This is a genomic window from Billgrantia desiderata, assembly GCF_900108215.1.
Lineage (GTDB): Bacteria > Pseudomonadota > Gammaproteobacteria > Pseudomonadales > Halomonadaceae > Halomonas > Halomonas desiderata.
Window position 1 is genome coordinate 1 of sequence record NZ_FNVC01000020.1, and the last position, 98,348, is coordinate 98,348.

General features: G+C 63.5%; 76 protein-coding genes. 21 read left to right on the forward strand and 55 right to left on the reverse strand.

Annotated elements, in window-relative coordinates; all coding sequences use genetic code 11:
• The 5 genes from C4S71_RS16225 to C4S71_RS16245 form a co-directional block, all read right to left on the reverse strand.
• Positions 1-3,074 (reverse strand): retention module-containing protein (locus tag C4S71_RS16225; protein WP_146064616.1); only part of this gene is annotated, 3,074 nt, incomplete at its 3' end.
• A 251-nt stretch (positions 3,075-3,325) separates the two neighbouring features.
• Positions 3,326-3,937 carry a response regulator transcription factor gene (locus tag C4S71_RS16230; protein ID WP_234249696.1) on the reverse strand — a complete coding sequence of 204 codons (612 nt, stop codon included), beginning with the start codon at positions 3,935-3,937 and terminating at the stop codon, positions 3,326-3,328.
• Positions 3,937-5,394 carry an HlyD family type I secretion periplasmic adaptor subunit gene (locus C4S71_RS16235; RefSeq protein ID WP_176342850.1) on the reverse strand — a complete coding sequence of 486 codons (1,458 nt, stop codon included), beginning with the start codon at positions 5,392-5,394 and terminating at the stop codon, positions 3,937-3,939. Before C4S71_RS16235 ends, C4S71_RS16230 begins: the two co-directional genes overlap by 1 nt.
• Entirely contained in the window at positions 5,394-7,565 is a 2,172-nt protein-coding gene (locus tag C4S71_RS16240; RefSeq protein WP_103969855.1) for a type I secretion system permease/ATPase, read from the reverse strand. The genes C4S71_RS16235 and C4S71_RS16240 overlap by 1 nt, the downstream gene beginning before the upstream one ends.
• A gap of 111 nt (positions 7,566-7,676) precedes the next feature.
• Entirely contained in the window at positions 7,677-9,947 is a 2,271-nt protein-coding gene (locus C4S71_RS16245; RefSeq protein ID WP_103969856.1) for a TolC family outer membrane protein, read from the reverse strand.
• Positions 9,948-10,388: 441 nt separating this feature from the next.
• On the opposite strand from C4S71_RS16245, the gene C4S71_RS16250 reads away from it, so the two are divergent.
• The 3 genes from C4S71_RS16250 (at position 10,389) to C4S71_RS16260 (ending at position 15,634) form a co-directional block, all read left to right on the forward strand.
• Positions 10,389-10,673, forward strand: coding sequence for a hypothetical protein (locus C4S71_RS16250; RefSeq protein ID WP_086510043.1), 285 nt, complete (start codon positions 10,389-10,391; stop codon positions 10,671-10,673).
• A 158-nt stretch (positions 10,674-10,831) separates the two neighbouring features.
• Complete coding sequence (gene thiI, locus C4S71_RS16255) at positions 10,832-12,307, forward strand: tRNA uracil 4-sulfurtransferase ThiI (RefSeq protein WP_103969857.1); 1,476 nt, start codon at positions 10,832-10,834, stop codon at positions 12,305-12,307.
• 150 nt (positions 12,308-12,457) lie between these two features.
• A complete protein-coding gene (locus tag C4S71_RS16260; protein WP_200825309.1) occupies positions 12,458-15,634 on the forward strand; it encodes a transglycosylase domain-containing protein in 3,177 nt (1,058 codons plus the stop codon).
• Here the strand turns inward: C4S71_RS16260 and C4S71_RS16265 are convergent.
• From C4S71_RS16265 to C4S71_RS16275, 3 genes are all read right to left on the reverse strand, one after another.
• Complete coding sequence (locus tag C4S71_RS16265) at positions 15,577-18,663, reverse strand: efflux RND transporter permease subunit (RefSeq protein ID WP_103969859.1); 3,087 nt, start codon at positions 18,661-18,663, stop codon at positions 15,577-15,579. The genes C4S71_RS16260 and C4S71_RS16265 overlap by 58 nt on opposite strands.
• 30 nt (positions 18,664-18,693) lie before the next feature.
• Positions 18,694-19,749 (reverse strand): efflux RND transporter periplasmic adaptor subunit, encoded by a 1,056-nt coding sequence (locus tag C4S71_RS16270; protein ID WP_103969860.1) that lies wholly within the window; start codon positions 19,747-19,749, stop codon positions 18,694-18,696.
• A 248-nt stretch (positions 19,750-19,997) separates the two neighbouring features.
• A complete protein-coding gene (locus C4S71_RS16275) occupies positions 19,998-20,273 on the reverse strand; it encodes a hypothetical protein (RefSeq protein ID WP_103969861.1) in 276 nt (91 codons plus the stop codon).
• Between the two features lie 244 nt (positions 20,274-20,517).
• Between C4S71_RS16275 and C4S71_RS16280 the strand changes: the two genes are divergently transcribed.
• Positions 20,518-21,660 (forward strand): LBF_2804 family protein, encoded by a 1,143-nt coding sequence (locus C4S71_RS16280; RefSeq protein ID WP_103969862.1) that lies wholly within the window; start codon positions 20,518-20,520, stop codon positions 21,658-21,660.
• A 6-nt stretch (positions 21,661-21,666) separates the two neighbouring features.
• Here the strand turns inward: C4S71_RS16280 and C4S71_RS16285 are convergent, their stop codons facing one another.
• From C4S71_RS16285 to C4S71_RS16305, 5 genes are all read right to left on the reverse strand, one after another.
• The gene (locus C4S71_RS16285) at positions 21,667-23,316 is read right to left on the reverse strand and encodes a methyl-accepting chemotaxis protein (RefSeq protein ID WP_160113398.1); all 1,650 of its coding nucleotides are present in this window, start codon (positions 23,314-23,316) and stop codon (positions 21,667-21,669) included.
• Between the two features lie 72 nt (positions 23,317-23,388).
• Positions 23,389-25,791, reverse strand: coding sequence for a DNA polymerase II (locus C4S71_RS16290; RefSeq protein WP_200825310.1), 2,403 nt, complete (start codon positions 25,789-25,791; stop codon positions 23,389-23,391).
• A 42-nt stretch (positions 25,792-25,833) separates the two neighbouring features.
• Positions 25,834-26,685: a penicillin-insensitive murein endopeptidase gene (gene mepA / locus C4S71_RS16295; protein WP_103969865.1), complete on the reverse strand. Its 852-nt coding sequence runs from the start codon at positions 26,683-26,685 to the stop codon at positions 25,834-25,836.
• 29 nt (positions 26,686-26,714) lie between these two features.
• Complete coding sequence (locus tag C4S71_RS16300; protein WP_235014577.1) at positions 26,715-27,941, reverse strand: alpha/beta hydrolase family protein; 1,227 nt, start codon at positions 27,939-27,941, stop codon at positions 26,715-26,717.
• Between the two features lie 193 nt (positions 27,942-28,134).
• On the reverse strand, positions 28,135-28,407 hold the full coding sequence (locus C4S71_RS16305; RefSeq protein WP_103969866.1) for a hypothetical protein: 273 nt from the start codon (positions 28,405-28,407) through the stop codon (positions 28,135-28,137).
• Between the two features lie 229 nt (positions 28,408-28,636).
• On the opposite strand from C4S71_RS16305, the gene metG reads away from it, so the two are divergent.
• The 6 genes from metG to C4S71_RS16335 all read left to right on the forward strand — a co-directional run bounded on the left by metG (position 28,637) and on the right by C4S71_RS16335 (position 35,975).
• The gene (gene metG / locus C4S71_RS16310) at positions 28,637-30,679 is read left to right on the forward strand and encodes a methionine--tRNA ligase (RefSeq protein ID WP_103969867.1); all 2,043 of its coding nucleotides are present in this window, start codon (positions 28,637-28,639) and stop codon (positions 30,677-30,679) included.
• Between the two features lie 177 nt (positions 30,680-30,856).
• Positions 30,857-32,443 (forward strand): diguanylate cyclase domain-containing protein, encoded by a 1,587-nt coding sequence (locus C4S71_RS16315; RefSeq protein WP_103969868.1) that lies wholly within the window; start codon positions 30,857-30,859, stop codon positions 32,441-32,443.
• A 138-nt stretch (positions 32,444-32,581) separates the two neighbouring features.
• Positions 32,582-33,367, forward strand: a complete 786-nt coding sequence (locus C4S71_RS16320) for an RnfABCDGE type electron transport complex subunit B (RefSeq protein ID WP_103969869.1) — start codon at positions 32,582-32,584, stop codon at positions 33,365-33,367.
• A gap of 28 nt (positions 33,368-33,395) precedes the next feature.
• Complete coding sequence (gene nth, locus C4S71_RS16325) at positions 33,396-34,031, forward strand: endonuclease III (RefSeq protein WP_103969870.1); 636 nt, start codon at positions 33,396-33,398, stop codon at positions 34,029-34,031.
• 128 nt (positions 34,032-34,159) lie between these two features.
• The gene (locus tag C4S71_RS16330; RefSeq protein WP_086510029.1) at positions 34,160-35,221 is read left to right on the forward strand and encodes a hypothetical protein; all 1,062 of its coding nucleotides are present in this window, start codon (positions 34,160-34,162) and stop codon (positions 35,219-35,221) included.
• A gap of 4 nt (positions 35,222-35,225) precedes the next feature.
• Positions 35,226-35,975, forward strand: coding sequence for a YdcF family protein (locus tag C4S71_RS16335; protein WP_103969871.1), 750 nt, complete (start codon positions 35,226-35,228; stop codon positions 35,973-35,975).
• Positions 35,976-35,988: 13 nt separating this feature from the next.
• On the opposite strand, the gene C4S71_RS16340 is transcribed toward C4S71_RS16335, so the two are convergent.
• The 5 genes from C4S71_RS16340 to C4S71_RS16360 form a co-directional block, all read right to left on the reverse strand.
• Positions 35,989-36,915 (reverse strand): carbon-nitrogen hydrolase family protein, encoded by a 927-nt coding sequence (locus C4S71_RS16340; RefSeq protein WP_103969872.1) that lies wholly within the window; start codon positions 36,913-36,915, stop codon positions 35,989-35,991.
• Positions 36,915-37,325: a ketosteroid isomerase-related protein gene (locus C4S71_RS16345; RefSeq protein WP_103969873.1), complete on the reverse strand. Its 411-nt coding sequence runs from the start codon at positions 37,323-37,325 to the stop codon at positions 36,915-36,917. Before C4S71_RS16345 ends, C4S71_RS16340 begins: the two co-directional genes overlap by 1 nt.
• 147 nt (positions 37,326-37,472) lie before the next feature.
• On the reverse strand, positions 37,473-38,480 hold the full coding sequence (locus tag C4S71_RS16350) for an ArsA family ATPase (RefSeq protein WP_103969874.1): 1,008 nt from the start codon (positions 38,478-38,480) through the stop codon (positions 37,473-37,475).
• 36 nt (positions 38,481-38,516) lie between these two features.
• On the reverse strand, positions 38,517-38,819 hold the full coding sequence (locus C4S71_RS16355; RefSeq protein WP_086510024.1) for a cory-CC-star protein: 303 nt from the start codon (positions 38,817-38,819) through the stop codon (positions 38,517-38,519).
• A 15-nt stretch (positions 38,820-38,834) separates the two neighbouring features.
• Positions 38,835-40,511 carry a carbon starvation CstA family protein gene (locus C4S71_RS16360; protein WP_103969875.1) on the reverse strand — a complete coding sequence of 559 codons (1,677 nt, stop codon included), beginning with the start codon at positions 40,509-40,511 and terminating at the stop codon, positions 38,835-38,837.
• Positions 40,512-40,805: 294 nt separating this feature from the next.
• Between C4S71_RS16360 and C4S71_RS16365 the strand changes: the two genes are divergently transcribed.
• The 6 genes from C4S71_RS16365 to C4S71_RS16390 all read left to right on the forward strand — a co-directional run bounded on the left by C4S71_RS16365 (position 40,806) and on the right by C4S71_RS16390 (position 48,931).
• Complete coding sequence (locus C4S71_RS16365) at positions 40,806-41,093, forward strand: hypothetical protein (protein WP_086510022.1); 288 nt, start codon at positions 40,806-40,808, stop codon at positions 41,091-41,093.
• 147 nt (positions 41,094-41,240) lie between these two features.
• Entirely contained in the window at positions 41,241-41,612 is a 372-nt protein-coding gene (locus C4S71_RS16370) for a response regulator transcription factor (protein ID WP_086510021.1), read from the forward strand.
• Positions 41,612-43,675, forward strand: a complete 2,064-nt coding sequence (locus tag C4S71_RS16375) for a 3'-5' exonuclease (protein ID WP_086510020.1) — start codon at positions 41,612-41,614, stop codon at positions 43,673-43,675. Before C4S71_RS16370 ends, C4S71_RS16375 begins: the two co-directional genes overlap by 1 nt.
• Positions 43,666-43,872: a hypothetical protein gene (locus C4S71_RS16380; protein WP_086510019.1), complete on the forward strand. Its 207-nt coding sequence runs from the start codon at positions 43,666-43,668 to the stop codon at positions 43,870-43,872. Before C4S71_RS16375 ends, C4S71_RS16380 begins: the two co-directional genes overlap by 10 nt.
• Positions 43,873-43,876: 4 nt before the next feature.
• A complete protein-coding gene (locus C4S71_RS16385; RefSeq protein WP_103969876.1) occupies positions 43,877-46,642 on the forward strand; it encodes a sensor histidine kinase in 2,766 nt (921 codons plus the stop codon).
• 291 nt (positions 46,643-46,933) lie between these two features.
• Positions 46,934-48,931 carry a methyl-accepting chemotaxis protein gene (locus tag C4S71_RS16390; RefSeq protein ID WP_103969877.1) on the forward strand — a complete coding sequence of 666 codons (1,998 nt, stop codon included), beginning with the start codon at positions 46,934-46,936 and terminating at the stop codon, positions 48,929-48,931.
• Between the two features lie 37 nt (positions 48,932-48,968).
• Here C4S71_RS16390 and C4S71_RS16395 read toward each other — a convergent pair whose 3' ends face one another.
• The 3 genes from C4S71_RS16395 to C4S71_RS16405 form a co-directional block, all read right to left on the reverse strand.
• On the reverse strand, positions 48,969-50,096 hold the full coding sequence (locus C4S71_RS16395; RefSeq protein ID WP_086510016.1) for a DUF294 nucleotidyltransferase-like domain-containing protein: 1,128 nt from the start codon (positions 50,094-50,096) through the stop codon (positions 48,969-48,971).
• 309 nt (positions 50,097-50,405) lie between these two features.
• Positions 50,406-50,705: an HlyU family transcriptional regulator gene (locus C4S71_RS16400; RefSeq protein ID WP_103969878.1), complete on the reverse strand. Its 300-nt coding sequence runs from the start codon at positions 50,703-50,705 to the stop codon at positions 50,406-50,408.
• Positions 50,706-50,977: 272 nt separating this feature from the next.
• Entirely contained in the window at positions 50,978-52,198 is a 1,221-nt protein-coding gene (locus tag C4S71_RS16405; RefSeq protein ID WP_103969879.1) for an argininosuccinate synthase, read from the reverse strand.
• Positions 52,199-52,399: 201 nt separating this feature from the next.
• Here C4S71_RS16405 and rnt point away from each other — a divergent pair, with 201 nt between their 5' ends.
• The gene (gene rnt, locus C4S71_RS16410; RefSeq protein ID WP_086510011.1) at positions 52,400-53,065 is read left to right on the forward strand and encodes a ribonuclease T; all 666 of its coding nucleotides are present in this window, start codon (positions 52,400-52,402) and stop codon (positions 53,063-53,065) included.
• A gap of 34 nt (positions 53,066-53,099) precedes the next feature.
• Here rnt and C4S71_RS16415 read toward each other — a convergent pair whose 3' ends face one another.
• Together C4S71_RS16415 and C4S71_RS16420 are read right to left on the reverse strand one after the other, a co-directional pair.
• Positions 53,100-53,738: an HPF/RaiA family ribosome-associated protein gene (locus C4S71_RS16415; RefSeq protein WP_176342849.1), complete on the reverse strand. Its 639-nt coding sequence runs from the start codon at positions 53,736-53,738 to the stop codon at positions 53,100-53,102.
• Between the two features lie 246 nt (positions 53,739-53,984).
• The gene (locus C4S71_RS16420; RefSeq protein ID WP_086510010.1) at positions 53,985-54,335 is read right to left on the reverse strand and encodes a Grx4 family monothiol glutaredoxin; all 351 of its coding nucleotides are present in this window, start codon (positions 54,333-54,335) and stop codon (positions 53,985-53,987) included.
• Positions 54,336-54,500: 165 nt separating this feature from the next.
• On the opposite strand from C4S71_RS16420, the gene argF reads away from it, so the two are divergent.
• Positions 54,501-55,421 (forward strand): ornithine carbamoyltransferase, encoded by a 921-nt coding sequence (gene argF, locus C4S71_RS16425; RefSeq protein WP_103969907.1) that lies wholly within the window; start codon positions 54,501-54,503, stop codon positions 55,419-55,421.
• Between the two features lie 17 nt (positions 55,422-55,438).
• Here argF and C4S71_RS16430 read toward each other — a convergent pair whose 3' ends face one another.
• Both C4S71_RS16430 and C4S71_RS16435 read right to left on the reverse strand, forming a co-directional pair.
• Entirely contained in the window at positions 55,439-56,125 is a 687-nt protein-coding gene (locus tag C4S71_RS16430; RefSeq protein WP_103969880.1) for an OmpA/MotB family protein, read from the reverse strand.
• Positions 56,112-56,936 carry a motility protein A gene (locus C4S71_RS16435; RefSeq protein ID WP_086510008.1) on the reverse strand — a complete coding sequence of 275 codons (825 nt, stop codon included), beginning with the start codon at positions 56,934-56,936 and terminating at the stop codon, positions 56,112-56,114. The genes C4S71_RS16430 and C4S71_RS16435 overlap by 14 nt, the downstream gene beginning before the upstream one ends.
• 254 nt (positions 56,937-57,190) lie before the next feature.
• On the opposite strand from C4S71_RS16435, the gene C4S71_RS16440 reads away from it, so the two are divergent.
• Positions 57,191-57,967: an EAL domain-containing protein gene (locus C4S71_RS16440; protein WP_086510007.1), complete on the forward strand. Its 777-nt coding sequence runs from the start codon at positions 57,191-57,193 to the stop codon at positions 57,965-57,967.
• A 100-nt stretch (positions 57,968-58,067) separates the two neighbouring features.
• Positions 58,068-59,279 carry an EAL and HDOD domain-containing protein gene (locus C4S71_RS16445; protein WP_160113399.1) on the forward strand — a complete coding sequence of 404 codons (1,212 nt, stop codon included), beginning with the start codon at positions 58,068-58,070 and terminating at the stop codon, positions 59,277-59,279.
• Between the two features lie 55 nt (positions 59,280-59,334).
• Here the strand turns inward: C4S71_RS16445 and C4S71_RS16450 are convergent, their stop codons facing one another.
• From C4S71_RS16450 to C4S71_RS16590, 29 genes are all read right to left on the reverse strand, one after another.
• Positions 59,335-60,042, reverse strand: a complete 708-nt coding sequence (locus C4S71_RS16450) for an RNA polymerase sigma factor FliA (RefSeq protein ID WP_086510005.1) — start codon at positions 60,040-60,042, stop codon at positions 59,335-59,337.
• 63 nt (positions 60,043-60,105) lie between these two features.
• On the reverse strand, positions 60,106-60,522 hold the full coding sequence (locus C4S71_RS16455; RefSeq protein ID WP_103969882.1) for a flagellar protein FlhE: 417 nt from the start codon (positions 60,520-60,522) through the stop codon (positions 60,106-60,108).
• A complete protein-coding gene (locus tag C4S71_RS16460) occupies positions 60,519-61,022 on the reverse strand; it encodes a hypothetical protein (RefSeq protein WP_234240887.1) in 504 nt (167 codons plus the stop codon). Before C4S71_RS16460 ends, C4S71_RS16455 begins: the two co-directional genes overlap by 4 nt.
• Positions 61,023-61,103: 81 nt before the next feature.
• Positions 61,104-63,326 (reverse strand): flagellar biosynthesis GTPase FlhF, encoded by a 2,223-nt coding sequence (gene flhF / locus C4S71_RS16465; RefSeq protein WP_307718946.1) that lies wholly within the window; start codon positions 63,324-63,326, stop codon positions 61,104-61,106.
• Between the two features lie 3 nt (positions 63,327-63,329).
• Positions 63,330-65,411 carry a flagellar biosynthesis protein FlhA gene (gene flhA / locus C4S71_RS16470; protein ID WP_103969884.1) on the reverse strand — a complete coding sequence of 694 codons (2,082 nt, stop codon included), beginning with the start codon at positions 65,409-65,411 and terminating at the stop codon, positions 63,330-63,332.
• A complete protein-coding gene (gene flhB, locus C4S71_RS16475; protein ID WP_103969885.1) occupies positions 65,408-66,604 on the reverse strand; it encodes a flagellar biosynthesis protein FlhB in 1,197 nt (398 codons plus the stop codon). The genes flhA and flhB overlap by 4 nt, the downstream gene beginning before the upstream one ends.
• A 169-nt stretch (positions 66,605-66,773) precedes the next feature.
• Complete coding sequence (cheZ, locus tag C4S71_RS16480) at positions 66,774-67,448, reverse strand: protein phosphatase CheZ (protein WP_103969886.1); 675 nt, start codon at positions 67,446-67,448, stop codon at positions 66,774-66,776.
• Between the two features lie 39 nt (positions 67,449-67,487).
• Positions 67,488-67,877 (reverse strand): chemotaxis response regulator CheY, encoded by a 390-nt coding sequence (cheY, locus tag C4S71_RS16485; protein WP_103969887.1) that lies wholly within the window; start codon positions 67,875-67,877, stop codon positions 67,488-67,490.
• 78 nt (positions 67,878-67,955) lie between these two features.
• Positions 67,956-69,701, reverse strand: coding sequence for a methyl-accepting chemotaxis protein (locus C4S71_RS16490; RefSeq protein WP_103969888.1), 1,746 nt, complete (start codon positions 69,699-69,701; stop codon positions 67,956-67,958).
• 61 nt (positions 69,702-69,762) lie between these two features.
• Complete coding sequence (locus tag C4S71_RS16495; RefSeq protein WP_103969889.1) at positions 69,763-70,824, reverse strand: protein-glutamate methylesterase/protein-glutamine glutaminase; 1,062 nt, start codon at positions 70,822-70,824, stop codon at positions 69,763-69,765.
• Between the two features lie 122 nt (positions 70,825-70,946).
• Entirely contained in the window at positions 70,947-71,813 is an 867-nt protein-coding gene (locus C4S71_RS16500) for a CheR family methyltransferase (RefSeq protein ID WP_103969890.1), read from the reverse strand.
• Positions 71,810-73,993 carry a methyl-accepting chemotaxis protein gene (locus C4S71_RS16505; protein WP_103969891.1) on the reverse strand — a complete coding sequence of 728 codons (2,184 nt, stop codon included), beginning with the start codon at positions 73,991-73,993 and terminating at the stop codon, positions 71,810-71,812. Before C4S71_RS16505 ends, C4S71_RS16500 begins: the two co-directional genes overlap by 4 nt.
• Positions 73,994-74,028: 35 nt before the next feature.
• On the reverse strand, positions 74,029-76,224 hold the full coding sequence (locus C4S71_RS16510; protein ID WP_103969892.1) for a methyl-accepting chemotaxis protein: 2,196 nt from the start codon (positions 76,222-76,224) through the stop codon (positions 74,029-74,031).
• 85 nt (positions 76,225-76,309) lie between these two features.
• Complete coding sequence (locus C4S71_RS16515; protein ID WP_103969893.1) at positions 76,310-77,659, reverse strand: methyl-accepting chemotaxis protein; 1,350 nt, start codon at positions 77,657-77,659, stop codon at positions 76,310-76,312.
• 79 nt (positions 77,660-77,738) lie between these two features.
• On the reverse strand, positions 77,739-78,233 hold the full coding sequence (locus tag C4S71_RS16520) for a chemotaxis protein CheW (RefSeq protein ID WP_086509991.1): 495 nt from the start codon (positions 78,231-78,233) through the stop codon (positions 77,739-77,741).
• 2 nt (positions 78,234-78,235) lie between these two features.
• Positions 78,236-80,374 carry a chemotaxis protein CheA gene (cheA, locus tag C4S71_RS16525; protein ID WP_103969894.1) on the reverse strand — a complete coding sequence of 713 codons (2,139 nt, stop codon included), beginning with the start codon at positions 80,372-80,374 and terminating at the stop codon, positions 78,236-78,238.
• A gap of 43 nt (positions 80,375-80,417) precedes the next feature.
• A complete protein-coding gene (motB, locus tag C4S71_RS16530; RefSeq protein WP_103969895.1) occupies positions 80,418-81,368 on the reverse strand; it encodes a flagellar motor protein MotB in 951 nt (316 codons plus the stop codon).
• Positions 81,365-82,237, reverse strand: a complete 873-nt coding sequence (motA, locus tag C4S71_RS16535; protein ID WP_103969896.1) for a flagellar motor stator protein MotA — start codon at positions 82,235-82,237, stop codon at positions 81,365-81,367. The genes motB and motA overlap by 4 nt, the downstream gene beginning before the upstream one ends.
• A gap of 166 nt (positions 82,238-82,403) precedes the next feature.
• Positions 82,404-82,979 carry a flagellar transcriptional regulator FlhC gene (gene flhC, locus C4S71_RS16540; protein WP_103969897.1) on the reverse strand — a complete coding sequence of 192 codons (576 nt, stop codon included), beginning with the start codon at positions 82,977-82,979 and terminating at the stop codon, positions 82,404-82,406.
• A gap of 1 nt (position 82,980) precedes the next feature.
• Positions 82,981-83,307 (reverse strand): flagellar transcriptional regulator FlhD, encoded by a 327-nt coding sequence (flhD, locus tag C4S71_RS16545; protein ID WP_086509985.1) that lies wholly within the window; start codon positions 83,305-83,307, stop codon positions 82,981-82,983.
• 321 nt (positions 83,308-83,628) lie between these two features.
• Positions 83,629-83,919 carry an EscU/YscU/HrcU family type III secretion system export apparatus switch protein gene (locus C4S71_RS16550; protein WP_103969898.1) on the reverse strand — a complete coding sequence of 97 codons (291 nt, stop codon included), beginning with the start codon at positions 83,917-83,919 and terminating at the stop codon, positions 83,629-83,631.
• Positions 83,900-84,334 (reverse strand): flagellar hook-length control protein FliK, encoded by a 435-nt coding sequence (gene fliK / locus C4S71_RS22515; protein WP_160113400.1) that lies wholly within the window; start codon positions 84,332-84,334, stop codon positions 83,900-83,902. Before fliK ends, C4S71_RS16550 begins: the two co-directional genes overlap by 20 nt.
• Positions 84,335-85,215: 881 nt before the next feature.
• Positions 85,216-85,599, reverse strand: coding sequence for a flagellar protein FliT (locus C4S71_RS16560; RefSeq protein ID WP_103969900.1), 384 nt, complete (start codon positions 85,597-85,599; stop codon positions 85,216-85,218).
• Entirely contained in the window at positions 85,600-86,019 is a 420-nt protein-coding gene (fliS, locus tag C4S71_RS16565; protein ID WP_103969901.1) for a flagellar export chaperone FliS, read from the reverse strand.
• Positions 86,020-86,094: 75 nt separating this feature from the next.
• A complete protein-coding gene (gene fliD, locus C4S71_RS16570; protein ID WP_103969902.1) occupies positions 86,095-87,459 on the reverse strand; it encodes a flagellar filament capping protein FliD in 1,365 nt (454 codons plus the stop codon).
• A 135-nt stretch (positions 87,460-87,594) separates the two neighbouring features.
• Positions 87,595-89,286 carry an HD domain-containing phosphohydrolase gene (locus tag C4S71_RS16575; RefSeq protein ID WP_103969903.1) on the reverse strand — a complete coding sequence of 564 codons (1,692 nt, stop codon included), beginning with the start codon at positions 89,284-89,286 and terminating at the stop codon, positions 87,595-87,597.
• 60 nt (positions 89,287-89,346) lie between these two features.
• The gene (locus C4S71_RS16580) at positions 89,347-93,333 is read right to left on the reverse strand and encodes an EAL domain-containing protein (RefSeq protein ID WP_235014591.1); all 3,987 of its coding nucleotides are present in this window, start codon (positions 93,331-93,333) and stop codon (positions 89,347-89,349) included.
• A gap of 68 nt (positions 93,334-93,401) precedes the next feature.
• Entirely contained in the window at positions 93,402-94,625 is a 1,224-nt protein-coding gene (locus C4S71_RS16585) for a GGDEF domain-containing protein (RefSeq protein ID WP_160113401.1), read from the reverse strand.
• Between the two features lie 152 nt (positions 94,626-94,777).
• Positions 94,778-94,999: a DUF2835 domain-containing protein gene (locus C4S71_RS16590; protein WP_103969910.1), complete on the reverse strand. Its 222-nt coding sequence runs from the start codon at positions 94,997-94,999 to the stop codon at positions 94,778-94,780.
• 221 nt (positions 95,000-95,220) lie between these two features.
• Here C4S71_RS16590 and C4S71_RS16595 point away from each other — a divergent pair, with 221 nt between their 5' ends.
• Positions 95,221-95,721 (forward strand): hypothetical protein, encoded by a 501-nt coding sequence (locus tag C4S71_RS16595; RefSeq protein ID WP_200825311.1) that lies wholly within the window; start codon positions 95,221-95,223, stop codon positions 95,719-95,721.
• Positions 95,722-95,766: 45 nt separating this feature from the next.
• On the opposite strand, the gene C4S71_RS16600 is transcribed toward C4S71_RS16595, so the two are convergent.
• Positions 95,767-97,719: a methyl-accepting chemotaxis protein gene (locus tag C4S71_RS16600; protein ID WP_103969905.1), complete on the reverse strand. Its 1,953-nt coding sequence runs from the start codon at positions 97,717-97,719 to the stop codon at positions 95,767-95,769.
• Between the last annotated feature and the right edge of the window lie 629 nt (positions 97,720-98,348).

Here is a 98,348-nt window from a genome sequence, read left to right on the forward strand (position 1 = left end):
GTGTCGGCGTCTTCCCGCAGCCCGCGCTCGTTGACCACCAGCGACGCGGTGCCACCCTGGCCGTCCTCGCCGCCCGGAGTCGGGCCGGCGCCGTCCTTGATCTTGATGGTGTGGCTGGCCCTCTCGCGGTCGCCGTCACCGTCGGTCTTGATCAGCTCGAAGCTGACCGGCACCTTGCCGCCGCTGTGGTCGAGGTTGGTGCCGGGCACGAAGGTCCAGGTACCGTCGGCGTTGAAGGTCAGTTCGCCCTGGTCGAGCTGGTAGGTCTGACCCACCTCGAAGGCCTGTGGCTCACCGCCGTTGAAGGCGATCTCGCGGGTGGCACCCTCTTCGTCGGCACCGGTTTCGGTGTTCCAGGTGCCGGTGACGGCATCGCCCCCTTCGGTGGCCCAGCGAGCCCCACCAAGGTTGGCTTCGGGTGCATCATCGATGACTTTTACCGTGAGGTTGCTGCTGGCCGTATCGCCATCACGATCCGTGACCGTAATGGTGAAGTCGCGAATCAAGGCATCGTCCTCGCCCGGCGCGGAGTGGTCCTTGTTACCCTGCAGCGTATATTCGTAGTTGACGCGATAGTTACCGAGAGGCAGCTGTGTGATGCCGGTTATCTCGAGCTTGTAGCCGTTCGGCACGTCGATGGCTGCATTCTCATAATTGAAGCTGCCATCCTCGTTGCGCGTAACGATCAACGTCAGTTGGTCATCACCTGCGCCGATGGAAATGGACACCTGAGCAAGGCCATCGATTGCATTGACCAGGAAGCTGCCACCCTGGGTCAGAGCTCCCTCATTGGGGCTGCTACCGTTCTCCAGATTCGCTTCGTTGACGACCAGGTGCGCACCTTGGCCGAAGGGCGGAAGATTGACGATGCCGACCGGGGAGTCGAAGCCCTTGACGGTGAGCGTGGCCGTATCGGTGTCGCCATCGCCATCGGTCAGGGTATAGGTGAACTTGTCGAGGAAAAGCCCCTGATGATTTGGCGTTTCACCGCGCACGTAGGTGAAGTCGCCATTGGCGTATATGGTCAGAACCCCATGGACGCCGTTGATCGTGGCGACGCCATTTTCCAGTGCGACAAGCTGATCGCCGAACTGAACATGGGTAACCTCGGCGCCATCTGCGCCCTCCACGTCATTGGCCATCACATTGCCGGACTTCTCGAACCGCCCCAGACGTACCAGGGCCAGATCGTTGTTGGCCACCGGGCCGTCGTCGACGAAGCTGAGCTGACCGCCAAGGTCGATACTGGCCGACACCGTGTCGCCATCGCCATCGACAACCGTGGCATTGAGCGAGAGACCGCTGCCTGCCAGGCTCAGCACGTCGGCGGGGTTGGCGCCATCCGGATGCGATAGCGCCAGATGCTGAGTCAGGGTGACTTCACCGGTCGCGGCATTGACGCTGATGGTGAAAGCCGTCCGACCATCGGCGTCGCGACCGATGATCGCGCCATTCTCCTCGACCAGCGTGATGGCATGACCACCGTCGGTCGTCGTCAGCCCTGTGCTGCCATCGCCTTCGACGCTCAAACCATAGCTGACGCTGCCCTCGCCATCGGCACCGAAGACAACGGTAAAGGCCCCGGAGAAATCGACGGTTGCCGGCTCGCCGAAGGCGCTTTCGTCGACCTCGAGCTCCGCCAAGTCACCCGGATTGGTGTCGATGCTCGGCATGTCATCGACGATGCTGATGGTGCCGCTCAAATCGGCACTCAAGCTGTCACTGACCACGTCACCGTCGGCATCGGTCACGGTGACCGTGGCAACCACGCCGACCAGGCCAGCCGGCAGGCCAACGCTATCCACACCCTGCTCGGGATGATCCACCGGAGCGGACTGAGTCAGGGTCACGACGCCGGTGTCGGCATCGATCTCGATGCGCAGCACTTCGGTATCACCGGCACGGCCGATGACGATGCCATCCTCGAGAGAGAATACGATCTGTTCATCGCCGCTGGTGAGGCCGTGCTCGACGTTGCCCAGAGTCAGGCCGTAGCCGTCGACCACGGTACTACCGGCTCCGTCTTCGCCGTAATTGACGCTGACAGCAGACTCGAAGGCACTGGATACGTTACCGGTGGCAATGGAGACATCGCCGACGGTTTGCTTATCGTAGACAACCAAAGCCATCTGGCCCAGCTCAACGCTGCCGACCTCTACGCTCGGGCTGTCATCCAGGATAGTGATGTTCAGCGACCCCGTTGCCGTGCCGCTGCTGCTGGTCACGGTGTAGATCAGGCCTGTTACCGCCTCGTCCGTGCCTTCTTCATGCAGCAGGTTGTTCAACTGGGTAAGGGTGAAAGCGCCGGTGCTTGGATTGAGCTCAATGGTGAAGATGTTGAGCTCACGACCGGGCGAGAATGCAGTCAGCGTATTGCTGCCGGCATCCCAGCTATACACGATGGTTTCTTGACCGACCTGGGTTTCGACACCATCCATGGCCGCAAAGCTGATGCTTCCGGACCCGCCGGAGCCAAACGAGAACGGCAGAGTGCCAGTAACGACGGAACCGGATTCACTGAGGATATCGGCATCGTTCAACGACGCGTCGAAGCTTCCGGCGGTAGGAGCGATGACCTCGTCTTCCGGCAAAGTCGCTGTGAAAGCGGCGCCCTCGATCTCGGGCAGCTCACTTCCCAGCCCCAGGCCATATTCGAATGCCAGGGGGTTCGTATCTTCGGCAATACGCGCCAGGCGCACGAAGCTGTGGCCACCATCGGCGGCGCCACCGGGGCCGGCCCCGGCTGCGGTGGCATCGAGCACGTCAAGCAGGTCGATGCTATCGTCGTCGAGTGCGGCCAGCAGTGCCTCGAGATCCTCATCGAGCGCCGCAAACTCGGAAGCATCGACGACTTCGTCGACATCGAGTTCAGGCGTCATGGCTACCTGCTCGCCACCTTCGATCAGGATGGGATCCTGGCCATCGCCGAAGTCGAGCTGGGCGCTTCCATTATCGGAGGTTTCCAGCACCTCGCCTTCCTGGAGTGTGTCTCCAACACTCAGCTCGCGAACGTTTCCTTCGGCATCACGCGCCCAGGCGCGCCCTGTGATCGAAATAACCGTGGCATTTGCCATGACATGACTCCCTGTTTCGTCGGTGTTGTCTTTCGCTTTTTTACTTTTTCTGAAGGCGTCCGATACGACGCGCCAAGTTCAACCCTCGACGATACACACTAGATTACGTTTGGAAACAAACATATTGGACCGAAGGACAGTAACGTGAAGCAGTAACGAAAACGCGGCAATTATTCATACAAAACAACGGCTTGCTGTTTTACCAGCAAGCCGACAGAATACACGATGGTTATTGGGATAGCCTGATTGTGTCAGACGATTTTCTCGTCCTGCCTGGAGAGCTTGAGCACCAATTGCATGCGGTCACGCACCCCTAGCTTGCGAAATGCTGCGCCAAGATGTGCCTTGACCGTACGCTCGGTGATGTCGAGCAGGCGGGCAACCTCCTTGTTGCTGCGCCCTTCCGCCACGGCCAAGGCCACGGCGCGCTCACGCTCCGTCAGTATGGTCAAACTATCGACCGGCAGGCTTTCACGCCCGCCAAGGCTGGTGAAAGCTGCACCGATCACCTTGCTCAATAGCTCAGCCGGTACCCATACCCCCTGATTGCCAGTGACCAGCGCAGCCTGTGTCAGCAACTCAGGTGGTGAGAGCGCATGCAGGTAGCCCCTGGCGCCGGCCTGCAGCGCCTGCAGCGCTTCGGCCTCACTCGGCACCAGAGTCATCACCACGATGCTGCATCCCTGCGCGGCCAAGGCCGTCGTCAAGGCAGGCCACTCGGCATGGTCGGTCATGAGCCATACTTGGTCCCCACGCTTCGCCAGTCGCAGTACCCGTGCGGGATCGACCTGTCGGATGTCGGGAAAGGCGCTGCGCAGCCGTGGAATTTCTGCACGTTTCTGGCTGATGAACAGAGCTGTCATCATCGTTCCCCCATGGAGTCGCTCCATGCTCTCAGCACGGGCTTGAGCAAGAACTGCATCACGGTACGCTTGCCGGTCATGATGTCGACCTGAGCCGTCATGCCGGGAATGACCTGGATATCGCTACCCAGATTTTCTCCCTCCAGCGTTCTCACACGCACCAGATAGAAGGTGTTGTCGTTATCATCAGTGATGGTATCGGCACTGATGTGATCGAGTTCGGCCTGCAGCCCACCGAAGATGGCGAAGTCATAGGCGGTCAGCTTGATCGTGGCCGGCTGTCCTGGGCGCAGAAATGCAATGTCCTGCGGCGCGATACGAGCCTCGACCAGCAGCTGATCGTCGCTGGGTATGATATCCACCACTTCCTGGCCGGGCTGAACGACACCGCCGAGCGTGGTGATGCCCAGACGCTGGACGACACCCGTTACCGGCGAGCGAACCTCGGCCAGACGCACCCTATCCTGCAGGCCGGCACTGGACTCATCGAGCGCGCCGAGGTCACCGATGGTCTGCGCCAGGTCGTTGCGCCAGTTGCTGCGCCGTTCGGCACCGAGTTCACGCAGCTGCGTACGTGCTTCCTCCACGGCGGCCTCGAGCCGAGCGACCGAGGCTGCTGCCTGGTTGCGCTCACCGGTCGCGCGTGAGACCTCGCGCTCGAGCCGGAGGATGTCGACTTCGGAAACCGCTCCGGACTGCAGCAACGGACGCGTGAGATTCAGCTCCTGGCTGGCCATGTTGGCCTCGCGCTGTGCGGTATCCCGCCGCGCCTTGGCCTCGTTGAGCTCTTCCTCGCGCTGGCGGATACGGTCGCGCAGAATGCTCTCCTGCTCGCGCAGCTCCTCGCGCCGACTCTCGTAGACTTCCCGCTCCTGAGCCACGATGTCCGGCGCTTCGATGCGCAGCTCCTCATCGGGGTTGAAGGGTGTGTCGGTGGCCAGGGCACGCAGCCTTTCGGCACGGGCGCGCAGGGCCAAGGCCTGTGCCCGATTCTCACGGAAGTTGGCGATGAAGCGGGTCGGGTCGATGCGCATGAGCACCTGGCCCGCCTCCACGAGCTCCCCTTCACGCACCAGGATCTCCTGCACCACGCCGCCGTCGAAAGACTGCACCTTCTGCAGCTGGCTGGAGGGAATCACTCGCCCCGTGCCGCGAGTGACCTCGTCGATCGAGGCGAAGTAAGACCATACGATCAGCGCGATAACCGCAAGCAGAACGGTATACAGGAATACCCTCGCCCGGATGGGATCCTGCTGCATGCGCGCCCAGTCGGCATCGCTGGCCCAATCGCGATTGAGATGGGCAGCCGTGACCCGCTTGGAGAATAGCCGGTCGATGAAGGGGCGAAACGGCTTGCCGCCCACTTCGGAGAAGCGCCCGATCGCTTCGAAGCCCTGCTGCTCGGCGCTCTTGCCCTTGGCCTTGCCACCGGTCTTGGGAGAGGACATGACGGTCATCAGTTGGCCCTCCCGATCTGGCCCTTGCGCAGAGCCTCGACCACTTTGTCGCGCGGGCCGTCAGCGACGACCTTGCCGGCATCGATGACGATGATGCGTTCGACCAAGGACAGCAGCGAGGTACGGTGGGTCACCACGATCAGCGTCTTGCCTTCGCCGTACTGCTTCAGATTGGTCTTGAAGGCCTCTTCGCTGGCGTGATCCATCGAGCTGGTCGGTTCGTCGAGCAGCAGGATCTGCGGGTCGTGCACCATCGCCCGGGCGATGGCCACGGCCTGACGCTGGCCGCCGGAGAGCATCTGCCCGCGCTCGCCCACCTGAAGGTCGACGCCATGAGAGTGCCCATTGACCAGACTCTCCAGCCCGCTGAGCTTGATGGCACGCAGCAGCGATTCGTCATCGACACCGTCGCTGCCGCCACCGGCGACGATGTTGTCGCGCAGAGAGCCGAAGAACAGGCTCACGTCCTGGGGCACGTAGCCGATATGACGGCGCAGTTGGATGGGGTCGAACTGGCGCAGATCGACGCCGTCGAGCATGACCGCTCCCGCCGTAGGCGCATACAGGCCCAGCAGCAGCTTGTTGAGCGAGGTCTTGCCGCACCCGACGCGACCGAGCAGCGCCACCTTTTCGCCGGGCTCGATCTTGAGCGAGATATCGCGCAGCGCATCGCGCTCCTCATCCGGATATCGCAACGACGCCTTGTCGAAGCGAATCTCGCCACGGACCACCGGGCGCGAGATGAACGCCTTGCCTTCGGGCCGCTCCACCGGACGCTGCATGACATCGTCGAGCGACTTGAGCGCGGTCGCAGACTGGTGATATTGGGCCAGCAGTGCGGCCGCCTGACTGATGGGGGCCATGGCCCGGGACGACAGCATATAGGCCGCGATGAGCCCACCCTGGGTCAGATTGCCATCAATGATCAGATAGACGCCGACCAGGATGACACCGACGGCCACGGTATGCTGGGCCCACATGGCGACGTTGGAAACGGAAGTGCTGACCAGGCGCAGCTGGGCGGAAGTGCGCGAAAGGAACGCTGTCGCTTTCTCCCAGATCGACTGGATACGACTCTCGGCCCGCAGCGACTTCACCGTCTCCAGGCTCGACAGCGATTCCACCAGCGTGGCATTGCGCTGAGCGCTGACTCGCCAGGTGGTTTCGGAAAGCTCATGCAGCTTGCCCTGAGCGGCCAGGGCATAGAGCAGCACCACGACGATACCGGCCAGCACCGGCAAGGCCAGCGGAGCTCCAATCAGTGCAATCACCCCGACGAACAGCAGGACGAAGGGCAAGTCGACCAGCGCCACCACCGTGGCCGAACCGATGAACGAGCGCACCGACTCGAAGGACTGCAGGGTCGAGGCGAACGACCCGGTAGAGGCGGGTTTGGCCTCCATGCGCAAGCCCAGCACCTGGGACATGATTCGCGATGAAAGCTTGACGTCGGCGCGGCTTGCCGCCAGGTCGACGAAAGCGCTGCGCATCAGGCGCAGAGCAAGATCGAAACAGAGCACGACGAAGATACCGGCGGCCAGCACCCACAGCGTCTCGGTCGCATGGTTGGGCACCACACGGTCGTAGACGTTGAGCACGAACAGCGGCATCGCCACCGCAAAAATATTGATGATCACCGAACCGGCAATCACGTCGCGATAGAGGCGTCGGTTCTCGCGGATGACGCCCCAGAACCAGTGGCGCGAGCGCTGCTTGCCGACCTCAGGGCCCCGCGCATCGAAACGGAAGCGCGGTCGAACGTAGATGGCCTGGCCGCTGTAGCTTTCGGCAAGGCCATCCAGATCGACTTCGGAGACGGCATCGCCGAGCTCGGGGAAGATGACCCGCGCGCGACGCGATTTGAGATCCAACCCCACGAGCACACAGGCACGCCCCGGCTCCAACAGCAAGATGGCAGGGAAAAGTGCCGGATTGAGCTGCACCAGGCGGCTCTTGGCGATACGCGCCGTCATACCGGCCCGCGCAGCGGCCCGCGCAAAGACACCGGGCGTGAGACGCCCCTCTTCCAACGGCAAGCCTGCCGTCAGCGCATCGGGTGTCACCGCATGGTCATGGGCCAGGGCAATGGTTTGCAGGCACTCGAGCAGTTCGTCACGAACTGCCGAGCGGGGAGGCTCCTGAGCGGAATACAACACTTCTTGCTGTGTCACGGGGACCTCGGGGATGAGGCCCGCCCGGCTGATCCGGGCGGGTTGGTGCTAGATGACGATCACAGGGCTGCCCGTGCGAACTTCGCACAGACAGCTTTTACCCCAGGTCGTTCAGCCCTGTACGACATAGCTGTCGGCATAGCCCAAACGCTTCAGCTCGCTACGCAGCGCCGCCAGCTCACCCGGGTCGCCAATAGGGCCGAGTTGAATGCGGTGCAGTGCGGCCGAGCTGACCAGGCGCATCGGCCTGGCCAGAGTGTCGCTGAGTTGACTTCCGAGCTGCTGGGCACGCTGGGCATCGCTCAGCGCCGCCACCTGCAGATAGGCGCCCTGCTCGGCACCCACCGCCTGCGGCTCTGCCTGACCAGCAACGGCCAGCTCGCCAAGGGCGACCTCACCGTAAACCTCGCCCTGAACTTCGCGATAGACGCTGGCGACGGGCTGCTGCCGTGCCCAGAATTCGGCCACGCTCAGCTGAGTCGCGTGCTCCGTTTCCTGACTGCCGACGGCCGGCCACTGCTGCACGGACGACATGTCGAGATTTTCACCCACTCGCTCGAGAGTGACCTCAACGCGGCGGTTCTGACGGCGCCCTTCCACCGTGTCGTTGCTGGCCACCGGACGACGCGAACCGTAGCCGCGGGTCTGGATCAAACCGCGATCGACGCCCTGACCCACCAGGTAATCCGCGACGCTGTCGGCACGGCGCTGCGACAGCGGATCGTTGATGGCATGGGTTCCAGTGCTGTCGGCATGGCCGGCGATGAAGACTCGCGACAGATCGGTACGGCCACGAATCTGCCCGGCCAGCTCGGCGAGCTCCTGACGCGCATCGGGTCCCAGCTCGGCGCTGTTGACGGCGAACAGAGCGTCGGCGGAAAGCGTGACGTCAGGTGCGCGGGTCGGAGCCGGTGCGCTGATGCCCCGGGTGAAGTCGGCCAGGGTGAAGCCGCCGGGGCCGTCGATCGGGCACACCACGCTCGGGTCGAGCGCCACCCCGTCGCTGCCCAATTCGGCCAGGCTCGGCATGTCGTCACGCATGACGCCAAGTGCCTGCATCAACTGGCCCATGGCCGCCAAGGTGCGCGCATCGGCCAGGGCAATGTCGTACTGGGCGTTGGCATAGGCGCGACTGGCCTCGAAGTACTCGTTCTCGCTGTCGAGCACGTCGAGCAGGGTGCGCTGGCCGATGTCGAACTGCTGCTGGTAAGCGCCACGAACACGGTCGATGGATTGACGATGCTCGTTGAGGTAGCGGATCTGCTCGCGCAGGCGCTGGGTATCGTTGTAGGCGATCTGCGTGGTTTGACGCACGTTGGTACAGGCCAGGTCACGCTGGTCGATGGCCTGCTCGACACGGTCGCTGGCCGCACGGAACGACGCCAGGTCGCTGCCGCCGCGGTACAGGTTCATGCTGGCGACCAGTTCGATGCTGTGACGGTCGCGTCGACCGAAGCCATCGAAGCCGCTTTCGTTGTTGTTGGTACCGGTGCGACCGCGCAGATCCAGGCGCGGCTGGAATCCGGCCCGGGTACCGGCCTGCTCGGCCCTGGCCGCCTCGATGTTCTCGATGGCGGCATGGAAATCGGGATTGCCCTGGAAGGCCAGGTTGACGGCTTCGCTCACCGAGGGCGGCAAGCGGTCGTCTAGCTGGGGCGCCGGGGCCAGGTTTTCGGCGGGCAGGCTGCCGACGATGCGCTGATAGCGCGCCGTGACGTCGTGCAGGTTGGAGGCCTCGGTCATCAGGTTGGATTCGGCCAACGCCAGACGACCGCTGATCTGCTCGAGGTCGACACCGCGACCGGCACCGGAGCGCACCCGGTCCTCGATCTGGTTGAACACGCGCAGGTGATCGGCATAGTTGTCCTGGGCCAGGCGTACCAGCTCACGGTAGCGGCGCACGTCGAGATAGGCGCGAGTGGCCTCCAACGCAACGTTTTCGCTGGCACCGAGCAGCTCGTAGTAGCGCACCAGCTTGGCACGATCGAGTCGCTCGACCTCGCTGCGGGTGGCAAAACCGTCGTAGATCATCTGGGTCAGGCGCAGCTCGGCGAAGTCGGTATCGTAGCTGCCGCGCCCATCGCCCTGACGATCCTCACGGCCGACACCGGCTGCCACATCGATGCTGGGCAGGTAGTTGCCGCGTGCCACACCGACGTCATGGCCGGCAGCGCTCAAGCCGTTCCAGGCGGCCTTGACCTCGGGATTGGTGACCAGCGCCTGACGCACGACCTGCTGAATGTCCGTCGACCCCGGCGCCGCCAGGCCGGGCGGTAGGGTCTGGGCCACCGCGGCCGTCAAGGGAAGCAGCGCAAGCGAAGACCCCACCAGCGCGGCCTTGGCCAGCTTGTGGGTACGAGAGAAGTCAGTGGCATTTTTCATGGGAGTTCCCTTTACATGATGTCGGTCGCCCCGTCTGCACAGGCGATCCGTCGAGTTGTGAAGACATGTTCTTGTTATTACGGGGCTCACCCGGACCAAGCCGGATGGTGCATCCTTTCCCGATTCCCTTTCGAAAGCTGATTACCTGAACCACGCCACAGGTATGAGCACCAGAAGATACATTACGTTACCTTCGATACCCCTCATCGTAGCCTCTCAGGCAGAGTCAACCCTTTTTTGTAAGTAAGCGTAACCGAGGTTGTCCGATTGTCCAATAGATTCCTTTGTCGTTTTTTCAACCTTTCGCATGAGACTGCCTAAACCCAGGAATCGAACGCGAGGCTGAGCCGACCGGCCTTGACGGCGCTCTCCCGCTTGCCGACAAACATGGTATCGTCAGCCACATGAATGGCCGGCGCTATCAGCAAAAGGAGACGTGACATGTCAGCCTCATCTGAAATTCAGAAAACACGCGTTATCAATGAGCTGCGCGGCTTCATCAAGAAGTTGCTCCAGGACCCGCGGATCCTCGAACAGTCACTGGAGATCGCGCGCCGTCATTACAGCGAGGGCAAGCCCGAAGATGCCGCTGCCCGTATCGCCAATGAAATTTCCGATACCACCAGCGTGCACATCCCCGAGGATCCGCAGGAACACTCCGAAGCCGACAAGCTGTTCCTGGAACTGTTGAAAGAGGTGATCGGCGAGGAGCAGGCGCTCTACTGACTTGCCCGGCCGACGCAACGGCATGACTCGATTGGCGGGCGCCGCTCGGCGCCCTGACTCACCCGAATGGCCTGGAGACGAGAATCCCCACCCCGCCCGCCTCTCTCTGGTATAATGGCAAGCAATTGTTTTCCAATACTTTTACAAATCCCTTGCCCATGTACTATCTGCTCAAGCTGTTTCCGGAAATCACCATCAAGTCACGTTCGGTGCGCCGCCAGATGACTCGCTGCCTGGTCGGCAACATACGCAACGTGTTGCGTCCGCTGGGCGAAGCGATAGACGTCCAGGGCGGGTGGGATGCACTGAAGGTTCTCGTACCGGCAGAGGCCGAGCCCGACTGGTATCGCGAGATACAGGAGACGTTGTGCGACATTCCCGGCGTGCACGAGGTGCAGTGCGTCGAGGAAGTCCCTTTCGTCTCCTTCGAGGACACCACCGCACGGCTGCTGCCCGTGTGGCGGGACGTCATTGCCGGCCGCACCTTTCGCATCACGGTGAAACGCCGGGGGGTACACGACTTCACCTCGGAACAACTCGAGCGCCACCTCGGCCGAGCGCTGCTGGATGCTGCGCCCGATGCCAAGGTACGACTGAAGGAGCCCGACGTGGACGTTCGGGTGGATGTGGTGGAAAGCCGTCTGCGCATGGTGCGCCAGCGCTGGCCCGGCCTCGGCGGCTACCCCATGGGGTTGCAGGGTCAGGCGCTGACGCTGATATCGGGCGGTTACGACTCCCCAGTGGCGGCCTGGAAGATGATGCGCCGCGGCATCAAGACCCACTTTCTCTTCTTCGAACTCGGTGGCGCCGGCCATGAAGCTGCGGTACGCGAAGTGGCACACCATCTGTGGCACCGCTATTCCCGCTCTCATCGCGTGAAGTTCATTGCGGTGCCGTTCGAGGGCGTGGTGGCGGAACTGCAGCGCAGCATTCCCGATGGCCTCATCGGCGTTGCGCTGAAGCGGATGATGGTACGCGCAGCGAGTCGCATCGCCACCCGTGCACGCATCCCCATGCTGGTGACCGGCGATGCCATCGCTCAGGTCTCGAGCCAGAGCCTGACCAACCTGGTGCTGATGGACGAGGCCAGCGACGTGCCGATCCTGCGCCCGCTGATCGCCGAGGACAAGCAAACCATCATCGATACCGCACGCCAGATCGGTACCGCCCCCTTTGCCGAGAATATGCCCGAGGTGTGCGGTGCCGTTTCCCAGCGGCCCAACACCCAGGCACGCCACGACAAGGTGACTGCCGCCGAGGAAAATTTCGATTTCAGCGTGCTCGACGATGCCGTACAACGAGCGGTGCAGACTCGCTCCGATCAACTGCTGGAGCAAGCTCACACGGCGGAGCCTGAACTCGAAGTGGTGACCGATCTGCAGGCGGCAGCCAACGGCTCCGCCGTCAGCGTGATCGACATTCGCCCGCCGGCAGAGCGCGAAGCGGCTCCTCTGTCGCTTTCTCAGGTCGAGTGTCTGGAAATACCGTTCTTCGAACTGCAGTCGCGTGCCGGGGCCCTGCCCGACGACCGTCGCTATCTGCTGTATTGCGCTCAAGGCGTGATGAGCCGTATGCAGGCCATGCATCTTCACGATCGTGGATTGACCCACTTCGGCGTTTATCGCGAAGGCTGAAAGCGCTGCGCGCCGCTCGGTTACAATTTCTTTTTTAGCAACTACTTTATTGCCCCACCGGACTAGGCTAAAACAAAAAGTATGAGTCGCGGTCGAGTGGGGTGACGTATGGGTGCGCGCGGTACTTCGTCACGCCGGGATTCGTCTACCGTGGCGTGGCGCGACAATGGCGATTCGCTGCCCAAGCGTTCGCCGTTCATTGAGGAACCGAGAATCGCCCCAGCTCCTCGGCCGGAACCGTCGCGTCGCTGGCTTTACCTGACACTGACCATCCTGCTGCTGGTATTCGGCGTCTCCCTGGCCACACTGCTCGTCGCCGAGGCCAAGACGTCTCATTTTCAGGCCCAGGAGCTTTCCCGCTACGCCTCCACCCTGCGCTATACGCTAGAGCCCGGACGCAGCTCGCAGATTCTGTTTCCTCAACACGGCCCCTTCGATCAACGTCTGGGCTATACCCTGCTGCCGGAGTTCGAATCCCGCCTGAATACTCGCGGTTATGAGATCGTCGAGCAGGCCCGCTTCACGCCAGCCCTGCTCGACTACACCCGCCGCGGCTTCTTCCCGCCCTACGGGGAGAAGACCCAGGCCGGCCTGACCATCGAGGAGTGTCGTGGCGACACCTTTTACGAGTTCCGCCATCCGCAGCGCCAATACGCCAGCTTCGAGGCGATACCGCCGGTGATACTGCAGGTGCTGCTGTTCATCGAAAATCGGCATTTGCTGAACGAAAGCACCCCCTACGCCAACCCTGCCGTCGACTGGCCGCGCTTCACCCGAGCGGCCATGTCCCAGGTGGGCCGCGCGCTGGATCTCTCGGAGCAGTCCGCAGGCGGCAGCACCCTGGCCACCCAAGTGGAGAAATATCGCCATTCGCCCCAGGGGCTGACCTACTCGCCGATGGAAAAGCTGCGCCAGATGGTATCGGCCAGCGTGCGCAGCTATCGCCAGGGCCCGCAAACCATGACGGCTCGCCAGGACGTGGCACTGGACTACCTCAACACCGTGCCGCTGTCGGCGGCACCGGGATACGGCGAGGTGCATGGACTCGGTGACGGCCTGTGGGTGTGGTTCGGCGCCGATTTCGACACCCTCAACCGACGCTTGGCGATCGGCTTCGATGGCGTCGACGAACGTGTGGAGAGCGGGCTGGCACTGCGCCAGGTGGTGGCCCTGATGATCGCTCAGCGACGCCCCTCCTGGTATCTGACCAGTGGCAAGCAGGCCCTGGAGGAGCTGACCGATAGCCATCTTCGACTGCTGAGACAGGAAGGGGTGGTGCCGTACGATCTCGCTCAGGCGGCGCTGGAGCAGCGCCTGACGTTCCGTAACTTCGGCACGGCCCCGTTTGACCTGCGCAACGAGCCCGATAAGGGCGTCCAGATGGCACGTCAACGTCTGGGTGGCATGCTCGGCATGTCGTTCTACGATCTCGACCGGCTCGACCTCAGAACGAGTACCACACTGCATGCCGACCTGCAGCGTGAGGTGACTCACTACTTGCATCGCCTGGCGGACCCGGAATTCGCCGCCGAAGTCGGCCTGCTGGGGGATCGCCTGTTGTCACGGGAGCGGACCCAGGACGTGCACTACAGCTTCACCCTGTTCGAGCGCCGCGAGGACGGCTTCCGGGTCCGCGTGCAGACAGACAACACCGACCAGCCTTTCGACATCAACCAGAGCAGCAAGCTGGAGCTGGGCTCCACCGCCAAGCTACGGGTACTCGCCACCTATCTCGAAATGGTGGCCGAGGTGCACGGTCGTCATTTCGGCAAGAGCGTAGAGGCGCTACGCGCCATCGAAACCGACCGTCAGGACACGCTCAGCCGCTGGGTGCTGGACCGCCTCATCGAGAATCCCGAGCTGAGCCTCGATGCGCTGCTTGGCATAGCCATGGAGCGGCGCTATTCGGCTAGCCCGGCCGAGGCCTTCTTCACCGGCGGCGGACGCCATACCTTCAGCAATTTCCGTCGCGAGGACAACGGGCGCAACCCGACTCTCTCGGAAGCCATGCGCGAATCGCTCAACCTTCCGTTCATTCGGCTGATGCGCGAACTGGTACGCTACAGCACTCACCACGCCGAGCACCGTTCGCAAGTGCTGGAAAACGATAAAGACCCACGCCGCGAGGAGTATCTGCGGCTGTTCGCCGACCGTGAGGGACGAACCTTCCTGCAGCGCTTCTGGCGCAAGTATCGCAATCAGGACAGCGAAGCGCGTCTTGTCACCTTCCTCGAGGGGCTCAACGTCTCCGCACCGCGACTGGCGGCCGTGCATCGCTATCTGTTTCCCGAGGCCGACCTGGACACGTTCAATGCGTTCCTCATCGATTGGCTGCCCAGCGGCAGCCGCCTCAGCGAACGCGAGGTCGCGGCGCTCTACGAGCGCTACGCACCAGGCAACTTCAGCCTGACCGACCAGGGCTACGTGGCACGGGTTCACCCATTGGAGCTGTGGCTGCTGGGCTACCTGCTCGACTATCCGGAGGCCAGCTTCGGCGAAGCGGTGGCGGCCAGTGCCGAGGAGCGGCAGGAGGTGTATGGCTGGCTGTTCCGTACACGGCACCGCAGCGCCAGGGACGTGAGAATTCGCACCATGCTGGAGGTCCAGGCATTCCTCGACATTCACGAACGCTGGCAGCGCCTGGGCTATCCTTTCGACCACCTGGTACCTTCGCTGGCCACCGCCGTGGGCACATCGGGCGACCGCCCTGCTGCCCTGGCCGAACTGATGGGCATCATTCTCAACGATGGGGTCAAGCTGCCTACGCTGCGTATCGACGAGCTTCACTTCGCTGCCGACACGCCCTACGAGACGCGCTTCGTGCCCACCGGCGGACAGGCTCAGCGGGTCATGCGGCCGGAAGTGGCCGCCGTGCTGCGTGAAACCCTGTCGCAAGTGGTCGAAGGAGGAACCGCCAGGCGGCTGCAGGGCAGTTTTACCCTGGAAGACGGCTCGCCGCTGGTGCTGGGCGGCAAGACCGGTACCGGCAACAATCGCATCGAGACGGTCAGCCGCAGCGGCCAGGTGACCAGCTCACGCGCCCGCAACCGCACGGCCACCTTCGTGTTCTACCTCGGCGACGACCACTTCGGCACCCTCACTGCCTTCGTCTCAGGCAGCGCCTCGGACGACTTCCGCTTCACCTCGGCCCTGCCGGTCCAGGTACTGAAGGGCATGGAGCCGATCCTACGCCCCTACCTGGTGCCAGGCGTCGGTACCTGCCCGCCGCCGCGGCCGGAGTACCATTACGCCGATGACGGCGAAGCGGTTCAACCACCGGCCGAGGACGACGGCTCCTCTTCGTCGCTCTCGGTTGCCCTGCGATAGGGAATGCCGAAGAACAGCGAGTAGAACACCGGCACCGCGATCAGCGTCAGCAGCGAGGCAAACGCCAGCCCGCCCATGATGGTCACGGCCATGCTGCTGAAGAAGGCATCGAACAACAGCGGCAGCATGCCCAGGATGGTGGTGCCTGCCGCCAGCAGCACCGGTCGCAGACGGCTGATGCTGGCGTCGATCAGCGACGCCAGGCGCTCCTTGCCCGTCTCGATCTGGGCGTCGATTTCGTCGACCAGCACGATGGCATTCTTCATCAGCATCCCCGACAGGCTGAGCATGCCCAGCAGGGCCGTGAACGAGAACGGTAGCCCCGTGAGCAGCAGCCCAATCACCACGCCGCAGATCGACATCGGTACCACCAACCAGATGATCAACGGCTGGCGCAGCTTGCCGAACAGCAGGATCGAGACTATCAGCATCGCCACGAAGCTCAGCGGCAGCTGTTGCGCCAGCGAGGCCTGGGCCTCGGCGGAGTCTTCGTATTCGCCGCCCCATGACATGGCAAAGCCCGGCGGCAGCGGAATCGCCTCGATCTCCGCGCGCACGGCCGAGTGGGCCGCCGCAGCGGTGTAACCCGGTGCCGGATCGGCCTGTACCGTCAGCGTGCGCACGCGGTTGCGCCGGTGAATTCGCACCTCCTCGCTCTGGGTTTCGAAGCCGTCGACGATCTGCGCGATGGGAATGAAGCGCTGCTCGGCGTTGCTCCACACCATACGGTCGGCCAGCAACGCGACGTCGCCGCGCTCGTCTGCCGGCGGACGGGCGACGATGGGGATCAGGTTGTCGCCCTCGCGGTAAGTCCCCGCGCGTACCCCCGACGCAGCAAACTGCAGGGTTTGCGCCAGCTCGTCGCGGGTGACCCCGGCAATGCGGGCACGCTCCTCGTTGTATAGCGGCACCACGACGGCCTCACGTTCGCGCCAGTTCTGACGCACGTCGATCACCGCCGGATTGGCCCGCATCCGCTGCTGCGCCTCATCAGCCAGACGGCGCAGCTCCGCCGGGTCACTGCCCTGGAAGCGCGCCTCGATCTGGGCATCCCCACCCGGACCGAACTGGATACGCTCGGTGCGTACCCGCGCCTCGGGAAACGCGGCCTGAAGCTCGGCATAGACGTGGGGATCGAGTTCAGCGATGCGCTCCAGACTCTCGGCCCGCACGATGAACTGCGCATAGGCGGGGTTGGGCTGTTCAGGGGCGTAGGTCAGCATGAAGCGAGTCGCGCCACGGCCAACGAAGGTCGAGACGTTCTCCACACCCTCCTGATCGAGCAGATAGCGCTCGATACGTTCGGCGTCGCGCTGGGTGGCACGGATGTCGCTGCCCTGGGGCAGTTCGTAGTTGACGTAGAACAGCGGCGTGTTCGAGTCGGGAAAGAACGACTGGGAAACGAAGGTGAAGCCCCAGGCGCACAGCGCCGTGATCCCCACCAGCAGCGCCACCGAAAGCACCCGCAGGTGCAGCGCCAGGGCGAGAAAGCGGGCATAAATACGATAGAACAGACCGCCGTGAGGGTCCTTGTCGCTGCCGAGCTGCCTGCCGCGAAACAGGTAGTAGCCGAACAGCGGCGTGACGGTGATGGCCAACACCCAGCTCAGCAGCAGGGAAATGGCGATCACGGCAAAAAGCGAGAAGAGAAACTCCCCGGTGACGTCATCCGACAGGCCGATACCGGAGAAGGCCAGGATGCCGATCACCGTGGCACCGAGCAGCGGTATCTGGGTGCGCCCGGCAGCCTCGCTGGCCGCCTCCTTGACCGGCCTGCCGCGCTGCATGTTGATCAACATGCCCTCGGCCACCACGATGGCGTTGTCGACCAGCATGCCCATGGCAATGATCAGTGCACCCAGCGAGACCCGCTCCATCTCGATGTCGAACACCCACATGAAGAACAGCGTACCCAGCACGGTCAGCAGCAGGGTCGCCCCTACCACCACGCCGACACGCCAGCCCATGAACAGACACAGCACCAGGATCACGATGGTCACCGAGGTGGCCAGGTTGATGAGGAAATCGTTGATGGCCTCGTCCACCACACGATGCTGTTCGTAGATGGGATGCAGCTCGACACCCAGCGGCAAACGCGCTTCCAAGGCCTCCAGATGACGTTCCACCGCCTCGCCCACCTCGACGATGTTGGCCTCCGCCACGCCCGCCACGGCCAGCGTGAAGGCCGGCTCGCCGTTGTGCCGGATCAGGTGGTTGGGAATTTCCAGCGGCTGACGATAGACACTGGCGATGTCGACCAGCGAGATCTGCTCGGTGGTGCCCGGCCGGCCGATGCGAATCGCCTCGATATTGGCCACGCTGTCCACTCCCGCGCGGGCGACGATGCGTATGTGATCGTCGCCGATGCGCATCGACCCCGCATCGGTGACCTGGTTCTCGGTCTGGATGGTGTTGATCACATGATCGACGGGTATGCCCAGGGTGGTGAGGCGTTCGTTGGGTATTTCGATGTAGATGGTCTCGTCGCGCTCCCCTGCCGTGGTGACCCGTGCCACGTTGGGCACCGTCAGCATTTCCCGCTGCAGGAAACGCGAGATGTCGCGAATCTCGTCGTGGCCGTAGCCCGGCGCGGTCACCGCGTAGAAGATGCCGTAGACCTCACCGAAGTCGTCGTTGACCTGCGAGGCCGAGGCGCCCTCCGGCAGCGAGCCCTGTACATCGTTGACCTTGCGCCGCAGCTCGTCCCAGATCTGCGGGAGCTGATGGCTACGGTAGGTGGAGGCCACTTCCACCTCGATTTCCGAACGCCCCGGCATGGAGAGCGATTCGATCACGTCGATCTGCTGTAGCTCCTGGATGGCCATCTCCAGGCGCTCGGTGACCTCCTCCTCCACTTCCTGTGCGGTGGCACCGGGGTACTGGGTGTTGATGATGGCATTGGGTATGGTGAAGTCGGGATCTTCGAGCTTGCCGACGTTGTTGAAGCCCCAGATGCCGCCAACCAGGCAGACGACGACGATGAGCCAGGTGACGACCGGCCGTTCGATGGACGACTTGGCGATATCCATATCCTGCTCCTGCCAGATTTCGGACCGTACTTAGAGCGCCGCTTCCATGGGACGAACACGCATGTCTTCATGCAGCAGGTGGGCCCCTGCCGCCACGATCCGCTCACCCGGCTGCAACCCCGCCAGCACCGGTACCGTGTCACCGTGCAGCTGACCGACCAGCACCTGGCGCGGCTCGACGCGCTGATCGTCAGCGCGATAGACCCAGACCCGGAAATTGCCCTCGTTGTCCGTATCGAGCGCGGCCACGGGAATGCGCAGCGCACCATGTTCGATGGCATCGATCAGCGATACCGACACGGAGGCCGTCATGCCCGGCATTGCCCCCACGACCTCGTGATCCGGGATGGCAAACTCCACCTGATAGGTCTGGGCGACGTCGTCTGGCTCGGTGACATGCTCACGGTATTCGAGGGGGAAGCTTTCGCCAGGCACCGAGAGCAGTTCGGCCTCGACTTCGAAGCGCTCCGGATTCACGACATTTCGCACCAGGGTCTCGGGCACGTTGATTCTCACCCGCAGTTCCGTCACGTCCTGTACCCGCACGATGGCGGTGTTGGGCTGTACGTTGCTATGGTTCTCCACCAGCCGGCGGGTCACCATGGCGTCGAACGGCGCCTCGATGGTGGTGTAGGAGAGGTCCTGACGCGCGCTGTCGCGCTGCACTGCGGCCAGCTCGTACTGAGTACGCACCTCATCGAAGGCCGACTGCGAGATGGCGTTGGTCTCCAGTAACTGCCGGGTACGCTCCATCTCTCGCCTGGCCAGCTGGTATTCGGCTTCGGCTCGCCTTACGGCCAGCTCGAAGTCGGTCGGATCGAGGCGAGCGACGCTTTCGCCCTGAGGGATGGTCTCGCCCTGGCGCGGTGGCACCTCGATCAGTTGGCCGCCGACACGAAACGACAGGTCTACCGTGCGCAGGGCCTCCACTCTGCCGACGAAGCGGCGGCTCGGCACCAGCGTGTGTTCCCCCACTTCCATGAGCTTCACCACACGCACCGCAGGTTCGTCCTCTTCAGCCTGGTCTCCGTTGCAACCGGCCAACGCCAACGCAACCATCGCCATGAGCCCCACTGCCCGCTTCATCGAACGACCTCCCTGTGTCTACTTTACCGCGCCTGACGCCGCCTCCTGGAACGACTAACCATAGACCATGCAAGCCTGAATGTAAGGCGCGCCTGGACATTCAAGCATACGTTTGAAACAGAGTCACGTCGCTCGCGGCAAGCCACTCTACTATAAGCCCCTCTCTATAAGCCCCTCTCTACAAGCCATAAACGACAAGGCCCGGTGCAGTGTGAACTGCACCGGGCCTTGGACGAGAATGACGTCGCTTACTGGCAGGGCACTACTTTGCGCATGGTGTCCTTGGCCCACAGGGTCTGGCCATCCGGCGTCTTGCCATGGTCGTTCCAGCGCTCGCTCACTTCCATGCAGAAGGAGCCGGCGTTTTCGGTACGCACGTCCGGGTTGGACGGACGCTCACCACCGATACGCAGCAGATCGGGGTTTTCGGTGGTATAGCGAGGCGCAATGGTGGAATTGCTGGCGCAGCCGGCGACCAGGGCGGCGGCTACCAGTACTACGGGCAAACAGCGGCGCAGAGGCATGTTCACAAACCCTCGAGAATGTCGTTTTCGCTCCGGCAGGCATTGCCGGTAGCGGCTAAATATCATTTGCCTCAGTTCAGCGTCAATCTTTTTCGAACAGCGTTCGCTTGCGAACGAATGAGGTCGCTGGACTGCACGACAAGAGCAGGACGATCCATGCCGTTGGTCGTGTCTCCTCGTCGTGAGCCCAGACCAACGCTACGCTGGTGATAACGAACGGAACCAGGGACATGGCAAGGGTTTCATGGCCGAAACAAGACCGGACCAGGAGTACGCCCCGCAACCGAGCATCTTCGAGCGCTGGGCAGGACGCTTTCTGCAGCAGTACAACCGCCGCCGGGCCACTCCCAGGCAGGCGCGGCGGCGTCATGAACTCCGAGGTATCGAGCGCGCCTTTTACGGCTGCGTTGCCTGGGCCGTGCTGGCGGGCATCGTTTCCGGCGGCATCATCGGCGGCATGGAGTGGTACATGCGCCAGGGCATGCTCGATGGCATGGAAGGCATGAGCCTGACGGAGCAACTGCCCTACTGGACCGGTTTCTTTGCCGTTGCCGGCGTGGTCAGCGCAGTGGAAATCGCCTTTCTCTATTGGAATGCCCTGCGCGGCGTGGCCATCACCAGTCGGCTGGCCGGCGCACCGCTGCACGACAGCCCGCTCGCCGAATTGACCCTGCTGGGCCTGAGCCGTGCCGCACTCGAGTTCCCCAGCCCACGCCACCGGATCTACGGCATCGATCCTTACGCTTACCTGAGCCGCTGGCAGCTGATCGCCATGTCGGTGATGTATCGCCTGAAGGTGGGCGTGACCAGCTTCCTGCTACGCATTTTCCTGCGCCGGGTGCTGGGCCGCGTGGCGCTGCGCGGTCTGCTACCGCTGATCACCGGCCCCCTGTATGCCGCCTGGAACGCCATCATCACCTGGCGGATCATGATCAAGGCTCGCGAGCAGGCGTTGGGCCCCTTTGCCATCGAAGCGATGATCGGCAGGCTGGAGCAAGAGCCGCTGAGCGAGCGCGCACAACGGGTGGCGCTACATACGGTTGGCGCACTGATCATGGCCAACCAGGATGCCCACCCCAACCATGTCTATCTGCTCTCTCGCCTGCTCGACATCTTCCAGCATCAGCAGCATGCGATCGATGTGGACTGGCCCGGCCAACGCTTTGCTCTCAGCCGGCTGGAGCGCTCAGAAAGGTTTCGCGTGCTCGAGCTGTCCATCGCGGCCACCGTGCTCGCCGGCAGATGCAAGGGCAAACGCAAGCGCTTCCTCGAGGAGCTGTTCGAGGCCTGCAACATGGCTTACCCGCATGAGAAAGTACGCACTTGGCGCCGTCAGTTCATGAACGGCCAGTCCTTTGGCAGCGCCAGCGCTTCAAATCAACCGTGACCCTCGTCAACCGGCCTGCATCGAGCCGGGCGCCAGCACCGGCAGGGAATCCTGGCCTCGCTGAGGGCGCGCTTCCTGCTCCGGGAGCCGGAAGGCCGCAACGGCTGCCAACATTTCCTCGGCATGGGCTTCGAGCTCGCGGGCCGAGTCGGCATTTTTCTGAATGAAGGCCACGTTCTGCTGTGTGACGCGATCCATTTCCGTCACCGCGGCCCCCACCTCTCGCACCCCTTCGCTTTGCTCGCTGCTGGCGTGGCTGATCTCCTGCATCAGGGTGGTGACGCGCCCGATCGCTGCCACGATTTCCCCGGTGGTACGATTGGCTTCCTCGGCGCGGACATTGCCGCCCTCCACGCGCTCCTGGTTGCCTGCCAGCACTTGATTGATGTCGCGCGCGGCCTCTCCACTGCGCGCCGCCAGCTTGCGCACTTCATCGGCCACGATGGCAAAGCCACGTCCGTGCTCTCCGGCACGTGCCGCCTCCACCGAAGCGTTGAGCGCCAGGATGTTGGTCTGGAAGGCGATCGAGTCGATGGTGGTGGTGATGGTTGCGATGCGCTGTGCCGTCTCGTGCAGCTGGCGCATGGCCTCGGCTACCTGGTTGACCGCCTCACCGCCGTTCTCGGCCGTGCGCGAGGCGCTGCTGGCTTCGTCGCTTGCCAGGCGAGAATTGTCGGCATTCTGCCTTACCGTGCCGCTGAGCTCTTCCATGGCCGAGGCAGTCTGAGCCAGGGCGCTGGCCTGCTGCTCCAGACGCGCCCTGAGCGCCTGATTGCCCTGGGCGATACGGCTGCTGTGCTCCACCACGGCATTGGCTGCCGCCCGCACCTTGCCGACGATTTCCTGCAGCTGCCGGGCCATGTGCACCTGAGCTGCCATCATGCTGCTGTCGTCACCCGGGCGCAGGCTGGCCTTGGCATCGAGTTCCCCTCGCCCTATCGCCTCGGCAAAGGCCTTGACCTTGTAGGGTTCGGCGCCGAGTTCGTTGACCAGCTGCCGCGCCAGCCAATAGGCCAGACCGCCACCCAACAGCAGTGCCGCCAGCGTCAACCACAGGATCAGACTCTGAAACTGGCTGGCGATGTCACGCGCCTCTTGGGTGTTGGCATCGTTCTGTTGCTCCTGACGAGCGACGAAGGCGTTGATCGATGCCAGCCACGCCTCGAAGGCCTGCGCGCCTTCGCCGATGGTCAATTCGCGAGCCGAGAACAGGTCCTGGTCGAGGCGCGCCTGGATCACCTCCTCGGCCAGTTGGCTGGCTTGCGACTCGGCGCGCTCGATCGCTTCGACCAACGCCAGGTCCTCGGCGCTGACCACTTCCGGGAACCGCTCGATGGTGGCCGTCATGCGCTGTGCCGCCGCTGCATACTGCTCGCGCAGCGCCGCATAACGTTCGACCCGACCTTCGATCTCGAAAGGGTCGCTGAGCAGGGAAATGTCGCGTAACAGCATCGCCCGCTCGTTGACGCTGTGACTCAGGTCGATGGCATGGCGAATCATCAGACCGTTGACGTCATTGATCTGGGTGAGCCGGTCGTCGATGCGGTTGACGCGATCCGCACCGGTCACGGCGAGCACGACCAGCAGCAGCAACACCGTGGCGAATCCTGCCAGCAGACGATTGCGGACGCTGAGGTGTGAAAAGGACAGTCGCATGGCGTGTCTCCAGCATTTGTTTTTATTGGGCCCTAGACACCCCATCGACCAAGGTCGAAAAAACTTTAGTCGCTAGAAGAGGCCGAGCTGGCGGTCGATCAGTGTGGCGAAGTCGTCGCCCAGGAAAGGGAGAATGGCGTCGGCTACGGGCTGCAGCTGACGCGACAGGTAGTGGTCATAGTCGATGGCCGAGCGGCGGGCTTCGAGCGGCTCCGGTCCGGCCACGGTGATCACGTAACGGATCCAGCCGCCCTGCTGATACTGCCGCGGGCGGCCCAGCCGGTCGTTGAGCTCGTCCGCCATGCGCGCGGCACGCACGTGGGGCGGCACGTTTCGGCGATATTCATCCAGCCGGCGGCGCAGTCGCTTGCGGTACACCAGGCGCTCGTCGAATTCACCGGCCAGGGTGCGCCCCACGTAGTCACGCACGAAGTCACGATAGCTTTCGCCGACGAAGATGCGCCGGTACAGCTCCTGCTGGAAGATCTTGGCCAATGGAGACCAGTCGGCCCGCACCGTCTCCAGACCCTTGAAGACGACACGCTCCGCCCCCTGTGCATCGCGTACCAGCCCCGCATAGCGCTTCTTGCTGCCCTCGGCCGCACCGCGGATGGTAGGCATCAGGAAGCGCCGATAGTGGGTCTCGAACTGCAGTTCCAGGGCGCTGGTGAGGCTATACTCCGCCGCGAGATGTTCCCCCCACCAGCCATTGACCCGCGCCGCCAGACGCTGACCGATGGCGTGGGCATCGGACTCCTCATGGGCACTGCCCAGCCAGACGAAGGTGGAATCGGTATCGCCGTAGATCACCGTGTAGCCCTCGGCTTCGATCAGCTCGCGGGTACGGCGCATGATCTCGTGTCCGCGCAGGGTGATCGACGATGCCAGGCGCGGATCGAAGAAGCGACAGCCCCGCGAGCCGAGCACACCGTAGAAGGAGTTCATGATGATCTTGAGCGCCTGTGACAGCGGTGCGTTGCCTTCGCGCTTGGCGGCGTCTCGCCCCTGCCACACGCGTGCGACCAGATCGGGCAGCGCATGGCAGGTACGCGAGAAACGCGCACCACGAAAGCCGGGCACGCTCTGCGACTCGGGCTCCTCCAACCCCACCACCAACCCCACCGGATCGACCAGGTAAGTGCGAATGATCGACGGATAGAGACTCTTGAAGTCGAGCACCAGCACCGAGTCGTAGAGCCCAGGCCGGGAGTCCATGACGAAACCGCCCGGGCTATCGTCGCCCTCTCGCTCCCCCGGCTGAGCCAGGTTCGGCGCCACGAACCCCAGACGATGCATGCGCGGCAGATAGAGGTGACTGAAGGCGGCCACCGAACCGCCGCTGCGGTCGGCCGGCAGACCGGTGACACTGGCCCGCTCCAGCAGGAAGTCGATCAGCTCGGTCTTGTCGAAGATACGCGTGACCAGCTCGCAGTCCTTGAGGTTGTAGCGGGCAAGCGCGGGCTTGTCCTCGGCGAACATGCGGTTGATCTCGTCCATGCGTTGGTAGGGGTTGTCGATGGCCTTGCCCTCGCCCAACAGTTCCTGGGCGACATGCTCCAGGCTGAACGAGGCGAATTGCCAGGTGGCCTGGCGCAAGGCTTCGATGCCGTCGATGATCAATCGTCCTGCCGCGGAGGCGAAGAAGTGGTTGGCATTGCTGCCATGCGCGCGCCAGCCGAGCGGCTCGCCGCCACGCCCCAGAAGCAACGGCACGCCCAGCTGCTCGGCGTGACGCTGCAGCAGGCGCAGGTCGAACTGCACCAGGCTCCAGCCGATGATGGCGTCGGGGTCGTGCTGGGCGAACCAGTCGTTGAGGCGCTCGAGCAGCGCCTGACGGCTTGCACAATACTCGAGGGCGAAGTCCCGCTCACGCTCGGCCTCGCCCTGCTGGCCGTTGGGCGGGCCGAGCATGAAGACCTGGCGCTGCTCGCCGCAGGCAATCGCAATGGAGTAGAGCTCACCTCGCTCACTGGTCTCGATGTCCAGCGACGCCAGCCTTAGGCGAGGGCGATAGCGCTCTGCCGGCCTGAGCTGAACGCTGGACCACATGCCGTCGGCCTCGCGCTCGCCGCTGAAGCGCACCGGAGCGGTGATGAAGCGTTCCATGAGGTAGCGCTCCGGCGGGCGCACGTCAGCCTCGAGGAGGGCGATACCGCCTTCACGCAGCCGTCTCTCGCACTGCTGCAGCTGGCGCTGCTGACGGCAATAGAGCCCGACCACCGGCTGTCGATGAAAATCGCGCAGCGCGAGGGGCTTGAGCTCGATACCGGGCTCGGCGGGCAGCAGTCGCTCCGCTTCCTGGCGCCGAGCGGCAGGCAGGAACGCCACCGCAGGCTGCGGCGGCAGACGCACGTGGCAGGGTCCGGCATCGGTCGCCAGCCAGAAGCTCACCTCGCAGCCTGCGGGAGTATCCCGCCAGTGCCGCGTCAGCACGAAACCCTGCCGTTCCACCGCTGCCTCTCGCCTGCCCGTCATTCGATCATTCTACCGGGCAGGCCGGAGGCTGTCGTTACAGCGTTACTGCTGGAGTATCGCCCTGCACGCCGGCGGCAACGAACGACTCGGCGAAGGATAGACCTCCGGGCGCGGTGTCGGCGCCAACGCCTGACAGCCGTCGCCGGGTGGCGGCGGCGGTTGGTCGATACACTCCGGCTGGTCCGGCGGACACCGCAGCCGCACATGCAGATGTTCGTCGTGGGAGTGCCAGGGGCGGATCAGGCGCAGCCAGGAGCGGTCGTCCCACTGTCGCTCGCAGAGATCGCGCTTCACGGCGGAGTCGACGAAGATGCGTGTCACGCGCGGGTCGTCCGCCGCCAGCCGGATGAGTTCGGCATGCTGATCGGTCCAGCGCTCGTCCAGACGGTTGGTGCGTGGATCGACCAGTATCGGCTGTTCGAGATCTTCACGTTCGCTGCGTTCGAGGAACGGCAGGTCGAGGCGAAACCAGATGTCGACATCGAGCCCCGTTTGGTGGCTGACATGGCCATAGGGCATCGGTCCGCCGCGGGGCTGGGCCATGTCGCCGACCAGGATCGGACCGAAGCCGGCCTGATTGATGCGTTCTCCCAACCGCTCGACGTAGTCGATCAGCGAGGGGTGCCCATAGTGTCGGTTGCGTTCGAGATCCACCGCCTGATAGCCGATGCCCTCCTCGGGCAGGCGCTCGGCACCGGCGATACAACCGCCGTCGAAAGGCCCGATGACTCGCGGCGGCCCAGGCACGGGCTCTTCGACCTCCGACCAGTCTGCCGGCGTGGTAGGCGGAGCGCCGCCCACCGGTGGGCTTGCTGCGAAAACGGGGTGGGTAACCAAGGCAAACAAGAGGACGCCCAGCTTGCGTGGGCGTCGAGTCGGAACATTGCAAAGCATGATTCATCCTTGCTGGGTGGGCGATATCCTCATTCACGTTCTTGCTTGGCAAGCCATTCGAGACCGGGGCGATACAGCATGTCGTGCTCGCCATCGAACAGCACCAGTTCCGTCGGGCCGGACTGCAGATGCAGCAGCACCGAAGCCTCGGCGGCGTCGAAGTGCGGGTACTCGCGCTCCTGATGCAGCGAGCGCTCGACCAGCTCGTCCGGCACTTCCCGATTCTCCTCGATCGCCTCGATCTGCTCCTGAGAGAGGCGAGCCTCTTCCTCGATCAGATCGTTGTAGGCGTGCAGCGCCTGATCGACCGGGACGAGGTCATCGTGGATGCCATGAGCGATCACGACCCGCATCTCGCCTGCCGCATCGGGAACATGGGCCTTGGGGCTGCGCTGGACGCACTCGTCATGTGCCTCGCTGCCCTCTTCCGGCACACCACCGCAGGCCCCCTCGATCTGCTCGGCGTAGTCCTCCTCGCTTCCCTCGTGCCATGCGTGCCAGCTGACCAGGTCGTAGACCGGCACCCAGGCGGCCACGCCGGCAAAGGTATCGGGCTGGCGGCTGGCCAGGTGCAGCGCATTCATGGCCCCACCCGAGTAGCCCAGCAGATAGATGCGCGACTCATCGATACTGGCATTCTCCCGGGCATACTCCAGGGCATCCTCCATGTCGGAGATGACCAGCTCGGAAGCCGTCGATTCGGGCCGCCCGTCATTGGCGCCGCGGAAGTCGGGATGGATGAACGCCCAGTCGTTGGCCACCGCGAACTCGGCCAGAGGAACGTCGATGTTCTGCTGGTAGTCGGTGCTCCAGCTGTGCAGCACCAGCAGCAGCGGCCGTTCCTCTTCACCTTCGGGCGCGTAGAACAATGCCGGCTGTTGGTAGTCGTCCGCCGAAGAGGGGATTTCAACGTCCTGAATGTCGGGTACGTGCTCCTGCCAGGTGGCAAGATCGGCGTCGGTCAGCTCACCGGGAAAATCGGTCACCACGAGATATTCGCTCGGGTGTTCGAGCCCGGACTCCTCGGCTTCTGCCTCCAGGCCCATCAGCCTCTCCGAATCGGGCTCTCGTGCCTGGGCTTCCGCCATGCCGGCCACGACGAGAGCCAAGGCGGCACCGGCCGCCAATGCCAGCCCGCCGGCCCGCCAGCGGGCAAGCGGTTGCGGGGTCGGTAGCGTGCGCGATTCGACGATCAGCGTACGGGATGCAACGGAGAAACGGGGGCGAATACGTGAATGATGGCCTATGCGTTCCATGGCGACTCTCCTGGCAGCAGGTTCCTTTTGCTTGTGCCTACCAGTCTAGTCGCCGAGACGAGGCCTGCCAGCGAGAACCGAAGACACCTTTGACCTGCGCCTCGAACGCGGGGTTAAACGAGCCGGCCCGCGCCATGGGCGCGGGCCGGTCGTGTTGCCGGATACACACGGCACTCTCAGTCACAGGGCACTCTCAGTCACAGGGCACCACGGCACGCCGGGTGTCCTTGGCCCACAGGGTCTGGCCGTCCGGCGTTGTGCCATGGGAGTTCCAGGTTTCGGTGACCTCGACGCAGTAGGTGCCGAGATCCTCGACGCGGCGTTCCGGGTCAGCAGGGCGATCGTTGCCGATGCGCATGATATCGGGGTTCTCGCTGGTATAGCGCGGCGCCACGGCATTGGTGCCGCAGCCCACCAGCAAAGTGGCTACAAGAAACAGGGGGAGAGCGGAAAGTCGCAGTTTCATCGTATCATCCTCACGAAGTGAAACGTCATACGTTCGTTTTTTGGATGATGCGTAACGGGCATGCGTTGAGTCCTGCCGCAGCGGCCCATCCGTAGGCCAACAGCGGTGGATACCTCCATGATACTCCAAGCGACCCGTGGCAGGCCAATCCCGGGCCTCAGCAGATGCAGCGCGATAGGAAGACAGCTACAATCGAGGGTCTGTTTTTCCTGGGAATATCCGAGCCGATATGTCGAACAACGCAAGCGCCCCGCGCAAGATCCTGGTCACCAGTGCCCTGCCCTACGCCAACGGCTCGATCCACCTCGGCCATCTACTGGAGTACATCCAGACCGATATCTGGGTGCGTTTCCAGAAGAGCCGCGGCAACGAGTGCCACTATGTGTGCGCCGACGATGCCCACGGCACTGCGATCATGCTGCGTGCCGAGCAGGAGGGGATCAGCTCCGAGGCGCTGATCGAGCGTGTCTCGGCCGAGCATCAGGCCGATTTCGCCACCTTCGGCGTGGCCTTCGACAACTACCACTCGACCCATTCCGAAGAGAACCGCTACTTCAGCGAGCTGATCTATACCCGCCTGCGCGACCGCGGCCACATTGCCACCCGCGACATCGAGCAGATGTACGATCCGGTAAAGGGCCTGTTCCTGGCCGACCGCTTCATCAAGGGCACCTGCCCCAAGTGCAAGACCGCCGACCAGTACGGTGACAACTGCGAGGCCTGCGGTGCCACCTATACCCCGGCGGAGCTGATCGATCCGGTATCGGCGATTTCCGGCGCCACGCCCGAGGTGCGCAGCTCGACGCATTACTTCTTCAAGCTTCCCGACTTTGCCGACTTCCTCAAGCAGTGGACCCGCGGCGGCCACGTGCAGACGCAGATCGGCAACAAGCTGCAGGAGTGGTTCGAATCCGGGCTCAACGAGTGGGACATCTCCCGCGATGCGCCCTACTTCGGCTTCGAGATTCCCGACGCACCGGGCAAGTATTTCTATGTCTGGCTCGATGCACCGATCGGCTATCTGGCCAGCTTCAAGAATCTGTGCGACCGCACCGGCCTCGATTTCGACGCCTTCTGGAAGAAGGACTCCGAAGCCGAGGTCTATCACTTCATCGGCAAGGACATCGTCTACTTCCACGCGCTGTTCTGGCCCGCCATGCTGCATGGCGCCGATTTCCGCACGCCCACGGCGGTGAACTGCCATGGCTTCGTTACCGTCAACGGCGCCAAGATGTCGAAGTCGCGCGGCACCTTCATCAAGGCGGCTACCTACGCCGAGCACCTGAACCCCGAATACCTGCGCTACTACTTCGCCGCCAAGCTCACCTCGCGGGTCGACGACCTGGACCTCAACCTGGACGACTTCGCCGCCCGTGTGAATGCCGACCTGGTGGGCAAGGTGGTCAACATCGCCAGCCGCTGTGCCGGGTTCGTCAAGAAGTTGGGCGACGGCCAGCTCTCCGCTCACTGTGCCGAACCGGAGCTGGTGGCACGCTTCATCGCCGCCGGTGACCCCATCGCCGAGGACTTCGAGACCCGCGAGTTCGGCCGCGCCGTGCGCAAGATCATGGAGCTGGCCGACGAGGCCAACACCTACATTGCCGACAAGGAGCCGTGGGTACTGGCCAAGCAGGAAGGACGCGAGCAGGAAGTGCTGGATATCTGCTCGGTGGGCATCAACCTGTTCCGCCAGCTGATGGTCTATCTGGCCCCGGTGGTGCCGGCCATGGCCGAGCAGGCGCGCGAGTTCCTCAGGCTGCCCTCCCTCGACTGGGCGAGCCGCCATGAGGTATTGCTGGGACATGAGATCGCCAAGTTCAAACCGTTGATGACCCGCGTCGAGCGGGAGAAGATCGATGCCATGATCGAGGCATCGAAGGAGGACCTGGTGGAAGAACAGAAACTCAAGGAGGCGGCCAAGGGGCCGCTGGCCGAAGATCCCATTGCTGCCGAGATCGCCTTCGACGATTTCGCCAAGGTCGACCTGCGCATCGCCCGGATCGCCAAGGCCGACTACGTCGAGGGGGCCGACAAGCTGCTGCAGCTGACGTTGGACCTGGGCGGTGAAACGCGCAACGTCTTTGCCGGCATTCGCTCCGCCTACTCGCCGGAAGCGCTGGAGGGCCGCCTGACGGTCATGGTCGCCAACCTGGCTCCGCGCAAGATGCGCTTCGGCATGTCGGAGGGTATGGTACTGGCAGCGGGCAACGACGACGGCATCTACCTGCTCTCACCGGATTCCGGTGCCGAGCCCGGCCAGCGCGTCAGATAGCGATGCAAGCGGCTATCGCACGGCTGCGGCCGTGCGGATAGCCGGACGCTGAGAGGCTAACTTTTCTAAAGAATTGTCATCCTGAGCCGATAGCAATGTAAGAAATCACCTACAAGGTGTCGTTTGCCATTGTAGCCCTCATGGCCACTGCAGCGGCACCAGACACAGGCAGGCTTCATGACGGCTCTCAAAGGCTCACTGCGTAATCGCTTTCTTCTGTCGCTCAGCGCCGTGCTGTGCCTGGCATTGCTTGCACTCGTCGCCATCGCGCGCTTCCAGATCATGCCGATTCTGCTGGAAGACGAAGAGGCATTCGCCAGCGCCGAGCTCGACCGGATCGAGCGTGCGCTGGGCGCCGAGCTCAATCACATGCGCCGCTTGGTGGAAGACTGGGCGCATTGGGACGACACCTACGACTTCGTTCAGGGCCTGCGGCCGGAGTACGTCGATTCCAACCTCTACGAGTCGACGCTCGAGACCCTCGATCTCGAGATGATGGTGTTTCTTGATGCAAGCAACGAGCCCTATTGGGTCGTGGGCTACGATGAGCAAGGTGAGTTCGTCTCATGTCCGGGTAGCATGCCACCATGCGACTGGGCCAACGCTTCCATTGCGTTTCTCAGCCGCCATGTCGCCCAAGGGTTGGAAGATGCCACCCATACCTGGCTGCTGGCCGCCCCAGGGCTTGCCATGGTCGGACTCTCGCCGATCCATCAGAGTCATCAGGAGACGCCCGCCGCCGGCTGGCTGGCCATGGTGCGTCCGCTCAGCGAGCCCTGGATCGAGCAGTTGCGCGACACCACCGGCATCGAGCTGGAACTGAGTCCCGTTCCGGCGCAAGCGGACTTCGCGCAGATTCTAGAGCGCATTTCTCCCACGTATATGACGGCTAGCCGCCTCGTCCCGGCCCTGCCATCGAGCCACGCCTTGCGTATCGATGCCGCATTGCCGCGTCAGCGTTACCAGGCCAGCCTCGAAACCTTCCGCTTCGCCCTCTATTGGACCAGTGGCGTACTGATCGCCACGCTGCTCATCGTGCTGTGGCTGCTCGAGCGCATGGTGCTCTTGCCGCTGCGCCAGTTGGCCACCTTCACTCAGCGCCTTCACCGGGAAGCGGTACCGCCCGCCATGCCCGAGTCACTGCTGGCACGCCACGACGAGATCGGTACTCTCTCTCGTGAATTCCGCAACTTGCTCGACCACCAGCGTCAGCAATCGGACTTGCTGCGTGAGCTGACGCTGCACGACCCCCTGACGGGAGTCGCCAATCGGCGGCTGTTCGACCAGCGTCTGACCGAGCTGCTTCACCACAGCGGTGCGCAGCATTGCCATGCCGCCATGATGATCGACATCGACCACTTCAAGCTCTACAACGATCACTACGGCCACCAGGCAGGAGATGCCTGCCTGATCACCCTGGCGCAACACATGGAAGCGCAGCTCAAACCGCTGGGGTTTCTGGTCGCCCGCACCGGGGGCGAGGAGTTCAGCGTGCTACTGCCGAATACTTCGGAAGACGAGGCGCTACGACTTGCCCGCGAGCTGCTCGAAGCGATCGAAGCGCTGGGGCTCGACCACGCAACCTCACCCACCAGCCGCAACGTGACCGTCAGCATCGGTATTGCCACTCAGCAGGCAAACACAGTGGAACCGGGCGATATCATGCGCGCCGCCGACCAGGCCCTGTATCAGGCCAAGGCCAACGGTCGCAACCGAGCCGCGACCTATCAGGCGTTCGATCCGACAACGGTCTTCGATTCCTGACCTGGCCTGGCCACGCCGCTGGGCAAAGCCCGGCCGGACCTTCTTGCGCATGAAGACGACCCGAGCGACGTGCCCGGCGACAATCCGAGGCGTGTATAATACGGCTCCTGGATTCACCGGCGCCCAACAGGAGTGCACGTGACGCGCGACGCAACGCTGATCGAGGCCATCGATGCCCTGCTGCCCCAGACCCAATGCGGTAAGTGCGGGCACCCGGGCTGCCTGCCCTACGCCGAGGCCATTGCCCAAGGCGAGGCGATCAACCGCTGCCCGCCCGGCGGCGAGGCCACCGTCGCGCGGCTGGCCGAGCTGACCGGCCGTACGCCGCGCCCTCTTGCGGAGCCGGCCCAATTGCCGCAGGCCGCCGTGATTCGCGAGGCGGAGTGCATCGGTTGCACCAAGTGCATCCAGGCGTGTCCGGTGGACGCCATTCTCGGCGCCAGCAAACGCATGCACAGTGTGATCGCGACGGAGTGTACCGGCTGCGAGCTGTGCGTTGCGCCCTGCCCGGTCGACTGCATCGACCTGGTGCCACACCCCGAGTGGCAGGCGGCCAGCGACGAAGCCGAGCGCGAGGCCTACCTGGCGCGGCGCGCGGAACTGGGTCGCAGGCGTCATGACGCACGCCGACAGCGGCTGGCACGTCTGGAGCGGGAGAAGCGCCTGGAGCGGCAGCGGCGCATGATTCGCCGCGAGTCACAAAGCTCGCGCAGCGGCACGAGCCCGACCCCACAGCATCGTCAGCGGCAAATGGCGATCAAGGCAGCCGAGCAGGCGGTGCGCAGGGCGCGTATGCAGTTCGAGAGCGCCCGGCGGCGTGATGACCGGGAGGCCTGCCGCCTGGCCGAGTCTCAGCTCGAGCGAGCCAACGCACTGCTCGAGGAGGCGCGTGCCGCCCTGGCGGCGTCGCAATCGCCACAATGAACCCTGCCGCCACGAATCGGTTATGCCAATGAACGCCCAGAAACGTTACGAGATCTTCTCCCGCCTGCGCGAGCACAACCCCAACCCCACCACGGAGCTTGACTGGAGCACCCCCTTCGAGCTGCTCACGGCCGTGCTGCTCTCCGCCCAGGCCACCGACGTGGGGGTCAACAAGGCCACCGCACGGCTGTTCCCGGTGGCCAACACGCCTCAGGCCATTCTCGATCTCGGCCTCGATGCGCTCAAGGAGCACATCAAGACCATCGGCCTGTACAACACCAAGGCCGAGAACCTGATGAAGACCTGCCGCATCCTCGTCGAGCGGCATGGCGGTGAGGTACCCGACACCCGCGCCGAACTCGAGGCGCTCCCCGGCGTGGGGCGCAAGACAGCCAACGTGATTCTCAACACCGCCTTCGGGCAGCCCACCATGGCGGTGGACACGCACATTTTCCGGGTCTCCAACCGTACCCGTATCGCCCCGGGCAAAAACGTGAACGAGGTCGAGCAGAAGCTGCTGCGCCATGTGCCGAAGGAGTTCCTGCACGACGCCCACCACTGGCTGATCCTGCACGGGCGCTACACCTGCGTTGCCCGCCGCCCGCGCTGCGGCAGCTGCGTGATCGAGGACTTGTGTGAGTACAAGGAAAAAGTCGATCTCTGAGCGCATCGTGGAGCCAGCTCCTTCGTCCACGGCCATGACGCGTCATGTTAGACGAATGAGGGTTTTGCATAATTCGGCACAGTCAGAGACGATGAGGCGGGAACGACAACAATAATCCGGGCCGAACCATGCCACTACACGACCGCCCCATCGGTGAGCGCATCGAGGCACTGCTCGCTCTTTCACGCGAGCATGCCGACGTGTTCTGCAGCCCCTCGGCATGGCTGGCCCGCGAGCGCTATCTAGCCAAGCACCCCACTCGAATTCTGGCCATGAAGTGCATGGATGGACGGATACATCTGCCCCATGCCACCCGCACGCCATTGGGCATCATCACCCCCTTCCGCAACCTGGGGGGCATCTTCCACCTGGGCTGGCCCTATCTCGGCGAGATGCTCACCGATGCCGTGCACGCTGCCATTCATGGCGGCAACGGTGTGCTGCTGATCATCAGTTATCACTTCTCTCGCGGCGACCTGGCCCGCGGCTGTGCCGGGTTCGCCTGTGACGCCGAGGCCGCCCTGGCTCACGCCAATGAGATACGTCGTCAGGCCGAACGGGTCTTCGGTCGCGACCACCGTAACGTCTACCCGCTGGTGTGCGGCTTCGAGACCGATACCGACTCCCTCATCGTCCACGGCAGCGAGGGTGTCACCCTCGACATCGGCGAGTTGACGCTTGCCGAAGGCGCCGAACTCGACCAACGCGTGGCTCAGGTGTGCCCCGACATGCCCGGGGACATCCGCCGCGACCTGCTGCCGCTGCTGCAAGGCAACCTGCAGCACGTCGACTCCCTGCGCGGCACCGCCCGCGAGCTGGATATCGAACATCGCGAGTGGGTCATCTGCATCGGGCGTGGGTTCGACTTCCTGCACCTGCCCAATACCGCTCTGATCGTCGGCCCCTACAGCCCCGACCTTTCCGAACCCATCGCCACCGCCGCCGCCATCATCGACGCCAACATGAAGGCCGGGCGGATCCCCGCCGATGGCTTCCTGCTGCTGGCTTCGACGCCCTACGAGGCGATCGGCGTGGATCGCGCCCGCGCCGAACTCAAGTCGCGCTTCCTGTCGGAGTTCGCCGCCCGGGTCATCTCCCGGGAACACCCGCGGCTGGCCGCCAGCATGCTGTCGCGAACCGCGGTGGTGCATTGGCCTAGCCGCCGACTGGAACTCCTGGCACAGGAGTGATCGCATGAGCGAGCTCAAGATTCTACTGCTGCCCCCGACACTCAACGCGCTGCTCATTCTGCTGGGCCTGATGCTCGGCATCCGGCGCTTGTCTGGCGCTCTGCTGGTCACGCTGGGGCTGGCCAGCCTGCTGCTGCTGGCCACGCCCATGGCCAGTCATGCTCTGCGTCAGGGGCTCGAGCCCTACGCGCCGCCTTCGCCAAGCCAGCTGGAGACCGCCGAGGCCATCGTCATTCTTGGCGGTGGGCGCGACTACGAGGCCCCCGAATTCGGCTGGGGCGATGCACCGGCCAACCCCACCTGGCGCCGCCTGGCTTACGGCGCCCATCTGCACCGCCGGAGCGAACTGCCGATTCTGGTCAGTGGCGGTCGCGTGCATGGCGAACACAGTGCCGAAGCGAGCCTGATGGCAGCCGCTCTGCGCGACGTGTTCGACGTGCCGGTGCGCTGGCTGGAGGGTGCCAGCCGCAATACCGCCGAGAATGCGCGCTTGAGCGCCGAGATGCTGCGCGCCGACGGCATCGCCCGGGTGGCGCTGGTCTCACAGGCCTGGCACTTGCCGCGTGCCGTGGCGGAGTTCGAGGCCCAGGACCTGAGCGTAGTGCCGGCGCCCACCGAGTTCACCAGCCCCCCGCCCGAGGGGCTTGCCGCCTGGCTGCCCCGCGCCTACCACCTCAATCAGAGCACCCGGGCGCTGCACGAGTGGCTGGGGCGCGGCGAACAGGCAGTGCGCCGGCAGCTGCTGCGGCGCTGAGAGCCCTGTCGGCTCAGGCTGTCTCCGGTACTTGCTCTGTCTCCGGCGTGCCGTCGGCCAGGGGTATCGCCTCCTCCCAACGGCGCAGAGGGGCGGCGAGCTGAGCGGGCCAGTCGCGGTCGTTGGCCACCTGGGCACATTCGCGGCTACGCTCCAGGGCCGATAGATCGATCTCGTGGCAGGCCCAGAGCGCCTCGCCGTGGGTGGCGGCCAGCACCCCATCGGCGGGGAAACCGTGATCCATGGGAGCGTAGAGCGTCGCCTCGCCGGTGTTGACGTCCAACGCCGGGCTCCAGGCCGCCTCACCTGCCGTGACCGCCTGAGCCACGAAGAAGCGGTTCTCCAACGCCCGGGCCAGACAGCCCACCCGCACCCGGGTCGCACCGGCTGCGGTGTCGGTGCAGCTCGGCACCAGTAGCAGGCGCACTCCGGCCTCGTACTGGGCTCGCACCGGCAACGGAAACTCCACGTCATAGCAGACCGCGATCCCCACCCGGTGGCCATCGCAGTCGAACCCGTGCAGCGCATCGCCTGGCTCGATCACGCCGCTGGACTTCTCGTAGCCGGTGAGCTGCAGCTTGTCCTGCCAGCCGTGCAGGCCGTCCGGGGCGAACCAGTCGGCGCGGTTACGGTAGCGGCCTTCGCCCACCTCGAGCAGGAAACTGCCCGGCACGATATAGAGATCGAGCTCCCGTGCCAGGCGGCGGTAGAGGTCGCACCAGGCCTGACGCAGCGGCTGCAACGCCACCAGGGAGGCGTGCAGGTCGCTGCGCACTTCGGCGGCGAAGCCGGCCGCGAGCTCCAGGCTCAGGTACTCGGGGAGTACCGCGATGCGGGCACCCAGCGCCTTGGCCTCCCCCAGACAGGCCTCCTGGCGACGGGCGAAGGCGTCGAAATCCACCGGCATGCCGATCGGGTACTTGGCCACCGCGACCCGCATCACGCCTCGGCCCCCACCTGGCGCAGCCACTCCTGCAGGTTGTAGTAATTGGTGACCCGGGTGATCTTGCCGTCGCGTACCTCGAAGAAGGCGCCGCCCGGCAGCACGTAGCGCTGGCCCTGAGCCGGCGGCAGCCCTTCGTCGGTGGCGCGGTACTCGCCGTGCACCACGTATTCGGCGGCCGCCCGGGCGCCGTCGGCCGTGGCCATGACGACGATATCCTCGAGGCGCTCCACGTAGCTGCGGTCCATGCGCGCCAGGAAAGCACGGAAGGTCTCGCGACCGTCCTCCCGCTCACCCTGATTGAGATCGTGCACCACCGCCTCGTCGAGGCAAGCCAGCATCGCCTCCCAGTCGCCGCGGTTGAAGGCCGCGTAGTAATCCTGAATCAGTTGCACGCTGTCGGACATGGTCCCTCCTGCCAATCACCGCTGGTTCGAAAGGCGCCAGTGTAGCCAGAGTGGCGCCTACGGAACACCACGTGCCCGACACGAGACTATTGCTCCACGACAGCAATCGACAGACTCTCAGGCTCTCTGCTCAGAAACAGTCCATTCTCAGAAACCGATCGCTTCCAGCCGGTCGGCCAGCTCCTCGAGGGTGGCCAGGCCCTGCACGTCGGTGGGCAGCCAGGGCAGCCGGGGACGCGGTAGATGGCCCAGCTCGGCATCGATACGCGCCAGGTAGCTGGCTTCCTGGGTGCGGCGAGCGCGCAGGAAGTCGCCATCGGCCTCGTCGGGAATCACTCGGTTGACCAGCGTGCCGGCCACCGGGATCTTCACCGCCTCGAGTGCCGCCACGGCGCGGGCGGTCTCGAGGATCGGCAGCCGCTCCGGGGTCAGCACGAAAAGAAAGCCGGTACACTCGGGATCCTCGACCCGACGGCGCGCCTGGTGGAAGAGCCGGCGCCGTTCGATCAGGGTGCGTGCCACGTCCCGGGTGCGCTCATCGAGACCGCTGAGCGGGTCCTCCTGGGGGTCGTCGAAGGGGGTGGCAACGTCGCGCCCGCGCTTGGGCGTCAAATGCGACAACACCTTGCCCAGCTCCTCGGACTTGCGATTGTGGGCCAGCAGGCCATCGGTCCAGGCGGCCATCGCTTCGGGCAGGCTGAGCAGGCGCAGGGTATGGCCGGTGGGGGCCGTGTCGAAGATGATCAGGTCATGCTCGGGGTCCTCGGCGGTGATGAGCCGCGAGAGCCGCTCCAGCAACGCCGCCTCCTGGGTTCCCGGCGACTGTCGGGTCAAGCGCATCTGGCGCTCGAGCTCAGCCATCATCTGCGGTGCCGCGAAGCGACGCATCTGCTCGGTGACCCGCGTCAGGTGCGCCTCCACCTCGGCATCCGGGTCGATCTCCATGGCATCGAGATTGGGCAGCAGACGCCGCGGCACGTCGCCCAACTGGCGATCGAACACGTCGCCCAGACTATGCGCCGGATCGGTGGAGACCACCAGCACACGCCGCTCCCGTCGCGCCGCCAGTACCGCCAGGGATGCGGCCACGGTGGTCTTGCCCACGCCCCCCTTGCCGCCTACCCAGAGCAGGCGTTTATCAAGTAAATCCTTCATACAGAATCCTACGTGTCGAGTGTCCTGCCAGGATTCTCAACAGCATTTGAAGTGGTCCAATGGCGATCTTTCCATGCCCATACGCTTGTGCCAGTCATGGAAGCGTTCCAGCAGCAGCGGCTGCAGCTCGAGGGTGTAATAGGCGGCCGGATTGGGCACGCCCATCATCTCCGAGAAGACCAGCAGCATGAACAGGTCGTCCTCGTCACGGCGGGCCCGGGCGATGGCCCCGCGGTAGCGCGAGGAGTAGACCTCCTCGGCGAAGAAACGGGCCTGGCTGAGCCAGGCCCGAATCCTTTCGAGACGAGGATCATGCGGTTTGTCATGATCGTCGTGCATGTCGTCCTCCGCGATTCACTCCTGCTGCTCGGCCATTTCCTCCCGCGAACGCTTGAGCGCCGAGGCGCACTCCATGGCGACCAGGATCGCCGCAATCAGCACCACGATGTCGAGGAACAGCAGGAAGTAGTTGCCCTGCTCGAAGAAGGCGCGCAGCTGGATCAGCAGTGCCGCGATGGTCATCACCAGCAGGAAGCACAGCGGCACCAGGGTGTACCACATGGGGCGGCGCAGGCGAACCAGCATGACCGTGATGACCAGCAGCGTCAGGCCGGCCAGCAGCTGGTTGGTGGTACCGAACAGCGGCCAGATGATCATGCCGCCGGTACCGTCCGCCCCACCCGCGCCGAAGGCCAGCAGCAGACAGCTGCCCACGGCCAGCAGGGTTGCCGGGGCGTTCTTCTTCATCCACGGCTGGTTATAGATTTCGCCCCACTCCTGGAAGATGTAGCGCTGCAGGCGCAGGCCGGTATCCATGGTGGTGCCGGCAAACAGCGCCGCCATGACCGTGAGCAGCGTGGCCGCGGTCACTTCGTTGAGGCCCAGGCCGTTGTGGATCATGTAGGCCCCACCCTCGACGAAGGCATTGACGCCGCCCTGGCCGAAGGCGGTGTACATCGCCTGCCAGTCGGCGAAGGTGGCGAAACCGGCGGTAGCGGCAAGGATGGCGGCCAGCGCCAGCATGCCCTCACCCACGGCACCGAAGTAGCCGACGAAGCGGGCGTCGGTTTCCTTGTTGAGCTGCTTGGACGTGGTGCCGGAAGAGACCAGGCCGTGGAAGCCCGAGATGGCGCCACAGGCAATGGTGACGAACAGCAGCGGTATCATCGAAGGCGTTCCTGCCGGCACGTCCGGGTTGATGGCCGGCGCCACCAGCGTCGGGTTGAGGAACAGGATCGAGCCGTAGAGCACGATCAAACCGATGAACAGCTGCAAGCCGTTGATGTAGTCACGTGGCTGGAGCAGCACCCATACCGGCAACAGCGAGGCAATTGCGGCGTAGCCGAACAGGATCAGGATCCACACGGCGTTACCGGAGAGCCCACCCACCTCGGCAGGCATCTGTACCGGTACGGCAGGGCCGATGAAGATCAGTACGTAGAGCGCAATGACCCCGAGAATGGAGACGACCGGCAGGCTGAGAATGCGCCGGTAGATCAACTGGCCGATGATCAACGCCACCAGGATCGCGCCCCAGACCGGCACCACCGCGGTGGAGAAGTTCATCATCAAACCGGCGATGACCACGGCGAATACCGCGTTCACCATCAGCAATACGAGGAAGATGACGATCATGAAGATGCTGCGGGCGCGCTTGCCGACGACGTCGCCGGTCAGGGCACCGACGGATTTGGCCTTGTTGCGCACGCTGGCCCAGATCGCGCCGAAATCGTGAACCCCGGCGAAGAAGATGGTGCCCAGCACGACCCACAGGAAGGCCGGCAGCCAGCCCCAGATGACCGCAATGGCAGGCCCGACGATGGGCGCGGCACCGGCCACCGAGGTGAAATGATGGCCCCAGAGGATGAATCGATTGGTGGGAACGAAATCCACCCCGTCTTCGTATTCGTGAGCAGGCGTCTTGAAGTCGGGATCGAGACGATAGATCTTGGTGGCAATGAAGCGCGAGTAAAGGAAATACCCCGCTGCCATTCCGCCTAGACCCAGGATCAGCAGAACGATAGCACTCATTCCGTCGGCTCCTTTTTGAGGAATGTGTTTTTTTCTTTCTTCTAGGTTCGCATGTTTCGCGAAGCGTCAGGTCGTCCAGCGCATGTTGCACTGACCTGAAATGATGACCAGAGCGGCCCGGCAAGTCCAATTTCAGGCCTGAATCAGTCCACTTTATTACTCTAAAGTCGTAGCTAACGGCCGTGACGACATTCTCCCAAGCCGGAAGCGCCGCGTTGATCCAAGGTCGTACAGCCTCATCAAATGGTGCGCGTTACGCTGCCAGGTAAGTCCCGACGTAAAGCGATGAACCCCATGTCAGAAAGTCTGCTCCAACTCGCCATGGCCGGTGCATTCGGCGCCTTCATCGGTCTGCTGTTTCGGGTCACCCGCCGGCCGGGGCAGGCGCGCGCCTTCACGTTCACCCTGGTGGGGCTGGTCGCCGGCATCACCGCCTACTTGATCTTCCATGTCCTGACCCGCACCACCGGCGCTCCGCCCTGGCTGCTGCCGGTGCTGGTGCTATTGCAGGTGTGGCTGTGGCTCGGCCCCCTGGGGCCGAAGTTCCGCCATCTGGGAAAGGACGGCGACGAACCCCGTTGAAGAGGCTCGCTCTCGCTCCTGCCCGGCTGTCTGACATCACTTTCACGGCAATACCGAACACCTTCTGCCAAGGTCGTCTTTGCTGCCCTCGGCATGCGCACTAGACTGGTGATTAACAAGACATAAATACGTTCCAAGGAGTGATGAATGGCCAAGGTACTGGTGGTGGACGATGAACCGAACATCGTCCTGTCGCTGGAGTTCCTCATGCAGCAGGCCGGTTTCGACGTGGACACGGCCGAGGACGGCGAAGGTGCCCTGGCCAAGGTCGAGGAGTCGCCACCCGATCTGATTCTTCTCGATATCAGCCTGCCCGGCATCAGCGGCTTCGACGTGCTGGAACAGCTGCGCCTGGACCCCCGTCATGCCAGGCTCCCCATCATCATGCTCACCGCCCACGGGCGTGAGGTGGAGCGGGAAAAAGGGCTGGCGCTGGGCGCCGACGACTACGTGACCAAGCCCTTCTCGACCCAGGCCCTGGTGGAAAAAGTCAAATCGCTGCTGGCCGAGGATGCCTGATGAAGGGCGGCAAGCTGCCCAAGCGCCAGCGCCTGATCGGCCTGTGGCTGCTGCTCAGCGGCATCAGTCTGCTCGGCGGGGCCATCTTCGCTGCCTGGCTGGACAGCCTGTTCCAACCCCAGGGGCTGGCCCGGCTGGTGCTGTGGCTGGGCTGTTTCTCGGGCGGCGGCACCATCTTCCTGGTGGGGCTGCTGCTGGAGCGCATGCTGTTCACCCCTCTGCGCCACCTGCAGGTCCAGTTGGCGCGCCTGGTGGCCAACCCGGATGCCCGCGAGGATTACCCGCCGGAAGGCTGGCTGCGCGGCCTGGGGCCCGACCTGATGCGTGTGCGCGAAGCCTGGCGCAGCGACCGAACGCGCCTCGCCACGGCCCATGCCGAAGGCGCACGCAGCGCCGCTCGCATACGTCAGGAGCTGGAAACGCTGCTGCAGGTGCTCGATACCCCCCTGCTGCTGTGCGATCACCATCGTCGTCTGCTGCTGTTCAACCAGGCGGCCGAGGCCCTGTTCGATGGACATCCCGGGCTTGGCCTGGGCAAGCGGCTCGATGCTCTGCTGCCGGTATCGAGCCTGCAGGACTCTCTCGCCCAGCTACCAGACGACGGCTCGCCGCGCGAACTGCTGATGCCGTGCAGCGAGCGTTGGCTGCATGTCGCCATGCGCCGCGTCCCGCAGAGCAATGGCGAGACGCTGCTGACCCTCACCGACGCCACCGCGGCCTGGACCAGCGAAATGGGCGCCCGTGCCGGCCTGGCGGAGCACATGGCGCCGCTGCGCCGCCACGGTGCCAGCCTGGCCAGCGCCGCCGAAGCGCTGAGCAGCGTGCGCCATGCCCGACACATCGACGAGACGCTGCGCCAGCGCCTCGAAGCGGTGATCGAGGAGGAGAGCCTCGCCCTCGGCCAGGAGATCGAGAACCTCGGCCGCCTGATCGACGACATGCAGCAACAGGGCGAGCGGTTGGTACCGCTATGGTCCAACGACCTGTGGCAATCGCTCAACGAGCGGCTCGGCGACAATCCCATCGAGGTTCTGCCCATCGGCATGCCGGCCTGGTTCAAGGGCGATGCCCCGGCGCTGCTGGTCATGCTCGAATCCTTGCTCGAGCGCTTGAGCGAGCATACCGGCACCGCCGATTTCGAAGGTGAAATGCTGCTCGGCAACCGACGTGTCTATCTCGACCTGATCTGGCCCGGACGCCCTCTGTCGCAGCGTGAGCTGTCGACCTGGTGCGCCCAGCGCCTGGAGACGTTGCCGCTGTCGCCGAGGGTAGGCGACCTGCTGCGCCAGCACGCCAGCGATGCCTGGAGCCTGGCAGACCCCGACGGCAAGCATGCCCGACTGCGGCTGCCGCTGCCTGCGGTGGACCGCGTCGGCGCGCCCCCCAGCCAACTGCCGCCGCGCCCGGAGTTCCATGACTTCGGTATTGCCGACCTGCCACCGCCGGATGCCGAGCTGGCACGGCGCTCGCTGCGCACGCTCGAAATCGTCGCCTTCGATACCGAAACCACCGGCCTCGAGCTGCGCCGGGGCGACACCGTCATCAGCATCGGCGCCTGCCGCATCGTCAACGCCCGGCTGCTGGCCAGCGACATCTTCGACGTGCGTGTCGACCCGGGCAAGCCGATCCCCCCTGCCAGCACGGCGATACACGGCATCACCGACGACGACGTGGCAGGTGCCCCGCCGCTGCCGGTCGTACTGCCCCGCTTTCGCGACTACATCGGCGATGCCGTGATTCTGGCCCACAATGCCGCCTTCGATCTGCTGGCCCTGCAGTCGCCGGGCAGCGGCACCACGCTGGAGATGCCGGTACTCGACACCCTGCTGCTTTCGCGGGCGCTGGACGAGAGTCTCGACGGGCACGACCTGGACACCCTCGCCGAGCGCTACGACCTGAGCTTCCCGCCGGGCACGCGACATACGGCCCTCGGTGATGCCCGGGTCACGGCCGAGCTGTGGCTGGCGCTGCTGCCGCGGCTGGAGGCACGCGGCATCGAAACCCTGGAGCAGGTACTGGCACTGCAGGCCACCGCCTTCGACAAGGAGGACGCATGCACATGAACGCCTCCACCGCTCGGGCTCGCCTGATGGCGCTGATCGGCCTGGCCGTGCTGCTCTTCTCGCCGCCGCTGGTGCTGATCTTCGACCGCTCTCCTGCTGCCACACTGTCGTGGCTGCCGCTCTATATCTTCGTGGTCTGGCTGCTGGTGATAGCCTTGGCTGCCTGGCTGATGGAGCACCGCCCGGAGGACGACTGACACGATGAGAACCGATCCGACGGTGCTGACGGTCGCCTTCGGCTACCTGGCATTGCTGTTCGTGATTGCCGCCTGGGGTGACCGGCGCGCCGAGCAGGGCCGTTCCATCATCGGCTCCCCCACCGTCTATGCCCTGTCGATCGCCGTCTACTGCACCGCCTGGACCTTCTACGGCAGCGTGGGGCGAGCAGCGGAGTTCGGTCCCAGTTTTCTGCTGATCTACCTAGGGCCGACCCTGGCCATGCTGATGGCACCGATGCTCATCCGCAAGATGGTCAGAATCGCCAGCACCCAGCGCATCACCTCCATCGCCGACTTCATCAGTGCCCGCTACGGCAAGAGCTCCGGCCTCGGGGCGCTGGTGGCGATCATTGCCTTGATCGGCATCACCCCCTATATCGCCTTGCAGCTCAAGGCGATCACCCTCAGCCATGCGGTGCTGGTCAACTACCCCGATGCCGCCGAATTCCGCCTTGCCGACGAGAGCTTCTGGGTCGACAAGTCGTTCTGGGTGGCGCTGGTGCTGGCGGTCTTCATCATCCTGTTCGGCACCCGACACCTGGACGCCAGCGAGCGTCATGAGGGCATGGTGGCCGCCATCGCCTTCGAGTCGCTGATCAAGCTCGTTGCCTTCCTCACGGTAGGGGTATTCGTGGTCTTCGTGCTGTTCAACGGCCCGGGAGATCTTTTCCGCCAGGTAGCGGACAGCCCCGAACTCTCCGGAGTACTGGGCCTCGATGCCGTGCCCGGCGGCGCCATCGGCTGGGTGGGCACGCTGGTGCTCGCGTTTCTCGCCTTCCTCACCCTGCCCCGCCAGTTTCAGGTTCTGGTGGTGGAGAACGTCGACGAGCGCCATCTGGAACGCGCCAGCTGGCTGTTTCCCCTCTACCTGGTGGCGATAAACATCTTCGTCATTCCCATTGCCATGGCCGGCCTGCTGCTGCCGGTGGGCAACAGCGACCCCGACAGCTTCGTGCTCACGCTGCCGCTCTCGGCAGGCATCGAGGGGATCCCTCTGCTGGTCTTCATCGGTGGGCTTTCGGCCGCCACCGGCATGGTAATCGTGGAAACCATCGCGCTCTCCACCATGGTCAGCAACCAGCTGATAATGCCGTTGCTGCTGCGCTCCAAGCGGCTGCATCTGAGCTCTCAGGGGGAGCTCGCCGGCTGGCTGCTCGGCATTCGCCGGGTGGCCATCGTGCTGATTCTGCTAATGGGCTATCTCTATCACGCGCTGATCGGCGACTCCTACAGCCTGGTGACCATCGGTCTGGTCTCGTTCGTCGGCGCCGCCCAGTTCGCTCCGGCCATGCTGATCGGCATGTACTGGCGCGGAGCGACCCGCGCCGGCGCCACGCTGGGCCTGTTGGCCGGCTTCATCATCTGGTTCTACACCCTGCTGCTACCTGGCTTCGCCCAGTCGGGATGGCTGGATGCCACCTTCCTGGAGCAGGGCCTGCTGGGTCAGGCGTGGCTGCGCCCCTATGCGCTGTTCGGCCTGGAGGGTTTCGACATCTACAGCCACTCGCTGATGTGGAGTCTGCTGGCCAACGTAGGATTGCTGGTAGGCGTTTCGCTGTTCACCCGTCAGAGCCCGGTGGAACAGACCCAAGCGGCGCTGTTCACCGAGGCGATGAATCCCGGCCTGCAGCACACCTCTCTGTGGCGCGGCCAGACCACGCGGGGAGAACTCAAGAGCCTGCTCAGCCGCTACCTGGGCGCCGGCGCCACGACCCGAATCCTGGCCGACCAGCACGGTAACCCCGCCGACGATGCACCTGCCCCGCCGGCACTGATCGCCCGCGCCGAGCAGGCGCTCTCCGGGGCGCTGGGCAGCGCCTCTGCGCGAGTGCTGATCAACTCGGTGGTGCGTGGCGAGGCGCTGGACCTGGAGTCCATTCTCAGCATTCTCGATACCACCTCCCAGACCCTCGAATACAACCGCCGCCTGGAACAGAAGTCCCACGAGCTGGCACGGATCGGCGAGGAGCTGCGCGCCGCCAACGAGCGCCTGCGCGAGCTGGACCGGCTGAAGGACGAATTCGTGGCGATGGTCAGCCATGAACTGCGCACTCCGCTCACCTCGATACGCGCCTTCGCCGAGATCCTGCGCGACGGCAAGGACCTGCCGGAAGAGAAGCGCGTGCATTTTCTCGAGGTGGTGGTGCTGGAGAGTCAGCGCCTGTCACGCCTGATCGAGGAGATCCTCGACCTGGCACGCCTGGAGAGCGGACGACTGACGCTTAACCCCCAGCGTCTCGACCTGGTGGCACTGATACGCCATAGCGTGGATGCCGTGCATCGGCTACAGGAGGACCGTGGCGTTTCCCTCGAGGTCGATCTGGAACTCGATGAAGCCCCCATCGTCGGCGACACCGACCGCCTGGAGCAGGTGATCATCAATCTGCTCGACAACGCCGGCAAGTTCGCCGACGACGAAACTCCCAAAGTACGCCTTCACCTGACCCGCCACGAACAGTGCTTCCGCATGAGCGTGGAGGACAACGGGCCGGGCATCGGTCCCGAGGAGCGCGAGCGGGTGTTCGAGAAGTTCCACCAGATCAAGCGCTATGGCGGCGCCAGCGGCAAGGCTCGTGGCCGCCCGCGTGGCAGCGGGCTGGGGCTGCCCATCAGTCGGGGCATCATCAGCCATCTTGGCGGCCGGCTATGGGTCGACGACGCTCCCACGCTGAAGGGCGCCTGTCTGGTCATGGAGCTGCCCGTGGCAGCCGCGGAAACCAAACCCGAAGAAACACAAGGCTCTGCCTGAACGGCGCGGCACTTGGCGGCTTTCAGGCAAGACCAGAGCGTTGCTTACCTTCCGACGGCAAATTTTGCGCAAATCCTAAAGTAACTTAGGTGTCAGCCGATACCGTCCGTGTTGAGTGGCCCCGGCCTCTCTCCATCAAGCCGTTCGTCGCATTCCATAACGACAACACTGCAACTTGCTTCGGCACATTTCGCCCACCAGGTGAAAGGCGGCCGCACGCCAGTCCGAAAGCATTGCTTCGGCGGAACGGGACCCGACGACCAAAGAAAAGAGCCTGCAAGAGAGCCACAAATGAGAGCATTGTCCCGCTTGACCCTTACGCAAAAACTGCTCGGTGCCATCGGCCTGCCACTGCTGGCGGCATTCCTGGCCCTTGGCGTCATCGTGCATACCCAACTCAACGCCGCCATTCCCCCCATGGTGGAAAACACCAGCATGCGCCAGGTGGAAGCCCGCGCCGACGAGATCGGACGCTGGATCGCCGGCTACCGCACCCTGCTGAGCGGGCTGGCCAAGGACGAACGCCTGGCCGCATCCGTCGACGTCGAGTCGCATCTCGAATGGCTGAAGTCCCGCCACCCGGGCGATGCCACCATCGAGTCGTTCTACTTTGCCGATGCCACTGGCGACACCATTACCCATACCGGCGCCCGGGCAGACATCTCCGGGCGCGGCTACTTCAAGGAGCTGGTCGTCGACGGTACGGCTGACCGACTGCTCGGCAACCCGGTGCTATCGTTGGTCAGCGGTAAGCCGACGGCCATCGTCGCCGAAACGATCTTCGATGACCGCGGCAATCGCATCGGGCTGCTGGGCATCACACTCTCCATGGCGGCGGTTTCCGATATCACCTCGGCCATCGATGCTGGCGAAGGCAGCTACGGCTACATGGTCGACCGCACCGGCGTGGTGGTTGCCCACCCGGACCCTGAGGTTCGTATGGAGCTACGGGTCACCGAAGCCGACCAGGCCGGATTCACGGGAGCCAATGCGTTGGGTCGGCTGATGATGGCGGGCGAGCCCGGCATCGGTCGGGTCATCTCTCCCGTCGGTGGAGCCGTGACCATGGTATGGCACCCCATAGACGGAACCGATGGCTGGGTACTGGCTGCCGCCATTCCCAATACCGTTTTCACCCGTGTCAGCAGCAATCTGCTCTTCTCGCTGCTGCTCGCCGGCGTTGCCACGCTGGCGCTGCTGTTGACCATCGTGGCAATCTCGGCACGCAAGGTACTCTCTCCCATCCGCCGTACCACGCTTGCCATGGCCGACATCGCCCAGGGCAAGGGCGATTTGACTCAGCGCCTGCAGGTGGACAGCCAGGACGAGGTGGGCCAACTCGCCCTCCAGTTCAACGCCTTCGTCGAGCGTATGCAGAAGACGCTGCTTCAGGTACGCGAGAATGCCCGTACGGTGCTGGCCGGCGCAGGCGACATCGCCGATGGCACTCAGGAACTCTCATCGCGAACCGAGCAGGCAGCAGCCAACCTGCAGGAGACTTCTGCCTCCATGGAGGAGATTCACTCCACCGTGTCGCACACGGCTCAGGCTTCCGAGCAAGCCAATGGTCTGGCCGTGAATGCGGCGAGCGTGGCCGAACGAGGCAACGAGGCCATGACCCAAATGCGCAGCAAGATGGCAGCCATCGATGAATCGGCCAACAAGATCAGCAACATCATCGGCCTGATCGACTCCATCGCCTTCCAGACCAACATTCTGGCCCTCAACGCCTCGGTGGAGGCGGCTCGTGCCGGCGAGCACGGGCGCGGTTTCGCGGTGGTGGCGCAGGAGGTGCGCAACCTGGCCAGCCGCTCGTCCGATGCGGCAAAGGACATTCGCGGATTGATCGATACCTCGGTCAAGCACACTCAGGAGGGTAGCGAGATCGTGCAGGCGGTCGTCGAGCGTATGATGGAACTGCGTCAAAGCGTGGTTCAGGTGTCGGATGTGATCAGCGAGATCACTGCCGGCGCACGGGAGCAGACCGCGGGCATCGAGCAGGTCAATACGGCAGTGGCCGAGATGGACACCATGACGCAGCAGAACGCCGCCATGGTCAATCAGAGCGCCAGCCTGGCAGCCACCATGCACGAGAATGCACGTCTGCTCGACGAGCTGATGTCCACTTTCGTTTTGGGCGATGCGCCTGCCAACAGCGTTTCGACGCCTAGGGCCCAACCGCAGCGCCCGCTTCCGGCAACCCCATCCGTCACGTCGCGACCGGTGGATCCGAAGCCACAGCCCCGGAAGCGTAAGAAGAAAGCCGAAGAGGAGTGGGAAACCTTCTAACGCCTGTCTCACGGCAGGTAGCCGCCCTTGGCTACGGCTACCTGCCGCTTGCGATCTGTGCCGTCTTCACCAGACGGCGTATCACCTGCATGTCGTGACGCAGCAGCAGCCGCTGGTCCTCTTCCAGCCGGGTCGCGTCGACCCAACCATCCGGCGCCCCACCCGCCTTCAGGCTCGCCAGCTGCGCTTGCAGCAACAGCTCCTGCAGGCGGTCCAACGCCGCTGTGCCCGCTCGGGCCTGCTGCGCCGTGAGCGCCCCTTTCAATACCAGAGCCGGCAGCCGCAGGCGCGTATCGGGCACGCTTACGCCATGGCGCAACGACAACAGGCGTACGGCATTGACCAGCGGCAACAGCCCCTGACGCTTGAGATTCAGGGCATTCTCGTGGGGAGCTCCGTCCCCGTCTCCCGCCAGCCGCCCGAAGCGGTCCAGCGCCACCGGCAGTTCATCGAGCAGATTCGCCATCTCGTCGAGGAACAGACCGGCCCCAGGCATGACGAGCCGAACATGCTCGGCCAGCGCCGAGGCCAAATCGGCATCGCCGCAGGCGGGATGAAAGTCGAGCAGGATGTTGCTCTGCTGTACGCGCTTGACCCGCCGGTCCTGGGTCCACAGGGTTAGCTGCTCACACCACTCGGAGAGGCGCTTGCGCCACATCGGCCAGCGTGCCATCACATGGCCGTTGCACAGCGGTATGCCCGCCTCGTCGAGGCGTGCGGTGAAACGTTCGCCCAGCGCCTGGAAGAAGCCGTCGATCTCGGTATGGCGGGAGTCGGGATAGTCGGCCACGATCATGGCGTTATCCTGATCGGGCCCCAGCAGACTTTCATGACGCCCGGCGGAACCCAGCGTCAGTACGCAGAACGCCACCGGTGGCTTGCCCCAGCCCTGCCCCTGCATCTCGTTGAGCGAGAGCAGAATGGCACGCCGGTAGAGCATTTCGTTGTGATCGCTGATCAACTGACTGATGCGCCAGGCCGGCAGGTCGAGACGCTCGAGCGCCTCGACCAGGCGCGGCTGCCAGGCGTGGGCGGCAGGAAGATCGGTGCTCGGCCCGAGCTCGTCCAGCGCTTCGCGCAGGGGCGCCAGCAAGGCTGCCGGCTGCGGTGGCGTATCGTCGGCGAAGAGCTCACGCCAGGGTGAGGCCCGGTGGAGTAGTTGCATACCGTCTCCCATCGCTAAGGAAACACTGAACAAAATGCCTGCGCGAGCGAATCACTGCGTTGCGCGGTGCTCGGAATCCTCACATATACCCCATATGCTCCGGTTCCTGTGCTCCGTGCGCCTTGCGACCCACAGGGATGTGGGAAGTGCGTTGGTTCGTCGGGAACGAACCTAGCCGCTTCATCTCGCTCGGCGATTTGTTCAGCGTTTCGCTAATATGCGTTAGGAGTAGTGTATCGACACGCACCAGGTCCGGCACTTGGGCCAAGGGATGAGGAAGCGGCGCGCATCCTCCGCTACGACCGGCGCTCAGCGCGGCTCGAACATGCCGTCGCCGACCTGATCGATGTAGCGCTGCGCCTTGCTCACCATCAGCTGGTCGCAGGCCTCGCGACCCGGTACCAGGTCGGAGCGCTCGAAGCGATGCTCAAGCAGCTCGCCGTCGGCACCGGGCTTGCGAATCCAGCCGCTGACGCGGTACTGGCCGCCCTGCTCGACCGGCTCCGAGACGATCTGGTAGCCGTTGTACTCCACTGGCTCAGCAGCCCTGGCCGTGCCCGACTTGGCCTCACCGCTGCCGAACAGCCCACCCAAGAGTTTCTTCAGCATTGTTATCACCCTCACGTACTTTTCAAACGAGAGCGCCGGCCATTGGCCGGCGCCGACATTCATCAGGGAACGTCTGATTTATGTCGCGAGCGAAGAGAGGTTGGCCGCCACCGGAGCACAGTACCGAGCGAAGCGACAAACAGCCATAGGCTGGCCCCGAAGGGCGAGAAGCCGAAGGCTGCGAGTCAACCGGAGCCTATGCGGTACTAGGTGAGGATTTCGAGCACCGCTGGCGGCCAAGATATCGAGCGCAGCAATAAATCAGCGTTTCCTTAGCTCTGTTGGCGGCCCTTACCGGCCGCAATGCGCAGACGCAGCGCGTTGAGCTTGATGAAGCCTTCGGCATCCTTCTGATTGTAGGCGCCGGCATCGTCCTCGAAGGTGGCGATGGACTCGTCGAACAGCGACTGTTCGGACTTGCGGCCGACCACGGTGGCGTTGCCCTTGTAGAGCTTCATGCGCACCACTCCGCAGACGTTCTTCTGGGTCTCGTCGATGGCGGCCTGAAGCATGCGGCGCTCCGGGCTCCACCAGTAGCCGTTGTAGATCACCTTGGCGTACTTGGGCATCAGCTCGTCCTTGAGGTGAGCTTCCTCGCGGTCGAGGGTGATCGATTCGATGGCGCGGTGGGCGCGCAGCATGATGGTGCCGCCCGGGGTTTCGTAGCAGCCACGGGACTTCATGCCGACGTAGCGGTTCTCGACGATGTCGAGACGGCCGATGCCGTTGTCGCCGCCCAGCTTGTTGAGCTTCTCGAGCACTTCGTGGGGCTTCATCGGCTTGCCGTCGATGGCGACGACGTCACCCTTGTCGTAGGTGAGCTCGACATACGTCGGCGAATCCGGCGCGGCCTCGGGCGACACGCTCCAGCGCCACATGTCCTCCTCGGCCTCGGCCCACGGATCCTCGAGGATGCCGCCCTCGTAGGAGATGTGCAGCAGGTTGGCGTCCATGGAGTACGGCGACTTCTTCTTGCTCTTGGAGAAGTCGACGGGAATGTCGTGCTGCTCGCAGTAGGCCATCAGCTTCTCGCGGGAAGTGAGGTCCCACTCGCGCCACGGCGCGATCACCTTGACGCCGGGCTTCAGCGCATAGGCGCCCATCTCGAAGCGCACCTGGTCGTTGCCCTTGCCGGTGGCGCCATGGGAGATGGCATCGGCACCGGTCTCGTTGGCGATCTCGATCAAGCGCTTGGCGATCAGCGGACGCGCAATGGAGGTGCCGAGCAGGTACTCGCCCTCGTAGATGGTGTTGGCACGGAACATCGGATAGACGTAGTCGCGCACGAACTCCTCGCGCAGGTCCTCGATGTAGATCTCCTTCACGCCCAGCGCCTGGGCCTTGGCACGCGCCGGCTCGACTTCCTCGCCCTGACCGATGTCGGCGGTAAAGGTCACGACTTCGCAGTTGTAGGTTTCCTGCAACCACTTGACGATGACGGACGTGTCCAGGCCGCCGGAATAGGCAAGCACGACCTTCTTGACATCGGACATTCGGGGGCTCCTCTCAGGTAAACGTCACAGAGCGAGCAGTATAGCGTGGCTGCCGGCCGGCGAATACCGGCGACAGGACGTATCGCAGCCAAGCTGATAGACTTTTCGTCCATAACGCGACGGACTGGTCACGGCGGACCAACACCGAGACGACACGACGACAGCGACAGGCAGCGAGAGGGAAGTGATGAGGAGAGGCGCATGAGCGAGGCGATCACCCGCGAGTTGATGGCCCAGCGGTTTCGCAGTTTCCTGCCGGTAGTGGTCGACCTGGAAACCGGCGGTTTCAACGCCGAACGCGACGCCATTCTCGAGATCGCCGCGGTGACGCTGACGATGGATCCGGAAGGCAACCTGATGCCCGACGCTACCTACGCCTACCATGTGCAGCCTTTCTCCGGTGCCAACGTGGAACAGTCGGCGCTCGATTTCACCGGCATCAAGCTCGACGACCCGCTGCGCCAGAAGATCGCACTTTCCGAGGCCGAGGCACTGGGCGAGATCTTTCGCCCGGTACGCAAGGCGATCAAGTCCCACGGCTGCACCCGCGCCGTGCTGGTGGGCCACAACGCCGCCTTCGACCACGGCTTCCTCAATGCCGCGGTCAACCGCTGCGGCATCAAGCGCAACCCCTTCCACCCTTTCTCCAGCTTCGACACCGCCAGTCTCTCGGGACTGGTCTACGGCCAGACGGTTCTGGCCCGAGCCTGTCGTGCGGCGGGCATCCCCTTCGACAACCAGGAAGCGCACTCGGCACGCTACGACACCGAGCGTACCGCCGAGCTGTTCTGCGCCATCGTCAACCGCTACAAGGACCTGGGCGGCTGGGCGCTGGCGCAGCGTGAGCAGGGTCTCGAGGAGCTCTGACGCCTGCTACAGGGCTCTCGGTGCTACAGGACTCTCAGTGACGGGGCTCCTGCTCCCAGCCGGCGGGCATGTCGAGGTCATCCTCACCATCCGCCGAGCCGCCCACGCCGGGCTTGTCGATGATCTGTATGGAGCTGGCTTGTAGCCCCTCGTCGCCTTCGTTGGGCTCGAAACGTACTCGGGTGCCCACGGTCAGCCGGTCGAAGTCGCCGTGCAGCACTGCATTGCGGTGAAAGTAATATTCCTGGCCGCTGATGCTCTTGAGAAAACCGTAGCCATCCTTCTCGAACATGCGTACTACCGTCGCCACCGGTGGCAGCGGCTCGTCGTTGTGCTGCTTGACCTTGCCGTCTCGCTTGGCGGTCTGCTTCTTGAGCTGCTTCTCCATCGCTTCGAAGGCGTTGCGAATGATAGGGCGAAGCTGGACCTGGGGGTCGGTCACCTTGTCGCTCTTCTCGGCCACGAGCTCGCCCTTGGCCGGCAAGACCACCTCGACAAGCGCCCGGTAGGGATTGCCGGTCTTGTGAGGATTCTGCGTCTGCTCGATGGTGACGCGACAAGAGACGATGTCCTTGCTGAAGTGTTCGAGCTTGGCCACGCGAGAGCGTACGTACTCATCGATCCACGCCGAGCGCGAGACATGCTGGTAAGTGATTTCCAAGGGTGTCTGCATGCTTCCTCCCTGCCATCTCAGGAGGCGGCGAACGCTGTTCCGGCCAACCGGCCTGCGTTCGTTGCCGCCCGATGCCTGAATCCATTTCGGGCCTTGCCCCGTTCAGCGTGGTAGTGGGGCCGAAGGATTTCAATCGACTCTGCTCTGGGTTTTGGTAACTCGAAGTAAGCGAACAAGCACCTGCCCAATAGCGACAAGGCCCACGAGCCGAAGCTCGTGGGCCTTGTCGTGCCCTGGAAAACGGGATCAGGCGTTGCCGCCTTCCTCGTTGGCGTTGGCCCGGGCCGCCGCGTCCTTGATCAGCTTTTCCAGCTCGCCACTTTGATACATCTCGGTGACGATATCGCAGCCGCCCACCAGTTCGCCCTCGACCCACAGTTGGGGGAAGGTCGGCCAGTTGGCATACTTGGGCAGCTCGGCGCGAATGTCGGGGTTGTCCAGCACGTTGACGAAGGCGAAGCGCTCGCCACAGGACATCAGAGCCTGCACGGTCTGGGCGGAAAAGCCGCACTGCGGCAGTTGGGGCGTGCCCTTCATGTAGATCAGGATGGGATTTTCGCTGATCTGGCGCTGAATGTTCTCGATGGTAGTGCTCATGTGCGCTCCCTATTGGAAGATATGGTGGCCGAGGATGCTGGGTGGGAAATACCCGAGTGCAGCACTCAACCTCTTGCTCATGGCTCCATTCTACTGACGACGGGCGAATTGCGCATCCCCCGCAGGCTGGATAGGATGGTGGTTTTTTCGCGCGGAGAGATCGCCATGGCGACACGCCATTTCCTGACCCTGTTGGACCTGAGTCCCGACGAGCTGCACTACCTGATCCAGCGCGCCATCACGATCAAGAATCGCCTGCGCGCACAAGGGCCTGTCTACGCGCCGTTCACCAATCGCACGCTGGCGATGATCTTCGAGAAGTCGTCGACGCGCACCCGGGTCTCGTTCGAAACCGCCATGGCGCACTTCGGTGGCCACGCGCTGTTCCTCTCGCCGCGCGACACTCAGCTCGGTCGCGGCGAGCCGATCGAGGACACGGCCAGGGTGCTCGCGGAGATGGTCGACATCGTCATGATTCGCACCTTCTCCCATGCCGGCCTCGAGACCTATGCCGCGGCAAGCTCGGTACCGGTGATCAATGCGCTCTCCGACGATTACCACCCCTGCCAGCTGCTGGCCGACGTGATGACCTGGACCGAACTGCGCGGCAGCGTGCGCGGCCGCACGGCGGTATGGATCGGCGACGGCAACAACATGTGCCACTCGTGGATCAATGCCGCGCGGCAGTTCGACTTCCAGCTGCGGATATGCTGCCCCGAGGGCTACGAGCCGCGCCAGGACATTCTCGCTGCCGCCGGCGACCGGGTCACTCTGTTGCGCGACCCTGCCGCAGCCGTGGCCGGTGCCGACCTGGTCACCACCGACGTGTGGGCCTCGATGGGCCAGGAAGAGGAACAGGCCAAGCGTGAAGCCGACTTCGCCGGCTTCCAGGTCAGCGAGGCGCTGCTCGACCAGGCCAAGCCGGATGTGCTCTTCCTGCACTGTCTGCCGGCCCATCGCGGTGAGGAGATCAGCGAGACGCTGCTCGACGATCCGCGCGCCGTGGTCTGGCAGGAAGCCGGCAACCGCCTGCATGCCCAGAAGGCACTGATCGAATTCCTGCTGCTGGGTCGGGTCGATCACTGAGGGGGCTCGATGCCCCCCTAGCTATCCCTCAGTTCCTGATGCAACAGCAGCTCGACGCGCCGGTTGGCGGCACGCCCCTGGATGGAGTCGTTGCTCTCCATAGGACGTGTGTCGGCATAGCCCACCGCTCTCAGCCGCTGGGTGGGCACCCCGAGCTCGGAGAGATAGCGCAGCACGGCGATCGCACGTGCTGAAGAGAGCTCCCAGTTGGAGGGAAACTGGGCGGTGGCGATGGGAATGTCGTCGGTATGTCCCTCGACCGAGATGTCCCCGTCGAATCTTTCCAGCGTTTCGCGCAAGCCGCTGAGGACCTCGCGCCCCTGTGCCGTCAGGGTGGCCTGGCCGCTGCTGAACAGCAGGTTGTCATCGATACGCAGGGTAATGCCGCGCTGCCCTTCGGCGACGCTGACGCCTTCGATGTTCAGGCTCGGCAAGCGTGGCTGCAATCCCTCATGCTGTGGCTTGAGCCCCGCTCCCGCCACCATGCGTGCCGCCGCCTCGGCCTGGGGCGTGATCGCCGTAGCCACCTCGCCGCCATGGCGACTGCCCTGCACGGCCAGGCCGTTCCCGGCCAGCGAGAGCAGCAGCACGAACAGCGTGATCAGCAGCGTCAATACGTCCAGGTAGCTGACCAGCCAGCTCTCTTCCTCCCCCTCGCCGGTGGGCGGGGGATGCAGCACGTTGCGGGTGCTACGATCGAGCATTCTGCACCTGATCGTCGATAACGTCGCGCTTGGCCACGCTGGGATCGCGGATCTCGTCGTGATAGTTGGCCACGAAGGAGTTGAGGGTCTCCTCGATGAACGACGGCAGACGCCGCTTAGTGATGAGCGAGATGCCCTCGAGCACCATGTTCATGGCGATCAGACGCTCTTCGGTGCGCCGCTCCAGCTTCACGGCGATCGGCTTGAACACCAGGTTGGCCAGCAGGATGCCGTAGAAGGTCGTCAGCAAGGCCACGGCCATACGCGGCCCGATCACGTGCAGGTCGCCGGACTCCATCACCTCGAGCATGTTGACCAGCCCCACCAGGGTGCCGATCATGCCGAATGCCGGCGCATAGGTTGCCATGGTGCGAAATATCTGCGCCTCGGCGTGCTCGCGGGCCTTGAGCCGGGCAATGCGCCAGCGCAGCAGATCGAAGATCTCTTCTTCCTTGGTGTTGGCAATGACCAGGTGAATGCCGGTGCGCAAGAAGGGATTGCGCGCCTTCTCCAGCGCTGCCTCGACGGCCCTGACGTCGCCCTTGAACCACAGCCGCGAAATGTCGACCAGTTCCTTGATGTCGTCCCTTATGTAGGTGTTCTCGCGCCGAAACACCAGCCCCACCAGGCGCACCACCCTGACGACCTCCTTGAGCGGGTAGCTGATGAAGGTGGCCGCCATGGTGCCCGCCAGCACGATGGCCAATCCCGGCAGGTTGAGAAAGCTCTGGGGCGATTCGGCAGTGAAGAACAAGACGCTGACGAGCAGCACGATGCTGGCAAACATGCCGATGATGGTCGAGGGATTCATTCAGGCTCCTGAGATGCGCAGGCATCGAGTCTAACGAAAAATATCGGCAGCGATAGCGAGCGCTTTAGTTCGATAACGGGATTGCCCATGAACAATTGATACAGATCAATTTTTCCTGAGCAGCTAAAGTTTTCCCCAGCACTGCCGATAGGATGGGCAGGTGGGCTTGACCGGTGACGGTTCGACGAGACGGTGAGTGCACTGCACTGCTCAAACACGCAGACGATACCGAACAGGCTCGGGAAGGAGTTGCCATGCATCGATGCGTTGAGAAGGAGGGACACTGCGAGCGCTGCGAAGGCGAGCTGCCCTTCGACTTCACCATGGCCTTCCAGCCGATCGTCGAGCTGACCTCGGCCAGGATCGTCACCTACGAGGCTCTGGTGAGGGGGCCCGCCGGTGAGTCTGCAGCCAGTATCCTGGCCAAGGTGACGCCCCGCCTGCTCTACCGCTTCGACCAGGCCTGCCGTATCCGCGCCATCGAGCTTGCCAGCCGGCTCGGCATGCGCGAGAGCCTGTCGATCAATTTTCTGCCTAATGCCGTTTACGAACCCCAGGCGTGCATTCAGGCAACGCTGGCCATTTCCCAGAAGGTTGGGTGGCCGACGGAGCGGTTGGTGTTCGAGGTAACCGAGAGCGAAAAGGTGCAGGATCAGGAGCACTTGCGCAACATCATCGAAGCCTATCGCAGCATGGGCTTCACCACTGCCCTGGATGACTTCGGCAACGGCTTTGCCAATCTCGATCTGTTGACGGTACTGCACCCGGACCGGCTCAAGATAGACCGCGCCCTGGTGATGGGTTGTGATAGCGACGTTCGCCGACAGGCGATACTCAGAGCCCTCGTCGGCCTCGCCGGAGAGCTCGGTATCGACCTGATTGCCGAGGGCGTGGAAACCCGTGACGAGGCGCTGTGGCTCGGTCGCAACGGCATCCCGAAGCAGCAGGGATTCTTCCATGCCCGCCCCGCCCTCGAGAGTCTCGCGCCGGACCTCACGCCCAGCCTCGCGGCGCTGCGCCAGGCATTGTAGAAGCTGCAATCGCAATAAAAGCGGTGCCGGAGCCGCCGTCATATCTGGAAACATGAGAACATACCTGGGTGTTGCAACACTCAGCAGGGAGCCAAGCCACATGCCCGAGCAAAGGGGTACAGAGCCTTTCACCATCGCTCTCCATCCGATTCACGATGCCAGCCACCATCATGTGGCGGATCGCCTCGTCTACACCCGGCGCAGCGACGCCGAGGATGAAGTCGAGGATCTCATGTCCGCTACCGCCCGGGCTCTGGCCAGCGCCGTCTACGAGCTTGGCGATGCCGGACTGTTGGGCGACAGGACGCTGTTCGTCGACCTACCCCTGGAATGGCTCGATCGCCCCGAACTGCTGCCCACCCCGGCACCGCGGCTGGCGCTTGGCGTTGCCGAGGCCCGTACGCTGGATAACGAGCTGCTCGGGCGTCTGGACGACATTCGCGAGCGAGGCTACCGGGTCATCGTGCCTTCTCGGTTGTTCAAGCAGGATCCCGAGGTGCTGCTCGGCCACTGTGACATCATACAGCTGACCTCACCCAACGAACTGGATGAAAAGACGCTGGAAAAGCTCCCGGCTCGCAATATCAAGCTGCTGGTCGAAAATCTCGACAGCCGCGCAGCCCTGGAGCGGTACCAGATGATGGGCTGCGATTACTACGACGGCGACTATCTGGCACGCCCCAGCTTCATTGCCTCGCCGTCCCGAGGACGCCACGGCAACCGTGCCGCCCAGATTCGCCTGATTCGCGCGCTCTACGAGGAAGACAGCAGTGACCTCAACCGACTGCACGAGCTGGTGGTGCAGGTGCCCCATCTGCATGTGGCGATTCTGCGCCGCGCCAACTCCTCCTATTTCAACCGTGGCGGCAAGGCGGTCGATCTGCATCGCGCGGTACAAATCCTGGGGTTGATCGAACTGCGCCGGCTGATTCTGACCCTGACCCTGGCAAGCCTGCAGCCCTCGTCCCGCATCGTGCTGCGCATGGCACTGATCCGCGCCTTCATGTGTCGCTATCTGGCGGCCCCCTTCCCCGCTCTCGATCCCGAGGATGCCTTCACCACCGGACTGTTCTCGATGATGGATGCCCTGCTCGAAGAGGATCGCAACACCTTGCTCGACCACCTGCCTCTAGGTGAATCGATCATCAATGCATTGAAGTATCGCAGCGGACCTCTCGGCGCCGTGCTGGTGCTGTGCGAGAACCACGAACGCCAGGTCGAGGAAGCCCTCGAAGAAGTGCCCGCCGACCAGTTGCACGGGTGCTACATGAATGCCCTGACCAGCACCAAGGCGCTGATGGACAACCTCTAGGCTTGCGAGAGATGCCTGCCTGCGCCGTTGGCTTTGGGAAAACCTTTGGAAAAACCTAGGCGTCGCTGTCCGCCAAGCGTGCCCGCAACCGGCTTACCGCCTGGCTGTGCAGCTGGCACACTCGCGACTCGGTGACACCGAGCACGGCGCCGATTTCCTTCAGGTTGAGCTCTTCCTGGTAATAGAGTGCCATCAGCAGCTTTTCACGCTCGGGCAGTGCCTCGATGCCATCCACCAGTTGTTGGCGCCGCTCCTCGTCGATGAGTATGTGGTAAGGCGTGTCGAGCGAGGCGTCCTCGATGCCGGGCTCGGCGCCTTCCGAGACGAGCACCTCGAAGGGCAGCAGGTGGCCACTGTTGGTATCGCTGAGCAGCTGGCGATACTCCTCGAGCTCCATGTCGAGCTCGGCGGCTATTTCAAGCTCTTCTGCCGGCCTGCCGAGCTTTTGCTCCAGACTGCGCACGGCCTCGTCGACCGCCCGGGCGTTACGCCTCACGCTGCGAGGAAGCCAGTCGCGGCTACGCAGCTCGTCCAGCATGGCGCCACGGATACGCTGGCTGGCAAAGGTAGCGAAACTCGCACCCTGAGTGGCGTCGAAGCGGCCCATCGCTTCGAGCAGCCCTACGGTGCCGGCCTGGATCAGATCATCGAGTTCTATACTTGCCGGCAGTCGAACCTGCATGGACAGCGCCTGGCGCCTCACCAGCGGCAGGTACTCCTCCAGCAGGTCTGCCTGTTCGATCTTGCCTCGTGCTGTGTACATGCTCTTGCTCTCGCGGCTGACGGTTCCCTCGAGCGATGCCGATCGGCGCTCGACGGGTCAGAATCACTGCAGGAGGTCGTGATTCACGATCACCTGCAGCCCCTGCAGAGTTACGGCACGCTGCCCTCGCTCCTGCAGTGAAAACTGAAAGTTGAGTGGTGTATCGGCCGGCACCCCGGCCAGGGCCTCGGTCTGCCCTCGCGGCCCGGGCAGGCGAATGCAGTCCCCCGGGTGGCAGAGCCAGGCATTCACCTCCCTGCCGGCGGGCGACTCAAACTGCCAGACCACGCGGCCCATCACCTGCCCACGTGCCAGTTCGGGAGATGGCGGCAACAAGGCAGCGGACATGGCGGGTCGCTCGGCCATGACGACCTGCACCGCAGGAGCCGTGGCCACCCAACTGCCGGCCGCCTGAGCCAGGCCCGCCCACAGCCCGCCAAGAGTCAGAAAACAGAGTTGCCGCAGGCTGAACGGTTTCATCTCGCCAATACCAACAGTTCGATATCGAAATACGCTTGCGCAACGTACTGGAGATTGCTCAGCAGCCCCTGCCGCCCCACGCCCGGCGGATGCACGGCAATCAAGCGTCGCGGCCCACCCTGCTCGGCGATCTGCTTGAGCATGCGATAGCCGCGGCGGAACGCCTCCAGGTCGTCGTCTATCCACAGTGCCCATTGAGATTGCTGTGCTGCCAGCAGCGACAGGTGCGGGCTGGCAATCGGTAGCGCCACGATACGCCAGGTACCGGGATCGCCCACCCAGCTCCGTCCCTCCTGGGCCCAGCTCTCGAGCAATTCGCTGACCCGTGCGGTGTGTCGCTCGGCAGTGCCCGGCAACCCCAGCACCATCAGCGTCCGCTCCCGCGCACTGCCCGCTGACCGCGGCGGCACAGGCGCTGCCTTGGCAGCGGCAGGCTGGGCGCTGGCCCGCTTGGGCCGGGTATTCTCCGACTTGTTTCCCGTGGCCAGCTCGACCAGCATCTCGGCCACGTGTGTCGGGCACTCATCCTGCGTCGTTCCATTTGCCCATTGGCGCAAGCCTGCGGCCTGGTCCCATCCCATCTAGCCTGTCTCCCGTTCACCGAGGCCAAGGTGGCGAATGGCATCGCGCACCAGGAAAAGTTGTAGCAGAGACTCGAGCAGCGCCACGTCTCGGCGTCGGCGACGCCCACCGCCAAGACCCAGCAGCTCGGCTCTGAGATCCATGGCGGCTTCGTCTTCGGCAAGGTCGAGGTGGGCTGCCACCGTGGCCAGACCGCTGGCCATAAGCAGGCGAACATCGGCACGCAGGTCGCCAGCCTCGGTCGGCTCGAGACGCTGCCAGGCGCGGCGTGCGAGTTGCGGCAGCACATCGGCTTGCAGCAGCGCAAGCAGCAGCGGTTCGGGGTCGCGGCTCAGCCCGGCGGGTACGATCCAATAGCGTCTGGCCAGAGCCTTTCCGCTCTCTGCATCGCGAATCTCACCAAACCAAGCCTGCGCGTCGAAGCCCGACCGCTCGCGACGGCCGCCCTTGAAATTCACCTCTACCGGCAGCGTGGCGAGCATGAGGCGTGCAGGCGCGCCGCGGAAACGGCAGCGAACCTGACCGGCGGCCTCGGCCATCGGCTCCAGCGCAGCCAAGCTGTAACGCTCGCTCACATGCGCGACCCGCAAGCTGCCCCGAACCTGGCTGCACCAGGACAGGCCCTGACGCTCCAGCCAGTCGCCGGCCTCGGCATCGGGTAGCCCATTCATCAGATGCACACCGGCAACGTGGTGCTGCAACGCGCCTTCGAGACGGGCCTGTTGGCCCGCCACCTGGCGATGCTGCAACAGCGGCAGCGCCAGCCAGGTTCCTTGTGCATTCAGTGCCACGTCGGGCATCGCCCAGTGCTCGCCAGGAACGCGTCGCCGCTCGCTCCACAGCATGCCGTGAGCCTGGCCGGCTCGGGGATGATCTGCCAGTAGCGCATCGAGACGCTGCTGCTGCACGGAAGCCGGCAGACCCAGCAGATTCCATACGGCTTCCAGCCCGTCGAAGGCCGGTAAGCGCTGGCGCAACGCCTGCAGCACCGTTGCCAGGCGGCGCCCCTGCCCCAGCAGATTGCCGGCACCGCGCGAGGAGATGTCTGCGGCCGTCGGCGAGGTGGTGGAACGAGCCAGGGGCACACGATTGGCCAGACACTGCTCGATGAGCGAGACGGGCTCGGCCAGGGCCATGTCCTCCGGCACCCGCTGGCCGTGAGAGACGAACAGCAGTCGCAGCCCGTGGCGCATGACGATGTCCAGTACCGGGGCCAGTCTGCCCGCCTCGTCCAGCTTGGTGATGATGCAGTCATTGAGCTCGCCACCGGCCGCCTGGGCCGCCTGACGATAGCGCACCACCACCTCCTCCAGGGTCTCCGGCTGACTGGCAGAATTGAGCAGCAGCACCAGCCGCACCGAGGTGTTGCCGCCGCGCAGGTGACCGATCTGTTCGATCACGCGCTGATCGCGCTGGCTCATACCCACCGTATCGATGATGACGCAGGACTTGCCCTTCATCCGCTCGAGCAGATCCGACACCGGCTGGTCGGCGTTGAGGGCGTACATGGGAACGTCGAGCAGCCGCGAATAGATACGCAACTGCTCATGGGCACCGATGCGGAAGCTATCGGTGGTCACCAGAGCCACCGGCCGGGTGCCGTGGCGCATGACGTAGCGTGCCGTCAGCTTGGCCGTAGTGGTGGTCTTGCCTACGCCGGTAGGACCGATCAGCGCCACGATACCGGCACGGTCCATGAAGGCGGCTTCGTCGTCCAGGCCTTCGAGTCGCTTGGACAGCTGACGTAAGAGCCAAGCCATGGCACGCTCGTCCAGCGCTTCGACACCAGCCAGCTCTTCCGGCAACGACGCGACGACCTCTTCGGCCAGCGCCGGGCTGAAACCCGCTTCGAGCATTGCCCGCACGAACTGCTCGCCGGCCGCGCCGCCCGCCTCCGGTCGGCTTCTCTCGCGCGCCAGCAGAGCGCGCATGTCACGCATCTCCTCGAGCAACCTGGCACTCATGGTCTCGAAGGCCTGTACCTGAGCCTGGGCCGGGTCTGCACCGGTCGGCATCGCTTGGCCAGCGGGGGCCGCGGGCTCGGGCTGCTTTTGACGAATCGCCTCACTGGGCGTCGGCGTAGCCGACTCGGCCATCGCCAGAATCTCGACCCCCTGTTCGGTATGTCGATTGGCCAGAATCAGCGCTTCGTCACCAAGTGCGGCACGCACCTGGCGCATGGCTTCGCGACTGTTGGCTCCCAGGAACCGCATCACACTCATCGCTTATCGACCTCCCACCAGCGTCGTGACGCGCAGTGTCCGATCATCGGGTATCTCCGCCTGTGACATGACCACCAGGTGGCGCATGCGCCGACGCAGGAACCTGGCCAGCAACGGTCTCAGGCTGTGCTGAACCACCAGTACCGGCGGCTCCCCGCTGGCCTCATGCCGCTCGACGGCTTGTTCGGCCTGGCTCATCAGCGTCGCTGCAAGCCCAGGCTCGAGCGCTCCGTTGCCGTTCATCGCCTGCATCAGCACCTGCTCGAGCTGGGCATCCAGACCCATTACGTTCAGCGTATCGCGGCCTGGATACCACTGCTGAGTAATTGCCCGCCCGAGGGCAATGCGTACCAGCGCCGTCAGCTCGCTGGTGTCTTGCTGATGCGGGGCGTACTCGGCCAACGTATCCAGTATGGTACGCATGTCGCGAATGGAGACATCCTCTTCCAGCAGATTCTGCAGGATACGTTGCAGCGCCGTCAGGTTGACGGCCTTGGGCACGACATCCTCGACCAGAGACTTCTGCTCCTCGCCCAGCTTGTCGAGCAGCTTCTGCACCTCCTGGCGGCCGAGCATCTCGGGCGCATGACGGTGCAGCAAGTGGTTGAGATGGGTAGCGATCACCGTGCCGGCATCGACCACGGTATAGCCATACACCTGGGCATGCTCGCGCTGACCCGCGTCGATCCAGATCGCCGGCAGGCCGAAGGCTGGGTCGGAAGTTGCCCTGCCCTGCAGCTGGCCGGTGACCTGACCGGGGTCGATGGCGAGCCACTGCCCCGGGAAGGCTTCGGCGCGGCCGATCTCGGCTCCCTTCAGGGTGATCACGTAAGTGTTGGCACCCAGCTCCAGGTTGTCGCGTATGTGCACCACGGCGGGCAGGAACCCGACCTCCTGGGCGAATTTCTTGCGCACGCTCTTGATGCGGCCCAGCAGCTCGCCGTCCTGACGCTGATCCACCAGCGGAATCAGGCGATGACCGACCTCCAGCCCCAGGGTGTCGACCAGTTGCACGTCGTCCCAACTGGCCTCGGGTGCCTCGGGCGGGGGTGGTGGCTCGGTATTGAGTTCTTGCTCCACCAGTTGCTGCTCCTTCTGGCGCGTCAGCATCCAGGCCAGGCCGGCCAGCAGGCCGGTGAAGATCAGGAACACTAGGTTGGGCATGCCGGGCACCAGGCCAAGCAGACCCATGACCAGCGCCGCCAGCACCATGACCTGGGGGTTGACGAACAGCTGGCTGATCATCTGCTGGCCGACGTCCTGTTCGGTGTTCACGCGAGACACGGTCACACCGGCAGCGGTGGAAATGATCAGGGCGGGAATCTGGGCCACCAGGCCGTCGCCGATAGTCATCAGGGTGTAGGTCTTGGCGGCATCGCCGAAACCCATGCCGTGCTGCAGCATGCCGATCAGCAGCCCGCCGATGATGTTGACCACCATGATCACCAGGCCAGCCATGGCGTCGCCACGCACGAACTTGCTGGCACCGTCCATTGAGCCGTAGAAATCGGCCTCCTGGGCCACTTCGGCACGCCGTTTGCGTGCGTCTTCTTCGCCGATCAGGCCTGCGTTGAGGTCGGCGTCGATGGCCATCTGTTTGCCGGGCATGGCATCGAGCATGAAACGCGCGCCGACCTCGGCGATACGCCCCGCGCCCTTGGTGATGACCATGAAGTTGATGATGACGAGAATCAGGAACACCACCAGGCCCACGGCGAAGTTGCCGCCGATGAGAAACTGCCCGAAGGCCTCGATCACCTTGCCCGCGGAATCACCGCCCTGGTGGCCTTCCATCAGGATGACCCGGGTCGAAGCCACGTTGAGTGACAGCCGCAGCAGCGTGGTGAACAGCAGTACCGCCGGGAAAGCGGCAAAATCGAGCGGCTTCTGGGTGAACATGCTGACCAGCAGCACCATCACCGCCAGCGCAATATTGAAGGTGAACAGCAGGTCGAGCGCGAAGGGTGGCAACGGCACGATCATCATGCCGAGGATCATGATGATCAGGATCGGACCGGCCAGCAGCTTCATGCGCACGTCGCCCAGCCAGTCACGACGCCCGATAATATGGCTCAGGGATTTCATCGACGCGCTCCATCGGACACGGACGGTCCCTGGTCAGTTATGCCATCGGCCGCGTCGGTAGCCGGCACAGCCAGGCTCTCCGGAATGGGCAAGTCTTCGGGTGTAGGCGGCACCTCTCCCCCCTCTTGGGTAACGTGCTTGAGACGGAAGGCCCAGGCCAGCACTTCCGCCACGGCGGTATACAGATCCAGCGGAATCTCGCGGTCCAGATCGACGTGATGATACAGCGCCCGCGCCAGCGGTGGTGCCTGCAGCAGCGGAACGCCGGCTTCCGCGCCCAGCTCACGAATACGTGCCGCCACCATGTCGGCGCCCTTGGCCACCACGCGGGGAGCCCCCATGCGCGTCTCGTCATACTGCAACGCCACGGCATAATGGGTAGGGTTGGTGATGATCACGTCGGCCTCCGGTACCTTGCTCATCATGCGGCTACGCGCCATCGCCTGCTGCTGGGAGCGAATCCGCGCCTTGACGTGCGGGTCGCCCTCCGACTCCTTGTGCTCGCGCTTGACCTCTTCCTTGGACATACGCAGCTTCTTGGCGTGACTCCACAGCTGGTAGGGCACGTCGATCAGAATCACCACCAGCAGGGTCAGCACCATCAGTCCGCAGGCCTGGGCAGCCATCATCAACGCTCGGGCCAATGCCTGGGTGGTTGGCTGGTCCATCAACGACAGGTATTCGCCGCGGTTGAAGTAGAGGTAGGCCATGCCTACCCCGCCTATCAGCGTCGACTTGGCCACCGCCTTGAACAGCTCGACCAGCGCCTGGGTGCCGAACATGCGCTTCAGACCCTTGAAGGGGTTGAGCTTCGACATCTGCGGCTTGAGCGACTTGGCCGAAATCAGCCAGCCGCCCAGCAGCGCCGGCGCGACCAGGGCCACCACCGTCAACAACAGGAACAGCGGCAGCATGGTCAGCAGAGTGCGAGTCCCCAGGTCGAGCACGTTGCTCAGCATGGGGCCGGTCTCGAAGGCCTGACGCCGCTCGAACAGAAAGGCCTGCTCCATGACCAACCCGAGCTGATCGTAGAGCAGCGCCCCCATCGACCACATGCCCACCACACCACCCAATAGCAGCATGAAGGTGGTCAGCTCTCGAGAGCGGGCGACCTGACCTTCCTCGCGCGCCTTCTCTAGGCGTCGAGGCGTGGCCTCTTCGGTCTTTTCCTGATCGCTGCTCTGGTCGGCCATGGCTCCCGCACACTTTTCCGCACGGTGGCCATTGTGGCGTCAACGGGGGGATGACGATACGCCAAAAAGCGCCGATGATCGTGGCCTTATCGGCCACGACCCTCAGCGCAGGGAAAGGTATCGAGGTTCAAACGTAAATGCGAAGGGACAGAAAGACGCCTTGCTACATTCAGAAACCCAACTGGTCGAGCAGATCGTCCACCTGATCCTGATTGGTGACCACATCGGCGCCGGGCTTGATCTGCGGGCCATTCTTGAGCCCCTCCTCCCGCCGCCGCGCGTCGTTCTCCCACTGGTCGTTGGCCTTGCGCTGCATGCTCTCGCGCGCCATCTCCTCGGGTACGTTGTCGATCAGCACCTGAACAAGCTGGTGTTCGATCTCACGGATCACGTCCATCATCTTCTTGATCACCTGGCCGGTCAGGTCCTGGAAGTCCTGGGCCATCATGATCTCGAGCAGCTCTTTTTGGGTGGCCTGGGTCTTGTCGGGAACCTCGGCCAGATAGGAGCGCGTCTCCTTGACCAGCTCGCGCGCTTCGTCGAGCTCTTTGGGCTCGGCGAACCACTCGGTCCAGCGCTTGTCCAGCGACTCGGCGCCGCTGCTGATCGAGTCCTGCAGCGGCTGGGCACGATCGATGGCGTTCAAAGCGCGCTCGGCTGCCTGCTCGGTCATGGTAGCAACGTAATTGAGCCGGTCCCTCGCATCGGGGATGGCTTCCGCCGCCTTTTCGATCTCCTTGTCCAGACCCAGTTCGCGCATGCTTTCCCGCAGCATGCGAGTCAGCTGGCCGATGCGCTGGACCAGGTCTTCACCGGCAGCACCGGTCGACTCGTTTGCGCTCATCTTGTTGCCTCCTTCGCAAGCAGGACTGGCCAGCCGGCGTCACTTGCCCAGTTTTTCGAAAATCTTGTTGAGTTTCTCTTCCAGCGTGGCGGCGGTGAAAGGCTTCACCACGTAGCCGCTGGCCCCTGCCTGAGCAGCCGCGATGATGTTCTCCTTCTTGGCCTCGGCCGTGACCATCAGCACGGGAAGATCCTTGAGCGCGGCATCGGCGCGAATCTGCTTGAGCATCTCCAGGCCGTCGAGATTGGGCATGTTCCAGTCGGACACCACGAACTCGAACGAACCGGAGCGCAGCTTGCCGAGCGCCTCCTGGCCATCTTCAGCCTCTTCGACATTGGTGTAGCCAAGCTCCTTGAGCAGGCTTCGAACGATCCGACGCATGGTCGGAAAGTCGTCTACCACCAGAAAGCTCATGTTCTTGTCAGCCATCGGGATTCCTCTCTTCTATCCTGGCAATGATCCATGACCGACGGCCACCGAAGTGCCGTCGGGATTCGTTTGTGCTATTCAGAACTCTTCCCAGTCGCCTTCGGCCACCGTCTCTTTGCGGCGCTTGCGGCTGGGCTTGGGATCGATCTCAGCGAGCTTGCGCGGCGCCGTGCGCGACGAGGCGCCCAATTCGGCCAGGGCAGGCACGTCAGCGCGCTTCGCCGCAGGCTCGCTGCCGACATGTGTGCTGGCCTCGGGCTTCACGTCGCCGGACAGACGGAACACGGCCACGGCCTGTTCCAGGCGATTCGCCTGCTCCTCCAGCGAGGCGGCGGCTGCCGTCGCCTGCTGCACCAGCGAGGCGTTCTGTTGGGTCACCTGGTCCATCTGACCCACCGCCTGGCTCACCTGCTCGATACCGTCGCTCTGCTCCTGGGAGGCGGCAGAGATCTCATCCATGATGTCGGTGACCCGACGCACGGCCTTGACCACCTCATCCATGGTTTCACCGGCCTGCTCAGCCAGCAGCGACCCCTCCTTGACCTGAGCCACCGAACCATCGATGAGCTCCTTGATCTCCTTGGCCGCCGTGGCGCTGCGGCTGGCCAGATTACGCACCTCACCGGCCACCACGGCAAAACCGCGCCCCTGCTCACCGGCACGCGCCGCCTCCACCGAGGCGTTCAGCGCCAGAATGTTGGTCTGAAAGGCGATGGAGTCGATGACACTGGTGATATCGCTGATCTTCTGCGAGCTGGATGAGATACCGCCCATGGTCTTGACCACGCGATCCACCACTTCGCCACCCCGCTCCGCCGTAGTCGAGGCATCCAGTGCCAGACCGCTGGCCTGGCGCGCATTGTCGGCGTTCTGGCGCACCGTGGCGGTGAGCTCTTCCATGCTGGAAGCCGTCTCCTCCAGCGAAGCCGCCTGTTGCTCGGTGCGTGAAGAGAGGTCGGCATTGCCGTTGGCAATTTCGCGCGTGCCGATATGGATCGAGCTGCTGCCGTCACGTACCTGGCCGACGATGCGTGTCAGGCTCTGCTGCATGTTGCGCATGGCGTTGAAGAGCTTGCCGATCTCATTGCGGCTGCCCTCGGGTATTCTGGCCGTCAAATCGGCCTTGGCGATGGCCTGCAGATGCTTGACCGCCGAGTTGAGCGGGCGGATCACCGTACTGCGAAGTCCCACATAGACCAGCACGAGTACCACCAGCGCCAGCAACAGCGCGGCCAGTGTAATGAAAACGAAGCGCTCCGATTGAACGCGGTAGTCTTCGGTCATGGCCTGGCCGCTGCTGAAGCCGTATGCAACGAACTCGGTCATGTTCTCAGCCAGCGCGGCACTCGGCTCGATCAGTTGATCGCGCAGGTTGGAGAAGCCCGGGGTATTGAGTTCGTCGAGTGCTTGATGCTGCTCACGGACGAGGCCCAGCACCGTATTGAAGTTCTGCTCGAGCTGTTGCGCCAGCTCCTGAGCCTGGACCGACTTCGGCGCGGCCGAGAAGTTGTTCAGCCTTACCTCCGCGCGGTCCATGCGGTTGGCGGCGATATCGAGCTGCTGATTGGCATCTCCCATGCGACCCAGCATGATCTGATTGGAAGCGATCTCCAGGCTCACCCGCGCCACGTTGAGCAGCGCATCGGCGCGGTTGATCTCGCTGAGCTGCTGCACGTTGATACTGTCGAGATCGGCCATGATCCGGTTCGCCTGGCGATCCGACATAATCGAGAGTAGCGACACCACGCCGATCAGCGCGGCAAAACAGACCAGCACGGCAAGCATGGAAGCATGAATGCTGATGTTACGTAAAAAGCGGCTCATTTGATTTTCCCCTGTAAGAACGAAACAGCTGTTTGTTATTGTTTTTTACGAATGCGAGAAGTCAGACACGTTGGGCGCGACCGGAAGCCGCCACCAGCGCCATCAGGCGTTCAGGTATATCGTCGAGACCGACCACCTCCACGGCCCCACCCAGCGCGATGGCTTCTCGCGGCATGCCGAAGACCACGCAGCTGGCCTCGTCCTGCGCGAGGGTGGCCGAGCCCGCCTGCCGCATCTCCAGCAGGCCGGCGGCACCATCCTTGCCCATGCCGGTGAGGATCACGCCGATGGCGTTGCGCCCGGCCTGAGTGGCGGCGGAATGGAACAGCACGTCCACCGACGGTCGGTGGCGATTGACCGGCGGACCGTCGTCGAGTCTGGCGACGTAGTTCGCCCCGCTCCGCGCCAGCTTGAGATGCGCATCTCCCGGAGCGATATAGGCATGCCCAGGCAGCACACGCTCACCGTCGCTGGCTTCCTTCACGGTAATGCTGCACAGGCGGTTGAGCCGCTCGGCGAAAGAGCGGGTGAAGCCACCGGGCATGTGTTGAGTGATCAGAATGGCCGGGCTGTTGGCCGGCAGCGGCTCGAGCACGGCACGAATCGCCTCCGTGCCGCCGGTGGAGGCGCCGATGATGATCAGTTTCTCACTCGATACCAGGGGCGCCTTGAGTGCTGCACGCGGTGCAGCCTGAGCCTGGCGCGCCTGACGCGGTCGCGACTTGGCGGCAGCTCGAATCTTCTCGGCGATGTCGTTGGCGTATTCCAGCATGCCGCTGCGAATGCCTAGCGACGGCTTGGCAACGAAATCGAGCGCTCCCAGCTCCAGGGCACGCAGTGTGATTTCCGAACCGGCCTGGGTCAGGGAAGAGACCATCAGTACCGGCATCGGGCGCAGACGCATGAGACGCTCGAGAAAATCCAGGCCGTCCATGCGCGGCATCTCGACGTCGAGCGTCAGGACATCGGGGTTGTGCTGCTTGATGAGATCGCGCGCGACCAGTGGATCCGGCGCCACGGCCACCACTTCCATGTCCGGCTGCGAGTTGATGATCTCGCTGAGCAGATCACGAATCAGCGCCGAATCATCAACACACAACACCTTGATCCTGTTCGATCCCAAGGCCAATCTCCTGTCACGTAGGGGAGTCTTTGCGACCCGCAGCAAAGGGCATGCCTCATTGATCGGCACGGCAACCAAAAACTTTAGGTTTTATCCGAAAACTGACCGAGTACGGACACTTGCTAGGCCAGGGTGTAAACGGTTTGCCCACGCAGGCGAAACACCTTGCTGATGTACGAGAAGTTTTCGGAGTGGCCGGCAAACAGCAGGCCATCGGGCTTGAGCAAGGGAGCGAAGCGCTCAAGGATGCGTGCCTGGGTCTGCTTGTCGAAGTAGATCATCACGTTACGACAGAAGATGGCGTCGAAAGGCCCCTTGATCGGCCATTGAGGAGCCAGCAGGTTCATATGCAGGAACTCCACCATGGACGTGATTTCCGGGCGCACCCTGGCCAGCCCTTCATGCTGCCCTCGCCCTTTCTGGAAAAAGCGCCTGACTCGCTCCTCATCGAGCTTGCGCACCTGCTCGATGGGGTAGACCCCGGCCCGGGCATGGGTCAGAGCCTCGGTATCGATGTCGGTCGCCACCACACGCGCTTCGCTGGCTCTTGCCCCCAGGCTCTCGTGCAACGTCATGGCGATGGAGTAGGGCTCCTCACCGGTGGAGGCGGCCGCGCTCCAGATACGCACCGGCCCCTTGGCCTTGCCGACCTGCTCGGCCAGCAACGGGAAATGGTGCATTTCGCGAAAGAAGGCTGTCAGGTTGGTGGTCAAGGCATTGGTGAAGGCCTCCCACTCCCGCGCATCTGGCTGGCGTGCCAGCTTTTCCAGATAGTCGCTGAAGCGGGTCAGGCCATGATGGCGCAAGCGCTTGGCCAGACGACTGTAGACCATTTCACGCTTGTGCTCCGCCAGCACGATGCCGGCCCGCTGATAGATCAACTGGCGAATCTTGGCGAAGTCCTCATCGGTCAGCACCAGGTCACGCTCCAGGTGACCCAGCCCTGACCATTGCCCCGGTTCGTTACCGGGCGCCCGAAACTGTGTCAAAACGTTTCCCACTCCTCATCGGCGGCCGCTTTGCTCGGCTTGACGACGGCCTGCTTCCTGGGAAGCGGGTCGTGCGACAAAGCGGGGGCGGCACTCGTTCGTTCGGTCCGTGTATCGAAAGAATGTTTCTGCTGTGGGTTCGGCACCTGCTCAGGGCCGGCTCCGCGCAAGCGGAACACGCGGATGGCACGGGCCAGCAGTTCGGCCTGGTGCTGCAGGTCGCTGGCGGCCCGCGCACTCTGCTGCACGCGCTCGGCGTTCTGCTGCGTGACCTGATCCATCTCGGTGATGGCCTGATTGATCTGGCCGATACCGCTGCTCTGCTCTTCCGAGGCGGCGGTGATCTCACCCATGATGTCGTTGACCCGCTGCGAGGCCGCCACCACTTCGGCCATCGCCTGCTCGGCCCGCTGCACCTGGCTGGCACCTTCGTGAATCTCGCTGGCCGAACCGTCGATCAATTGGCGAATCTCCTTGGCGGCCTCCGCGCTGCGACCGGCCAGGTTGCGCACCTCCCCGGCCACCACCGCGAAACCACGCCCCTGCTCGCCCGCCCGCGCCGCTTCCACCGAGGCGTTCAGCGCCAGGATGTTGGTCTGAAAGGCGATGGAGTCGATCACGTTGATGATGTCCTTCATCTTCTCCGCACCAGCCGTGATGCGCCCCATGGTCTGTACCACGCCGTGCATCAGCTCGCCGGTGTCGCGCACGCGGCTGGCATTGTCCAGCGCCAGCCCGCTGGCCTGACGGGCGTTGTCGGTATTCTGCTGCACCGTGGTGGTCATCTCCTCCATACTGGAGGCGGTCTGCTGCAGCGAGGCGGCCTGCTGTTCGGTGCGTGCGGAAAGGTCCTCGTTGCCCTGAGCGATGGAGCGCGATGCCGGCGTCACCACGTCTATGCCCTGCTGCACGCTGGCGGTGGTGCTGTAGAGGCTCTTGCGCATGGTATTGAGCGCCCCCAGCAGCACGCCGATCTCATCGCGGGTCCGGTCCGGTGAGCGCACCGCCAGATTGCCCGAGGCTACCTGCAGGGTGAAATCGACGGCCCGGTTAACCGGTCGCGTAATCGCACGCAGGGTCCAGATGCCCAGCAGAACCAGGAACAGAATCCCCACCGACAGCGCTGCGATCTGGCCGGTCAGCATCATCTGCTGACCGCGCTCGGCTTCGGCAGCCAATCGATCGGCATAGTCGAGCTTGCCTGCTACCAGGGTATTGATGCTGCTGCCCATGGCGTCGACTTCCGGGCGCAGCACGTCATTGTAGGCTTCATAGGCGGCAAAGCCGCTGCCGTCGATCAGTGCCTTCAGGGTCGGACGGATACCGTCGTCGATGGCGATATCGAGCTGCGCATTCAGTGCCGCCACTTCGCCGAGGGTCGTATCCTCTCCTTCGAGGAAGCTCGCCCAGGCGGCCTGGATTCGCTCGACGACGCCTTCCGCCTCGCCCGCCAACTCTTGAATCTGCTCTATCCGTAGTGCTCTGGGATTGCGCACCGGTCGCTCCAGATCGATCATCAGCTGGCTCAGCACCTGATCGATGCGCTGCAGATCGGCAATATCCTGCACCACATTGCCGTTCAGTTCAGCAATCCTGTCGCCCGATACCTTGAGCCCGTAGAGCCCCACCGCACCGCTGAGCAACAGCAGCATGACGGGGGCCACGGTCAGCATCACCAGCTTGGCACGAATGGTGTGCACGTTGAGCCGGGCCAGGACCGCCAAGGGTCCACGACGCACCAGCTGCCCTTGCTTGAATGCCAGCTTGCCCCTCCCTTCCCGCAGCAGGGCATAGGCTTTCGATGCCTTGTCGATATCCTTTTCCGCAGCGCGTGTACACACCGAGGTGTAGCCTAGGCACTTGCCTTCTTCGAAGATCGGCGTGACCGCAGCCTGCACCCAGTAGTGATCGCCGTTCTTGCATCGGTTCTTGATCACGCCCTGCCAGGTGTTGCCGCCCTTAACGGTCTTCCACAGGTCGGCGAAGGCTGCCTGGGGCATGTCGGGGTGGCGGATCAGATTGTGAGGCGACCCGATCAACTCCTCGTGGGCGTACCCGCTCACTTCCACGAACGCGGAGTTGGCATAGGTGATACGCCCCTCCAGATCCGTGCGCGTGATGAGCAGGTGCTGATCGTCAAGCTTGAGTTCCCGCTGTGTCACCGGTTGATTGTCACGCATAGTTATTATCCTTCACCGCCTCATGAGAGTCCCCATTAGAACGTTTCCCACTCCTCCTCGGCGGCCGACCGGTTGCCGGTCGAAGCTCGCCTGCTGGGGAGAGGGTCATGCTGCAAGGCTGGCGTCTGGGCCGGCTTTCTTTGCGTGCCGGCTTGATGATGCGTGTTGGCATCCTTGTTACCCGAGAGGCTCTCCACCTTTTCGGGCCCGGCCCCCCGCAAGCGGAAGACACGGATGGTCTGGGCCAATTGTTCGGCCTGGTGCTGCAGGTCGCTGGCTGCCCGTGCGCTCTGCTGCACGCGCTCGGCGTTCTGCTGCGTGACCTGATCCATCTCGGTGATGGCCTGATTGATCTGGCCGATACCGCTGCTCTGCTCTTCCGAGGCGGCGGTGATCTCACCCATGATGTCGTTGACCCGCTGCGAGGCCGCCACCACTTCGGCCATCGCCTGCTCGGCCCGCTGCACCTGGCTGGCGCCTTCGTGAATCTCGCTGGCCGAACCGTCGATCAGTTGGCGAATCTCCTTGGCGGCCTCCGCGCTTCGCCCGGCCAGGTTGCGCACCTCACCGGCGACTACCGCGAAGCCGCGGCCCTGCTCGCCCGCGCGCGCCGCTTCCACCGAGGCATTCAGCGCCAGAATGTTGGTCTGGAAGGCGATGGAGTCGATCACGCTGATGATGTCCTTCATCTTCTCCGCACCAGCCGTGATGCGCCCCATGGTCTGTACCACGCCGTGCATCAGCTCGCCGGTGTCGCGCACGCGGCTGGCATTGTCCAGCGCCAGCCCGCTGGCCTGACGGGCGTTGTCGGTATTCTGCTGCACCGTGGTGGTCATCTCCTCCATACTGGAGGCGGTCTGCTGCAGCGAGGCGGCCTGCTGCTCGGTGCGCGCCGAGAGGTCCTCGTTGCCTTGCGCGATGGAGCGCGACGCTGGCGTGACCACGTCGATGCCCTGCTGCACCCTTTCGGTGGTGCTGTAGAGGCTCTTGCGCATGGTATCCAGCGACCCCAGAAGCGCACCGATCTCGTCGCGGCTCCGCTCAGGCACACGCACCGCCAGGTTGCCCGAGGCGACCTGCAGGCTGAAATCGATAGCACGACCTACCGGGCGCGTGATGGCGCGCATGATCCACACGCTGATCAACAGCAGCAGCAGGAAGCCAATGGCCAGGAAGGCCAGCTGCCCGAACAGCATCTGCTGCTGACCGCGCTCGGCCTCCTCCGCCATGCTCAGCGCCGCGACCCGCTGCTGATCGACCAGCTGATTAACAAGGGACGAGAGCGCATCGGCACTGTCACGCAGCTCTGCCGTATTGTTGTTCAGCGCCATCATGGCGTCGAATGCCTCCGGCCCACCCAGCGCTTCGGCCATGGGGACCAGCCCCTCCTGCATGTAGCTCCTCAGCGCGGCATCGAACTCCATGGCAACCGGCGTCTGGTTGACGTCCCGCGCCAGAAACTCCTGCCACAATGCTTCCAGACTGTCCCGGCCAGCCAGCAGCGATTCGGCAATGTCGTGTCGCACGTTGAGCAGCGCCATGCGCTCCTGCCCCGAGAGTCGCTGCGCCGCGTCGGAGACCGCCTGATCAAGCTGCTGCAGGCGAATCACATCCTGCAGGCCATCGCGATTGAGCTCGGCCAGGCGTTCCCCAGAGACTTGAAGTCCGTAGAGACCGACACCGGCGCTGATGGCGAGCAGCAGCAGAGCCGAGAACGTGAGCATGGAGAGACGAGCACGAATGCTGTGCAGATTGATGCGTGAAAGCCAACCCAACGGCCCCCGACGAATCACCTGCCCCTGGCGAATGGCGAGGCCCGAACGCCCCGCCCGCAGGCGCTCATAGGCCCGCCCCGCGGCCTCGGCCTCACTGGACTCCACGGCCGTGCGGACCGAGGTGTAACCCAGGCACTCGCCGCCTTCGACGATGGGAGTGACCGTGGCCTGGACCCAGTAATGGTCGCCGTTCTTGCGCCGGTTCTTGACCACGCCCTGCCAGGAGTCACCGCGCTTGATCGCCTGCCATAAATCGGCAAAGGCTTCAGGCGGCATGTCAGGGTGACGAATAATGTTGTGATTCGCCCCGATCAGCTCGGCATGCTCGAACCCGCTCACCTCGACGAAGGCCGCGTTGGCATAGGTGATCCGGCCATCGAGGTCGGTCCGGGTGATCAGCAGATGCTGGTCGTTGAGCTTGTATTCCCGCTGCGTGATCGGCTGGTTATTGCGCATTTTGTTGTTCCCTCGGCTACCACGTTTCATCAGGGCGCGGAGTAGCGACGTGTGCGTGCCTCCACCTACTAGGGGTTAGCAGGCCTCAGAACGAGGCCCACTGCTCCTCTTCTTTTTCATTCCGCGTAGAACTCGGCGCTGTTGCTTGTGCACCGTGGCGCTTGGTTGGCAGCGGATCTTGCGCCAGCCTGGCGACGCGCGAGCTGCCGCCAGCGGGGCGCGCAGCACGTGCTTGCCCTGCGTTGCCGGCCTGCCCAGCCAGACGGAAGCGCAGTACGGCTTCCCGCAGGCGAGCCGCCTCGGCTTCGAGCTGAGTCGCTGCCGTTGCCGCCTGCTGTACCAGCGCGGCGTTCTGCTGGGTGACCTGATCCATCTGGGTCACGGCCTGGTTGACCTGTCCGATACCGTTGCTCTGCTCCAGCGAGGCCGAAGCGATCTCGTCCATGATATCGCTCACCCGCTGCACGGCGGCAACGATCTCGCTCATGGTCTGACCCGCCTTGTCGACACGCGCCGTGCCGACGTCGACCTTTTCCAGCGAAGCCGCGATCAACGTGCGAATTTCCCCCGCCGCCGCGGCACTGCGCCCTGCCAGGCTGCGCACTTCCTGGGCCACCACGGCAAAGCCGCGGCCATGCTCACCGGCACGTGCGGCTTCCACCGAGGCATTCAGCGCCAGGATATTGGTCTGGAAGGCAATGCTATCGATCACGCCAACGATGTCGGACATCTTGTGCGAACTTTCGCTGATGTCATGCATGGTCGAAACGACCTCGCCGACCACCTCGCCACCTTGAGCCGCGGTGCGCGAGGCCTCGGCCGCCAACTGACTGGCCTGACGTGCATTGTCGGCGTTCTGCTCCACGGTGGAAGCCAGTTCCTCCATGCTCGAGGCAGTCTCGGCCAGCGAAGCGGCCTGCTGCTCGGTCCGCGACGATAGCTCGCCGTTGCCCTCGGCAATGTCCTGGGCACCGACGTAGATGCCTTCGCTGCTGCTGCGCACCGTGCCGACGGTCTCGGAGAGCCCATCCTGCATGTGCCTGAGCGAGGTGAAGAGCCGACCGATCTCGTTGTTGCCGCGATTCTCCACCGGTTGGGAGAGATCGCCCTTGGCCAGGCCTTCGAAGTACTCCACCAGACGTGCTAGCGGCTTCAGCACGTTGACGCTGATGCCCCACACGACGATGACCATGACGACCAGGGAGCCACTCAGGGCGGCGACGATGGCCAGGCGCATCAGGCTGGCCGTTGTCTCGAACGCAGCCTGATAAGCGGCACCCGACTCCCCGGCATGCGGAGCCATGGCCGTGACGGCCACGGCGCTTTGCTGCAAGGCATATAGCCCAAGGCCGCTCAGCACGACGATCATGCCGCCGAAAAAGAGCAATACCAGAAACCAACTGGCCCTGACCGTCAGGTTATCGAGTAGTTTCACGTCTCCCCCCCTGGCAATTACCTGCGGGCAAGCCGCAGGTAATGGTGATATCGGCTTGTCCGTCAGAAACTTGACGGCCTCACTCGGCGACGCTCTCGACCAGCTCCATCTCGTCGCTGGTGAGCAGTTTGTCGATGTCGACGATGACCAACATGCGATCGTCGAGACTGCCCAGGCCGCTGAGGAAATCCGACGACAAGGTGACGCCGAATTCGGGGGCCGGCTTGATCTGGTCCGGAGAGAGCGTCATGACGTCGGAGACGCCATCCACCACGATGCCGACGACACGATCTTCGACGTTCACCACGATCACCACGGTCTGGCCGCCGTACTCCACCTTGTCGAGGTGGAACTTGATGCGCAGGTCGACGATGGGCACGATGACGCCGCGCAGGTTGGTCACCCCCTTGATGAAGTCCGGGGCGTTGGCGATGCGGGTCACGTTCTCGTAGCCGCGAATTTCCTGCACCTTGAGAATATCGATGGCGTACTCTTCCTCGCCCAGCGAGAACACCAGGAACTCGCGGTTGTGGGCTTCGGCGGCGGCCAGTGCTGCATCATTCGTCTGGTTCATGATCAGGTCTCCAGCTCTTTGTCGGTGAGGGCTTCGAGTGCCGGTTTGCGCTCAGGCCGGCGCTTTTCCTTCTTTTCCCGGCTCAGGCGATGCAAGCCGGTGATGTCGAGAATCAGCGCCACGCTGCCATCGCCCAGGATGGTGGCGGCGGAGACGCCCGGCACCTTGCGGTAATTGGTTTCCAGATTCTTGACGACCACCTGCTGCTGACCGACCAGGTCATCGACCAGCAGGGCATAGCGGCGCCCTTCTCCCTGCACGATCACGGCGATGGTCTCGGTCAGTTCGGTCTTGGCCTTGGGCACGTCGAGGGCTTCGTGTACCGCCACCACGGGCAGGTACTCGTCGCGCACCTTGAGCACCACATCGTCGCCGGCCATGGCATAGAGGTCCTCACGCGACGGCTGCAGTGACTCGAGCACGGCAGAGAGCGGCAGTATGAACATCTCGTTGCCGACCTTGATCGACATGCCGTCGAGAATCGCCAGCGTCAGCGGAAGAACGATACGAATGGTGGTGCCTTCACCCGGCCTGGACATGATCTGCACGTGCCCACCCATGCCCTGGATGTTGCGCTTGACCACGTCCATGCCGACACCGCGCCCGGAGACATCGGTGACCTCCTTGGCGGTGGAGAACCCTGGCGCGAAGATGAGCTGCCACACCTCGTCATCGCTCATGGCGTCGCTGACCGGCAGGCCGTTCTCCCGCGCCTTGGCCAGCAGCCTGTCGCGATTGAGACCGGCGCCGTCGTCGATCACCTCGATGATGATGTTGCCGCCCTGGTGCTTGGCCGAGAGCACCAGCTTGCCGGTACGCGGCTTGCCTGCCGTCTGGCGCACGTCGGGCGGCTCGATGCCATGGTCGAGACTGTTACGCACCAGGTGCGTCAGCGGGTCGATGATGCGCTCGGTGAGACTCTTGTCGAGTTCGGTGGACTCGCCTTCCGTGACCAGCTCGATCTCCTTGCCCAGCTTGGCAGCGGTTTCGCGCACCACCCGCGGGAAGCGGCTGAAGACGAAATCCATGGGGATCATGCGAATCGACATGACCGATTCCTGCAGATCCCGCGCATTGCGCTGCAACAGACTCATGCCGTTCTGCAGCGCGCTGTTGGCGACGTTGTCCATCTCGCTGACGGTCTGGTCCAGCATCGACTGGGTGATGATCAGCTCACCCACCAGGTTGATGATCTGATCGACCTTGTCGACCGAGACCCGGATCGAAGTGGACTCGCCGCCGCCCTTGGCCTTGGCTTTCGCCTTGGCAGGCTTCCCGCTGTCGGGCTTGGCGCTGTCGGTCTTGACACTAGCGGCGGACGAAGCTGAGGGGTCCGGCTCCACTGCAGCCTGAACCGGGGCCTGGGCCGGTGCCGCCTGCGGCTCCTCCACCTCGGGCACCGCTGTCGGGGCTGCGACCTGAGGCGCGCCTCCCGTATCGGCACCACGAATCTTGATCTGATCGGTGTCGATGATGAAGCACATCACCGCCTCGATATCGTCGTTACTCACACTGGAGCTGAGCGTGACCTCGTAGCATGCCTCGTCGCCCTCTTGCGCGATGACCTCGCCCAGTTGCCCCAGCTCTTCGACGAGCAGCTGTCGGTCCTTCTCCCCGACGTTCAGCAGCGCCACGACACGCAGATCGGAGCCGCTCGCCGCGCCCTGCTCAACGAGGGCCTCGGGCTCGGGTTCGGATTTCGCAACAGGCTGAGGGGTGGAGGCGACCGGCGCCCCACTCTCCAGGTCCTGGCCGATCTCCTCGAGCGCCAGGCGCTGCAGCGTCTGGCAGATGCGCTCGAAGGCCTCTTGATCGGGCTCGTCGCCATTGCGATAGGCGTCTAGCTGATCGCTGAGCATGTCCTTGGTTTCCAGAAAGGTATCGACGATATCCCGACGCAGCCGAAGCTCGCCCTTGCGGGTATGGTCGAGCAGGTTCTCGAACAGGTGTGTGGTCTTCTGCAAGGCATCGAAGCCGAACGTGCCCGCGCCTCCCTTGATCGAATGGGCAGCGCGGAAGATGGCATTGAGCTGCTCGCTGTCCGGCTCGTCCACGTCGAGCTCCAGGAGGTAGCGCTCCATGTCGGCCAGCAGCTCTTCGGCTTCCTCGAAGAAAGTGTCATAGAAATCCGTGATATCCATGCGCTTCACCACCTGGTGTCAAATGAATTTCTCAGTACCGCGCTCACTGCTCGGGATTGAGCGTGCGGCGCAGACTTTCAGTAAATTGTTCAACGGGCGCCAGATCGACTTCGCTCTCCAGACGCGTACTCATCGGACTCGGCACGCCAGGCCCACCCAGGATGCCCGGCCGACGAATGTACTCCGCCACTTCCGGCAGCAGCACCAGCAGCTCGATGCGACGGTTGTCGGCGTCGAACGGGTCGGTATCCGGCACCATGACGCGATCGGCGAAACCCGATACGCGCAGCAGCTTGTCCGAGTCGAGCCCGCCGGCTACCAGCTCACGCCGCGAGGCATTGGCCCGGTCGCTGGAGAGCTCCCAGTTGCTGTAGCCGCGATACCCCCCCGCATAGGGCCGACTGTCCGTGTGACCGCTGATACTGAGGTAGTTGGGCAAGTCGTTGAGCAACGGCGCAATGGTCCGCAGCAGGCTGCGCATATAGGGCTCGACGCGATCGCTGCCGATGGCGAACATCGGCCGGAGTTCGTGGTCGAGCAGCTGAATGCGCAGCCCCTCGGGCGTCAGATCGAAGCGCATCTGCTGGCGCAGCTCGCGCAATTCGGGATCGGCCTCTATCGCCGCCTCGATGCGCCGCTGAAGATCCATGAAGAAGCGACGCTGCTGCTCGCTGGGCCGCGAGAACTCACGCGTATCGATGCGGGCCCGCTCGCCGTCGCTGTGGACCGGGTCGGGACCGCCGCCAGGTATGGCGCTGGTACTGCCCGAACGATCTCCCCCCGTGACCGCACTGGTCAACGGCGTGCTGAAATAATCCGCCACGCCCTGGCGCTGCTCGTCGCTGGCCACCGACAGGATCCACATCACCAGGAACAGGGCCATCAGAGCCGTCATGAAGTCGGCCAGGGCGATTTTCCAGCTCCCACCATGGTGGCCGTGGACGACCTTCTTGCGCCGGATGATGATTGGGCGCTTGTCTCCCGCCGCACTCATTCCGCTGCCACACCCGACTTGGCGTTACGCACGTAGGTCTCGAGCTCGGTGAAGCCCGGACGATCGGCGGTGTGCAGGGCCTTGCGTCCGAACTCGACCGCCAGTTGCGGTGCGTAGCCGTGCAAACTGGCCAACAGCGTGATGCGAACACACTGCAGCATCTTTTCCGCTTCCTTGGCCTGACGCTCGATGCTACTGGCCACCGGGTTGATGAAGCCGTAACCCATCAGAATTCCCAGGAAGGTTCCGACCAGGGCGTGGGCGATCATCTCTCCCATCTGTTCCGGACCGGCATCGGCATAGGTCAGCGCCTTCACCACCCCCATGACGGCGGCCACGATACCGAACGCCGGCATGGCGTCGCCCACCTTGGCGATGGCATCCGCCGGTATGTGCGCTTCCTGTTCGAAGGTCTCGATCTCATGGAGCATCAGTTCGTCGATCTCCATGGGATCCATGCCGCCGGCAACCATCAAGCGCAGGTAGTCGGTGAGGAAGTTCATGATCATCGGATCGGCCAGTACCTTGGGGTGCTCCTGGAACAGCGCACTCTCCTGAGGACTGTCGATGTCGCGCTCGATGCCCAACATCCCTTCACGGCGCACCTTGGTCAGCAGCTTGAACTGCACCGCAAGCAGCTCCATGTACATTTCCTTGTTGTACTTCTTGGTACGCTTGAGCTTGGGGAATATCTTGAACGTGGCCTTGATCGCCTTGCCGTTGTTGGCAGCGATGAACGCGCCCACGCCAGCGCCACCGATCATGAGCAGCTCAGTGGGCTGGTAAAGCGGACCAAGGAAGCCGCCGGCCAGCACGAAGCCGCCGAAGACGCACAGTGTGACTACGATGTAACCGAGCAGAATCAGCACAACCGATACCCTTCAGTGGATGCGAGTCGTCGTTAACCCAATCTATCGGCCAGGCTCGGCAACACTTGAGGCCTCAGAGAAAAAAGAAACGAATTCTTGCGGATAGATAGCAGAACGCCGCCCCAGTAGAGGCGGCGTTCAAGCGCGACTAGCAAGCGAGCACGGCTCAGCCCACTCGCTTGACCAGCGTCGCTTCCTGAGCGATATCCGCAGCCTCCCGTTCACGACGCTTGCGTGTCTTGCCGGCACGCGAAGGCGGCATGCAGATACCGCAGACGTAATCGTGGTCTGGGGTATGGGCGTGGGTCACGAAGTGGCCGCTGCAGTGGGTACATGCCGAAAGCTGGAGCAGATCGCTCTCGAAGAAGCGCACCAGGGTCCAGGCGCGGGTCAACGCCAGCACCGGCTCGGCCTGGTCGATGCCGACCTGCTCACCGTAGAGACGATAGGCAGTGACGAAGGCCTGCATTCTCTCGCCCCCCTGCTCCTCGAGCAGATTGCGATAGATGTTGTAGAACAGCGAGGCATGTACGTTGGGCAGCCAGGTAATGAACCAATCGGTGGAGAACGGCAGCATGCCCTTGGGCGGCGACATGCCACGCACTTCCTTGAACAGCCGAATCAGGCGGGCCCGGCTCAGGTCGGTCTCGGTTTCCAACACCTGCAGGCGCGCGCCCAGCTCGATCAACTCAATCGCCAACTGGACCTGCTGCATCTCCTCGACGAGGCTTTTTTGTGTCATTTCACACCTCCCGCAACATGGAAGTCGCTCCACGGCCTGCCATCAGCAGCGAGGCGTGGAACTGGGACAATCCATTGTCACGGGGGTTATCGACGACTTGACGCAGTTGCTCGGCGCCTTCGAAACCGAAGTGGCAGAGCAGTTGATTGGTACGCGCCAGGCGCGTCAGCTGTGCCGCACCGAGCGAAAGCAGCAGATCGGCGGTTTCGCCATCGATCTTCAGGCGGAACATGGCCGCGGCGCGGTCGTCGTTGAGCAGTCGCTGGGCCAGAAGCAGATAGGCAAGATTGAGCTCCTGGATTTCATCCAGGTGGTTTGCGTTCTTCATTTTGGGGTTCCCTGCACGCGGTTGAATCACGTGTACTTATATTTTTGTTACTTTCTGTGTCGAGGCTCAGGTCATGCAGGCAACAAAAATACCTGCCACGACCTTGAAAGCCCATAAAAGCTTACATCTGCATTGTGACCACTGTTTTGCTACCTGCCAACCGTTAGCGCAACGTAAGCTCATTAAGGCATAATACTGAGCCTGCTAAGCCTTTTTGACTAGTTTGTTAACGCCTTGTGCGGCAACACAAAAAAGATTACATACACCACTTGACAAATCGACTGGAAAACCCACCAACTTACAAAATTTTACAAAAACACACTAGCCGTTTCTTTGTACATCCCGTGTCTCGGCGACTTCATAGACCCAAACGAGCAGCTCAGCGATGACCTGGTAGAGCATCGGCGGGATGCGCTCATCGAGATCCAGCCCCATCAGCAGCGATACCAGCTCCGGCGCATCGTGGACGTAGATCCCCTGCCTTTGAGCTTCGGCCAGGATTCGTTCCGCCATGTCACCGTAGCCCTTGGCCAGCACTCGCGGCGCGTCGTCGCCGTCGCGATAGGCCAGCGCCACCGCCTGGCGACGACGCTCAGGCTTGGGTTTCGTCATGCTCTTCTCCCCCATCCGCTCCCGACTCCCACGGACGAGCATCGATCAACACCGTCTCGAGCCCGGCAGCCCTGAGCCGGCGCTCGAGTTCAGGCACTCCGGCCTGCAGCGCGCTCAGCGCAGCGTCCTCCCGGCTCAACAATTGCAGCCTGACCTGCTGCTCCTGCAACCACAGGGCAACACGAATCTCCCCCAGGCTGGGCACCGTCAACTGGAGCTCGGAGTGCCAGGCTTGCGATGAAGACTCCTCATTCTCGTCCGATGGAGACTCCTCTCCCTCGCGTCTGGCACCAGCAGGCATATGTATCATCAGGGCCAGGAAAATGCCCGACCAGACGTCCCCTTCCCAGCGCAGGATGGGCGTGACCAACATCTCGAGCTGGTGACGGACCACCCCCTGGAGGCTTTCATGCACAGGCTCGCTGCGGGTCCGCAACGTTGCATCGACGGCCTCACGCGCCGACACCTCCGCACCCTCACGGGACACAGCAGAGGAGGAGACTGCCCTTGCCGCCCCAGGTAGGGCAGATTGCGCATCGCTACCCGGGCGCTCGCCACGCGCTGCGGCAGGATACAGCGATTCGGTTGCGGTATAGGCCTGCGCGGCCTGCCCCGGGATCGTCTGGCCCTGCATTGTCTGCCCCGGTATCGGCTGACCCGGTATCGATTGGCCCGGGCCCGCCTGGGCAAAACCTGGTGATATGCCTACGGCCAGCGTTTGCCCGGCCGACGGCGTGGCAGGCGCAGCACCAGTCGTTCCTTGCGCTGTCGATGCCGGCGTGAAGCGCAGGGTGCGTAGCATCTGCGGCTCACGCTCCAGCTGCTGGCGACTCACCTCACCCCGATACCAGCGCGAGAGATGCGATTCGTAAAAAAGTCCGCTGTCGCGTATGGCTGTCTGCAACCTATCAGCCAGTGTCGTGGCACCCGGCGCCTCGTTCGCTCCCATCAGTGGAGCAGGTGCGCTCAATACCGAGGGTGGAGCCGGAAAGCGCAGCAGAAGATCGGCAATGGTGCGTGCCGAGGGACTGAAGTGGGTCTGGGTGGAAGCGGGTGACGATAGTGAATCGGCTCGCGGCGTTTGCCCCTCACCGCGCTGAGACGGCGTCGTCGCACCAGGGAGAGGACCAACGAGAGGTCGCCTCCCGTCCAGGCGCGAATCGCTGTGCAGCGCCCGAGGGCCCTCGCCGGGATCGACTGGGCGTACGGGCTCGTTCAGATCACGCGGTGGCGCCGTATCGACACGCTTGCCCAGTACCTGATGGAGCAGCGTATCCAGTAGCGGCGTTATGCCACTCACGGCGTCTCCGGACCGAACTTGTCGCTTGCTTCAACGACCGAGGCTGCCTGCTTGCCATAGCTGCGATGCAGATCACGCTGACGCCGGCTGGCCCCCATCAGCTGTCCGAGCTCACTGCGGCGTGCCAGCAGTTGCTCGCGAATGGCCAGGTCGTCGGCCAGAATCGCCTCGAGCAGATCGGCCTTGAGCTGAACCTCCGCCTGGTTGAGCTCGGTCTCCTTGTCGAGCAGCCGGAGCCGGTCCGCCAGCTGCAGGTAGCCTGATTGCCGCTCGATGAGGGTATCCCACTCACCGGCTCTTGCCAGCTCAAGCATGATGGCGACCTGCCGCCTGAGCTGGGAATAGCCGTCAAGGACGGCGCGTGCGGTGGACATTGCCATTCAACCTTGCGCTCCCGCGCTTCCGATTTCGCGCCAAGCCGACGCGATGTCATCCAGCAGGCGCTCGGCCTGATCGAGGCTTTCCTGATCGTTATGCAGGTTGGCCGCCAGAAGTAAGCGGCTGATGTACTCATAGAGTGAACCGAGCCGCTCGGCGATCTCGCCGCCCTTCTCCAGGTCCAACGCCGCAAGCAGGCCATTGTTGACGATGTCCAACGCCTTGGAAATGGACTTGCCCTTCTCCGCCGTGTTCCCGGCTTGCATATGGATGCGAGCCGCGCGAATGGCTCCCTGTGCACCGTCGAACAGCATCACGATCAGTTGGTGCGGCGAAGCCGACATCACGCCACTCTCCACGCCGACCCGTGCATAGGCCCCGGCACCACGGCCGTAAGCGGCTGCTCCTCGCATGACAGTCATGGCAAAACTCTCCTATGGTGGCATGACTTGCGTTACTGCAGCATCACGTTGCGGCCTGGCCGAGCGTGACGCTCCTTATCTCTTGCGCCCAAGCTGGGCATTCATGATATCGAACTGCTGGAACAGGTAATCACTGACCTGATTCATGTTGGCGATCATGGCGTCGAGTTGCCCGAACTGCACCCGGTAGCGCTGGATGGTCTGCTCGATGCTGCGCTCCATGCGCTCATGGCGGTCCTTGAGACCGGTGATGCGCGACTCGAGCCCCCGCTTGGCGTTGTCAAGCAGACCACGGTCGCGCAGCACCTGATCCAGGGTCTCACCCAGCTTGCCTGAAAGCCCGCCGGCCTTGTTCTCACCGGCAAAGAAATTGGCCAGTGCCTGGGGATTTGCGGCGACCAGACCGCTCATCTTCTCTTCATCGAGCTTTAGCGTGCCGTCGCGCTGCAGGGTGATCCCGATGTCCGATAGCATGCGCAGCTCGCCCTGGCCCACTCCGCCACTCAGCACGCCCCGCAGGCGCGACTCGACGGTGCGCAAGGCTCCGTCGCCGAGCAGCTCACCAGCGGCCCCGGTATCGGCGTTGAAGCTGGTCAGCTCACCGATGGTCTTGCGCAGGTCATTGTAAGCCTTGACGAAGCCGCTGATGCCCTCGCGTATGGCCAGGGTGTTGCGCTCCACCACCACCGTGACACTGCTGTCTTCCTTGGTCTTCTCTTCCAGGTCCAGCGTCACCCCCTGGATGGCCCCTTCCACCTGGTTGGTCTGACTGGTGATGACAATGCCATTTACCGTCAGCGAGGCGTTCTGAGCAGAGACCGTGACATCGGCCACGGCGCCCAGCCTGTCAGCGAGCGCGCCTGAAAACTCCGCCGTTACCGCTGCTTCGGTACCGGTCTTGTTGGACGTTAGCACCAAGCGATGAGGCGTACCGGAACCATCGTTGACGATGGTCGCTGTGACTCCCGACTTGCTGTCGTTGATCGCCTTGCGAATATCCTCGAGCGAACTCTTGGCAGGGTCGATGGAGATCTCTTTCGTCGTGCCATTGCCAAGCGTCAAGGTGACCTGCCCAGCGCCAAGCTGGGCGGTCCGGCTCTCCACGCCATTAGCGACAATGCTTTGGGCGGTCGCCAGCTGCTCGACATTGATCGAATAGCGCCCCGGCGGCGCATCCGATTTGGCCGCCGCCTTTACGCCGCTGCCGACGACATTGCTCGAAACGTTCTGAAAGAACTTCGGGTCGTTGAGCTTGGCGGCCGCTTCCTGCAGCTTGGTCAGCGCACTCTGCAGCTTGCCATAGGCCGATATCTTGGCTTGATGGTTCTTCTGCTGCATCTTGATCGGCTCGAGTTTCTTGCGCTCGGCCGCATTGAGCTGATCGAGCAGGCCGTTGAGGTCCAGCCCGGAACCGATGCCCAGAGAGCTTATCGTCGTCATGACGCTTCCTTATTTCATGCAGCTATTCTGGCAGGCTTCGCGCCAAGGGTTCCGGTGAAAAGCCCGCGACCTAGGGGTTATTTCCCTCTATCGGCAGAAAATGAGTCGACTTTAGCCCCGCCTGCGACGGAGACGTCAGGTCGAGACGGGCACTTCCTCCACCATCCCCCCCAGGCGAGACTCGACGTCACCGCGCAACACCTCGCCCATGGCCTCTCCGGGCGGAGCCGTTTCTTCGGTCAGCTGCACCTGGAACGGCTTGCCCTGCTGATCGAGGCGCTGGATCCAGGCCAGTGCACCGCCGGAGAAGCGTACCAGAGAACCGACCGGGCGCAGACCGAAGCGCTGCACGTAGCGCTTCACCCAGCGCGGGTCGAACTGTTGGGGCGACTTGAGCAAATGCCGATAGACCGCATCGATACGCCAGGCCGGCCGGTCGGCCCGGCTGCGGCGCATGGCATCCACCACGTCGACGACCGCACTCATACGCGCCAGTTCGGAAAGCCCTTCACTCATGACGCCCGCGGGGTATCCGCTGCCATCCAGCCGCTCGTTGGTGCTGACCACCACGGCATGCATCACCTTCTCCGACAGCCATTGGCAGCGCCCCATCCTCTGTACCAGCAAGTCGACGTGTTGCTTGAGCCGAGCATGCTCATCCGGCCCGAACGAATCGACGGCAAGCAGGCCGGCAGGGAGCAACCCTTTACCCAAGTCATGAATCATGGCACTCGCCGCCAAGGCCTTGCGCACATCCCGCGGCACCGAACTTGCACCGGCCAGGGCCAGCAGATGTACGGCCACGCCAAGTCCGTGACGTACCAGCACCGGCTCCTGGCCCAGGCAACGGGTCGCGAAGAGCAGCGTCTCGATATCCTCCTCAGCCAGTTGGAGCAGCATGTCGGCATGCCGGGAGAGCTGCACCGGGTCGATGTCGTCGCCCTGCTGCAGCTCCAGCAGTTGCGCATCGAGATAGCCAGCCACCCGCGCCAAGCGTCGCGCCATGGGAGTGGGATAGTTCAAGAGGTTGCGTCTGCCAACAGAAGGCGAGGCCCCGCCCGACTGGCTCTGGAACAGCATCGAGGGCAGCCTTCCCACATCGGGCTCATCGCTGTAGCGTGACGACTCGCGCTCGATCTCGCGCACGAAGAACCATAGCTTGCGCTCCTGTTCGGCACTGCAGTCGTGAAACTGGAACCCTACTCTCAGGGTCTGACGATCGCTATCCGCCACCTTGTGGCGCGGTGCCGCCTGCACCGTAAAGCGGCTGCCATTGGGAAAGCACAGCTCGATCTCCACCAAAGCCGCTTCAGCCAGCAGGGTAGCTGCCGAAGAAGGCAGCTCCAACTGACACCCCTGCTGGGAAAGGTCCTTGAGATCCCCCTGTACCGTGACATCGCCATCTTCCTCGCTGCCACGCAGGATGGCCCCCACTTCCATACCCAGTCGCAGACGGGCGCGATAGGCCTCACGCCGCTGCATCTCTTCCAGGTAGTGAGGATAATCGCACTGACACTGCACCCGTCCTTGCAAGACCTCTACCTGCATGGCCTTGAGTGCGGGCGTACGGATCATCTTTCCATGCACCTGGCCCAGCAGACGAAATCCCACGCCCCGCTTCAGCTCACCTACGATCTCACGCACCGCCGTGATGTCGAGGAGCATCGATTCCGGCGGTGCCTGCTCCATCACCACGACCGGCATGGGGGCGCCGCCCGGCCTGTCGAGCAGCAGTGAGGCACCGCCAGGCTGAATCAGCTGATCCAGCAGCACCTCGATCTCGCTCGGACTTCCCACCCGAATGAATTCATCCCCTTGCTGCCCCATCCTTGCTTCTCCACCCTTTGGGTCACTGATATTTTTGTTTCTTGCGATTGTCGTTCCCGCCTACGAGAGCCTGCCGGCTGGCAATGCATCGTCCTCGGCAGCTACGATCGGCTGTCCTAGATAATTACGTAGCTGCTCCAGCGGCATCGGACGGGCGAAGAAGAAGCCTTGGAATACATCGCAACCATGCGCCGCCAGGAAGTCCCGCTGCTCGGCATCTTCGATGCCTTCCGCCACTACGGCAAGCCCCAGATGGTGTGCCATGGAGATGATCCCCTGAACGATCGCTCCATCATGACGGCTACTGGCGATGTCGCGTACGAAACTGCGGTCGATCTTGATCTTGCCGATCGGCAACTGCTTGAGATAACTGAGGCTGGAGAAACCCGTGCCGAAGTCGTCGATGGAAACCTCGACGCCCATGTCTCGCAGGCGATGCAGCGTCTCGACGGCGGCGGCCGAGTCGGCCATCAGGATGCCCTCGGTCAGCTCCAGCTCGAGATACTCCGGCGCGAGCCCGGTCTCGAGCAGCGCCTGCTGCAGATTGGACAGAAAATTCGGTCGACGGAACTGCAACGGCGAGAGGTTGACCGAAACGCGATACTGACCGTAGCCCTCCGCCGCCAGCCGACACATGTCCCGGCACGCCTGACGCAACACCCATTCGCTGATAGGACCGATCTGGCCGGTGTCCTCGGCCAACGGGATGAACAGGCCTGGAGAAAGGTAGCCCTTGATGGGGTGCTTCCAGCGCACCAGTGCCTCGACCCCCACCACCTCACCGCTACGAACATCGAGCAGAGGCTGGTAGTGCAGCTCGAAGTTCTCCGCTTCGATCGCCTCCTGCAGATCGTTGCGCAGCGCCATGCGTGCGCTGACTTCATCGTTGATATCGCTGGTGAAGCACTCCCAGGCGTTACGCCCCTTCTGCTTGGCCCGATACATGGCCATATCGGCCTGCTGGATGAGCTCGACCGGATTCTCCAGCTCATCCTGCAAAAAGGCGATACCGACACTGGCTCCGATGTAGAGCTCATGCTCGGCGACCCGGAACGGGCGACGAATGCAGGTCAGCAGTCGCTCCACCAGGCGAATGGCACTCTCCTCACGTGCAAGTTCCGGCAGCAGAACGACGAATTCATCACTGCCGAAGCGGGCCAGCGTATCGCCGGGATCCAGCTCCTCCGCCAGGCGCTGGGCCACCTGAATCAGTACCTGATCGCCCACTTCGTGACCGAGGCTGTCGTTGATGGGCTTGAAATCGTCCAGGTCGACGAACAGTACCGCCAGGGTGCAGCCATGACGCTTGGCCAGTTGCACGTCGTGCAGCAGGTGGTCCTCGAACAGTGAGCGATTGGCCAGCCCCGTCAGCGCATCATGACTGGCATGGAAGGAGAGCTTCGCTTCATAGGACTTGCGCTCGGAGATGTCGTGTTGGATACCGACGAAATGCGTCACTATCTCCTCACCATCGCGCACCGGCGCCAGGAAGAGGTTGTTCCAGAAGGGTGTACCGTCCTTACGGTAGTTGCACAAGGTGACGTTAACTTCACGACGCTCGGCCAGCGCCCTGTTCATCTGTGCGACAACTTCACGGTCGGTCTCGCTGCCCTGAAGAAAATTGCAGCTACGGCCTAGTACTTCATCGCGCCGATAGCCGGTAATGCGCTCGAAGGCCTCGTTGACATAAATGACCGGCATCCCCTCCGCCTGGGCATCGGCAATGACGATGCCGTTGATGCTGGCCTCGACGCTGCGATGGAGAATGCGCAGCTCAGTTTCACGCCGATGCTGCTCGGTCATGTCCTTGGCAATGCCATAGAAGCCGATGACTCGATCGTTGACGACGATGGGCAAGTTGGTCACGTCGAGATAGACGGCCCGCGCTTCACGGTGATAGATGGTGGCGTTGTAGCGGAAGGCCTCGCCCGGATCGGCGTTGAGGAACAAGGACTGGATACGCGAGCGATCCTCGGGCAGCACCAATACCGAATAGTGCGAGCCGATGAGCTGTTCCATGGCGTAGCCGGTAATTTTGCTGCAGGCGGCATTGACCGAGGTGAAGTGTCCCTCCATATCGAGCGAGAACACCGCATCGGGGTGATAGGTGAAAAGCGAGCGATAGCGCTGCTCGTTCTCCCTCAGTGCCTCACGGTTGCGCTCCCGCTCTACCGCCAGCGATACCAGCTCGGAGGCCTCGATCACGCGGCGCCGGTCACTTCTTTTAGGCTCACCCGGCTCGCGATAATAGATGGCAAAGGTACCCAACACCTCCGAATTGCTGCCACTTACCGGATACGACCAGCACGCCTTGAGACCGTGCTCGGCGGCGAGCGCATGAAATCCTCGCCAATATGGGTCGCGCGCGATATCGGCACAGACGACGAAGTCGCGGATATAGGCCGCGCGGCCGCAGGCACCGTTCTTCGGTCCTATGGCGGTGCCAATGATCGCGTCGCAGTAAGCTTGGGGCAGGCTCAGGCTATAGATTCGGTCCAGATACAGGCGCGCCTCGTCGCACAGCATGATCGAGGCGATCCCGCCCGGCACCTGTGCCTCAATGATCCGACAGATGACTCCGAGCGTTTCTTCCAACGGCTGGTCGCGAGCAATCAGGGTCTGCACGCGTTGTTGAGCCCGCAGGTGCCGCTGAGTACGCGCCAGCGCCAGAGAGCGGCGGCGGCTCAGGTCGGCCATGGCCAGACTGAATGCGAGCAGATAGCTCAATACCAGACCCGCCACCCCTACCCCCAAAGGGATCGCTTCGCCCAGACTGGACATCGCGAAGGGACCATTACCCTGGACCTTGACGCTCAAGGTGGCTCCACCGGGCAGTACCAAAAAGCCTTGCTGAAGCTCCGTCGCCATCTCCCCGATGGCTTGATTGGTCACCATCAGATTGCCCTGACGTCGAACGGAGAGCGCAAGCGGCGTAGCCAATGAATGGATTTCCTGCTCCAGCAGCCGGCGCAAATCGAGAATGGCCACCAGCCTACCCTGGACAGGCTGCGGCAGCGGCACCGTTACCATGGCCAGCTCCGGGCGAGCGGCATCGGGCAATACCCAGCGCGGATACCCGCCGACTGCCAGCCAGTCCACTAACCAATCGTGCCGCTCGAGCCAATTCAGAAGCTGAAACGAAGCATCCTTTTCCCGCCCCCACTGAAATCGCTCGCTGTCGCCTTCCTGCCAGTAGAGCGATACCAGGCTGGGCACGTCACGAAAGTAGGCATCGGCTTCGACTCGACGAAACGTGGGCGGCGGCAACCCACCGAACTCGGCCCAGCGTGACGCCATACGCTGCAGCTCACGCTGCTGCCTGTCCACCACGCGCTCTGCGCTGATCTTGAAGTTAGTGAGCAACTCGGCGGCGTGTTGCTGCCTGGCATCGTACTGCTGCCAAGCCAGCCCATACCAGACCAGTCCACTCGACAGGACCCCACCGGCCAGCGCCACGACCACACCACGACTCAGCACCGGAGAGACGGTGGGATTGCGCGCCATCAACACCATGGCGGTGCCCGTCAGCAGGGCAGGCAAAGCGGTGAAAGGCGTGGCAAAGGCGGTGCCCCAGGGGCTCGGCCAGAGCAGGTCGGATCTCAACCCGGCGACGATGCTGAGTCCGCCGACCAGCACGATCCCCACCCCACCTAACCACCAGGTGAGGCGCCCTCGAGCGGAACCGATACCCGCCATGAGACAGATCGAGGCGATCAATACCGCAATGCTGCTAGCAGGTGAAAGCGATGTGTGCTGCGGAAGCACCGCTGCCACCACCCCTGGCGGAAGCCAGGTCAGCAGGGGAGCAAACAGGCCGAATGGCAGCAACAACGCCCCACAGCACTGTGCCATCTTGGTTCGACCCAGCAGCGTTGCCAGCAAACCGGCGCCCACCAGCAGCATGATGGGCACACTGACCCAGGCCGGCTGCCACTCCACCGTAAGCTGCCAGCTCGCCAGGCCATTGACGCCCCCCATGACCAGCAGCAGGAGCGGCACGAGCAGCAGCCAGGTATGCAGCGCTACCTGCTGTGAATTGTTGGGCATCAGGCCCCCGCTAGTCGACTTTCCATGAAATCGAATATCGGCAGGCGGCTGAAAGACTTGAGAGTTCGTCACTCGCCGGACAAAGGATCGTTAGCCACCATGACCTGATTGCGCCCCTCCCGCTTGGCCCGATACAGCGCCTCATCGGCACGTTTCAGCGCCTGCTGCGGCGGCTCGTCCTGCAGCAACCGGGTCACGCCAATGCTGGTGGTCACTGCAATGATCTTGCCATCGTGGTCGGTAAATTCGCTCTTCTCCACGGCATAGCGAATCCGCTCGGCCACTTCCATCGCCCTTGCTTCGCCGCTACCCACCAGAATGACGACGAACTCTTCGCCGCCATAGCGGGAGACACAGTCATGCCGGCGTGTCTGTCTGATCAATAGGTCGGCGAACTGACACAGCACCCTGTCGCCGACCGAGTGCCCGTAGCTGTCGTTGATGCGCTTGAAGTGATCGAGATCCAGCATCAGCAGCGAACAGGGTACGTTGCCGAAACTCCCCTGCCCCTCGGTTTCGCGCTGCCAGGCCTGCACCTTGCTCAGATGCACCTCGAGCGCCCCACGATTGAAGAGACCGGTCAGCGGATCGTGGGTCGCCTGGCGATAGAGCCGCAACAACAGGCTGAGTTGGAAATGGTTGGCCGCCAGTGACACTACCAGCAGGGTCGCCAGCAGCCATAGGCTCTCCATTCCTTGCCCGGTTAACCAACTGCCATCGGTCAGCTGTGCAAAAGCCAGCAGCCCCAGCATGGCGAGGCCGGCCCCCAAGGATTCCAGCAGCGTGAAGGGAAACACGCTGAGGGTCGCTACCAGCAGGAAAGGGATGAAGCCATAGCCCACCAGGTTCACCAACTGCTCCGGTGGCAGGATGACCAGCACCAGCACGTAGAAAGCCGCCGGGAGCGCCAGCAACATGCCGGCGCTGAAGCGAATGCGGCGAATGCGCTCGCGACTGAAATAGGCCAATGCCAGCACTCCTACCAGCCCCAGCATCAGCATGACCCGACCCAGCAACGTATAGCGCAGCAGCTCGACCGGCAGCACCAAGGTATCCACCACGATCCACAGCGGCGAGAGCAGGGCAAAGATGAGCCCCACTGCCAGCACGCGGCTGCGCAGGTAGCGAGCATGGGCGAAGGCAAAATCCCGCGAATGGTGGCGGCTGCTCAGAGTATCGCGCAGAGCGCTCAGACCGACGAACAGCTCATGCCCCACCTCAGGCGGCTCGGCCAGGGCATCCAGGCCGCGGTTCAGATACTCACGGGGTTCCCGCGATTTGTTGGAAAACATCGTAGCGTCCTTGTACGCGGCCATACGAAGCGGACCGATTGGCACGGACTGTGCAGATGCGGTTATATCAGAGCCCATCCAACCTAACGAGACTCAAAGGTTTGACATTCGGCAAACAACGGGGAGGTTCAACGCTATTTCGACTGGAGCGGCTATCTCAAACGCACAATAGAGCGGAAACGCCCCTCCGAGGTGAACGAGAGCCGAAAGGTGCCATGTACACCATCGCGGGTCACTACGCGCCGCAACGCCTCAGCAGGAAACACCACCCGGCGGCCATCCAGGCTATAGGCCAGAACCTGCCCTACCCGGCCCTCGTAGTGAGACAGGCAAGCCTCAGCGGAAAGCTTGATGACGACATCGATACTAGGCATGACGATCAAGACCACCCGAGCCAGACCGATTCACGCATATTCTATCCGATTCATGGCAGCACAAAACCTTCACCGTCTGCATGATCGGTACGCTGATCGGCAGCTTCTCATGTTCGCCTACTCGGTTTACTCTCTGCATGCGCCCGCCACGTTACGTTGCGTAACGAAAATGCCCGCGCCGAGCCTGGCTCGTCATCTGCTTTCTTGCGCAGGAAACTCACATGAGAAAAAGAACGAAGAGTGCCCGTCATCCCGGCCGGCTCATCCTGGCGGCCCTTGGCATCATGGCCATAGCAACCGCTCACGCCCAGCAGCCGGACTGGACCGCCGAGCCCAGCTACGGCAGCTATCATCTGATGGCAGGCTTCACGCCCGACCCTTGGATACAAAGCCTGCAGGCCGGCGGCACAACGGAAGTGAACGGCAAGCTCGGCCCGGGCTGCACCGGCTACATCATGGCCAGTGCACCGGACGTGGACCTCCACTACACCGCCGGTAGCATGCCGCTATATATCACCGTGGAATCCAACGCCGACACCACCCTGGTGATCAACGCCCCGGATGGACGCTGGTATTGCAATGACGACTTCACCGGCCTCAACCCGCTGGTGATGTTCCAGAACCCTGCCAGCGGGATGTACAACATCTGGGTGGGCGTACATGGCAGCAATCAGATGCAGCCGGCCACGCTCAAGATCACTGAGTTGAACCCTACCCAATAAAGGGCCTGGCCTCTGCGCTGGCTCAACCGCGCAGAGGCCGACACGTCATGCCGATGCGGATGATGAGGGCACCTCGTCTATCTTGAAGCGCTGCACCAGCCTGGCCAGCTCACGGGCCTGGTCGCTCAGGGAGTGACTGGCGGCAGTAGCCTCTTCCACCAGGGCGGCGTTCTGCTGCGTCACTTCATCGAGCTGGCTGACTGCCATGTTGATCTGCTCGATCCCCGACGACTGTTCGGTGGCTGCCGTGGCGATCTCGCTGATGAAGCTCGAGACCCGCTTGACCCCCTCAGCAATGGTGGCCAGCTGCTGGCTCGCCGTGGTGACCAGCCGTTCACCCTCGTCGACGCTTGCTACGCTGGAGTCCACCAGTTCGCGGATCTTGCTGGCTTCGGCCGCACAGCGCCCCGCCAGGTTGCGCACCTCGGTGGCCACCACGGCAAAGCCGCGGCCGTGCTCTCCGGCCCGCGCCGCTTCGACGGAGGCGTTGAGTGCCAGCAGATTGGTCTGAAAGGCGATGCCGTTAATGGCCTCGACGATGCTCTCGACGCGCTTGTTGGCCTGCTTGATGCTGCCCATGGACTGCGCCGCCTGCTGTCCCACGCCACTTGCGTTGCGCGCCTGCTCGTCAAGCTCGACGGTAAGCTCGCGCGCCTGGGTAGACGACTCCGCTGTCTGCCGCACGGTGGCAGTCATCTGCTCGAGGCTAGAAGCCGTTTCGACCAGCGAGGAGGACTGCTCCTCGGTACGGCTGGCCAGGTCCTCGTTACCCTGAGCGATCTCGCTGCTCGCCACGCTGACCGACTCGGCGGTACGGCGGATGTCGCCCATCATCTCCTGCAGTTTCTGCTGCATCTCGTGCATATGGGCCAGCAGACTGGTGGTATCACCGGATTTCACCGGCACCTGCATGGTCAGGTCGCCCTGCACGACGCGGCGTACCACCTCAGCGGCACGCTGAGGGTCGCCGCCGAGGGTCTTCACCACCGAGCGCACCACGCCCAGGCTCACCAGCACGGCCACCGCTATGATCACCGTGGTGATACCCACCAGAATCCAGAACGTACGGGACACCTCGGCCAACGCCTCACGCTCCGGCACTTCTACCACCAGCCCCCAGTTGAGCAGCGGCAGGAAAGTGTAGCTGCCGATCACTCGCGTGTCGGCAGCGTCTGGGTAGCGACCCACCCCGCTCTCACCGGCACCGATGGCCACCGCCGCATGGGTGGCAAGCTCGCGGCTTTCACCCGCCAACGCCGCCACCGGGGTCACCGGCATGCCATCTCCACCCAACAGATAAGTGTCGGAGCTTCCGCCGAGCGACATCTCGGCCATACGCTCGAACAGCACATCGAGACGTACCGCCGCGCGCACCACGCCTACCACTTCGCCGTCGGCGCCAAACACAGGCGCCACCACATTGCTCACCTGATTGCCGGTGGCACGCGATACCAGCGGCTGGGAAAATACCGGTTGGCCCTGAATCGCCTCGCGGAACCAGGCGCGATCCCCTACCTGGAACTCGGCGGCTTCAACGGCCGACATGATCGTGGCGCTGCCATCGAAGCCCACCCCGGCCACCCCGACCCCATCCGGCCCGACGAAAAAGAGTGTGTCGTAGTAGCCGCTCTGCTCGGCAAGGCGCGTCAGCAGGTGCTGAAGCGGTTCGACCTCGACTTGGCGCACCGGATCGAGCCCCGCCACGAAGGCAATCTCATCCTGACGCGCATCCAGCCATTGGGTAAAGGCGCCGGCCATCATCTCCCCAGTACTTTGAAGCTGATTCACGGTGGCCTGGGTGAAGGACTGGCGGTACTGGGCGTATACCAGACCGGCCACCAGCATCACCGATATCAGCACCAGCGAGACGATCATCAATGTCAGGCGGCTACTGAAGCCGAGACGCTCGCGACGCGGCGGGTGAGTGGCGAATGCCGGCTCGGCCATTGGCTCGGCTTCGTCATCTATAGGGTACTGCGTCAGCGTTATGGAATTCATCCTTTGCTCTCCTGCCCTGCGCCAGCGGTGAACCGCGCGGCCGGGTTGTTGTTATCGTGAACAGCGATCGTGCAGGCGTGCACCTGCCTAACAACGTTATCGGCCATGACAGGGAGTGGTTGAGGAATTTGTGCAAAAAGTTTGACAATTGTCAAACTTCTTTATTAGGAAATGACTGTAGCGTCACCACAAGCACTACTTGAGCGTTCTTGATTTGCCCCCTGTCAGACCTCCAGACATCACAGAGACGTCAGCCTCGCATGCGATTTCTATTCGCTCCCTCAGGAAGGGACCAGTCAGACACAGCGCTCAATGTTTTTCGCAATCGGGTAGGGGCCGGGGTCACCCCCGGCGCCCTCCCACACCACCGTACGTACGGTTCCGTATACGGCGGTTCATGAAGAACGGTTAAGCCCTCTTACCGTATCCAGTACCGAGATCAGGCCCAGCCCGTCGAACCGCTTCCGCGGCAGGGCCTGATTCATGTGCGAGGCACCCGCATTCCACCAGGCTCCTCGCCCATTCCCCGCTGATTTCCAGGCACGGTATGCGTCCAGGCCTAGCGCCAGAAGCTTCCGGCGCCGGGTCGTCGGGCGCTTCCACTGCCGCCAGATCACACAGCGTAATCG

What these genes read in the sequence shown, in the direction of transcription:
- C4S71_RS16230 (WP_234249696.1), bottom strand. Translation starts at nt 3,937, where the DNA reads ATGACAGCTCTGTTCATCAGCCAGAAACGTGCAGAAATTCCACGGCTG.
- C4S71_RS16235 (WP_176342850.1), bottom strand. Translation starts at nt 5,394, where the DNA reads ATGACCGTCATGTCCTCTCCCAAGACCGGTGGCAAGGCCAAGGGCAAG.
- C4S71_RS16245 (WP_103969856.1), bottom strand. Translation starts at nt 9,947, where the DNA reads ATGAAAAATGCCACTGACTTCTCTCGTACCCACAAGCTGGCCAAGGCC.
- C4S71_RS16250 (WP_086510043.1), top strand. Translation starts at nt 10,389, where the DNA reads ATGTCAGCCTCATCTGAAATTCAGAAAACACGCGTTATCAATGAGCTG.
- thiI (WP_103969857.1), top strand. Translation starts at nt 10,832, where the DNA reads ATGTACTATCTGCTCAAGCTGTTTCCGGAAATCACCATCAAGTCACGT.
- C4S71_RS16265 (WP_103969859.1), bottom strand. Translation starts at nt 18,663, where the DNA reads ATGGATATCGCCAAGTCGTCCATCGAACGGCCGGTCGTCACCTGGCTC.
- C4S71_RS16270 (WP_103969860.1), bottom strand. Translation starts at nt 19,749, where the DNA reads ATGAAGCGGGCAGTGGGGCTCATGGCGATGGTTGCGTTGGCGTTGGCC.
- C4S71_RS16275 (WP_103969861.1), bottom strand. Translation starts at nt 20,273, where the DNA reads ATGCCTCTGCGCCGCTGTTTGCCCGTAGTACTGGTAGCCGCCGCCCTG.
- C4S71_RS16280 (WP_103969862.1), top strand. Translation starts at nt 20,518, where the DNA reads ATGGCCGAAACAAGACCGGACCAGGAGTACGCCCCGCAACCGAGCATC.
- C4S71_RS16285 (WP_160113398.1), bottom strand. Translation starts at nt 23,316, where the DNA reads ATGCGACTGTCCTTTTCACACCTCAGCGTCCGCAATCGTCTGCTGGCA.
- C4S71_RS16290 (WP_200825310.1), bottom strand. Translation starts at nt 25,791, where the DNA reads ATGACGGGCAGGCGAGAGGCAGCGGTGGAACGGCAGGGTTTCGTGCTG.
- mepA (WP_103969865.1), bottom strand. Translation starts at nt 26,685, where the DNA reads ATGCTTTGCAATGTTCCGACTCGACGCCCACGCAAGCTGGGCGTCCTC.
- C4S71_RS16300 (WP_235014577.1), bottom strand. Translation starts at nt 27,941, where the DNA reads ATGGAACGCATAGGCCATCATTCACGTATTCGCCCCCGTTTCTCCGTT.
- C4S71_RS16305 (WP_103969866.1), bottom strand. Translation starts at nt 28,407, where the DNA reads ATGAAACTGCGACTTTCCGCTCTCCCCCTGTTTCTTGTAGCCACTTTG.
- metG (WP_103969867.1), top strand. Translation starts at nt 28,637, where the DNA reads ATGTCGAACAACGCAAGCGCCCCGCGCAAGATCCTGGTCACCAGTGCC.
- C4S71_RS16315 (WP_103969868.1), top strand. Translation starts at nt 30,857, where the DNA reads ATGACGGCTCTCAAAGGCTCACTGCGTAATCGCTTTCTTCTGTCGCTC.
- nth (WP_103969870.1), top strand. Translation starts at nt 33,396, where the DNA reads ATGAACGCCCAGAAACGTTACGAGATCTTCTCCCGCCTGCGCGAGCAC.
- C4S71_RS16330 (WP_086510029.1), top strand. Translation starts at nt 34,160, where the DNA reads ATGCCACTACACGACCGCCCCATCGGTGAGCGCATCGAGGCACTGCTC.
- C4S71_RS16335 (WP_103969871.1), top strand. Translation starts at nt 35,226, where the DNA reads ATGAGCGAGCTCAAGATTCTACTGCTGCCCCCGACACTCAACGCGCTG.
- C4S71_RS16340 (WP_103969872.1), bottom strand. Translation starts at nt 36,915, where the DNA reads ATGCGGGTCGCGGTGGCCAAGTACCCGATCGGCATGCCGGTGGATTTC.
- C4S71_RS16345 (WP_103969873.1), bottom strand. Translation starts at nt 37,325, where the DNA reads ATGTCCGACAGCGTGCAACTGATTCAGGATTACTACGCGGCCTTCAAC.
- C4S71_RS16350 (WP_103969874.1), bottom strand. Translation starts at nt 38,480, where the DNA reads ATGAAGGATTTACTTGATAAACGCCTGCTCTGGGTAGGCGGCAAGGGG.
- C4S71_RS16355 (WP_086510024.1), bottom strand. Translation starts at nt 38,819, where the DNA reads ATGCACGACGATCATGACAAACCGCATGATCCTCGTCTCGAAAGGATT.
- C4S71_RS16360 (WP_103969875.1), bottom strand. Translation starts at nt 40,511, where the DNA reads ATGAGTGCTATCGTTCTGCTGATCCTGGGTCTAGGCGGAATGGCAGCG.
- C4S71_RS16365 (WP_086510022.1), top strand. Translation starts at nt 40,806, where the DNA reads ATGTCAGAAAGTCTGCTCCAACTCGCCATGGCCGGTGCATTCGGCGCC.
- C4S71_RS16370 (WP_086510021.1), top strand. Translation starts at nt 41,241, where the DNA reads ATGGCCAAGGTACTGGTGGTGGACGATGAACCGAACATCGTCCTGTCG.
- C4S71_RS16375 (WP_086510020.1), top strand. Translation starts at nt 41,612, where the DNA reads ATGAAGGGCGGCAAGCTGCCCAAGCGCCAGCGCCTGATCGGCCTGTGG.
- C4S71_RS16380 (WP_086510019.1), top strand. Translation starts at nt 43,666, where the DNA reads ATGCACATGAACGCCTCCACCGCTCGGGCTCGCCTGATGGCGCTGATC.
- C4S71_RS16385 (WP_103969876.1), top strand. Translation starts at nt 43,877, where the DNA reads ATGAGAACCGATCCGACGGTGCTGACGGTCGCCTTCGGCTACCTGGCA.
- C4S71_RS16390 (WP_103969877.1), top strand. Translation starts at nt 46,934, where the DNA reads ATGAGAGCATTGTCCCGCTTGACCCTTACGCAAAAACTGCTCGGTGCC.
- C4S71_RS16395 (WP_086510016.1), bottom strand. Translation starts at nt 50,096, where the DNA reads ATGCAACTACTCCACCGGGCCTCACCCTGGCGTGAGCTCTTCGCCGAC.
- C4S71_RS16400 (WP_103969878.1), bottom strand. Translation starts at nt 50,705, where the DNA reads ATGCTGAAGAAACTCTTGGGTGGGCTGTTCGGCAGCGGTGAGGCCAAG.
- C4S71_RS16405 (WP_103969879.1), bottom strand. Translation starts at nt 52,198, where the DNA reads ATGTCCGATGTCAAGAAGGTCGTGCTTGCCTATTCCGGCGGCCTGGAC.
- rnt (WP_086510011.1), top strand. Translation starts at nt 52,400, where the DNA reads ATGAGCGAGGCGATCACCCGCGAGTTGATGGCCCAGCGGTTTCGCAGT.
- C4S71_RS16415 (WP_176342849.1), bottom strand. Translation starts at nt 53,738, where the DNA reads ATGCAGACACCCTTGGAAATCACTTACCAGCATGTCTCGCGCTCGGCG.
- C4S71_RS16420 (WP_086510010.1), bottom strand. Translation starts at nt 54,335, where the DNA reads ATGAGCACTACCATCGAGAACATTCAGCGCCAGATCAGCGAAAATCCC.
- argF (WP_103969907.1), top strand. Translation starts at nt 54,501, where the DNA reads ATGGCGACACGCCATTTCCTGACCCTGTTGGACCTGAGTCCCGACGAG.
- C4S71_RS16430 (WP_103969880.1), bottom strand. Translation starts at nt 56,125, where the DNA reads ATGCTCGATCGTAGCACCCGCAACGTGCTGCATCCCCCGCCCACCGGC.
- C4S71_RS16435 (WP_086510008.1), bottom strand. Translation starts at nt 56,936, where the DNA reads ATGAATCCCTCGACCATCATCGGCATGTTTGCCAGCATCGTGCTGCTC.
- C4S71_RS16440 (WP_086510007.1), top strand. Translation starts at nt 57,191, where the DNA reads ATGCATCGATGCGTTGAGAAGGAGGGACACTGCGAGCGCTGCGAAGGC.
- C4S71_RS16445 (WP_160113399.1), top strand. Translation starts at nt 58,068, where the DNA reads ATGCCCGAGCAAAGGGGTACAGAGCCTTTCACCATCGCTCTCCATCCG.
- C4S71_RS16450 (WP_086510005.1), bottom strand. Translation starts at nt 60,042, where the DNA reads ATGTACACAGCACGAGGCAAGATCGAACAGGCAGACCTGCTGGAGGAG.
- C4S71_RS16455 (WP_103969882.1), bottom strand. Translation starts at nt 60,522, where the DNA reads ATGAAACCGTTCAGCCTGCGGCAACTCTGTTTTCTGACTCTTGGCGGG.
- C4S71_RS16460 (WP_234240887.1), bottom strand. Translation starts at nt 61,022, where the DNA reads ATGCTGGTCGAGCTGGCCACGGGAAACAAGTCGGAGAATACCCGGCCC.
- flhF (WP_307718946.1), bottom strand. Translation starts at nt 63,326, where the DNA reads ATGAGTGTGATGCGGTTCCTGGGAGCCAACAGTCGCGAAGCCATGCGC.
- flhA (WP_103969884.1), bottom strand. Translation starts at nt 65,411, where the DNA reads ATGAAATCCCTGAGCCATATTATCGGGCGTCGTGACTGGCTGGGCGAC.
- flhB (WP_103969885.1), bottom strand. Translation starts at nt 66,604, where the DNA reads ATGGCCGACCAGAGCAGCGATCAGGAAAAGACCGAAGAGGCCACGCCT.
- cheZ (WP_103969886.1), bottom strand. Translation starts at nt 67,448, where the DNA reads ATGAGCGCAAACGAGTCGACCGGTGCTGCCGGTGAAGACCTGGTCCAG.
- cheY (WP_103969887.1), bottom strand. Translation starts at nt 67,877, where the DNA reads ATGGCTGACAAGAACATGAGCTTTCTGGTGGTAGACGACTTTCCGACC.
- C4S71_RS16490 (WP_103969888.1), bottom strand. Translation starts at nt 69,701, where the DNA reads ATGAGCCGCTTTTTACGTAACATCAGCATTCATGCTTCCATGCTTGCC.
- C4S71_RS16505 (WP_103969891.1), bottom strand. Translation starts at nt 73,993, where the DNA reads ATGCGTGACAATCAACCGGTGACACAGCGGGAACTCAAGCTTGACGAT.
- C4S71_RS16510 (WP_103969892.1), bottom strand. Translation starts at nt 76,224, where the DNA reads ATGCGCAATAACCAGCCGATCACGCAGCGGGAATACAAGCTCAACGAC.
- C4S71_RS16520 (WP_086509991.1), bottom strand. Translation starts at nt 78,233, where the DNA reads ATGAACCAGACGAATGATGCAGCACTGGCCGCCGCCGAAGCCCACAAC.
- cheA (WP_103969894.1), bottom strand. Translation starts at nt 80,374, where the DNA reads ATGGATATCACGGATTTCTATGACACTTTCTTCGAGGAAGCCGAAGAG.
- motB (WP_103969895.1), bottom strand. Translation starts at nt 81,368, where the DNA reads ATGAGTGCGGCGGGAGACAAGCGCCCAATCATCATCCGGCGCAAGAAG.
- flhC (WP_103969897.1), bottom strand. Translation starts at nt 82,979, where the DNA reads ATGACACAAAAAAGCCTCGTCGAGGAGATGCAGCAGGTCCAGTTGGCG.
- flhD (WP_086509985.1), bottom strand. Translation starts at nt 83,307, where the DNA reads ATGAAGAACGCAAACCACCTGGATGAAATCCAGGAGCTCAATCTTGCC.
- C4S71_RS16550 (WP_103969898.1), bottom strand. Translation starts at nt 83,919, where the DNA reads ATGACGAAACCCAAGCCTGAGCGTCGTCGCCAGGCGGTGGCGCTGGCC.
- C4S71_RS16560 (WP_103969900.1), bottom strand. Translation starts at nt 85,599, where the DNA reads ATGGCAATGTCCACCGCACGCGCCGTCCTTGACGGCTATTCCCAGCTC.
- fliS (WP_103969901.1), bottom strand. Translation starts at nt 86,019, where the DNA reads ATGACTGTCATGCGAGGAGCAGCCGCTTACGGCCGTGGTGCCGGGGCC.
- fliD (WP_103969902.1), bottom strand. Translation starts at nt 87,459, where the DNA reads ATGACGACGATAAGCTCTCTGGGCATCGGTTCCGGGCTGGACCTCAAC.
- C4S71_RS16575 (WP_103969903.1), bottom strand. Translation starts at nt 89,286, where the DNA reads ATGGGGCAGCAAGGGGATGAATTCATTCGGGTGGGAAGTCCGAGCGAG.
- C4S71_RS16580 (WP_235014591.1), bottom strand. Translation starts at nt 93,333, where the DNA reads ATGCCCAACAATTCACAGCAGGTAGCGCTGCATACCTGGCTGCTGCTC.
- C4S71_RS16585 (WP_160113401.1), bottom strand. Translation starts at nt 94,625, where the DNA reads ATGTTTTCCAACAAATCGCGGGAACCCCGTGAGTATCTGAACCGCGGC.
- C4S71_RS16590 (WP_103969910.1), bottom strand. Translation starts at nt 94,999, where the DNA reads ATGCCTAGTATCGATGTCGTCATCAAGCTTTCCGCTGAGGCTTGCCTG.
- C4S71_RS16595 (WP_200825311.1), top strand. Translation starts at nt 95,221, where the DNA reads ATGAGAAAAAGAACGAAGAGTGCCCGTCATCCCGGCCGGCTCATCCTG.
- C4S71_RS16600 (WP_103969905.1), bottom strand. Translation starts at nt 97,719, where the DNA reads ATGAATTCCATAACGCTGACGCAGTACCCTATAGATGACGAAGCCGAG.